Annotated in this window: 94 protein-coding genes, 1 pseudogene and 1 riboswitch (1 of these 96 running past the window's edge); of the genes and pseudogenes, 33 read left to right on the forward strand and 62 right to left on the reverse strand. The window is 73.6% G+C overall.

Translation table 11 applies throughout. The features are described 5' to 3' along the window. The 3 genes from WN71_RS42300 to ptsP form a co-directional block, all read left to right on the forward strand. On the forward strand, positions 1 to 257 hold a 257-nt coding region (locus WN71_RS42300; RefSeq protein WP_206300123.1), incomplete at its 5' end, for a hypothetical protein. A 130-nt stretch (positions 258 to 387) separates the two neighbouring features. Next, positions 388 to 837 carry a PTS sugar transporter subunit IIA gene (locus WN71_RS22655; protein ID WP_046583346.1) on the forward strand — a complete coding sequence of 150 codons (450 nt, stop codon included), beginning with the start codon at positions 388 to 390 and terminating at the stop codon, positions 835 to 837. 109 nt (positions 838 to 946) lie between these two features. After that, positions 947 to 2617 (forward strand): phosphoenolpyruvate--protein phosphotransferase, encoded by a 1671-nt coding sequence (gene ptsP / locus WN71_RS22660; protein ID WP_046583344.1) that lies wholly within the window; start codon positions 947 to 949, stop codon positions 2615 to 2617. Positions 2618 to 2707: 90 nt separating this feature from the next. On the opposite strand, the gene WN71_RS22665 is transcribed toward ptsP, so the two are convergent. Together WN71_RS22665 and WN71_RS22670 are read right to left on the reverse strand one after the other, a co-directional pair. Then, complete coding sequence (locus tag WN71_RS22665) at positions 2708 to 3601, reverse strand: hypothetical protein (protein ID WP_046583343.1); 894 nt, start codon at positions 3599 to 3601, stop codon at positions 2708 to 2710. 24 nt (positions 3602 to 3625) lie between these two features. Continuing rightward, a complete protein-coding gene (locus tag WN71_RS22670; RefSeq protein WP_046583341.1) occupies positions 3626 to 4834 on the reverse strand; it encodes an MFS transporter in 1209 nt (402 codons plus the stop codon). Between the two features lie 180 nt (positions 4835 to 5014). Here WN71_RS22670 and WN71_RS22675 point away from each other — a divergent pair, with 180 nt between their 5' ends. Continuing rightward, complete coding sequence (locus tag WN71_RS22675) at positions 5015 to 6331, forward strand: aminotransferase class I/II-fold pyridoxal phosphate-dependent enzyme (RefSeq protein ID WP_046583338.1); 1317 nt, start codon at positions 5015 to 5017, stop codon at positions 6329 to 6331. Positions 6332 to 6373: 42 nt separating this feature from the next. Here the strand turns inward: WN71_RS22675 and WN71_RS22680 are convergent, their stop codons facing one another. Then, entirely contained in the window at positions 6374 to 8341 is a 1968-nt protein-coding gene (locus WN71_RS22680; protein WP_046583336.1) for an acetoacetate--CoA ligase, read from the reverse strand. Between the two features lie 212 nt (positions 8342 to 8553). Between WN71_RS22680 and WN71_RS22685 the strand changes: the two genes are divergently transcribed. Next, the gene (locus WN71_RS22685; protein ID WP_046583335.1) at positions 8554 to 10932 is read left to right on the forward strand and encodes a TIM-barrel domain-containing protein; all 2379 of its coding nucleotides are present in this window, start codon (positions 8554 to 8556) and stop codon (positions 10930 to 10932) included. 100 nt (positions 10933 to 11032) lie between these two features. On the opposite strand, the gene WN71_RS22690 is transcribed toward WN71_RS22685, so the two are convergent. Further along, complete coding sequence (locus WN71_RS22690; protein ID WP_046583333.1) at positions 11033 to 11569, reverse strand: NUDIX domain-containing protein; 537 nt, start codon at positions 11567 to 11569, stop codon at positions 11033 to 11035. Between the two features lie 311 nt (positions 11570 to 11880). Here WN71_RS22690 and WN71_RS22695 point away from each other — a divergent pair, with 311 nt between their 5' ends. From WN71_RS22695 to glpK, 4 genes are all read left to right on the forward strand, one after another. Then, positions 11881 to 12327 (forward strand): Zn-ribbon domain-containing OB-fold protein, encoded by a 447-nt coding sequence (locus tag WN71_RS22695; protein WP_206300124.1) that lies wholly within the window; start codon positions 11881 to 11883, stop codon positions 12325 to 12327. Further along, positions 12324 to 13514, forward strand: a complete 1191-nt coding sequence (locus WN71_RS22700; protein ID WP_046583328.1) for a lipid-transfer protein — start codon at positions 12324 to 12326, stop codon at positions 13512 to 13514. The genes WN71_RS22695 and WN71_RS22700 overlap by 4 nt, the downstream gene beginning before the upstream one ends. A gap of 176 nt (positions 13515 to 13690) precedes the next feature. Continuing rightward, the gene (locus tag WN71_RS22705; protein ID WP_046583363.1) at positions 13691 to 15340 is read left to right on the forward strand and encodes a GGDEF domain-containing protein; all 1650 of its coding nucleotides are present in this window, start codon (positions 13691 to 13693) and stop codon (positions 15338 to 15340) included. Between the two features lie 580 nt (positions 15341 to 15920). After that, positions 15921 to 17441: a glycerol kinase GlpK gene (gene glpK, locus WN71_RS22710; RefSeq protein WP_046583326.1), complete on the forward strand. Its 1521-nt coding sequence runs from the start codon at positions 15921 to 15923 to the stop codon at positions 17439 to 17441. Positions 17442 to 17607: 166 nt separating this feature from the next. Here glpK and WN71_RS22715 read toward each other — a convergent pair whose 3' ends face one another. Genes WN71_RS22715 through WN71_RS22735 form a run of 5 tightly spaced genes read right to left on the reverse strand, consistent with a single transcriptional unit; the run spans position 17608 to position 25746 of the window. Beyond that, positions 17608 to 18213: a GTP-binding protein gene (locus WN71_RS22715; protein ID WP_046583323.1), complete on the reverse strand. Its 606-nt coding sequence runs from the start codon at positions 18211 to 18213 to the stop codon at positions 17608 to 17610. Beyond that, a complete protein-coding gene (locus WN71_RS22720) occupies positions 18194 to 21823 on the reverse strand; it encodes a hydantoinase B/oxoprolinase family protein (protein WP_046583321.1) in 3630 nt (1209 codons plus the stop codon). The genes WN71_RS22715 and WN71_RS22720 overlap by 20 nt, the downstream gene beginning before the upstream one ends. Positions 21824 to 21847: 24 nt before the next feature. Continuing rightward, entirely contained in the window at positions 21848 to 22243 is a 396-nt protein-coding gene (locus tag WN71_RS22725; RefSeq protein ID WP_046583318.1) for a DUF742 domain-containing protein, read from the reverse strand. 9 nt (positions 22244 to 22252) lie between these two features. Next, on the reverse strand, positions 22253 to 22687 hold the full coding sequence (locus tag WN71_RS22730) for a roadblock/LC7 domain-containing protein (protein ID WP_046583317.1): 435 nt from the start codon (positions 22685 to 22687) through the stop codon (positions 22253 to 22255). Next, entirely contained in the window at positions 22684 to 25746 is a 3063-nt protein-coding gene (locus WN71_RS22735; RefSeq protein WP_046583361.1) for a nitrate- and nitrite sensing domain-containing protein, read from the reverse strand. Before WN71_RS22735 ends, WN71_RS22730 begins: the two co-directional genes overlap by 4 nt. Before the next feature lie 419 nt (positions 25747 to 26165). Between WN71_RS22735 and WN71_RS22740 the strand changes: the two genes are divergently transcribed. Continuing rightward, a complete protein-coding gene (locus WN71_RS22740; protein WP_046583315.1) occupies positions 26166 to 26699 on the forward strand; it encodes a hypothetical protein in 534 nt (177 codons plus the stop codon). Between the two features lie 117 nt (positions 26700 to 26816). Here the strand turns inward: WN71_RS22740 and WN71_RS22745 are convergent, their stop codons facing one another. The 4 genes from WN71_RS22745 to WN71_RS22760 form a co-directional block, all read right to left on the reverse strand. Continuing rightward, entirely contained in the window at positions 26817 to 31505 is a 4689-nt protein-coding gene (locus WN71_RS22745; protein WP_046583313.1) for a hypothetical protein, read from the reverse strand. Positions 31506 to 31640: 135 nt separating this feature from the next. Then, on the reverse strand, positions 31641 to 32519 hold the full coding sequence (locus WN71_RS22750) for a hypothetical protein (RefSeq protein WP_046583312.1): 879 nt from the start codon (positions 32517 to 32519) through the stop codon (positions 31641 to 31643). A 292-nt stretch (positions 32520 to 32811) separates the two neighbouring features. Next, on the reverse strand, positions 32812 to 34338 hold the full coding sequence (locus tag WN71_RS22755; RefSeq protein WP_046583310.1) for a hypothetical protein: 1527 nt from the start codon (positions 34336 to 34338) through the stop codon (positions 32812 to 32814). Positions 34339 to 34592: 254 nt separating this feature from the next. Further along, entirely contained in the window at positions 34593 to 35288 is a 696-nt protein-coding gene (locus WN71_RS22760) for a GntR family transcriptional regulator (RefSeq protein ID WP_046583309.1), read from the reverse strand. Between the two features lie 237 nt (positions 35289 to 35525). Here WN71_RS22760 and WN71_RS22765 point away from each other — a divergent pair, with 237 nt between their 5' ends. The 5 genes from WN71_RS22765 to WN71_RS22785 all read left to right on the forward strand — a co-directional run bounded on the left by WN71_RS22765 (position 35526) and on the right by WN71_RS22785 (position 40161). Continuing rightward, complete coding sequence (locus WN71_RS22765) at positions 35526 to 36845, forward strand: MFS transporter (RefSeq protein ID WP_046583307.1); 1320 nt, start codon at positions 35526 to 35528, stop codon at positions 36843 to 36845. Next, positions 36842 to 37828, forward strand: a complete 987-nt coding sequence (locus tag WN71_RS22770; RefSeq protein ID WP_240529719.1) for a putative hydro-lyase — start codon at positions 36842 to 36844, stop codon at positions 37826 to 37828. Before WN71_RS22765 ends, WN71_RS22770 begins: the two co-directional genes overlap by 4 nt. Positions 37829 to 37898: 70 nt before the next feature. Continuing rightward, positions 37899 to 38657, forward strand: a complete 759-nt coding sequence (locus tag WN71_RS22775; RefSeq protein WP_046583305.1) for a LamB/YcsF family protein — start codon at positions 37899 to 37901, stop codon at positions 38655 to 38657. After that, positions 38654 to 39295 carry a 5-oxoprolinase subunit B family protein gene (locus WN71_RS22780; RefSeq protein WP_167382947.1) on the forward strand — a complete coding sequence of 214 codons (642 nt, stop codon included), beginning with the start codon at positions 38654 to 38656 and terminating at the stop codon, positions 39293 to 39295. The genes WN71_RS22775 and WN71_RS22780 overlap by 4 nt, the downstream gene beginning before the upstream one ends. Beyond that, positions 39292 to 40161, forward strand: coding sequence for a 5-oxoprolinase subunit C family protein (locus WN71_RS22785; protein WP_046583300.1), 870 nt, complete (start codon positions 39292 to 39294; stop codon positions 40159 to 40161). The genes WN71_RS22780 and WN71_RS22785 overlap by 4 nt, the downstream gene beginning before the upstream one ends. Positions 40162 to 40266: 105 nt before the next feature. On the opposite strand, the gene WN71_RS22790 is transcribed toward WN71_RS22785, so the two are convergent. From WN71_RS22790 to WN71_RS22810, 5 genes are all read right to left on the reverse strand, one after another. Next, a complete protein-coding gene (locus WN71_RS22790) occupies positions 40267 to 41124 on the reverse strand; it encodes an SGNH/GDSL hydrolase family protein (RefSeq protein WP_046583298.1) in 858 nt (285 codons plus the stop codon). Continuing rightward, the gene (locus tag WN71_RS22795) at positions 41121 to 42374 is read right to left on the reverse strand and encodes a glycosyltransferase (protein WP_079178030.1); all 1254 of its coding nucleotides are present in this window, start codon (positions 42372 to 42374) and stop codon (positions 41121 to 41123) included. The genes WN71_RS22790 and WN71_RS22795 overlap by 4 nt, the downstream gene beginning before the upstream one ends. Continuing rightward, positions 42371 to 43498 carry a glycosyltransferase family 4 protein gene (locus tag WN71_RS22800; protein ID WP_046583296.1) on the reverse strand — a complete coding sequence of 376 codons (1128 nt, stop codon included), beginning with the start codon at positions 43496 to 43498 and terminating at the stop codon, positions 42371 to 42373. The genes WN71_RS22795 and WN71_RS22800 overlap by 4 nt, the downstream gene beginning before the upstream one ends. A 402-nt stretch (positions 43499 to 43900) precedes the next feature. Next, the gene (locus WN71_RS22805; RefSeq protein WP_046583286.1) at positions 43901 to 45328 is read right to left on the reverse strand and encodes a HEAT repeat domain-containing protein; all 1428 of its coding nucleotides are present in this window, start codon (positions 45326 to 45328) and stop codon (positions 43901 to 43903) included. 301 nt (positions 45329 to 45629) lie between these two features. After that, positions 45630 to 46022 carry an ankyrin repeat domain-containing protein gene (locus WN71_RS22810; protein WP_046583284.1) on the reverse strand — a complete coding sequence of 131 codons (393 nt, stop codon included), beginning with the start codon at positions 46020 to 46022 and terminating at the stop codon, positions 45630 to 45632. Positions 46023 to 46373: 351 nt separating this feature from the next. On the opposite strand from WN71_RS22810, the gene WN71_RS22815 reads away from it, so the two are divergent. Together WN71_RS22815 and WN71_RS22820 are read left to right on the forward strand one after the other, a co-directional pair. Continuing rightward, on the forward strand, positions 46374 to 46568 hold the full coding sequence (locus tag WN71_RS22815; RefSeq protein ID WP_046583282.1) for a hypothetical protein: 195 nt from the start codon (positions 46374 to 46376) through the stop codon (positions 46566 to 46568). Positions 46569 to 46608: 40 nt separating this feature from the next. Then, positions 46609 to 48133, forward strand: a pseudogene (locus WN71_RS22820) (ATP-binding protein); the annotation flags it as partial. Positions 48134 to 48878: 745 nt separating this feature from the next. On the opposite strand, the gene WN71_RS22825 reads toward WN71_RS22820, so the two are convergent. Further along, a complete protein-coding gene (locus WN71_RS22825) occupies positions 48879 to 50378 on the reverse strand; it encodes an SCO1417 family PLP biosynthesis transcription factor (protein ID WP_046583281.1) in 1500 nt (499 codons plus the stop codon). A 99-nt stretch (positions 50379 to 50477) separates the two neighbouring features. Here WN71_RS22825 and yczE point away from each other — a divergent pair, with 99 nt between their 5' ends. From yczE to WN71_RS22845, 4 genes are all read left to right on the forward strand, one after another. Continuing rightward, positions 50478 to 51155, forward strand: a complete 678-nt coding sequence (gene yczE, locus WN71_RS22830) for a membrane protein YczE (RefSeq protein ID WP_046583278.1) — start codon at positions 50478 to 50480, stop codon at positions 51153 to 51155. Continuing rightward, complete coding sequence (locus WN71_RS22835; protein ID WP_046583276.1) at positions 51152 to 51928, forward strand: glycerophosphodiester phosphodiesterase family protein; 777 nt, start codon at positions 51152 to 51154, stop codon at positions 51926 to 51928. Before yczE ends, WN71_RS22835 begins: the two co-directional genes overlap by 4 nt. A gap of 64 nt (positions 51929 to 51992) precedes the next feature. After that, on the forward strand, positions 51993 to 53342 hold the full coding sequence (locus WN71_RS22840) for an MFS transporter (protein ID WP_046583274.1): 1350 nt from the start codon (positions 51993 to 51995) through the stop codon (positions 53340 to 53342). Between the two features lie 255 nt (positions 53343 to 53597). Next, on the forward strand, positions 53598 to 53972 hold the full coding sequence (locus WN71_RS22845) for an RNA polymerase-binding protein RbpA (protein WP_009187548.1): 375 nt from the start codon (positions 53598 to 53600) through the stop codon (positions 53970 to 53972). A 194-nt stretch (positions 53973 to 54166) separates the two neighbouring features. Here WN71_RS22845 and fxsA read toward each other — a convergent pair whose 3' ends face one another. From fxsA to WN71_RS22865, 4 genes are all read right to left on the reverse strand, one after another. Further along, on the reverse strand, positions 54167 to 54727 hold the full coding sequence (gene fxsA / locus WN71_RS22850) for an FxsA family membrane protein (RefSeq protein WP_046583270.1): 561 nt from the start codon (positions 54725 to 54727) through the stop codon (positions 54167 to 54169). A gap of 162 nt (positions 54728 to 54889) precedes the next feature. Beyond that, positions 54890 to 55684 (reverse strand): polyprenol monophosphomannose synthase, encoded by a 795-nt coding sequence (locus WN71_RS22855; protein ID WP_046583268.1) that lies wholly within the window; start codon positions 55682 to 55684, stop codon positions 54890 to 54892. Positions 55685 to 56265: 581 nt separating this feature from the next. Next, positions 56266 to 57897 carry an amidohydrolase gene (locus WN71_RS22860; protein WP_046583266.1) on the reverse strand — a complete coding sequence of 544 codons (1632 nt, stop codon included), beginning with the start codon at positions 57895 to 57897 and terminating at the stop codon, positions 56266 to 56268. An 81-nt stretch (positions 57898 to 57978) separates the two neighbouring features. Continuing rightward, positions 57979 to 58419, reverse strand: a complete 441-nt coding sequence (locus WN71_RS22865; protein ID WP_046583263.1) for an Lrp/AsnC family transcriptional regulator — start codon at positions 58417 to 58419, stop codon at positions 57979 to 57981. 257 nt (positions 58420 to 58676) lie between these two features. Here WN71_RS22865 and WN71_RS22870 point away from each other — a divergent pair, with 257 nt between their 5' ends. Next, positions 58677 to 59114 carry a hypothetical protein gene (locus tag WN71_RS22870; RefSeq protein ID WP_046583262.1) on the forward strand — a complete coding sequence of 146 codons (438 nt, stop codon included), beginning with the start codon at positions 58677 to 58679 and terminating at the stop codon, positions 59112 to 59114. A 26-nt stretch (positions 59115 to 59140) separates the two neighbouring features. Here WN71_RS22870 and WN71_RS22875 read toward each other — a convergent pair whose 3' ends face one another. Further along, positions 59141 to 60235 (reverse strand): phosphotransferase family protein, encoded by a 1095-nt coding sequence (locus tag WN71_RS22875; protein ID WP_046583260.1) that lies wholly within the window; start codon positions 60233 to 60235, stop codon positions 59141 to 59143. Between the two features lie 11 nt (positions 60236 to 60246). Next, positions 60247 to 61347, reverse strand: a complete 1101-nt coding sequence (locus WN71_RS22880) for an Rv3169 family protein (protein WP_046583259.1) — start codon at positions 61345 to 61347, stop codon at positions 60247 to 60249. Between the two features lie 139 nt (positions 61348 to 61486). Between WN71_RS22880 and WN71_RS43485 the strand changes: the two genes are divergently transcribed. Further along, positions 61487 to 61759 carry a hypothetical protein gene (locus tag WN71_RS43485; RefSeq protein ID WP_240529721.1) on the forward strand — a complete coding sequence of 91 codons (273 nt, stop codon included), beginning with the start codon at positions 61487 to 61489 and terminating at the stop codon, positions 61757 to 61759. Positions 61760 to 61842: 83 nt separating this feature from the next. Then, a complete protein-coding gene (locus WN71_RS22885; protein ID WP_046583258.1) occupies positions 61843 to 63126 on the forward strand; it encodes a glycoside hydrolase family 18 protein in 1284 nt (427 codons plus the stop codon). Between the two features lie 80 nt (positions 63127 to 63206). Here WN71_RS22885 and WN71_RS22890 read toward each other — a convergent pair whose 3' ends face one another. The 5 genes from WN71_RS22890 to WN71_RS22905 all read right to left on the reverse strand — a co-directional run bounded on the left by WN71_RS22890 (position 63207) and on the right by WN71_RS22905 (position 68570). Further along, complete coding sequence (locus WN71_RS22890; RefSeq protein ID WP_046583257.1) at positions 63207 to 63863, reverse strand: TetR/AcrR family transcriptional regulator; 657 nt, start codon at positions 63861 to 63863, stop codon at positions 63207 to 63209. A gap of 82 nt (positions 63864 to 63945) precedes the next feature. Next, positions 63946 to 64086 (reverse strand): SCO1431 family membrane protein, encoded by a 141-nt coding sequence (locus WN71_RS41000; RefSeq protein ID WP_107469723.1) that lies wholly within the window; start codon positions 64084 to 64086, stop codon positions 63946 to 63948. Between the two features lie 164 nt (positions 64087 to 64250). Further along, a complete protein-coding gene (locus WN71_RS22895; protein ID WP_046583255.1) occupies positions 64251 to 65636 on the reverse strand; it encodes a peptidase C39 family protein in 1386 nt (461 codons plus the stop codon). A gap of 341 nt (positions 65637 to 65977) precedes the next feature. Beyond that, complete coding sequence (locus WN71_RS22900) at positions 65978 to 67519, reverse strand: amino acid permease (RefSeq protein WP_079178032.1); 1542 nt, start codon at positions 67517 to 67519, stop codon at positions 65978 to 65980. 94 nt (positions 67520 to 67613) lie between these two features. Continuing rightward, positions 67614 to 68570 carry a hypothetical protein gene (locus WN71_RS22905; protein ID WP_046583252.1) on the reverse strand — a complete coding sequence of 319 codons (957 nt, stop codon included), beginning with the start codon at positions 68568 to 68570 and terminating at the stop codon, positions 67614 to 67616. 201 nt (positions 68571 to 68771) lie between these two features. Between WN71_RS22905 and WN71_RS22910 the strand changes: the two genes are divergently transcribed. Further along, complete coding sequence (locus WN71_RS22910; RefSeq protein ID WP_046583250.1) at positions 68772 to 69425, forward strand: uridine kinase family protein; 654 nt, start codon at positions 68772 to 68774, stop codon at positions 69423 to 69425. Between the two features lie 429 nt (positions 69426 to 69854). Next, positions 69855 to 71720 (forward strand): AAA family ATPase, encoded by a 1866-nt coding sequence (locus tag WN71_RS22915; RefSeq protein ID WP_046583355.1) that lies wholly within the window; start codon positions 69855 to 69857, stop codon positions 71718 to 71720. A gap of 103 nt (positions 71721 to 71823) precedes the next feature. Here the strand turns inward: WN71_RS22915 and WN71_RS22920 are convergent, their stop codons facing one another. From WN71_RS22920 to WN71_RS22960, 9 genes are all read right to left on the reverse strand, one after another. Next, the gene (locus tag WN71_RS22920) at positions 71824 to 72921 is read right to left on the reverse strand and encodes a hemolysin family protein (RefSeq protein WP_046583248.1); all 1098 of its coding nucleotides are present in this window, start codon (positions 72919 to 72921) and stop codon (positions 71824 to 71826) included. Continuing rightward, positions 72918 to 74243 (reverse strand): hemolysin family protein, encoded by a 1326-nt coding sequence (locus WN71_RS22925; RefSeq protein ID WP_046583246.1) that lies wholly within the window; start codon positions 74241 to 74243, stop codon positions 72918 to 72920. The genes WN71_RS22920 and WN71_RS22925 overlap by 4 nt, the downstream gene beginning before the upstream one ends. 171 nt (positions 74244 to 74414) lie before the next feature. Beyond that, the gene (locus tag WN71_RS22930; RefSeq protein WP_046583244.1) at positions 74415 to 74858 is read right to left on the reverse strand and encodes a PH domain-containing protein; all 444 of its coding nucleotides are present in this window, start codon (positions 74856 to 74858) and stop codon (positions 74415 to 74417) included. 13 nt (positions 74859 to 74871) lie between these two features. Further along, positions 74872 to 75720, reverse strand: a complete 849-nt coding sequence (gene hisG / locus WN71_RS22935) for an ATP phosphoribosyltransferase (protein WP_046583241.1) — start codon at positions 75718 to 75720, stop codon at positions 74872 to 74874. Positions 75721 to 75806: 86 nt separating this feature from the next. Then, positions 75807 to 76079 carry a phosphoribosyl-ATP diphosphatase gene (locus WN71_RS22940; protein ID WP_004990764.1) on the reverse strand — a complete coding sequence of 91 codons (273 nt, stop codon included), beginning with the start codon at positions 76077 to 76079 and terminating at the stop codon, positions 75807 to 75809. A gap of 34 nt (positions 76080 to 76113) precedes the next feature. Then, on the reverse strand, positions 76114 to 76599 hold the full coding sequence (ribH, locus tag WN71_RS22945; RefSeq protein WP_046583236.1) for a 6,7-dimethyl-8-ribityllumazine synthase: 486 nt from the start codon (positions 76597 to 76599) through the stop codon (positions 76114 to 76116). 64 nt (positions 76600 to 76663) lie between these two features. Further along, entirely contained in the window at positions 76664 to 78127 is a 1464-nt protein-coding gene (gene ribA / locus WN71_RS22950) for a GTP cyclohydrolase II (protein WP_079178033.1), read from the reverse strand. Then, on the reverse strand, positions 78124 to 78768 hold the full coding sequence (locus WN71_RS22955) for a nicotinamide mononucleotide transporter family protein (protein WP_046583235.1): 645 nt from the start codon (positions 78766 to 78768) through the stop codon (positions 78124 to 78126). Before WN71_RS22955 ends, ribA begins: the two co-directional genes overlap by 4 nt. Further along, positions 78765 to 79403 (reverse strand): riboflavin synthase, encoded by a 639-nt coding sequence (locus WN71_RS22960; protein WP_046583234.1) that lies wholly within the window; start codon positions 79401 to 79403, stop codon positions 78765 to 78767. Before WN71_RS22960 ends, WN71_RS22955 begins: the two co-directional genes overlap by 4 nt. Positions 79404 to 79549: 146 nt before the next feature. Beyond that, a riboswitch (FMN riboswitch) is annotated at positions 79550 to 79680 on the reverse strand. 469 nt (positions 79681 to 80149) lie between these two features. Here WN71_RS22960 and WN71_RS22965 point away from each other — a divergent pair. Further along, entirely contained in the window at positions 80150 to 80905 is a 756-nt protein-coding gene (locus tag WN71_RS22965; protein WP_046583233.1) for an SDR family oxidoreductase, read from the forward strand. A gap of 268 nt (positions 80906 to 81173) precedes the next feature. Here WN71_RS22965 and WN71_RS22970 read toward each other — a convergent pair whose 3' ends face one another. After that, entirely contained in the window at positions 81174 to 82364 is a 1191-nt protein-coding gene (locus WN71_RS22970) for an ROK family transcriptional regulator (protein WP_046583232.1), read from the reverse strand. Between the two features lie 223 nt (positions 82365 to 82587). On the opposite strand from WN71_RS22970, the gene WN71_RS22975 reads away from it, so the two are divergent. Further along, positions 82588 to 83799, forward strand: coding sequence for an MFS transporter (locus WN71_RS22975; protein ID WP_046583231.1), 1212 nt, complete (start codon positions 82588 to 82590; stop codon positions 83797 to 83799). Here the strand turns inward: WN71_RS22975 and WN71_RS22980 are convergent. Next, entirely contained in the window at positions 83759 to 84217 is a 459-nt protein-coding gene (locus tag WN71_RS22980) for an acyl-CoA thioesterase (protein ID WP_046583352.1), read from the reverse strand. The two genes, WN71_RS22975 and WN71_RS22980, sit on opposite strands and share 41 nt — an antisense overlap. A gap of 184 nt (positions 84218 to 84401) precedes the next feature. Between WN71_RS22980 and WN71_RS22985 the strand changes: the two genes are divergently transcribed. Further along, positions 84402 to 85793 (forward strand): uracil-xanthine permease family protein, encoded by a 1392-nt coding sequence (locus tag WN71_RS22985; RefSeq protein ID WP_046583351.1) that lies wholly within the window; start codon positions 84402 to 84404, stop codon positions 85791 to 85793. Here the strand turns inward: WN71_RS22985 and WN71_RS22990 are convergent. Continuing rightward, the gene (locus WN71_RS22990; protein WP_046583349.1) at positions 85760 to 86902 is read right to left on the reverse strand and encodes a glycoside hydrolase family 6 protein; all 1143 of its coding nucleotides are present in this window, start codon (positions 86900 to 86902) and stop codon (positions 85760 to 85762) included. The two genes, WN71_RS22985 and WN71_RS22990, sit on opposite strands and share 34 nt — an antisense overlap. Positions 86903 to 87073: 171 nt before the next feature. Between WN71_RS22990 and WN71_RS22995 the strand changes: the two genes are divergently transcribed. Continuing rightward, positions 87074 to 87769 carry a DUF5995 family protein gene (locus WN71_RS22995; protein ID WP_046583229.1) on the forward strand — a complete coding sequence of 232 codons (696 nt, stop codon included), beginning with the start codon at positions 87074 to 87076 and terminating at the stop codon, positions 87767 to 87769. A gap of 15 nt (positions 87770 to 87784) precedes the next feature. On the opposite strand, the gene WN71_RS23000 is transcribed toward WN71_RS22995, so the two are convergent. From WN71_RS23000 to WN71_RS23050, 11 genes are all read right to left on the reverse strand, one after another. Further along, positions 87785 to 89482, reverse strand: coding sequence for a flavin monoamine oxidase family protein (locus WN71_RS23000; protein WP_046583227.1), 1698 nt, complete (start codon positions 89480 to 89482; stop codon positions 87785 to 87787). 76 nt (positions 89483 to 89558) lie between these two features. Continuing rightward, positions 89559 to 90347: a carbon-nitrogen hydrolase family protein gene (locus WN71_RS23005; RefSeq protein WP_046583225.1), complete on the reverse strand. Its 789-nt coding sequence runs from the start codon at positions 90345 to 90347 to the stop codon at positions 89559 to 89561. A gap of 379 nt (positions 90348 to 90726) precedes the next feature. Continuing rightward, positions 90727 to 91383 (reverse strand): DUF4232 domain-containing protein, encoded by a 657-nt coding sequence (locus tag WN71_RS23010; RefSeq protein WP_046583223.1) that lies wholly within the window; start codon positions 91381 to 91383, stop codon positions 90727 to 90729. Between the two features lie 111 nt (positions 91384 to 91494). Next, positions 91495 to 91893 (reverse strand): DUF742 domain-containing protein, encoded by a 399-nt coding sequence (locus WN71_RS23015; RefSeq protein ID WP_046583221.1) that lies wholly within the window; start codon positions 91891 to 91893, stop codon positions 91495 to 91497. A gap of 7 nt (positions 91894 to 91900) precedes the next feature. After that, the gene (locus WN71_RS23020) at positions 91901 to 92407 is read right to left on the reverse strand and encodes a roadblock/LC7 domain-containing protein (RefSeq protein ID WP_046583218.1); all 507 of its coding nucleotides are present in this window, start codon (positions 92405 to 92407) and stop codon (positions 91901 to 91903) included. Beyond that, positions 92397 to 94736, reverse strand: coding sequence for a sensor histidine kinase (locus WN71_RS23025; RefSeq protein WP_046583216.1), 2340 nt, complete (start codon positions 94734 to 94736; stop codon positions 92397 to 92399). Before WN71_RS23025 ends, WN71_RS23020 begins: the two co-directional genes overlap by 11 nt. Positions 94737 to 94830: 94 nt before the next feature. Then, positions 94831 to 96291, reverse strand: coding sequence for an HAD-IA family hydrolase (locus WN71_RS23030; protein ID WP_046583214.1), 1461 nt, complete (start codon positions 96289 to 96291; stop codon positions 94831 to 94833). A gap of 363 nt (positions 96292 to 96654) precedes the next feature. Further along, entirely contained in the window at positions 96655 to 97734 is a 1080-nt protein-coding gene (locus WN71_RS23035) for an ABC transporter ATP-binding protein (protein WP_046583212.1), read from the reverse strand. 2 nt (positions 97735 to 97736) lie between these two features. After that, positions 97737 to 98552: an ABC transporter permease gene (locus WN71_RS23040; RefSeq protein ID WP_046583210.1), complete on the reverse strand. Its 816-nt coding sequence runs from the start codon at positions 98550 to 98552 to the stop codon at positions 97737 to 97739. Next, positions 98540 to 99439, reverse strand: a complete 900-nt coding sequence (locus tag WN71_RS23045; RefSeq protein ID WP_046583208.1) for an ABC transporter permease — start codon at positions 99437 to 99439, stop codon at positions 98540 to 98542. The genes WN71_RS23040 and WN71_RS23045 overlap by 13 nt, the downstream gene beginning before the upstream one ends. Then, on the reverse strand, positions 99436 to 100593 hold the full coding sequence (locus WN71_RS23050; protein WP_046583206.1) for an ABC transporter substrate-binding protein: 1158 nt from the start codon (positions 100591 to 100593) through the stop codon (positions 99436 to 99438). Before WN71_RS23050 ends, WN71_RS23045 begins: the two co-directional genes overlap by 4 nt. 223 nt (positions 100594 to 100816) lie before the next feature. Here WN71_RS23050 and WN71_RS23055 point away from each other — a divergent pair, with 223 nt between their 5' ends. After that, complete coding sequence (locus WN71_RS23055; RefSeq protein ID WP_046583204.1) at positions 100817 to 101557, forward strand: GntR family transcriptional regulator; 741 nt, start codon at positions 100817 to 100819, stop codon at positions 101555 to 101557. 248 nt (positions 101558 to 101805) lie between these two features. Here WN71_RS23055 and WN71_RS23060 read toward each other — a convergent pair whose 3' ends face one another. From WN71_RS23060 to rpe, 6 genes are all read right to left on the reverse strand, one after another. Beyond that, on the reverse strand, positions 101806 to 102258 hold the full coding sequence (locus tag WN71_RS23060) for an Lrp/AsnC family transcriptional regulator (protein WP_046583202.1): 453 nt from the start codon (positions 102256 to 102258) through the stop codon (positions 101806 to 101808). A 10-nt stretch (positions 102259 to 102268) separates the two neighbouring features. Continuing rightward, a complete protein-coding gene (locus tag WN71_RS23065; RefSeq protein ID WP_046583199.1) occupies positions 102269 to 103738 on the reverse strand; it encodes an amino acid permease in 1470 nt (489 codons plus the stop codon). Between the two features lie 350 nt (positions 103739 to 104088). Next, complete coding sequence (locus WN71_RS23070) at positions 104089 to 105531, reverse strand: GuaB1 family IMP dehydrogenase-related protein (protein ID WP_046583348.1); 1443 nt, start codon at positions 105529 to 105531, stop codon at positions 104089 to 104091. Between the two features lie 175 nt (positions 105532 to 105706). Then, positions 105707 to 106021: a barstar family protein gene (locus tag WN71_RS23075; protein WP_046583197.1), complete on the reverse strand. Its 315-nt coding sequence runs from the start codon at positions 106019 to 106021 to the stop codon at positions 105707 to 105709. Positions 106022 to 106033: 12 nt separating this feature from the next. Continuing rightward, a complete protein-coding gene (locus tag WN71_RS23080; RefSeq protein WP_046583195.1) occupies positions 106034 to 107077 on the reverse strand; it encodes a sugar-binding transcriptional regulator in 1044 nt (347 codons plus the stop codon). Between the two features lie 78 nt (positions 107078 to 107155). Further along, entirely contained in the window at positions 107156 to 107842 is a 687-nt protein-coding gene (rpe, locus tag WN71_RS23085; protein WP_046583194.1) for a ribulose-phosphate 3-epimerase, read from the reverse strand. A gap of 134 nt (positions 107843 to 107976) precedes the next feature. On the opposite strand from rpe, the gene WN71_RS23090 reads away from it, so the two are divergent. Beyond that, the gene (locus WN71_RS23090) at positions 107977 to 110139 is read left to right on the forward strand and encodes an MMPL family transporter (protein ID WP_046583193.1); all 2163 of its coding nucleotides are present in this window, start codon (positions 107977 to 107979) and stop codon (positions 110137 to 110139) included. Between the two features lie 31 nt (positions 110140 to 110170). On the opposite strand, the gene WN71_RS23095 is transcribed toward WN71_RS23090, so the two are convergent. Next, on the reverse strand, positions 110171 to 111589 hold the full coding sequence (locus WN71_RS23095) for an RsmB/NOP family class I SAM-dependent RNA methyltransferase (RefSeq protein ID WP_046583192.1): 1419 nt from the start codon (positions 111587 to 111589) through the stop codon (positions 110171 to 110173). Positions 111590 to 111746: 157 nt separating this feature from the next. Beyond that, a complete protein-coding gene (gene fmt, locus WN71_RS23100) occupies positions 111747 to 112679 on the reverse strand; it encodes a methionyl-tRNA formyltransferase (RefSeq protein WP_046583191.1) in 933 nt (310 codons plus the stop codon). A 230-nt stretch (positions 112680 to 112909) separates the two neighbouring features. On the opposite strand from fmt, the gene WN71_RS23105 reads away from it, so the two are divergent. After that, the gene (locus WN71_RS23105; RefSeq protein WP_046583188.1) at positions 112910 to 113449 is read left to right on the forward strand and encodes a hypothetical protein; all 540 of its coding nucleotides are present in this window, start codon (positions 112910 to 112912) and stop codon (positions 113447 to 113449) included. 594 nt (positions 113450 to 114043) lie between these two features. Here the strand turns inward: WN71_RS23105 and WN71_RS23110 are convergent. Continuing rightward, on the reverse strand, positions 114044 to 115343 hold part of the coding region annotated (locus WN71_RS23110) for a primosomal protein N' (RefSeq protein WP_071369871.1) (this coding region is incomplete at its 5' end). Its footprint extends 406 nt past the window's final position; 1300 of 1706 annotated nt are visible.

Consider the following 115343-nt stretch of genomic DNA (forward strand, 5'->3'; position numbering starts at 1 on the left):
TCGACCCGATTTCCTCGGTGCTTTCCAGGTTTCCGCTCTCGCGTTTCCCTTTCCGGCGGTTCCGACTTTATCAGGGTTTCTCCGTCTCCTTGACCACCGTCTCGAACACATGCACAGGCACGCAGAAGACGACCCAAGGATTTGGATCTGACAAGTTGGATGCTGCTCAGGAAGCGCGCTTGATCGCGCTGCTCATCCTCAAGCAGGAGTACGACTGTACACGGGGCGACAGAGGGCATGCAAATCCATTAGGCTAGTGGTCTAGACCACGGATCGGGATCACTCGTGCGGAAACGGGACTTCCCATGACATACCCTGCTGCACAGTGCGCCGTCCGGGACTGGTTAGTGACGGCCCATGTACAACTCCACCCCTGGGAGGCTTCCCATGACCACCGTGACGTCGCCGCTGGCAGGTCGCGCCATCGGACTGGCCGCAGTGCCCGATCCTGTCTTCGCCGGGGCCATGGTCGGCCCGGGTACGGCGATCGACCCGGTGCGTGAGCCCTCCGAGGCCGTCGCGCCCGTGGACGGAGTCGTCGTCTCCCTCCACCCGCACGCCTTCGTCGTGGTCGACTCCGAGGGGCACGGTGTCCTCACCCACCTCGGCATCGACACCGTTCAGCTCAACGGCGAAGGCTTTGAGTTGCTCGTGAACAAGGGGGACACCGTCACGCGCGGCCAGAGCGTCGTGCGCTGGGACCCTGTCGCCGTCGAGGCCGCCGGCAAGTCCCCGGTCTGTCCGGTCGTGGCGCTGGAGGCCACGGCCGACTCCCTCGGCGGACTCCGTGAGGACGGCGACGTGAAGTCCGGCGACGAGCTGTTCACCTGGCAGTGATCTCTGCCTGCCTTACCTGCTTGAACTGGCGCTGAGGCCATCGCCGTCCTAGGACGGTCAGTAGGAGAAAACCGCGGCGGGGCCCGCCGCACTATCGGAGACGGGTGAGATGGAGACAACGCTGCGAGGCGTCGGCGTGAGCCACGGTGTGGCGATCGGCGAGGTTCGGCATATGGGAACGGCCGTGCTCGAGCCGCCGGCCAAGCAGATCCCGGCGGAGGACGCGGAGCGCGAACAGGGCCGCGCCCGCCAGGCAGTGGACGCCGTCGCCGCCGATCTGATGGCGCGGGGCAATCTGGCCGGGGGCGAGGCACAGGCAGTGCTCGAGGCGCAGGCCATGATGGCCCAGGACCCCGAGCTGATCGCGGACGTGGACCGGCGCATCGCCGTCGGCAGCACGGCCGAGCGCGCCGTGTACGACGCGTTCGCCGCCTACCGGGACCTGCTCGCCGGCGCCGGTGAGTACCTGGCCGGCCGGGTGGCCGACCTCGACGACGTGCGCAACCGCATCGTCGCGCGCCTGCTGGGCGTGCCCATGCCGGGTGTGCCGGACAGCGACGAGCCGTACGTCCTGGTGGCCCGGGATCTGGCGCCGGCCGACACGGCGCTGCTGGACCCGACCCTGGTGCTCGGTTTTGTCACCGAGGAGGGCGGGCCGACGAGCCACAGCGCGATCCTGGCGCGGGCGCTCGGCGTGCCGGCCGTGGTCGCCATGCCGGGTGCCGGCGAGCTCGCCGAAGGCACCGTGATCGCCGTGGACGGCAGTTCCGGCGAGATCTTCGTGACCCCGAGCGAGGAGAAGAAGGCCGAGCTTCAGGCGGCCGCCGCGGAGCGCAAGGCCGCGCTGGCCGCCTCGACCGGTCCGGGCGCCACCTCCGACGGGCACAAGGTGCCGCTGCTGGCCAACGTAGGCGGACCGGCGGACGTGCCGGCCGCGGTCGAGGCGGGCGCCGAGGGCGTGGGCCTGTTCCGTACCGAGTTCCTGTTCCTCGACGACAGCAAGACCGCGCCGTCGGAGGAGAAGCAGGTCGAGGCGTACCGCCAGGTTCTCGAGGCGTTCCCCGAGGGCCGTGTCGTGGTGCGGGTGCTGGACGCCGGTGCGGACAAGCCGCTGGACTTCCTGACCCCCGCCGACGAGCCGAACCCGGCGCTCGGCGTGCGCGGTCTGCGGACGCTCCTGGACCACCCCGAGGTGCTGCGCACGCAGCTCACCGCGCTCGCGAAGGCCGCGGAGGGCCTGCCGGTGCACCTCGAGATCATGGCCCCGATGGTGGCGGACCGTACCGACGCGAAGGCGTTCGCGGACGCGTGCCGCGAGGCCGGGCTGCAGGCGAAGTTCGGCGCGATGGTGGAGATCCCGTCGGCGGCCCTGCGGGCGCGTTCGATCCTTCAGGAGGTCGAGTTCCTGTCCCTGGGGACGAACGACCTGGCGCAGTACACCTTCGCCGCGGACCGTCAGGTCGGCGCGGTGTCCCGGCTCCAGGACCCGTGGCAGCCCGCGCTGCTCGACCTGGTGGCGCTGTCCGCGGAGGCCGCCAAGGCCGAGGGCAAGAGCTGCGGTGTGTGCGGTGAGGCCGCGTCCGATCCGCTGCTCGCGTGTGTGCTGACGGGTCTGGGTGTCACCTCCCTGTCGATGGGTGCGGCGTCGCTGCCCTACGTCCGGGCGTCGCTCGCCAAGTACACGCTCGCGCAGTGCGAGCGTGCGGCGGCCGCCGCTCGTGCGGCGGACAGCGCCCAGGAGGCGCGCGCCGCGGCTCAGGCGGTGCTGTCCGGCGAGTAGCCGGCCGGGGCCCGGCATCCGGGCTGTGTTGTCAGGGGCGTCCCACCCTCGGGTGGGGCGCCCCTTTCCTTTCTGTCCTTGTGGCGTCCCTCAGTGGCGGTGTCCTGGTGCGGGGTCGGGTCGGCCGAGGTCGGGCGGGACGCAGTAGTCGACGCCCGACTCGGGTGCGATGAGGTCTCCCGATTCGATGTCGGTGCAGTAGGCGTCGAAGACCTCGCCCGCGGTGAGCGGCGCGAGGCCGCCGGTACGCAGCCGCCAGCCGTAGACCAGGTCCGTGGTGCCCGGGGTGGTGGTGCGCATGACGAGGCCGCCGGGGCTGTGGGTGGCGAGGCCCAGGGCGAGGACGGTGGTGAGTTCGAGGGCTTCGGTGTCGTCGAGTTCGTGGGTGCCGTCGTCGCGTCCGTCGGACTGGAGGACGGCGACGAGGGTCTCGGGGGCGCCCGTGACGGAACAGACCAGGTGCCGGTGGCCGGTCCTGGCGGTGTCGAGGATGCGGGCGAGGAGGTCGGCGGCGCGGGTGAAGGCGGCACGGCCGATGTCCTCGCCGCAGGTGGCGCAGGGGCCGAGGCGGGCGAGCAGGGTGGTCGCGTACTCCCAGGTGGCCTGGCGGACGGCTTCGTCGATCAGGTCGGGCAGGAGGGCGGCCAGTGGCCTCCCGTCGTAGGGGACGCTGGGGCCGGTGGTCGCGATCTCGGCGGTGTAGCGGGTGCGGGTGGTCGGGGTGTCTGGGTCGAGGCCGGTGTCCGCGCAGTAGGAGGCGTACTCCTCGGGGTCGAAGAGGGCGACGGTGGTGTGGCTGCCCTGGGATGCGCGGGTCTTGAGGAGTGCCTCGACCTGCCGGAGGTAGGTGAGGTGGTCGTCGAAGGTGAAGCTGCGGTAGCGGCGCATGGCCCGGAAGTCGTGTTCGTCGGTGAGCAGGCCGATGGTGCCGGCGATCTCGCGGTGCAGTACGCGCCGCATGGTGCGGTGGTCGGTGTGCGCCATGTCTTTCCCCCTGTGCGCGGTCGATCAGTGCTCACTCACCGTAACCGGGGGCACTGACAACGCTGTCGTCCGGAGCCGGGAGCGGACCAGTCGGTGCTGGATCAGGCAGGTCACGGCGATGCCCGCGCCGAACGCGGTCCAGCCGACGGGGCCGGTGCCGAGGGCGGCGGTGACCGCGAGGGGGCCGACGCTGCGCTGGGTGGACTGGGCGAGTCCGTGGACGCCGAGGTAGGCGCCCTGGGCGTGGTCCGGGGCGAGGGCGAGGGAGAGTTCCCACGAGACGGTGGCGTGCAGCATCTCCGCGAGGGTGAAGGAGACGGCCGCGGCGACGAGGAACGGCGTGACGGTGGTGGCGGGGCCGTTCGCGGCGAGCGCCATCGCAGCGCCGCCCAGGGCGAACATCGCGGAGAGCGGGAGGAGCAGCGCGCGGGCGGCCGCGGTGGTGGTGCCGTAGCGGGCCACGGGCACCTGGAGGAGCACCACCATCACGTTGTTGAGGACCATCAGCAGAGGTGCGAGGCCGTGCGGTGCCGTGGGGCTGTGGGCGATCGCCAGGGGCAGTCCGACCTTGAAGACCGCGTCGTCGAGGAAGAGGACGGTGTCGGTGGCGACGTAGGCCAGGTAGGCGCGGTCGCGCCAGGGGGTGGTGGCGGGGGTCGTGGGGGCGGGGTCGTCGGAGGTGGCCACGGTGCGGGTGGGTGAGGAGGGTTCGCCGCAGCGCAGGGTGAGCAGTGCCACGGCGACGAACGAGACGGCGTCCCCGGTCAGCAGCCAGCTGTACACCGTGGTCGTGCCGACGGTGAGGGCTGCCGCGGCGGCGAGGCCGCCCAGGGCCCAGCCGGCGTTGGCGGCGGTGCGGGTGACCGCTTGGTAGCGGACGCGGTCGGGTCCGGCGACACGGGCGGCGTAGAGCTTGGTGAGGATGTTGGCTGCGCGGTCGCCCAGGCTGCCCAGGGCCGAGAGGGCGATGAGCGGGACGTAGGCATGGGTGGTGAGCAGGCCGAACGAGGCGATGGCGCGCACGAGTTGCAGGGCGATCAGCACGCGGGTGAGCGGGAACCGGTCGGCGAGGCGCCCGCCGAGGGGGGCGCCGGCGATGCCGATGGCTCCGGAGACGGCGGCGAGGGTGCCGACCTGGGCGACGGAGAAGTGGCTGACGTAGGTGAAGTAGAGGACCGAGACGGCGGCCCACAGGCCGCTTCCGCTGCGGTCGACGAGGGCGATGACGAGCATTCTGCGTCCGTCGCGGCCTCCTGGGACGCGTTCGGCCCATGCGGTGGCTCGGTGCGTCGTCCTCACGGCTCCCCTTGTCGTTCGGTTGTCGTGCTCGGTTGTGGTGCTCGCCTTGTTCGTGCGGTGTCGTGCTCGCCCGACCACTTGCCGGTGATTATGTATTGATACATAATCAGTAACGTGGCAGCACAATATGCGATCAGTGGTACGACGGCCAAGGGGATTTCCGCGTCCGTCGAACGAGGCGTGTCCGAGGGCGTGTTGGCGCCGGGGGCCACGCTGCCTCCGGTGCGGCGGCTGGCGGACGAACTGGGGGTGAGTCCCGGGACGGTCGCGACGGCGTACAAGGAGCTGCGCGCGCGGGGCATCGTGGTGACGCGCGGGCGGGGCGGCACGGTGGTGGCGCCGGCCTCGGCCGTGGCGTCCCGCCGCCCGCCCAAGGTGCCGCCCGGGCTGCGCGACCTGGCCGGCGGCCACCCGGATCCGGCGCTGCTGCCGTTGATGGTGCCGCCGTCGCGCCTCTCCCCCGCCCGCTCCCACCGCTCCACGCCCCGCCTGGCCCGGCTCGAGGAAGCGGTGCGGGAGTGGCTGCGGCCCGACGGGATCCCGGTGGAGCACGTCACCTTCGCGCACGGTGCTCTGGATCTCATCGGCCGGCTGCTGTCCGTGGAGCTGCGCCCGGGAGACGCCGTCGCCGTCGAGGACCCCGGCTACCACCACCTGCTCGACCTGGTCACCGCGCTGGGGCTGCGCATGGTGCCGGTCGCGGTGGACGAGGAGGGGATGCACCCGGACGCGCTGCGTCAGGCCCTGCGGGCGGGGGCGCGGGCCGTCGTCCTGAGCCCCCGCGCTCAGAATCCGTACGGAGGCTGCTTCTCGGAGGAGCGGCGCGACGCGCTCGCCGTCGTCCTCGCGGAGGAGCCGGACGTGCTCCTCGTGGAGAACGACCACGCGTCGGCCGTGGCGGACGCTCCTCTGTGGACGCTGACCGGTGCCGGCCGGACGCGCTGGGTGCACGTGCGCACGGTGAGCAAGTTCCTCGGCACCGACCTGCGCTGGGCCGCGGCGGCCTGCGACCCGGTCACGCTGGCCCGCCACGACGGGCGGATGCTGCTGACCTCGGGCTGGGTCAGCCATCTCTTGCAGGAGACGGTCCTCGGGCTGCTCTGCGACGCGGACACGCGCGCGTTGGTGGCACGCGCGCGGGAGACGTACGCGCTGCGCCGGGCGGCGCTCCTGCTCCGGCTGCGGGAGCACGGCATCGAGGCGCACGGAGCGAGCGGGATGAACCTCTGGGTGCCCGTGCGGGACGAGTCCGCCGTGGTGAACGGGTTGCGTTCGCACGGCTGGTGGGTGGCGGCGGGAGCCCGGTTCCGGCTGGCCGCCGGGCCCGGGGTGCGGATCTCGGCCGCCGAACTGGATCCGGCGGACGCGATCCGGCTGGCCGCGGTCTTCGCGGCGGTGCTCGACGAGTCCCAGGCGACGTACGGGGGGTGACGGGCCCCAAGGGGGAGCCCGTCACCGCAGGGGAGCCGCCCGTCAGGCGCGCTTGCGGGCCAGGTCCTCGTAGAAGCGCAGCAGCTCCAGGTTGTCGATGGAGCCGGGGTTGACCGCCTTCTCCAGCGGGGTGCCCTGGAGCAGCCGCTTGACGGGGACCTCGATGCGCTTGCCCGTGAGAGTGTGCGGGACCCCGGGCACCTCGATGACCTCGTCGGGGACATGGCGCGGGGAGAGCTGCTCGCGGATGGTCCGCTTGATGCGGTCCAGGAGGGCTTCGTCGAGGACGGCGCCGGGCGCCAGGTGCACGAACAAGGGCATCCAATAGCCGCCGTCGGGCTGCTCGATGCCGATGACCAGGGATTCCTTGATCTCGGGGAGTCGCTCGACGGCCTCGTAGATGTCGGCCGAACCCATCCGCACGCCCTGGCGGTTGAGCGTGGAATCGGAACGGCCGTGGATGATCACGGAGCCGCGTGAGGTGATCGTGATCCAGTCGCCGTGGCGCCACACGCCGGGAAACATGTCGAAGTAGCTGTCGTGGTAGCGGCTGCCGTCGGGGTCGTTCCAGAAGTGGATCGGCATGGACGGCATCGGGTTGGTCACCACGAGCTCGCCGACCTCGTCGATCACCGGCTGCCCGCTCGCGTCCCAGGACTGGAGGTCGGTGCCCAGGCAGGCGGCCTGGAGTTCACCGATGTGGACCGGGAGCGTGGGGACGGCTCCGGCGAAGCACGAGCAGACGTCGGTGCCGCCGCTGACGGAGGCGATCCAGAGGTCCTCGCGCACCTCGTCGTGGAGCCAGCGGAACCCGTCGGGCGGCAGCGGCGAACCGGTGGTGGCGACGCAGCGCACGGCGGAGAGGTCGAAGTCGCGCCCGGGGTGCACCCCCGCCTTGCGGCACGCCATGACGTACGCCGCCGACGTGCCGTACAGGGTGGCGCCGGTGCGCTCGGCGACGCGCCACTGGGCGCCGGTGTCCGGGTAGCCGGGGCTGCCGTCGTACAGGACGATCGTGGTGCCCGTGAGCAGGCCGGAGACGAGGAAGTTCCACATCATCCAGCCGGTCGACGTGTACCAGAAGAAACGGTCCTCGGGGCCCAGGTCGCAGTGCAGGCCGAGCTGTTTGAGGTGTTCCACGAGGATGCCGCCCTGGGACTGCACGATCGCCTTGGGCAGACCGGTCGTGCCCGAGGAGTAGAGCACCCACAGGGGGTGGTCGAAGGGCACGGCCTCGAAGACGGGCTCGACGTCGCCGGCCGTCAGGGCGGACCACTCCAGGGCGCCCTCAGGGGCATCGCTGCCCAGCAGCGGGATGTGCACGACGGCGCGCAGGGTGGGCAGCTCCCGGCGCAGTTCGGCGACGACGTCGCGGCGGTCGTGCTCCTTGCCGCCGTAGCGGTAGCCGTCGACGGTGAACAGGACGACCGGCTCGACCTGCTGGAACCGGTCCAGGACGCTGCGGGCGCCGAAGTCGGGCGCGCAGGAGGTCCACACGCCGCCGACGGCGGCCGTGGCCAGCAGGGCGACGACGGCCTGGGGAACGTTCGGCAGGTAGCCGCTGACGCGGTCGCCGGGGCGGACGCCGAGGGTGCGCAGTTCGGCGGCGAGGGAGGCCACCTGGCGGCGCAGCTCGGACCAGCTGACCGGGCGCGGCTCGTGGGTCTCGTCGACGTGCAGGAGGGCCGGTTCGTCGGCGCGGGTCTCGGCGGCGCGCAGGGCGTGCTCGGCGTAGTTGAGGGTGGCGCCGGGGAACCATTCCGCGCCGGGCATCGAGCGCTTGCCGAGCACGCGCGCGTAGGGGCTCGTGAACCGTACGCCGAACCATTCCGTGACGGCTTTCCAGAACGCCTCGGGCTCGTCGACGGACCAGCGGTGCAGCGCCGGGTAGCCGCCGTCGGCTGGGGCTCCGTGGTGCTCGGCGGTCCATGCCTGGAACCGGGTGATCTGTGCCTGGGCGATTCGCTCCGGATCCGGCTGCCACAGGGGCGTCGCGTTCTCGGTGGACATGGGGCGGCTCCAGCGGTGTGCGCTTGGTGGGCGTCGTCCGCGCACGGGCTGGGATGTGCGCGTGACACGGTGACACGGACGATGCCATGTGATCGACTTCTGCACCAGGGCGCGCTCCACATAGTCCCTGACGTGAATATGTGCCCCTGCCATGGGTGAACGGCAGTTGAACGAAGCCCCCATGCGTGACGGGCAGTGGCAGGGTGAGCAGCATGGACGGTCGTGACCTGGTGCGTTCGGTGAAGTGGGTCGGCTCCGCGGGGGCGGCGCAAGGCCTGCGCTCGGTGCGGGCCGCCTGGCGCCGGAGGCGCGCCGACGCGGCCGGGCTGCCCGCCCGGGGCGCCGAGCGCGCGCGGGTGCCCGGACCCGTCCGGGAGGCGGAGCCGGGGCCCGGGGGCGGCGTGATCCGCTTCAACCGGTCCGAGCTGCGCATCACCGTCGCGGTGAACGGGGCCGTCTTCTGGGGCTGGGACGGAGCCGCTCCGGAGCCGTCGTACGCGCTCGCGGGGCGGTGCCCGGAGCCGGACCCGCGGGCCGCGCTGGAGCCCGACAAGGACGGCGGCTGGCGGGTGGTGGCCGAACGGGTGACGGTCGTGGTCTCCCGGCACGGCGCGGTCGAGGTCACCACGCCCGGGGGCGTGGTGCTGCGCCGCGATCTGCCGCCGCGCTGGTTCGAGCCCGTCGACGGCGGTACGGCGCGCTGGCAGCAGCGTTCGGAGGTGGCGGCCGACGCACGCTTCTTCGGGCTCGGCGGGCGCGCCTCGGGGCCCAGGCTGCGCGACGGCAGCCACCGCCTGTGGAACACCGACCCCGGCCGGCCGCTCGGCCCCGGGGACGATCCGCTGCACATCACGATGCCGGTGCAGCTGGTCGTCGCCGACGCGGCGACCCACCTGGTGTTCCACGACACCTCCTGGGACGGCTCGGTGACGCTGCGGGAGGGCGTGGAGGGCGAAGGTTCCGGACACGACAGACCGGGCTCGTGCGTCGTGCGGATGGAGGGCGGGCCGCTGCGCTGCTGGGTGATCGTGGGCACCCCCGCGCGCGTGCTGCTCGTGTGGGCGTCCCTGACGGGTGCACCGGCGCTGCCGCCCGCCTGGGCCCTGGGCCATCACCACGCGCACTCGGGGCTCGGCGGCGAGCAGGACGTCCGGCGGACCGTGGCGGGGCATCAGGAGCACTCCCTGCCGCTCGACGCGGTGCATCTGGACATCGGTCACCAGGAGGACCACCAGGCGTTCACCGTCGACCAGGAGCGCTTCCCGAAGCTGGCGACGCTGGCGGAGGAGCTGCGCCGGGACGGGATCCGGCTGGTGTCGGCCGTCGACCCGGCCGTGAAGGCGGTGCCGGGCCATGCGGTGTACGACGCCGGGACGGCCCAGGACGCGTTCGTCCGGGACGCCTCGGGGCGGCTCACGGAAGGCGTCGTACGGGCCGGGGATTCGGTGTTCCCGGACTTCACGCACGCGCGGGTGCGCGCGTGGTGGGGCGGGCTGTACGAGGAGCGGCTCGCGCACGGGTTCGCCGGCTTCCGGCACGACATGAACGAGCCGACGTCCTTCACCGCCTTCGGTGAGTCCACACTCCCGCGGTCGGCCCGGCACTCCCTGGAGGGGCGCGGCGGCGACCACCGGGAGGCGCACAACGTGTACGCCCTGTGCATGGCCAGGGCGGCGCACGAGGCGCTGTGCGCGCTGGTGCCGCAGGAGCGGCCGCTCGTCCTGTCCCGCTCCGGCTGGGCGGGGATGCAGCGCTACGGCGGCGCGCTCTCGGGCGCCGTAGAACCGGGCTGGCCGGGGCTGCGCGCCGCGCTGTCACTGGTGCTGGGGCTCGGGTTGTGCGGAGTGCCGTACTCCGGTCCGGACATCGGCGCTCTCGACGGCGCCGCGTCGCCGGAGCTGTATGTGCGCCGGCTCCAACTCGGCGCGCATCTGCCGCTGCTGCGCACCCACGCGCGGGTGCGCGCGGGACGCGGGGAGCCGTGGGAGTTCGGCCCCGAGGCGCTCGGGCACGCGCGCGTGGCGCTCACGCAACGGCGGCGCCTGCTGCCGTACTTGATGACGCTCGCCCATCTCGCGCGGCGCACCGGGGCGCCCTATGCGCGGCCTCTGTGGTGGCACACGCCGGAGGACCGGGCGCTGCGCGCGTGCGAGGACGCGTTCCTGCTGGGCGACTGCCTGCTGGTGGCGCCGGTGCTGTCGCCCGGCGTGGACCGGCGCGCGGTGCAACTGCCGCGCGGCCAGTGGTACGACACGACGACGGAGCGGATGTACGAGGGTCCGGCGCAGGTGGTGCTCGACGCTCCTCTGTCGCGGATCCCCGTGCTCGCGCGCGCGGGTTCCGTCGTCCCGGTCCGCGGGGAGGACGGCGGCCTGGAGCTGGAGGTGTGGGCGCCCGCGCGCGGGCGCACCGGAGGCGGCCTGCTCGTTCCGGACGGGGGCGACGGCTGGGAGGAGCCGGAGATCGAGCGCTACGTCACCCGCTGGGAGGGCGCGCGGGTCGTGGTCGCATGCGAGCGGGAGGACGGCCCGAGCGAGCCTTCGTACCCGGTGCGCGTTCGGGGGCTGAGCGGCCGGCCGACGCGCGCGTAGGAGCCCGCGGGCGTCTCCCGTACGGCTCACGCCGGGCGGCCGCCGTACCCGGCTCGAGTACGGCGGGCACCCGGTGGCCGGGGCGCGGGATCCGCGCGGTTCACACGTAGCGGCCCTCGAACCAGGCCCGTACCGCCAGGGTGTGCAGGGGGAAGGCGAGTTCCTCGGGCCTGCGCAGCAGATGCCACCCCTGCGTCTCGTCGGTCGCGGCGGAGCGCGGCAGACCCTCGGCCGGCCGCTCCGGCAGCATCCCGAAGAGGAGCAGGTGCCCGTCGGGCGAGCTCATCGCGTCGACGAGACGCACCTCCCTTGCGGCCGCGTCGATGCCCGTCTCCTCCTTGAGCTCACGTACGACGGCGTGGCGCCAGTCCTCGCGGTGGTCGACGAAGCCACCGGGCAGCGCCACGCCTCCGCGCGCGGGAGGGATGGTCCGGGTGATGACGACCAGGGCGGTCCCCTTGGTGTCGTACACGGGCAGGAGTGCGACCGCGACCGGCAGCGGGTTGCGGTAGGCCACGGTGGTGCAGACCGGGCAGGTGCGGGGCCAACCGGAGACGCCCTCTCCGTAGGGCGCGCCGCAGCTCGAACAGTGGGAGTCCGGCGCGGAGTTGACGGTTGACTGATGAATTTCGGACACGTCGCGGACTGTATCCGATCAGCGGCGTGTCGTCTGCGGATCCGGCATCACCCCGCGTTTCACCGGGGAAGAAAGGCGCAATCGCCACATCGTGCGCCGCCCCCGAGCCCTCGACTCCGTTTCGATCATGGCTGATTCACACCGGAGAGGCGGCCGGAACCACCCCCGTCGGCCCCGGCCACCCCTCCCGCTGCATCGACGCCGGGAAGGGTCCGTTCGGTTCACCACGCGCCCTGCCCTGGCGCGGTCTTCCGTGGCACACTTCTGACGATCCGTCAGCTCTCGACTCCGTGCGACGCCTTGGAGGGACCGTGCCGCGCATCCGACTGCCCGCTGTGGCGAACTGGTTCACCGGGACCGGCGAGGACTTCCGGCTCCTGGGCACCCGCTGTTCGGACTGCGCCTCGGTGTTCTTCCCCCGCGAGGACGTCCACTGCCGCAATCCTGGCTGCGCGGGCGGCGCCCTCGTCGAGGTCCCGCTCTCGCCGCACGGTCGCGTGTGGTCCTACACGGACGGCCGGTACCGGCCGCCGTCACCCTATGTGAGCGATCCGGAACTTCCGTGGCGGCCGTACACGTTGATCGCGGTGGAACTGCCCGCCGAACGGATCGTGGTGCTGGGGCAGGCGGTTCCCGGGGTCACCGTCACCGATCTGACGGTGGGCATGGACGTGCGCGCCGTCCCCGGCGTGCTGTACGAGGACGCGGAGACGACCTGGACGACCTGGCACTGGCGGCCGGTGGAGGTGAGGACATGACGGCGGACGTGGCGGTGCTCGGCGTGGGCATGCACCCGTGGGGCAAGTGGGGCCACGGCTTCGTGCGGTACGGCGTCACGGCGGCCCGCGCCGCGCTCGCGGACGCGGGCGTGGAGTGGCGCGACGTCGGCTCGATCGTCGGCGCGGACACGGTGCGTGGCGGCTATCCCGGCCATGTCGCGGGGGCCACGTTCGCGAAGGCCCTCGGCTGGCAGGGAGCGCGGGTCACGAGCGTGTACGCGGCCTGCGCGTCCGGCGCGCAGGCCATCGGCGCCGCGCGGGCGCAGATCCTCGCGGGGCTGGCCGACGTGGTGCTGGTGGTGGGCGCGGACGCGGCGCCCAAGGGGTTCTTCCGGCCGGCGGGCGGCGAGCGGCCCGACGATCCGGACTGGCTGCGCTTCCGGCTGCTGGGCGCGACCAACCCGACGTACTTCGGGCTGTACGCGCGCCGCAGGATGGCGGTCCACGGCGACACGTTGGAGGACTTCGCGCAGGTCAAGGTGAAGAACGCCGCCATGGGGGCGCTCAATCCCTACGCCCGCTACCGCAAGCGGGTCACCGCCGAGGAGGTGGCCGCCTCCGCCCCGGTCGCCGACCCGCTGCGGCTGCTCGACATCTGCGCGACATCGGACGGCGGCGCGGCGGTGGTGCTGTCCAGCCTGGAGTTCGCCCGGCGCCACGGGGCGGCACGGCCGGTGCGCGTCCGCGCGGTGTCGACAGTGACCCCGCGCTTCCCCAACACCGTGCTGGACCTGCCGGACATCGCCACGGACTCCGCTGCGGCGGTGGCGCCCGCGGAGGTCACGTTCCGCGCCTCCATCGCCCGCGCCGCCTACGAGGAGGCGGGCATCGGCCCCGGAGACCTCTCCCTGGCCGAGGTCTACGACCTGACCACCGCCCTGGAGTTGCAGTGGTACGAGGACCTGGGGCTGTGCGGCGAGGGCGAGGCCGCCAAGCTGCTGCGGGAGGGCGCCACGGCGCCGGGAGGCCGCATACCGGTGAACACCAGCGGCGGGCTCGCCTCCTTCGGCGAGGCCGTCCCGGCCCAGGCGCTCGCCCAGGTCTGCGAGCTCACCTGGCAGTTGCGCGGCCGGGCGGGCGGGCGCCAGGTCCCCGGCGCGCGGGTGGGCATCACGGCCAACCAAGGGCTGTTCGGACACGGGTCGTCGGTCGTCGCGGTGGTGTGAGGGCGAGTCGGGATGGCCTGGCGGCCGGGTTCGGCGGGGTGGCCCGGCGACTGGGCTCGGCGGGGTGGCCCGGCGGCGGGGCGGGCGATCCGCACTCTCCGTGATCGCTCGGAAAAGCTGCGTGAACGTCTCATGAACTGGCCTTGGGCGTGCGCCCGTCGCGCCATCATGCTGCCGTGCCCTCCTGGACGGATACTCTCCGCTTCGCTTTCCAACCGGTGGTCAATCTGACGACCGGTGGGATCGCCGCACTGGAGACACTCGCCCGCCCGGAGACCGGCGACATCCTCGCCGAGGCCCGCCGCGATCCCGAACTCGACGGCAGGCTCGCCGTACTGGCCTTCCGGGCGGCGGCCCGCAAGGAGACCCTGCTGCCGCTGCACGTCAACGTCTTCGCCGCCACCCTCGCCGACCTCGGCGGACTGCCCCGGCTGCACGACGCCGTAGGCGCGAGTGAGCGGCTGCCCTGGGAGGTGACCGTCGACATCGGGCCGCCCTACACGCATGTGCCGCAGCGCGCCCTGCTGGAGGCGGTCAGTGCCCTGCGCGCGCAGGGCTTCCGGATCAGCGCGGACGGCATCGGCGACGGCGACGTACCGCTGCGGCTGCTCACGGACATGGCGCCGGACCTGGTGAAGCTCGACGCGTCGCTGCTGTCGCGGCCCGCCGCGGTGCGGTCGATGCGGACCCTGTGCGACGCGCTCGGCTCGTTGCTGACCGCCGAGGGCGTGGAGACCGAGACGCAGTGCGCGGCGGCGCTGGCCGCCGGGGCACAGCTCGCCCAGGGGATGCTGTTCGCGCCACCGGCCCGGATCCCGGCGGCGGACGTATACATTCCGCCCCGCACCCCGGTGATTCCGGCCGCACCGGCCGCGGGCCCGCCGGTACGGCAGTTCGTGCGACCGGCCGCCGTGCTGCCCGTCACCGCCTCGGCCGGTCAGGTGCGGGCGATGCTCACCGGTCGGCCCGAGGTGTCCGGCGTGCTCCTGATCGACCGCTCCGGGGTGCCGGTCCGGTCCGTGCACCGCTCGCGCTTCCTGCTGTCGATGTCCGGGCGCTACGGCCACGCGCTGTACGCCGACCGCCCGGCGGCCAAGCTGGGCGACGCGCCCCGCACGGTGGGCGTCGACGCCACCGCCTGGGAAGTGCTGGACGTGGTGGCGGTCGGCGGCCGGGACCGCACCTCGGACGACGTGGCGGTGGTCGACCGCGCCGGGCGGTGCGTGGGCGTGGTGCGCCTCGCCGACCTGGTGCGGGCCCTCGCCGAGAGCCGGGTCGAGGAGGCCGCGGGGCTCAATCCGCTGACCCGGCTGCCCGGGTCGGACGCGATCACGGGTGAGGTGGACCGGCGGATCGCCGACGGGCGGACGTTCGCGCTGAGCTGGCTGGACATCGACCACTTCAAGCAGGTCAACGACGGTGCCGGGTTCGCGGCCGGCGACGAGCTGATCCGCGCGGTGGGCCAGGCGCTGGAGCGCGCGGCGTACGGGAGCACGTGCGTGGGGCACATCGGCGGCGACGACTTCCTGGTGCTCACGGAGACGGAGGTCCTCGACCCGCTGGCCACGTCCGTGCTCGACCTGCCGTGGTCCGCGGGCGGCCGCCCGGTCACGCTGTCCCTCGCCACCGTCGTCTGCGGGCCGGGCACGGTGGCCGACCACCGCCAGGCGGCCGCGTGCCTGGCCCCGTTGAAGAAGGCGGCGAAGGCGCTGCACGGCGCCAGCTGGGTGCTGGGGCGCGCGGGTCTGTCCGGGCACCAGATCCGCCGCGGCTCGGGCGCGCGCCACGCCCAGGCGGGCTACGCGGCCGTGGAGCCGACGGGCTGAGCGGCCGGGCCCGGCGACGGGAAACCGCCCCGCTCGGCGCCCGGCGGAGAAGCGGGTGAACCGTCAGCCGTCCACCCGGCCGAGAAGCGGGTGAACCGTCAGCCGTCCCCCGGCGAAGCCGCCCCGCCGGCACAGGGTGGGGGCGCCGCGCGCAAGTGGGCCGCTTTTCATTGCCGCACGCGACCTTGACGCCCTCAAGGCACCGGTGAACACTTCCCGGTGTCAGTCGACATCGCCGTACATTCTCGGCGTATTCAGGCACCGTGCCCGGCCGGGCCCCCTGCCTGCGCCACGGCTCTCGCACCCACGGGCGATGCGGCTGCCACGGCACGCTCGTCACGGACGCCGGGCGGGGCGCGGGACCCTCCCTGCCTTCGGCTGAAGTCGCCAAGGGAACCGCCCCGCACGCAGGGCCGGGGCCGACCGCCCCGGTCAGGGCCAAGGAGCCGCCATGAGTGACGCAGACATCCGCTCGGGTCGCCGTCCCGCCTCGGCCTGTCTCCGGACGCCGCTCGCGGGGGCGGCCGTCGAGCCGTGATCCACACCGCAGCCTTCTGACGAAACCGACGAAGGGGACGTCATGCCGGACACCACGCAGAAATTCGTCGCAGCGATCGACCAGGGCACCACCTCCAGCCGCTGCATCATCTTCGACCAGGGCGGCGGGATCGTCGCCGTGGACCAGCGCGAACACCGCCAGATCTTCCCGAAGCCGGGCTGGGTCGAGCACGACGCCACGGAGATCTGGTCCAAGGTCCAGGCGGTGGTCGCCGGGGCGATCGCCAAGGCCGGGCTGCGCTCCGACCAGATCAGCGCACTCGGCATCACCAACCAGCGCGAGACGACCGTCCTGTGGGACCGCGCCACGGGCAAGCCCGTGCACAACGCGATCGTCTGGCAGGACACCCGGACCGCCGCCCTGTGCAACGAGCTCGGCGGCTCCGACGGCCAGGACCGCTTCCGCGAGCAGACCGGCCTCCCGCTGGCCAGCTACTTCTCCGGGCCCAAGGCGGCCTGGCTGCTGGACAACGTACCCGGACTGCGCACCCGCGCGGAGAACGGCGAGATCGCCTTCGGGACGATCGACTCGTGGCTGATCTGGAACCTCACCGGCGGGACCGACGGCGGCCGGCACGTGACCGACGTGACGAACGCCGGGCGGACCATGCTGATGAACCTGGAGACCCTCCAGTGGGACCAGTCCATCCTGTCGGCCATGAACGTGCCGGAGGCCGTGCTCCCCGAGATCAGGTCCTCCGCGGAGGTCTACGGCACGGCCGTCGGGCAGCTCGCCGGCGTCCCCGTCGCCTCGGCCCTCGGCGACCAGCAGGCCGCGATCTTCGGGCAGGCCTGCTACGACGTCGGCACCGCGAAGAACACCTACGGCACGGGCAGCTTCCTGCTGCTCAACACCGGGAACCAGCCGGTCCCGTCCAAGAGCGGACTGCTCACCACGATGGGTTACAAGATCGGCAGCGAGGCCCCCGTCTACTGCCTGGAGGGGTCGATCGCGATCACGGGCGCGCTGGTGCAGTGGTTCCGCGACCAGCTCGGCATCATCCGCACGGCCGACGAGATCGAGCCTCTGGCGGCCTCCGTCCAGGACAACGGCGGCGCGTACATCGTGCCCGCGTTCTCCGGCCTGTTCGCGCCGTACTGGCGCTCCGACGCGCGCGGTGTCGTCACCGGCCTGACCCGCTACGTCACCAAGGCGCATCTCGCGCGCGCGGTGCTGGAGGCGACCAGTTGGCAGACGCGTGAGGTCGTGGACGCCATGTTCCAGGACTCCGGGGTGGCGATCTCCACCCTGAAGGTGGACGGCGGCATGACGAAGAACAACCTCCTGATGCAGCACCAGGCGGATGTCCTCGGCGTGCCGGTGATCCGCCCCAAGGTGTCCGAGACGACCTGTCTGGGCGCCGCCTACGCGGCCGGGCTCGCCACGGGCGTCTGGAACGACCTGGACGAACTGAAGTCGCACTGGCAGAAGGACGTCGAGTGGACGCCGACCATGGAGTCGTCGGTCCGCGACCGCGAGTACCACAACTGGCGCAAGGCGGTCGAGAAGAGCTTCGGCTGGCTGGAGGACGGCGACAACTAGCGCACCCGCACCGCACCAGGCACGCGCGCGTACGCGTGCGCGTGCCGGTGGGGCGCGGCCCGTACCCCTGTCGGCGGGGGTACGGGCCGTGCGGGCGGGTCGCCCGACGGAGCGGCGCGGGTCGCGCAGGAGTCGACGCGGTTCGCGCGGGAGCCCGCACTCGAGGTCAGCTCGGGACGGCTTGACGGCGTCCGGCGGCGCACTCCATGGCGTGCTGGACGACCTCGATGAGGACCTCCTTGACCGACTCCCGCTCGCGCGCGTCGCACAGGACGAGGGGGACGTCCGGGTCGAGGTCGAGGGCCTGGCGCACGGTGTCCTCGGGATAGCGGGCCGAGCCCTCGAAGCAGTTGACCCCGACGACGAACGGTATGGAGCGCCGTTCGAAGTAGTCGACGGCGGCGAAGCAGTCCTCCAGACGCCGCGTGTCCGCGAGGACGACGGCGCCGAGCGCGCCCTCGGACAGCTCGTCCCACATGAACCAGAACCGCTCCTGGCCGGGCGTGCCGAACAGGTAGAGCACCAGGTCCTCGCGGAGCGTGATCCGGCCGAAGTCCATGGCCACGGTGGTGGTGCTCTTGCTCTCCACGCCGCTGACGTCGTCGACCGGCCGGCCCGCCTCGGTGAGCAGTTCCTCGGTGCGCAGCGGCCTGATCTCGCTCACCGCGCCGACCAGGGTCGTCTTGCCCACGCCGAAGCCGCCGGCCACCAGGATCTTGAGCGTGACGGGCTCGACCGGAGGCTTCCCGCGCTCAGAACGCCCGAAGATCATCGATCTCTTCTCCTGCTCGATAAGGGTCGGGTGACGGAGGGCCGTAGCCTCCGCCACCGGGGGTCTCGATGACGAGCACGTCGCCGGGGCCGACGTCCGCCGCGTCGCTTCCGCCGAGCGTCACGACGCTGCCGTCGGCACGCTCGACCCGGCCCGCGCCGAGGGCGCCCGGCTCGCCGCCCGCCATGCCGTAGGGCGCGACCCTGCGGTGCTGGGCGAGCGTGGAGACGGTCATCGGCTCGCGGAAGCGGATCCGGCGGACCGCTCCGTCGCCGCCGCGCCAGCGCCCGGCGCCGCCGCTTCCGGCTCGGACGGCGAACTCCTCGAGGAGCACCGGAAGGCGCCACTCCAGGACTTCGGGGTCGGTCAGCCGGGAGTTGGTCATGTGGGTCTGTACGACGCTCGCGCCGGGGAAGCCGTCGCCCGCGCCGGAACCGGAGGCGACGGTCTCGTAGTACTGGTGGCGCTCGTTGCCGAAGGTGACGTTGTTCATGGTGCCGGAGCCCTCGGCCTGCACGCCGAGGGCCGCGTAGAGGGCGCCGGTGATGGCCTGCGAGGTCTCCACGTTGCCCGCGACCACGGCTGCCGGGGGCTCGGGCGCGAGCATCGAACCGGCGGGCACGATGATCTCCAGAGGGCGCAGGCAGCCGTCGTTGAGCGGGATGTCGTCGTCGACGAGCGTCCGGAAGACGTACAGGACCGCGGCGTTGACCACGGCGAACGGCGCGTTGAAGTTGCCGGCGAGCTGTGCGGAGGTGCCGGTGAAGTCCACGGTCGCGCTCCGCCGTTCGCGGTCGACGCGCACCTGGACGCGGATGACCGCGCCGGAGTCCGTCTCGTAGGCGTACGCGCCGTCGTCGAGCGCGTCGATCACCCGCCGCACCGCTTCCTCGGCGTTGTCCTGCACATGCTTCATGTACGCCTGTACGACGTCCAGTCCGAAGTCGTCGATCACGCGGCCGACCTCGTCGACGCCCTTGCGGTTGGCGGCGATCTGGGCGCGCAGGTCGGCGAGGTTGGTCCTCGGGTTCCGGGAGGGGTACGGCGCCTCGGTGAGCAGCCGCAGCGTCTCGGCCTCGCGGAAGCGGCCGCCCTCGGCGAGCAGCCAGTTGTCGAAGAGGACGCCTTCCTCCTCGATGGTGCGGCTGTCGGCGGGCATTGAGCCGGGGGCGATGCCGCCGATCTCCGCGTGGTGGCCGCGGGAGGCGACGTAGAACAGGATGCGGTCACCCTGCGTGTCGAAGACCGGGGTGATGACGGTGACGTCGGGCAGGTGGGTGCCGCCGTGGTACGGGTCGTTGACGGCGTAGGTGTCGCCGGGCCGCATTCCGGGGCCGCGGCGGCGGATGACCTCTTTGACGCTGGTGCCCATCGAGCCGAGGTGGACGGGGATGTGCGGGGCGTTGGCCACCAGGTTCCCGTCCGGGTCGAACAGGGCGCAGGAGAAGTCCAGGCGCTCCTTGATGTTGACGGACTGCGCGGTGGACTCCAGCCGCGCGCCCATCTGTTCGGCGATCGACATGAACAGGTTGTTGAAGACCTCGAGCCGGACGGGGTCGGATGCCGTGTTGGATCTCGTGTCGGCTTCGGAACTCTCCGTGACCGTCGCCCGTTCCATGAGCAGATGCCCGTCGGAGGTCGTCGCGGCCCGCCAGCCGTCGTCGACGACGGTCGTGGCGCCGGCCTCGGTGACGATCGCCGGGCCGGTGACGGTCTCGCCGGGAGGCAGGTTCTCCCGGCGGTGGAGGGGTACGTCGCGCCAGGCGCCGCCGGTGTGCAGGCGGGCGGCGCCGGGTGCGGCGGGGCGGCCCGCGTAGGCGGAGAGAGCGGACAGATCGGGGGGTTCGGTGAGGCCGGTGGCTTCGACGGAGAGGGCTTCGACGACGATCGGGCGGTCGAGCGTGAAGGAGTACGTGGCGCGATGACGTTCTTCGAAGGCGCGGCGCATGGCGTCGGGGGCGGTCAGTTCGACGGTGAGGGCGGTGTCGGTGCCGTCGTAGCGCAGCTGGGCGCGGCGGGTGATCTCGATACGGTCCTCGGGGACGTCCTCGGCGAGGAGTTCGGCGCGGGCGGCGCCCTCCAGGTCGTCGGCGGTCTTGAGGACGCCGGGCATGGCGGCGGGCTCCAGCGGCGTCTCCACGGACTGCTCGCGCATGGCGGTGGTGTCGGCGAGGCCGATGCCGAGAGCGGAGAGCACCCCGGCCATGGGCGGCACGAGGACGGTGCGGATGCCGAGGGCGTCGGCGACCTGGCAGGCGTGCTGACCACCGGCTCCGCCGAACGTGGTGAGGGCGTACCGGGTGACGTCGTGGCCCTTCTGCACGGAGATGCGCTTGACGGCGTTGGCGATGTTGGCGACGGCGATGCGGAGGTAGCCCTCGGCGACCTGTTCCGGGGTGCGGTCGTCGCCGGTCCGGTCGCGGATCTCGCGGGCGAGCGCGGCGAAGCGGTCGCGGACGAGCGCGGCGTCCAGCGGCTGGTCGCCGTCGGGGCCGAACACCGCCGGGAAGTGGGCGGGTTGGATGCGACCGAGCATGACGTTGGCGTCGGTGACGGCGAGCGGGCCGCCGCCCCGGTAGCAGGCGGGTCCGGGGGCGGCGCCCGCCGAGTCGGGGCCCACCCGGTAGCGGGAACCGTCGAAGTGGAGGACGGATCCGCCGCCCGCGGCGACGGTGTGGATGTCGAGCATGGGCGCGCGCAGCCGCACCCCGGCGATCTGTGTGGTGAAGACGCGTTCGTAGTCGCCGGCGAAGTGGGAGACGTCGGTGGAGGTGCCGCCCATGTCGAAGCCGATGACCCGGTCGTGGCCGGCGAGCTGCGACATGCGCGCCATGCCGACGATCCCGCCGGCGGGCCCGGAGAGCACGGCGTCCTTGCCGCGGAACTGCCCGGCCTCGGCGAGGCCGCCGTTGGACTGCATGAACATCAGCCGCACGCCTTCGAGTTCATCGGCGACGTGGCGGACGTAGCGGCGCAGGCCGGGCGAGAGGTAGGCGTCGACGACGGCGGTGTCCCCGCGCGGCACGACCTTCATCAACGGGCTGACCTCGCTGGACAGCGAGATCTGCGGGAATCCGATGCGGGCGGCGAGGCGGCCCACGGCCTGTTCGTGCGCGGGATGCAGATGGCTGTGCAGGCAGACGACGGCGACGGACCGGATCCCGTCCTCGTACGCCCGCGTGAGCGGCCCGGTGAGGGCGTCCAGGTCGGGGGCGCGCAGCACGGTGCCGTCGGCGGCGATGCGCTCGTCGACCTCGACGACCCGCTCGTGGAGCAGCGCGGGGAGTTCGATGCGGCGGGCGAAGATGCGGGGGCGGTTCTGGTAGGCGATCCGCAGCGCGTCGCGGAAGCCGCGGGTGATGACGAGGAGGGTGCGCTCGCCCGCCCGCTCCAGCAAGGCGTTGGTGGCGACGGTGGTGCCCATGCGGACCGCTTCGACGGGGTCCGCCGAGTCGCCGAGCAGTTCACGGACGCCCGCGACGGCCGCGTCGGCGTAGCGCGCGGGGTTGTCCGAGAGCAGCTTGTGGGTCAGGATCCGGCCGTCGGGGCGTCGCGCGACGATGTCGGTGAAGGTGCCGCCTCGGTCGACCCAGAACTGCCAGCCTGTCACGTCTGCACTCCGATTCCGCGCCGGTCACAGCGCCCGGAGGCCACTGATCACGTCGCGCAGAATACTCTCGTCCGGCAGTTCCGCCGGGGGTACCGGGCGTTTCACATGGACGAGTTCACCGTCCACGAGGTCCCCGATGAGCACCCGGACCACGCCGACGGGCAGATCGAGCTCGGCGGCGAGCTCCGCGACGGACTGCGGGGTGTCACGGCACAGGTCGACGATGTCCACGTGTTCCGGGGACAGCGAGTGGTCCGCCCCGGCGTCGTCGGCGTCCTCCTCCGTGACCACCACCGCGATCAGGTCGAGGCGGTGCTGGCCCGCGTGGCTGGTGCGGCCCCGGGTCATGGCGTACGGGCGGACGACCGGTCCGGCGTCGTCGTCGAACCAGTGGCTGTTTCCCTGACCGTCTCCGCTCATGTCATGTCACTACCCGCCCGCGGACAGGTCGGTGCGCGGGGCCGAGCCCAGATGCGCACCGACCCGCTTGACCAGCAGCGTCATCTCGTAGGCCACCTGGCCGACATCGGACTCGGCGTCGGAGAGGACGGCCAGGCAGCTGCCGTCGCCGGCCGCGGTGACGAACAGGAACGCCTCGTCGAGTTCCACGACCGTCTGCCGGACATTGCCCGCCTCGAAGTGGCGGCCCACGCCCTTGGCGAGGCTGTGGAAGCCGGAGGCGACGGCGGCGAGGTGCTCGCTGTCCTCCCGGGTCAGGTCCTTGGACACGCCGGTGGCCAGGCCGTCCCCGGACAGCACGACGGCCTTGCGGATGCTCGCGACGCGGTCCACCAACTCGTCGAGGAGCCAGTTCAGCTCCCGCTTGTCGGGTGCGGTGTGGCCGGTCGGCTTCGGTGCGGTCATCGACCGTCCCCCTCTGTCGTTCCTTGCGCTGTGTCGCCCCGGGCTCCGTCGCCCGCGGCGTTCTCCTCCCGGCCGCGCTGCCAGCCGCGCTGCAACGAGGCCATACGGCTGCGCACCTGGTCGGCGTCGCGGTCGGCGATCTCCGCCACCACGCTGCGCTCGGTGCGCCGGTCGGGATCCTGCTTGAGCTGGGGGGCGAGGCTGGCCTGGCGTACCCGCTTGGGCAGCGCCGCGGTGCCCGCGGGCTCGCCGGGTGCGGGGCCGTCGGACGAGGCGGTGCGGCCCGTCCCGCCGGTGCCGAGCGCCGGGCGGCGGACGCGGCCGGGCAGCGCGGGGGCCTCCGGGGCTTCGGCAGGACCGTGGGCCGATCCGGGGCGCTCGGCGCGGCGATCCGTCAGGGGACCCGGACGCTCGGCGGCGCGGTCCTTCCCGGGGCCGCCGGTGCCGCGGTCGGTCAGTGGGCCCGTGGCGCCGCGGTCCGTCGATGGGCCCGTGGTGCCGCGGTCCGTCGGCGGCCGGCCGGTGCGCTCGGCGCGAACGTCCGGCGAGGCACCGGGACGCTCGGCGCGCACGTCCGGCAGGGATCCGGGGCGCTCGGTCGGCCGGTCGGGCCGGGCGGTCGCCCGGCCCAGCGGCGACTCGCCGCGTCTGCGGGACGGCAGCGGCGCCACGGCCTCCGTCTCCGCCCGGGAGCGGGGGCCACCGGGAAGGCGGTCGTCGGTCTCGGGTCGCCGGGAGCGCGGGTCGCCCACGGGCCTGCCGTGCGAACTGACCAGCTTCGGGGTCCGCCGCCGCGGCAGGGACGCGCCCACCGGGTCCTCGGCGCCGGATTCCCCGACGCCGTCGGGGAGCCCGCCGTCCTCGTGCCGGTCGACCGCCCGGATGGTGTTCTCGTCGTCGGTCTGCGCGACGGAGCGGCGCGGGCGGAACAGGCCGCCGCGTTCGCTGTCGCTGTCGTCCAGCGCGCCGGGGAAGTCGTCCATGGCCTCGAGGGCGTCGAGGTCGACCGGCGCCTCGAGCTCGACGGGGCCGTCGAACAGCGCGGGCGACAGGCCCGGCAGCTCCGCGGTGGTGCGGGAGAGCGGCGCCCTGCGGTTCTCCGCCGCCTCGGCCTCCTTCGGGGACCGTTCGCGGTCGAGACGGAAGCCGATGCCGTTGGTGTCGGGCACGTCGTCGGTCAGCAGCACGTCGGGGAGGAAGACGACGGCGGTGGTCCCGCCGTAGGGGGAGGGCTGCAACGAGACGCGGACGTTCTGCCGCTGCGCGAGGCGGCTGACCACGAACAGGCCGAGCCGGTCGGTGTCGGAGAGTTCGAACTCCGGCGTCTCCGCGAGGCGCAGGTTGTTGTCCAGCAGCGCCTCGGCGGTCATGCCCAGCCCGCGGTCGTGGATCTCCAGGGTGAAGCCGTTGGCGACGCGCTCGCCGAGGACCTGGACGGCCGTGTGCGGCGGGGAGAACACCGTGGCGTTCTCCAGCAGTTCGGCGACGAGATGGGTGACGTCGGCGACGGCCGGGCCGGTCACGGCGACGCGCGGCAGCCTGCGGACCTCGATGCGCTCGTAGTCCTCGACCTCGGCGACGGCGGCGCGGACGACGTCCATCAGCTGGATCGGCCTGCGCCACTGCCGGGAGGGTGCGGCACCCGAGAGGATCACCAGGCCCTCGGCGTGCCGTCGCATACGCGTGGTGAGGTGGTCGAGGCGGAACAGGTCGGCGAGTTCCGCGGTGTCCTCGGTCCTGCGCTCCATGGTGTCGAGGAGGGTGAGCTGTTTGTGCAGCAGGACCTGGCTGCGGCGGGCGAGGTTGACGAAGACCTCGGAGACGCCGGAGCGCAGTTCGGACTGCTTGACCGCGGCCTCGACGGCGGCGCGCTGGAGGGTGTTGAGCGCCTGGCCGACCTCGCCGATCTCGTTCCTGTCGTACTCCAGGCGCGGGACCTCGGTCTCCACGTCGACCTGTTCGCCCGTGGACAGGCGGCGCATGACGCTCGGCAGCCGCACGCCGGACGCCTCGTGGGCCTCCAGGCGCAGCTGCCGCAGGTCGCGGATGAGGCTGCGGCCGACACGCACGGACAGCACGAGCGAGAGCAGCACCGCGACGAGGCCGAGGACCCCGACGACGGCGGCCTCGACGATGACGCCGATCGCGACGGGGCGGATGCGGTCCTGGTAGCGGTCGCCCACCTGGTCGTCGAGGGCGGTCAGCTTCCTGAGGACACTGCCCGCGGTGGCGTCCCACTCCTGGGCGGTGACGCCGTGCGGCATCCCCGACTCGGTGGCTACGGCGGCCCGTTCGGCCGTGCGCAGCGGCGCGGTCGTGGCGTTGCTCCAGAACCGGTCGAAACGGTCGCGTTCCTCGGCGGGCAGCAGCGGCTCGCTGATGTCGTACATCAGGGTGCGCTGGGCGATCAGGTCGGAGACCTGCCGGCTCTCGGACCGGGTGACGGTGCCGACGACGAGTGAGGAGCCGAGCAGGGCGTCCTCGCGGGAGAGCAGTTCACGGGCGCGGGTGATGTTGACGAGGGCGCGTGCCTGCTGGTCCATCGACACGTCGTCGATGCCGCCGAGGGTGGCGAGCAGGTTGTAGCAGGGGTCGACGAGCCGGTTGTAGAGGTCGAACGCCTGGGCCCGGTCGACGGTGCCCTGCTCGACGCCGCGGCGCAGCGAGGATATGCCGTCGAGGGCGTCCAGCACGGCCGTGAGATGTTCGCCGTCGTCGGTGTCGAGACTGTCGCGGACGCCGGGCTCGTTGACGTTGTGGCGGGTCCTGCCGATCGCGTCGTCGGTGGCGGTGCGGGTGCGGCGCAGGGCGATGAGCGCGTCGGAGGCCCGGGGATCGGCGAGGTAGACGAGGGTCTGGCGGCGTTCCTGCTGGAGCGCGCGGACGGTGTCCTCGGTGGGGTACCCGATCTTCTCGACGACGGAGGACATGTGGAACAGCCTGGCCACCCCACGACCCGTCAGTACCGTGGCGAATCCCCAGATCGCGGTGAGGGACACCAGCGGCACGAGAAGCAGCGCCACGATCTTCCGGCGGATCGACTTCCCGCGAAAGCGCATGGCCTCCCCCAGCTCGACCCCCACCGGCCCGGGGTACACATGTCCGTCAACAAACGGCGCGAGCCTACTACCGACGCACAGTTAACTCGAAGACCCGACCGTTCAACCAAACTCCTTGTGGACGGCGGGACATGGGGGCGTTGTCGGGCAATGCGGGAGATTGCCGTCCGCATTCCGGCAGGAGCCCGTTCCGGGGGCCGATCCGACAAGATCCGAGTCTTGGCCGGAATTTTTCGTTCTGTGGGAATCTTCGGGGCTTCCCACTCGTATGTCTGTGTGGGAGATGGGGGCGGAATCGGCCACGAGAGCCGCATCCCGCACCCGGGCGGCGTAAAACAGCGCAAGCCGGGCAGCCACAGGAGAGCCGGGTCCTCGGGACCGGGACGAGTGGTCAGTCGGCGGTGGGGAGTGACACGGTGATGGGCACGGCGGAGCGACGCGAGGCGCTCGAGCACGGCGAGACGGCGGGGTCGACGGCGCTGCGGGGCGTCGAAGCGCCGGATCGCGACATTCCGGTGGGCGAGCGGCCCGCGGAGCCCGTCGCGGCACAGGAACAGCCGGGCTACCGCCCGTTGTGGGTGGAGGAGCCTGCGCGCCGCCGCCGGATGCCCGACCCTGTGCGTACGGCGGCGGTGCGGGCGGTCCTCATCATCTCGGTGACGCTGATACAGGCGATGGTGGCCTTCCTGTGCACCATGGCGGGCACCTGGCCGGCGTTCCCGATGGTCATCAGCAGCATCGTCAGCACGGTCGTGGCGACCTGGGCCGCACTGGACGTCTGGGTGACCCGCCAGGTGTGGAACCAGCGCAACGGTGTGCTGTCGGAGCCGAGCAGCACCGCGCGGGCGCTGCGCCGCGAGCGCCGTCAGGCCCGGCGGCAGGCGCGGGCGGCCGCGCGCGCCCAGGAGCGGATACGCAGGCAGAGCGGCACCGGCCGCCTGTCGCACCCCTGAGCACGCGAGGACCGAGCACACGCGGTCCGGGCCGGCGCGGACCGGAACCCCCGGGGATCGGGTCACGCGGACGGGAGCCCGCCGGGGCGGGAATCGCCCGGCGGGCCCGAACCGCCGTCAACTCGTCGTGGAAGCGGGCCTCTTGAACATCCGGGTCGCCGTGATCTCACTGTGCACGGCGTCCCCTTCCCCGGCCGGTGCCTGCTGCGGCAGACCCGGACGCAGATGCTCCTCCACGCTGATGTACTTCAGGCCCGCCCTGAGGTCCGCATCGTTGCGCAACCGGATGACCAGCGGGAACTCCGCCAGCGCGGTGGTGTCGAACAGGCCCGTGGTGTAGAGCAGTTGCACACCGAGGGCGTCGGAGACGGCCCGCTGGAGCTCCAGCAGATAGGTCGCGTTGGCGCGGCCGATGGGGTTGTCCAGGAACAGGGTGCCCGCGTGCCGGTGCCGGTCGCGGCCCCGGTCGTTGGAGCGCAGGGCGGCCATCGTGCAGTAGAGCGCGATGGCGGCGGTGAGCAGCTGGCCGCCGGAGAACACGTCGCCCATCTGCCCGACGGGGACCCGCTCGGCGCGCAGCACGGCGTCCGGCTTGAGGATCTCGACGGCGATGCCCTTGGGGTGCAGCGCGGCGGCGACTCCGCGCAGCAGCAGTGACATGCCGTCGCGGCGCAGGTCGGAGTTCTTGCGCACGGCGGCCCGGGTGGCCTCGTCGATGACCTCGCCGAGCCGTTCGGCGAGCGTGACCTGGTCGGGTTCCTCGAAGCGGATGCGCAGGAACTCCTGGCCCGACCACTCGCCGAGTCCCTCGGGCAGCCGGGACAGCCGCTGCGCGGACCGCAGGGTGGCGAGGGCCGACTCGACGAGCCCGCGCAACCGGTCCACGATCGAGTCCCGGTTGCGTTCCAGCTGGGCGAGTTCGTCGGTGAGGACGCGCAGCCGGGGTGCGAAGGCGTCCGCCCAGCGCTGCGCGTGCTCGGGCAGCGCGGAGGCGGGCAGCTCGCGGATCTGCTGTCGGGCGGGGGTGCGGACCTGCTCGTAACGGGTGGAGTTGGCGTGCCGGACGAGGATGTCGCTCGCCTCGCGGACGCCGGAGTCGGCGGCGGACAGGTCGGCGGCGCAGCCGCGCAGGGAGCGGCGGGCCTCGGCGGCGGAGTGCCGTGCCTCCTCCAGGGTGCCGGGGTAGGGCTCGGGCTCGTCCTGCTCCTCGTCGGGGGCGTGCTCGCGCAGCAGGTCGCGCAGGAGGGCGGCGACCTCGTCGAAGCCGCTCGCCCCCTCATCGGCGGCGCGGTGCGTGGCGAGCAGCTCGGCGTGGGCGTCGCGGGCCTGGGCCAGGGCCTCGGTGCGGGTGGCGAGCTCGGCGGTCGCGGTGCGCAGCAGGGCCTGGGCGTGCTCGGCGTCGCGGGGCAGCAGCTCCTCGGGCAGCCCGGTGTGGGCCTCGCCGTCCTCGGGCGCGTGCCGCTCGGCCTCGCCGCGCAGCCGCCCGAGGTGCTCGCTGGCGGTGGACATGCGGGTCTCCAGCAGCTGCACCAGTTCCTCGGCGCGGGCCGCGGCGGCCTGCCGGGAGGGGCCGTCGGCGCCGTCGGGCGATTCGAGCAGCTGCTCGGCGCGAGTGCGGACCTTGTTGCTCAGCCGGTCCAGCTCGGTGCGGGCCGCGCTCTCGTCGCTCTCCGCGCGGGCCTGCTCGGCGCGCAGGTCGGCGCCGACGCCGACCTTCTCGTACACCTGGGAGGCGGCGCGGTAGGCCTCGCGCAGGGCGGGCAGCGAGGTGCGGGGCGCGTCGGGGTCGGCGTCGGGCACGTCGTCGGGGGCGCCGGCGATCTCGGCGCGTTCGGCGCGCAGGGCGCGGGCGGTGCGCCGGGCGTCGTCGGCGGCGCGCTGCGCGGCGCGGCGGTCCTCGTCCGCGGCGCGGGCGCGCTCCAGGCAGGTCTGGGCGCGGGCCTCCGACTCGGTCGCCTCGTCGGCAAGTTCGCGCAGGCCGGCCTGCCAGCCGGCGCGTTCGCGCAGCCGGAAGGCGAGTCCGGCGAGGGCGTCGGCGGCGCGGCGGGCCTTCTGGGCGGCCTCCTGCCGCTCGTCGCGGGCGTGCGTGGCCTCGGCGGCGGTCTCCTCGGCCTCCGCGCGCACGGTGCGGGCCTCGGCGAGTTCGGCCTCGGCCTCCTCGGCGAAGGCGCGGGCCTCCTCGGCGGTGCGGGCGAGTTCGGCGAGCCGTCCGGCGGGGCAGCCGGTGCGCCAGGACGCGAGCCGCGCGGCGAGCTCGCGGTCCTTGCCGAGCCGGGCGGCGAGCGCGCGGATCTCCTCGTCGCGCTCGCCGGCTCGGGCGCGCAGGGCCTGTCGCTCCTCGTCGGCGGCGTGCTCGTCGTGCATGGCCGGGTTCGGCGGCACGAGGAACACGTCGCCGGAGCCGGGGTCGAGGTCCGTGGCCGGAGTGGGGGCGAGCAGGGCCGCGGCGGTGCCGACGGCGACGGCGGAGCGGGGCAGCAGGGCGGCCTCGGCGAGCACCTCGCGGGCGCGGGCGTGGGTGCCGGGGTCGGTGATGATCACACCGTCGACCAGTTCGGGGCGGGCGGCCAGGACCCGGGCGTGGTCGGCGGGGTCGACGGCCTGGGCGAGGTAGCGCCAGCCGGGCAGGGCCGGGATGCCGTGCTCGCCGAGGTGTTCGACGGTGGCGAGCACGTCGGGGCCGGGCGGCAGCAGGCCGCCGTCGCCGAGTGCGCCGAGGATGCGGGAGTCGTCGGCGGCGGCGGTGCGCAGCTCGAACAGATGGCGCTCGGCGGAGGAGACGGCGTCGTCGAGGAGGGTGCGCAGGTCGTCGGCGCAGCGGTCGAGGTCCTCGGGGGTGAGGGCGCCGTCGCCCGCCGGGTCCTGCGGCGCGGTGCCGGATCCCGGCCGGCCGCCGGGGTCGCCGTCGCGGCGGGGCCGCGGCAGGGCGGCCGCCGTACCGCCACCGGTGCCGGTGCCGGTGCCGGTGAGGCCGAGGAGTTCCGCAAGGCGCTCCTCGGCGGCCAGCGACTCGGCGAGGCGCAGCTCCGCCTCGTGCGAGCGGTGCGCGGCGGTGGCCGCGTCCGCGGCGCGGGCGGCGGTGAGTTCGGCGCGGGTCTCGGCGGAGGCGGCCTCGCGGGCGTGCTCCGTGGCCCGGCGCGCGGCCTCGCGGGCGGTGTCCCAGGCTGCAACCGCAGCCTTCTCGGCGTCGCTGGCGGCCAGGGCGGCGCGGGCCGGGTCGGCGTCGGGCGCGCTGTCGTCCAGCCAGCCGGCGCGGACGGCCTCGGCGGTCTCCTGCTCGACCTCGGCGAGCCGCTGGCGCAGGTGCCCGGCCTCGCTGCGGGCACGCTGGGCGGAGGTGGCCGCGGCGGTGGCGTCGCGGTGCGCGGACTCGCCCGCCTCCTGGAGGGCGGCGGAGCGCTCCTCCTCCTCGTTGGCGAGGGTCTCGGCGCCGTCGGCGGCGGTGTGCAGGGCGCGGACGAGGTCGACGGCGGCCCGGGAGCGGGCGGCGAGCGCGGGGGCCGCGTCGCGCTCGGCCTCCTGGATGGCGGCGGCCACCCGGGCCACGCGGTCGGCGGCGGCGCGGTGCCGGAGCACGGCCTCGGCGGCCTGCCAGGCGGCGTGCAGGGTGCGCGCGTCGGCGAGTTCGCGCTTCTGCGCGGCGGCGGACTTCTCGGCGGCGGCGAGCGCCAGGGAGGCGTGCCGGTAGGCGAGTTCGGCGGCGATCAGGGCGCTCCGCTCGCGGCCGCCCTCGCTGTGGGTGACGGCGTACGCGGCCGCGGTGACCCGCTGGGCGAGGTCGGCGGCGCGGACCCGCTCCCGGACGCCGCGCGCGGAGAGCCTGTGGGCGAGGGTGCGGGTGCGGCGCTCGGCGCCGGTGTGGATGTCGCGGGCGCGCGAGCGGGCCTCGGCTGCCTCGACGATCCGGCCGAGGAGGTCGACCGAGCCGGCGGTGAAGTCGCGTTCGGCGATGAGTTCGGAGCGCCGGCCGAGCTTGTTGCCGAAGCCGCTGACCAGGTCGGCGAGGCCGTCGGTGTCGCGGGTGTCGGTGACGGCGCGCAGCAGCAGGTCGGTGAAGTCGGAGTCCTTCTTCACCGCGAACAGGCCGGCCGCCTCGCCCTCGTCGGCGTTCATCTCGCGCTGGTAGCGGAAGAGTTCGGGGTCGAGGCCGAGGTCGCCGAGGTGCTCGATCCAGCGGTCGTGGATCTCCTCCCAGTGCACCTCCAGGTGCGGGTAGGCCTTGCCGGCCTCGGTGAGGGCGTCGCGGAAGCCCTTCATGGTACGGCGGCGGCCCTGCGCGCCGGACTGGCCCTCGACGGGCGGCCGTACGGCGGTGGACTCGGCGACGGGCAGGTTGTCGAGGCTGAGACCGGGGCCGGGCCGGAAGGAGTACCAGGCCTCGGCGAACTTGCGGGGGTCGTTGGAGACCTGGCGGCCGCGCCACTCGCTGACCTTGCCGACGACCACGCACTCGCCGGTGAGGGTGTGCTGCCACTCCAGCGCCACGTGCCCGCAGTCGTCGGCGAGCAGGAACTTGCGCAGCACGCCGGAGCTGGCGCCGCCGAGGGTGTTGCGGTGGCCGGGCAGCATCACGGAGAAGATCAGCTTCAGCAGTACGGACTTGCCGCCGCCGTTCTCCAGGAAGAGCACGCCGGCGGGCGCGGGGCGGCGCGGCGGGCCGACCGGCTCTTCTTGGAAGAACTCCGCCTGGGTGGGCGCGGGGTCGGGCACGACCTCGCCGACACCGCGCAGGTCCAGCACGGTGTCGGCGTAGCGCGCACCGGCCGGCCCGATGGAGTAGAGGCGGACCCGGGACAGCTCGTACATGGCGGACTCTCGTCGTGAGGCTCGGTCGTTACGTCTTCGAAGGGGCGGTGCCCGGGGCGGCGGCCCGGACCCGGCGCGAGCGGGGAGGCGGCCGGTCGCTCAGGCGCGTGCCGGGCGGCCGGTACGGCGCGGGCGTCAGGAGTGGAACGGCAGCCCCGCGTCGGCGACCAGATCCAGGTCGTCGCCGCCGTCGGCGGGCAGCAGCGTCGCCGTGCCGTCGGTGACCGGGACGACGCCCAGTTCCAGCAGCTCGGCGAGGGCGGCGCTGCCCGCCATGTCGCGCACCTGGAGCTGGTAGCGGGCCGTCGTGCGGTAGGTGCCGCCGTTGTCGTCGCCGGTGCGCTGGAGGAAGCCGGAGTCGGTGAGGAAGGCGACGGCCTTGCCGACGATGCCGGTCGTCGAGCCGGCGAGTCTGCGGGCGTCCTTGGTGGCCCCGGCCGCGCTGCGTCTGGCCCAGATCCGCCAGGCGGACTCCAGGCCGGGGGCGTCGGTGGCCGGGTCGGTGTTCTCGCCCTGCTCCTCGGCGCGCTCCTCCAGGCGGCGGCACGCCTGGCGCACGAAGGCGTCCACGCCGTTGACGCTGACCCGGCCGATGTAGCCGTCGTCGGCGAGGTCCTCGGGGCGGGGGAACGCCAGGGCGGCGACGGCCAGGTGGGCGAGGCCGTGCAGGAACCGGTCGCCGGAGTCGGCGGCCGTACGGCGCGCGTAGTCGCCCATGCGCACGGCGAACACCGAGTCCTCGGCGGCGGTGACGGCCATGCCCGCGCGCGGGGAGACCTCCAGCACGACGAGGCCGAGGCCGGCCGCGACCGCGTCGGTGAGCCGCGCGAACGGCGGGTCCTCGCGGTGGCGGCGCAGCAGGTCGGCGTACTCCTGGTCGCGGGCGGGCTGGAGCTTGGGCTGGAGCCCGAAGGCGACGAGCCGCGCCGCGTCGGCGGCGTCGGCGGGTGTGACGGCCGCCGTCGCGGGGGCGACGGCGCCGTCCGGCTCGCTCCGGTCGACGTGCTCGGTCACGGTGTCGGCTCCTTGCTGCTTGCTCTCTGGCTCATGCTGCTCGTGTACGGCCCGCGGGCGCGGGCGCAGGCTCGGGTCCGGTCGGCGCTCACGCCGTTCGCGTCCGGCGCGCGGCCGTCCGCTTCCTTCCAGGAGGCACCCGTGCCGCCTCGGCCCGGTCCACGGCGGTCCGCTTCCCTCCAGGAGGCGCCCGTGCCGCCTCGGCCCGGTCCCTGGCCGTCCGCTTCCTTCCGGGCGGCGCTCATGCCGCCTCGGCCCGGTCCACGGCGGTCCGCTTCCCTCCGGGGCGCGCTCATGCCGCCTCCGTCCGGTCCGCGGCCATCCCCGCCGCGTCGAGCAGGGCGGTGCCCACGATGAGGTCGGCTCCGCCGAACTCGGGGTCGTCCAGTTCCGTCCCGTCGTCCACGGCGAACAGCAGCTTCTCCTCGCCCTGGCGGTAGGCGGTGCCGACGGCCGGGCTCGCCGCGTGGACGGAGAGCAGGGCCACCAGGTACGGAAGGTCGGGATCCTGGCGGCGGGCGTCGGCGAGCAGGCCCGACAGCCGGCGCGGGGCGTCGGCGGGCAGGTCGAGCAGGTTCATGGCGGCGGCCAGCTGCTCCTCGCTGAACCTGCTGTCGTCGGGGGTGGCGACGAGGTCCGGCTCCGGCATCTCGGCGCCCAGGTGCTCCCGCTCCACCGGCGGCGTCAGCAGCAGGTCCACCAGGTCGCCCACGCGCACGGACGCGGGCGTGCGCAGGCCGGTGCCCTGGGCGAAGAAGGCGTCCGTGACCCGGAGGGCCCGCTCCAGCGGCAGCGGCAGCACGGGCGCGACGAGGTGCCCGTACAGGTCGATGCCCGAGGTGGCGAGCGGCGCGGCGAAGGCCTGGCGGTCCTGTTCGGCGCGGAAGAGGGGGCCCGCCTCGAGGAGGCGGGACTGCAGCTGGGTGTGGCGCCGGATGCAGTCCTTGACGATGTCGACCAGCTCGGCGGCGCGCCGCTTGTGCTCGGGCTCCTCGCTCTCGTCGCGGGCCTTGCGGATGTTGGTCAGGATCGCGTTCTCGTGGCGGTAGCGGTCGGCCACGTGGTCGAGGGCCTCGGCGATCATGTCGGGGACGCTGTTCAGCCAGTCCACCGCGCGGACGTTGCGCCGGGTCGCGTCCAGGGCGCGGCGCAGGGTCTCGGAGTACTGCACCGTGCGGTAGCGGGCCTGTTCGGCGGCGAGCTGGGCGTCGGCGAGTCGGCCACGGCTGATCAGCACCTCCAACTTGACCTCGGCGGCGATCTGAGCGCTGGTGACGTCGGTGTCGAGGGCGCCGACGAGGACGTTGACCGCCTCGTCCGTGGTGCGCAGGTAGACGACGCCGCCGGGACCCGGGACCTCCTCGATCAGCTTGAAGTCGTAGTCGCGGCGGACGTAGGTGCCGTCCGGGGCGAAGGTGCCGTAGACGGCGCGGAAGCCGCGGTCGACGCTGCCGACGTTGATCAGGCTCTCCAGGACCCAGCGGGCGACGCGCTCGTGCTCGGGGACCGGGCGGCGCGGGGCCTGGGCGGCGATGCGCGGGATGAGCCGAGCCACTATCTGGTCGTGGTCGGCGCCCGTGTCGAAGTCCATGTTCAGGGTGACCAGGTCGATGGCGGCGAGGGCCACCTCCGCCATGCCGTACACCGAGTACTCGCCGGCCAGGTTCGCCTTGCGCGCGTCCAGGTCGTGCAGCGGCGCGGTGCAGGCGAGCGCGCGCAGCCGCCGCGCCAGCCCCTCGTCGGCGGCCGGGCCCGGTGCCGGGCGCGGCCCCGCGCTGAGCTGGGGCGGAACGCGGTCCGTCGATGCTGGCGAAGTCACGGTGCACAGCGTAGGTCCTAGGTCTGACATCGGCCCAAACGGCGCAGACGGACCGGTGGGCCCCACGGACCCCGTCGGCCCCCTCGGATCGCGGGCACCGCAAGCCGCCTCGCCGCGGCCGAAGGGGCGGGCAGGCCCCGGCCGGTGTGCGGAATCTCGCTCCTGGGGCCACGGAGGCGTGCCGCGGCCGTTCCCGGCGGCCCCGGTCACCCGCCACGGCATCCGCTCCCCCGGCCGGCCCCGGGCCGGGCGCGTCAGTCCTCGTCCCCCACCCGCCCCCGGTACACCTCCACCACCCGCTCGAGCGAGTCCGCGAGGTAGACCGACAGTTGCTTTTCGGCCTCTTTCCGGTCGCCCGCCTGGAGGGCATGAAGAATCTGGCGGTTGCGCGCGAGATACGGCTCGTGCAGCCGCCGCGGGTCGTCGACGACGTGAAAGGCGAGGCGCAGCTCGGCGAAGACGCTGCGCATCAGCTCGTCGGTGCGGGCGCTGCCGGCCAGGCCGACGAGTTCGCGGTGGAAGTGGATGTTGGCCGTGCCGAGCCCGCTCCAGTCGTTGCCGACGGCCGCCAGCTGCCCTTCGGTCACGGCGGCGGCGAGCCCGTCCAGCGCGTACGGCGGCTCGCCGAGGCCGCGTACGACGGCGCACTCGACCAGCGTGCGGGTGCGGTAGATGTCCTCGACGTCCTCGACGGTCAGGACCCGGACGAAGACGCCCCGGTTGAGCTCGTGCACCAGCAGGCGCTCATGGGTGAGCAGGCGGAACGCCTCCCGCAAGGTGTTGCGCGAGACGCCGAGCGCACCGCCGATGCTGTCTTCCGACAGCCGAGTTCCCGGTGGGAAGTAGCCCTCGGCGATCCGGCTTCTGAGGATGTCCGCGACGCGTTCGGCGGTGCTCGTACGGCCCAGAAGCGCGCGGTCGTCGGCCAGTCCGGCCAGCTGCTCTGCCATGCCCGGAATTCAACCGCAGACACAAGGACGAAACAACAAGGGTATTGAAGGATCGTTCAACGATCCTCTACCTTGCTGTCCACGGCTTCCGCACACCTTCCGTACGGCACCGCTCACGCTCCGCGCCCTTCCGCACCCCGGCGCTCGCCCGCGCCTTCCGCACTCCTCGGCACCCTCCGCACGCCCTTCCGCACTGCTCACTCACCGCACCCTCCGTCCTCTGTCTGCGAGGTGCACATGAGCACGACCCCTCCCACGCGGTCCCACCCCTCCGGCGCCCGGCCCCGAACCGGTGAACGCGCCCTCGACGGCGGCGCCCTCGGCTGGCTGCGCGCCCTCGGTCCGGACGGCCGGCGCGCCTTCGCCGGCGCGTTCGGCGGCTACGCCCTCGACTCGTACGACTACTTCACGCTGCCGCTGAGCATGGTCGCGCTGGCGGCCTACTTCGGCCTGGACAGCGGCCAGACCGGGCTGTTCACCACCGTCACCCTCGTGGTCTCCGCGGTCGGCGGCGCCGTCGCGGGCATGGTGGCCGACCGGTTCGGCCGGGTCCGGGCCCTGATGATCACCGTGATCACCTACGCCGTGTTCACCGTGGCCTGCGGCTTCGCGCCGGACTTCGGGACGCTGCTGGTCTTCCGCGCCCTCCAGGGCCTCGGCTTCGGCGGCGAATGGGCGGTCGGGGCGATCCTGGTCGCCGAGTACGCGAGCCCCCGCCACCGGGGCCGCACGCTCGGCGCGGTCCAGAGCTCGTGGGCGGTCGGCTGGGGCCTCGCCGCGATCGTCTACACCGTGGTCTTCTCGCTCGCGGGCGACGATCTGGCCTGGCGCGTGATGTTCTGGACCGGGGCGCTGCCCGCACTGCTGGTGCTGTGGCTGCGGCGCCGGGTGCACGACGCGCCGGAGGCGGTCGCGGTGCGGGAGCGCAATCCGCGCCGGGGCTCGTTCGCGGCGATCTTCGCGGCGGGCCGGGACGGCCGGCCGGGCCTGCTGCGCACGACGGTCTTCGCGTGCCTGCTGTCGACGGGCGTCCAGGGCGGCTACTACACGCTGGCGACCTGGGTGCCGACGTATCTGAAGACCGAGCGCGGGCTGTCGGTCGTCGGCACGGGCGGGTATCTGACGTTCCTGATCTCGGGCGCGTTCGCGGGCTATCTGACCGGCGGTCACCTCACCGACCTGCTGGGGCGTCGGCGCAACATCTGGCTCTTCGCGCTGCTGTCCGCGGGCTGCGTCGTCGCCTACGCCCACATCCCCGACGGCGCGGACACCCTGCTGCTGGTGCTGGGCTTCCCGCTCGGGTTCTGCATGTCGGCGATCTTCAGCGGCTTCGGGTCGTATCTGAGCGAGCTCTACCCGACCGCCGTGCGCGGCACCGGGCAGGGCTTCACCTACAACACCGGCCGGGCGATCGGCGCGGTCTTCCCCACCACGGTCGGCTTCCTCGCCGACAGCTGGGGCGTGGGCGGTGCGCTGGTCTTCGGCGCCCTCGGGTACGCGCTCGCGGCGCTGGCGCTGCTCGGACTGCCGGAGACCCGCGGAAGGGAGCTGGCGTGAACCGGACACAGGACCTCCTGCCGCCCGACGCCGACCGGGAGGACCCGACGCGGGCCCTCCCGCCGCCCCGCACCGACCAGGAGGACCCGATGCACGACCACCCCGGCCCGGTCGGCGTGGACGGCCCGGCGCAGGACCTCCCGCCGCTCTACGTCGACCGGGAGTACCGGGCGCAGGACCTCCCCCTGCTCCTCGTCGACGGCGAGGCCCGTGGCTGGCATCCGAGAGCGGCCCGCAAACGGTTCCGTGCGGGCCTGACCGGCCCCACGGCCGGGGTCGCCGCGGGCCACACGCAGGTCAACCTCATCGCGGTGCCCGCCGACTGGGCGTACGACATGCTGCTGTTCTGCCAGCGCAACCCGAAGCCCTGTCCGGTCCTCGACGTCACCGACGCCGGGTCCTGGACCACCGTCCTCGCGGACGGCGCCGACCTGCGCACCGATCTGCCGCGCTACCGCGTGTGGCGGGACGGCGAGCTGGCCGACGAGCCGACGGACGTACGCGCGTACTGGCGGGACGACCTGGTGTCGTTCCTCATCGGGTGCAGCTTCACCTTCGAGTGGGCGCTGACCCGGGCCGGTGTGCCCGTCCGCCACCTGGAGCAGGGCCGCAACGTGCCGATGTACGTGACCGACCGTCAGTGCAGGCCCGCCGGACGGCTGCACGGGCCGATGGTGGTGTCCATGCGGCCGGTCCCGCCGGAGCATCTGGCGGCGGCGATCCACGAGAGCAGTCTGCTGCCCGCGGTGCACGGCAGTCCGGTGCACTGCGGGGACCCCTCGGCCCTCGGCATCGCGGACCTCGCCCGGCCCGACTTCGGCGACCCGGTGACCGCCGCGCCCGACGACATCCCGGTGTTCTGGGCCTGCGGGGTCACCCCCCAGGCCGCGGTCATGGCCTCGCGCCCGCCGTTCGCCATCACCCACGCGCCGGGCCAGATGTTCCTCACGGACGCACGGGACGAGAAGTACCGGGTGATCTGACGACGACCGGCCTCAGGTCCGGTCGGCCCGGGTGCCATCAGTTCGAGCGACACGAAAGACACGGAGTTCCATGATCTCGATCGATCTCAACGCCGACCTCGGCGAGGGCTTCGGCCGCTGGCGGCTGACCGACGACGAACAGCTGCTGTCCGTCGTCACCAGCGCCAACGTGGCCTGCGGCTTCCACGCCGGGGACGCGGCCACCATGCGGCGGGTGTGCGCGCTCGCGGCGGAACGCGGCGTGGCGATCGGCGCGCAGGTCTCCTACCGGGACCTGGCGGGGTTCGGGCGGCGCGCGATGGACGTGCCGCCCGCCGAACTGGCCGCCGAGGTGGCGTACCAGACAGGCGCCCTGGAGGTGTTCGCGCGGGCGGCGGGCGCGCGCGTCGCGTACGTCAAGCCGCACGGCGCGCTCTACAACCGCGTGGTGCACGACGAGGGGCAGGCCGCCGCGGTCGTCGAAGGGGTGCTCCTCGCGGGCGCCGCGCTGCCCGTGCTGGGGCTGCCCGGCTCGCGGCTGCTTGAGCTGGCCGCGAAGGCGGGGCTGCCGGCCGTGCCGGAGGCGTTCGCCGACCGTGCCTACACCGCGCGGGGCACGCTGGTGCCGCGCGGCGAGGACGGCGCCGTCGTCACCGACCCGGCCGACGTCGTCGAACGGGCGATGGGGATCGCCACCGCCGGCACCGTCGTCTCGCACACCGGCGAGCCGGTCGAGGTGCGCGCCCGCTCCCTGTGTCTGCACGGCGACACGCCCGGCGCGGTGGAGCTGGCGCGCCGGGTGCGGCGGCGGCTGGAGGCGGCGGGCGCGCGCCTGGAGTCCTTCGCATGAGGATGCTGCCGAAGATCGTGCCGAGGGTGCTGCCCGTCGGGGACGACGCCCTGCTCGTGGAGGTCTCCTCGGGCGACGCGGCCCAGGCGCTCCACGCCGAACTGCTGCGCCGCCGCGCCGAGGGCCTGCTGGCGGTGCGCGAGATCGTGCCGGCGGCCCGTACCGTCCTGCTCGACGGCGTCGCCGAACCGGCGCGCACGGCACGGCAGTTGGCTGCGCTGGAGGTGCCGTCCACCCTGCCCGCGACCGGTGCCGCGGTCGAGATCCCGGTCCGCTACGACGGTCCCGACCTGGCCGATGTCGCCGCGCACTGGGGTGTCGCCGAGCGGGAGGTGGCACGGCTGCACGCGGCCACCGAGTTCCGCGTCGCGTTCTGCGGCTTCGCCCCCGGGTTCGGCTATCTCACCGGACTGCCGGCGCGGTACGACGTCCCCCGCCGGACCACCCCGCGCACGGCCGTGCCCGCGGGCGCCGTGGCCCTGGCGGGACCGTACACGGGTGTGTACCCGCGGTCCTCGCCGGGCGGCTGGCAGCTGATCGGCACGACGGACGCGGTGCTGTGGGACCACGCGCGCACACCGGCGGCGCTGCTGTCGCCGGGGACGCGGGTGCGGTTCGTGGCGGTGGGCGCCGTATGACGGACCGTGCGCTCGCCGTCGTACGGAGCGGGGCGCTGACCACCGTGCAGGATCGCGGGCGGGCCGGGTTCGCGCATCTCGGCGTGGGGCGTTCCGGCGCGCTGGACGCGCCCGCCGCCGCGCTCGTCAACCGGCTCGTCGGCAACGGGCCGGAGGCCGCCGTCCTGGAGACCACCCTCGACGGCTGCGCGCTGCGCCCGCGCCGCGCGGTCACCGTGGCGGTCGGGGGCGCCCCCTGCCCGGTCACGGTGGACGGCCGGCCCGCCGCCTGGGGCGCGCCGGTCGCCGTCCCGGCGGGCGGGCTGCTCGACGTCGGACGGGCGGTGGCCGGCCTGCGCAGCTACGTCGCCGTGGCGGGCGGGGTGGCCGTCGAGCCGGTGCTCGGCAGCCGCTCCACCGACCTGCTGTCCGGGCTCGGACCGCCGCCGCTCACCGCCGGGACCGTGCTGCCGGTGGGGCCGCCGGACGGCGGGCGGCACGCGCGCGTGGACGTGGCGCCGCAGCCGGGGCCGCCGGCCGAGCTGGTCCTGCGGGTGACGCCCGGGCCGCGCGACGACTGGTTCACGCCGCAGGCCGTACGCACCTTCACCTCCGGCGCCTACGAGGTGTCCGCGGCGAGCAACCGCATCGGGCTGCGCACGCTGGGGCCGGTCCTGGAGCGCGCCGTGACCGGTGAACTCCCCAGCGAGGGAATGGTCCTGGGCGCGGTCCAGGTGCCGCCCGACGGCCGGCCCCTGGTCTTCCTCGCGGACCATCCGACCACCGGGGGCTATCCGGTGATCGGCGTGGTGCGCGGCGCGGACCTCGCGGCGGCGGCGCAGGCACGGCCGGGCACTCCGGTCCGGTTCGTGGCGGTACGGCGCTGAACCGGCCGGAACCGGGGCCGTAGCAGGGCCGGTCCGCCGGACGGGGCTCGTCGAACCGGGGCCGTACCAGAGCCTGTCCGACGGACGGGGGTCGTCGGACAGGCCCTACGCCGCGTCCGGCCGCTCCGCGGTGGTCAGGGCCGCGAGCGCCGCGGCGACCGCGGCGGAGGCGTGCAGGTCGAGCCGGGCGCTGGTGCCGCGGGCCCGGTGGCGCATCTCGTCGGCGGCCAGCCGCAACAGCTGCGGCAGCAGGTCCGTGCAGCGCCGGGCCACCCAGGCGGTGCCCGCGGTGGCCAGCCACAGCAGGCTCGCCGAGCGGGTGGGCGCCGGGAACTCCGGCTCGGGCGACGGCGCGGGCCCGCCGGCCCGGCCCGCCGCGGCGAGCAACGCATGGAAGCGGAGGGCGAGTTGCCGGTGGCCGCGCTCGCCCGGGTGGAGCCGGTCCGCGCTCCACATCGCGCGGTCGGCGAGCCACGCGCCTTCGCCCGCGTGCAGGTGGACGGCGCCGTACCGGTCGGAGAGGGCGTGCACGACGGTGTTGACCGCGCGCTGCCGCCGGGCCAGCGGGCGGGCCAGCGCGCCGGGCAGGCCGAGCATCGCGCCGGGATCGGGCAGGCAGGCCGTGAGGACGACGGAGCCGCGGGCGGAGAAGGCGGCGTAGACCTGGTCGAGGCGCTCCGCCACGGCGTGGATGTCGAAGGTGCAGCGCAGGGTGTCGTTGACGCCGATGACGACCGAGACGACGTCGGGGCTCAGGTCGAGCGCCGCCGGTGTCTGCCGTTCCAGCACGTCACGGGTCTGCGCGCCGCTGACCGCGAGGTTGGTGAACCGGACGTTCTCCCCGGGCAGCGGGGCGAGGCCGTCGGCGAGCAGCGCGGCCCAGCCGCGCCGGCCGCCGGCGACGGGGTCCCCGACCCCCTCGGTGAGCGAGTCCCCGAGGGCGACGAAGCGCACGGGTCTCATAGGACGCCCTCCGCGACCGTGGGGCGCGCGGGCCCCGGCAGTTCCGCGGCTGCGGCCGGGGCCGACGCGCCGCCCGCGCGGGTGGACACGACCGGCGGGTCCGCGGGGACCGGCCCCGTGTGCACGGCCGCGTCGTGCGCCCGGAGGAACGCGTCCACCGCGGTCCCCCAGCCGAAGCACTCCGCACGCGCGCGTGCCGCGTCCCGGCGGCCGGGCCCGGGGCGGTCCAGGACGTCTTCGACGGCGTCGGCGAAGGCGGATCCGCGGTCGGCGGCGACCGCGCCCGCCGAGCCGATCACCTCCGGCAGCGCGGACGACGCGCTCGCGACGACCGGCGTACCGCAGGCCATGGCCTCCAGGGCGGCGAGGCCGAACGTCTCGGCCGGGCCCGGCGCCAGGGCCACGTCGGCGGACGCCTGGAGCGCGCCGAGCAGCCCCCGGTCGGAGACGTGGCCGAGGAAGGTCACCGGCAGGCCGCGCTCGCGGGCCCGCGCCTCCAGGCGGGGCCGCAGCGGGCCGTCCCCGGCGACCACCAGGACCGCGGCGCGCCCGCGCCGCAGCAGCGCCTCCAGCGCGTCGAGCGCGGTGCCGGGCCGCTTCTCCACGGACAGCCGGGAGCACATCACCAGGAGGGTCTGGTCCTCGCGCGCGTAACGGGCGCGCAGCCCGGGGGCGCGCAGGGCGGGGTGGCGGCCGGTGAGGTCGACGCCGAGCGGGGCGCGTACGACGTTGCGGGCGCCGATGCGCACGAACTCCCGGGCGGCGAACTCGGTGGTGCACACCACGCGCGCGTAGGTGTGCGCGGTGCGGGTGTTGAGCGCGTCGGCGGCGCGCCGGGAGAGGTTCTCCGGCAGCCCCCAGGTGCGCAGGACGCCGTCGGCGGTCTCGTGGGAGACCATCACGGCGGGGACGCGGGCGCGGCGCGCCCAGCGGCCGGTCCAGCGCAGGGTGGTGCGGTCGGAGACCTCCAGGCGGTCCGGGGCGAGTTCCTCCAGGAGGTCCGCCACGCGCCGCTTGTCGGTGAGGACGCGGTAGCCGCCGGTGCCGGGGAGCAGGGGGCCGGGCAGGGTGATCACCCGGCCCTGCTCGGTGTCGCGGTCGGTGTGCCGCTCGCCGGGCACGACGAGCACGGCTTCGTGGCCGGCCGCCTGGAACCCCTTGCCCAGTTCGCGCAGGGCGGTGCGCAGGCCGCCGGAGGCGGGGGCGACGAAGTTGGCGAGGCGGACGATCCGCAGGCCGGTGTCCTTCATGCCGCCACCGCCGGCTTCCGCGCGCCGAGCACGTCGTGATAGTGCCCGATCAGCTGGTCGCCGACGGCGGCCCAGGTGCGGCCCTCGACCATGGCGCGCCCGGCGGCGCCGTACGCGGTCCGCAGGGCGGGGTCGGCGGCCAGGGACCGTACGGCGTCCCGTACGGCGTCGGCGTCGCGCGGCGGCACGAGGAGCCCGGTGCGGCCGTGGGCGACCAGGTCGAGGGGGCCGCCGACGGCGGGCGCCACGACGGGGACGCCGCTGGCCATGGCCTCCTGGACGGTCTGGCAGAACGTCTCGAAGGGGCCGGTGTGCGCGAAGACGTCGAGGGAGGCGAAGATCCGGGCGAGTTCGTCGCCGGTACGGCGGCCGAGGAAGACCGCGCCGGGCAGCGCCTCGGCCAGTCCGGGCCGGCTGGGGCCGTCGCCGACCACCACGACCTTCACGCCCTCCAGGCCGCAGACGCCGGCGAGCAGTTCGACCTGCTTCTCGGGGGCGAGGCGGCCGACATAGCCGACGATCAGCTCGCCGTTCGGGGCGAGTTCGCGGCGCAGGGCGGCGTCGCGGTGTTCGGGCCGGAAGCGGACGGTGTCCACGCCACGCGGCCACAGCCTGACCCGCGGGATGCCGTGGGCCTCCAGGTCGCGCCGGGCGGCGGTGGAGGGGGCGAGGGTGCGGGCGGCGGCCGCGTGCACGGAGCGGATGCGGCGCCAGGCGACGGCCTCTCCGGCGCCCATGTAGGTGCGGGCGTAACCGGCGAGGTCGGTCTGGTAGACGGCCACGGCGGGCACGCCGAGCCGGGCGGCGGCGGCCATGCCGCGGACGCCGAGGACGAAGGGGCTCGCCAGGTGGACGACGTCGGCGCGGTGCTCGGCGATCGCCGCGGCCACGCGTCGGCTGGGGAGGGCGACGCGCACCTGGGGGTAGCCCGGGAGCGGGAGGGAGGGGACGTGGACGACGGGGCACGGCGCCGAGGCGTCGGTGCCGGTGCCGGCCGCGGGGGCCGGGGCGACGACGAGCGGGGCGTGACCGCGATCGACGAGGTGCCGGGCGGTCTGGAGCGCGCAGTGGGCCACGCCGTTCACATCGGGGGGAAAGGATTCGGTCACGATGACGACACGCATACCCGTGTTGTCGCCGGGCTGGACGTGCCCGCGTCAACGTGGATCTTTCCGGCCGAGGAACGGTCCATGAGCGTTGCGGTGCGCCCCCGGGCAGGTCGGACGGCGTCCACACGGGTCCGCCCCGCGAGTCACCCGGCGTTCACGCTGCCGCTCGGGGAGGGCGGGGTGGGGGCGCGCCACCCGTCCATCCTCCGCCCCACGGGCGGGCACTCGGCGCCGTACCCCCGCGCGGGCACGTCGTGGCCACTCGCGCAGTTCCCCGCGCCCCTGGGTGGGCTGAGGCAAGGCCCCCTCAGGGGCGCGGGGAACTGCGCGATCGGCCCCCACCGGCCCGCGGACAACACTCGACCTGGACGGCCGCCGCAGCGCAGTCCCCCGCGCCCGGGGGGGGCGTACCCCTGCCTAAGCCGAGCGCAGCGGCCCCGCGTCGGGGCCGATCCGGCTGCGGACCGCCGTCTGGACCTCGTCCTCCTCCGCGGGATCCGCGGCCAGGCGGCGCAGGCGTTCGACGACGCGGGCGTCCCCGGTCTCGGCGTGGCGGGCGGCCAGTTCGCGGGTGGTCTCCTCGCAGTCCCAGAGGCATTCGACGGCGAATCCGGTGGCGAAGGAGGGGTCGGTCGCGGCGAGGGCGCGGGCGGCGCGGCCGCGCAGATGGGAGGAGGCGGTCTCGCGGTAGACATGGCGCAGGACCGGTGCCGCGCAGACGATGCCGAGCCGTCCGGTGCCGTCGACGAGGGTCCACAGGGTCGGCGCGTCGGGCCCCTCGCCCCGTACGGCCTCACGGAGCGCGGCGAGGACGAGGTCGCTGTCGCGGGTGCCGCCGCGGCAGGCGAGCACGCGTCCGGCGGCGGCGCCGAGGGCGTCGGGCCGGCGGGCCCAGCCGCGGGCCCGGTCGACGGCGGCGACGCTCCGCATGCGTTCGAAGGCGTCGACGGCGGCGTCCACGACGGGGGCGGTCCCGCCGGCGACCGCGGCCTCGACGAGGTCGAGGGCGTCGGGATCGTTCGCGTCGGCGAGATAGCGCAGGGCGGTGCAGCGGGCTCCCTCGCTGCCGTCCTGTGCCGCGCGGACGATCTCCGGCCGGTCCTCGGGCCCGGCCACGGCGGCCAGGCAGCGGGCGGCGGGCACATGGAGCGCGGCGCCGCGTTCGACGCCCTGCTGGGCCCATTCGAGGACGGCGCCCACGCTCCAGCCGGGCCGCGGTCCCGAGGGCCGCATCTGGCGTTGCCAGCGGTCGAAGCAGCCGGTCTCCTGGGCGGCCCGCACCCGCGTGCCGATGGCCTCCCGCGGATCCTCGGCCCACAGTCGCCAGGGCCGCGGCTCGAACGCGTCGCGTACGGCGGCGGCGAGTTCGGCCTCGCCCTCGGGGTCGGCCGGGAAGCGGGCCAGGACGGGGACGGCGAGGGCGCGCAGGCCCGCGTCGTCGTCGCGCAGGGCGAGTTCGTCGAGGGCCCAGGCCCAGTTCGAGCCGGTCTCGGCGTACCTGCGCAGCAGGGCGAGGGCGTCCCGCCGGCCGTAGGAGGCCAGGTGCCCGAGGACCGCCAGCGCGAGGCCGGTGCGTGACTCGTCGGTGTCGAGCACGTCCTCGGGGTTGAACAGGTGCGTCTCGATGGCGTCGAGGCCGCCGCCGAGGTCGAGGTAGAGGCGGGCGTAGTACAGGGAGCGGTTCTCCACCTGCCAGTCGTGGCGGGGATCGCGCAGCACACAGTGGTTCAGGGCCGCGAGCGCCTCGGCGCGCGGGGCGGTGAGCGCGTGCAGCGTGCCGTCGCCACGGCCTCGCTGAAGCAGGCCGAGCAGCGTGCCGCTGGGCGCTATGACCGGATCGAACATGGGAAACAGCCTCACATCAAGCGTCGACGCAACCGGGGACCACGCACTACCTGGCCGCGTGACACAACGTCGGGGCGCCCGCCGTCTCTTGCTTGCTGTAGACCATCTTCCTCTGCCTCTCGTCGGTGGCCCATGCGGACCGCATCACGGCCCGCGCGGTGCGGCATCACCTGCCCAGCCATCGCGTCCGTGAATCACGACGTCATGATGACTCGCGGGTTTCTCCTGCCGCGACCGTATTTCCGGCGGCCCTTTACCGCCTCCCCCGTTTTCTGTGTCTGTGCTGGTCGGACGGTGTGCGTCAGTGCACTCCGAACAGTTCCAGCAATTCCTTCCTGCCGAACATACGAGCGGTGTCGACGGCCGACGGGGTACCCGCGGCCGGGTCGGCTCCGCCTTCGAGCAGCGCCTCGATCACGGCCTGCTCGCCCTTGAAGACCGCCCCCGCGAGCGGCGTCTGGCCGCGGTCGTTGGCGGTGTCGGCGGCGGCGCCGCGGGCGAGGAGCGCGCGGACCGCCTCGGCGTGGCCGTGGTAGGCGGCGAGCATCACCAGGGTGTCGCCGCGGTCGTTGGTGAGGTCGGCCGGGACACCCGCGTCGACGTACGCCACGAGAGCCTCCGTCTGCCCCTTCCGAGCCAGATCGAAGATCTTGGTCGCGAGCTCCACGACCTCGGGGTCGGGCGCTTCACTCATCGGTCGGGCCGCCTCTCACTGGGGACTGCGGGGAACTCCGGAGAGCTTCGGGGGGCCGGGTGGGCCCTCCGGTGGAGGGTACGGCAGCGAGCGGTTGCCGTCCGTACGGGTGAAACGTCAGCGTACTGGCCCGCGCGGCACATGACCCGATCCGCCCGAGGTAAAGATCACGTCAGCCTCGAACGGGGCAACAACCCTGCCCAACCGGGCGCCGGTCGGCCCGGCAAGGCTCGGCCGACCGGGCGAAATCGCCCACATTCCACTCAGTTGCACCTTTTATCGTATGGATACATCCTGTGATCCTGGAAGTACTCATGGTGACTGTCCCCCTCGACACCAGGAGAAACCGAAATGATCCTGTCCATGTCAGGCGTCGTCCTGCTCGCCATCATCGTTTTCCTGTTCTTCAAGAAGGACGGGCTGAAGGCGTCGCACGCCGTGACCACCTCTCTGTTCGGCTTCTATCTCGCCAGCACGGCCATCGCCCCGAGCATCAAGGCCGGCGGCGAGAGCCTGGCGAGCCTGCTCGGCGGCATCAAGTTCTGACGCCGCCTCTCCCGTCCCTCCGCACCTACAGGAGACAGCAGTGGCCCGGCGCCCCCTTCCCCGCATCCTGAGCACAGGCAGCGCGCAGATCGCCCGCAGCAGGGAGCTGGCACGGACGGCGGCCGACAGCGCCACCGACGTCCTGCACCCGCTGATCACGATCACGCGTGGGCTGCGCCGGCTGGCCTCGGCCGGACGGCGCAAGTGGGCGGACACGCCCAAGGACAAGCGCGGGCCGCTGCTCTTCCTGGTGGCCTCGCTCGTCCTGGTCGTGGCGCTCGCACCGTACGGCCCGCTGCTCGCCGTCATCGTCGTGATGACGGCGGCGGCCTGGCAGGGCCGGGACCGCACACCGGCGGCTCCCGAAGACCCCGACCCGGCCCGGGCCGAACGCCTCCAGTCGCTGTACGAGGCCCTGGTCCCGTACTTCGCGGCGGCCGAGGACCCGGCACCGATGTACGCCCACGGCGGCGACTGGGAGGCGGTCTTCCCGGCCCACGAGTTCGACGACGCGGGCCGGGTGTCCCACCTCCTGGTCCGCTATCCGGCCTACTTCCCGGACGGCGAGGCCGAGTCCCGCCTGCGGGTGGAACAACTGCTCACGGCCAAGTCCGGCCGGGGCCGTGAGTACCACTTCACCTGGGACGAGGAGGGCAACCAGCTCACGGTCGCCGTCCTCGCCCCCCTGCCCACCGACATCGCCGCGCAGCGCTTCGTCACCACCCCCGGCGAGACCGTGCTCGGGTTCACCGACCCGACGCAGGTCCAGCGCACGCTCCCCCTCACCCACGGGGAGGAGCAGCGCGACGTGCCACCGGTCGTGTGGCGCACCGGAGTCCGCTCCACCGAGCCGCATCTGCTGGTCATGGGCCAGCCCGGCAGCGGCACCTCGACGCTGCTGCGCTCCCTCGCGCTCCAGGCGCTCCAGCACGGCGACGTGTTCGTCGCCGACGGCGGCGGCACCGCCGAGCACGCCTGCCTGACCGGCCGCGACGGTGTCCTCGCCGTCGAGTCCGGGCTGGCCGGGGTGGTGGCCGGCCTGGAGTGGGCGGCCGGCGAGACCGAGCGGCGGCTGATCGCCGCGAACCGGGCCCGCCAGGAGGGCCAGCCCCCGCCGGAGGACACCCGGCGTCCGCTGTGGCTGCTGCTGGACCGGCCGACCGTGTTCACCCATCTGGCCGCCGCGGACGGCCGGGGGGACCCGCAGGCACTGCTCCAGGTGCCGCTGCGACACGGCAGGGCGGCGAACGTCACGGTGGTCGTCGCCGAGCAGTTCGACGGCGCCGAGTCCCTGAGCGACGCCGTACGGCAGCACACGCGCGCGCGTGTCGTGCTCGGGCCGGCCTCCGCCCGCCAGGTGGAGGCGGTGCTGGGCGCGCCCCCGCACACGACCCCGCTCGCCCAGGTCCCGCCCGGCCGCGGCTTCGCCCGGCTCGGGACGGGGGCCGTGCACCGGCTCCAGGTCCCGGCCACGCCCGACCCGTACGACGACGCCACGAGCGACGCCGACCGGCAGGCCGTGCTCGCGCTGCTGCCCCCGCGCACCACCCCCGCGGACGCGAGGACGGCCACGGTCCGGGACACGGAGGCGGTCTCCGTCGACGCCCCGGTGGAGGCGGGGGCGCTGCTCAAGACGGACGCGCTGCTGAAGGCGGACGCACTGGTGCGCAAGGAAGCGCCGACCACGGCGGACCCCTTCGCCAAGGCCGAGGCGCCGACCACGGCGGACGCCTTCGTCAGGGCCGAGGCGCCGGTCACGGCGGACTCCTTCGCCAAGGCCGAGGCGCCGACCACGGCGGACGCCTTCGCCAAGGCCGAGGCGCCGGTCACGGCGGACGCCTTCGTCAAGACGGCGCTGGTCACGGCGAACGCCTTCGCCAAGCCGGACGCACCGGTCGCAGCGGACGCCTTCGTCAAGACGGAGGCGCCGGTCGCGGCTGAGTCCTTGGCCGCGGCGGACGTCTCAGTGACGTCGGAGGCCGGGGCGGAGTCCTCGGTCACGGCGACCCTGGTGAAGGCGGAGGCCACGGCGGACTCCCCGGTGCAGGCGGTGGCGGCGGAGACGCCCTGACCGACTCCCCACCCGCTCCCGTCCCGCTCCCCTCCCGTCGCTCCCCCTGATCCGCGCCCGGCACGAACGACCACGGCCCCCGCATCCCGGTGCTCACCGGGTGGCGGGGGCCGTCGTGCGTCCCCGGCCGGGGCGGCCGGGGCCGAGCGGGCCGGGCCTCCCGGCCGACCGCGCGGCGGACGAACCGCAGGCGAACCGCGACCGGCCGCCCCGCGTCGGCCCCAGGCGCACCGCGGCCCTCAGGCCACGAACGTGCGCGGTGCCTCCGCGCCCAGGTTCGCGCCGGACTGGACCAGGCGGGCCGCGGCGGCCAGCCGGGCCGCCGCCTCGTCCGCCAGCGGGCCGCCGACCGTGAAGGGCAGGCGGACATAGCCCTCGAAGGCGCCGTCGACGCCGAAGCGGGGACCCGACGGCACCCGTACCCCGGTCCGCTCCCCCGCCTCCGCGAGGCGGGAGCCGGACAGGCCACCGGCCCGCGCCCACACGGTCAGGCCCCCCTTGGGCACCTCGAACTCCCAGTCGGGCAGCTCCCGGCGGACCGCCGCCACCAGGTCGTCGCGGTTCTCCCGGGCCTGACCGCGGCGCAGCTCCACCGCCTGTTCCCAGCCGCCGGTGGCGAACAGCCAGTTGACGGCCAGCTGCTCCAGGACGGGCGTGCCCAGGTCGGCGTACGCGCGCGCGGCGACCAGGCTGCGGATCACGTCGGGGGCCGCGCGCACCCAGCCGATGCGCATGCCCGCCCAGAACGCCTTGCTCGCCGATCCGACGGTGATCACCGTCGAGCCGGCCGGGTCGAAACCGCAGACGGGGCGTGGCATGGTCACGTCCTCGTCGAGCCACAGCTCGGACATCGTCTCGTCGGCGACCAGCACCGTGCCCGCGGACCGGGCGGCGTCCACCAGCCGGCGGCGCTGGTCCTCGTCGGCGAGGGCGCCGGTCGGGTTGTGGAAGTCGGCGACCACATAGGCGATCCGGGGCGCGGCCTCGCGCAGCACCTGCCGCCAGCGGTCCATGTCCCAGCCGGCCAGCCCGTCGGCCATGGCCACGGGCACCAGCCGGGCGCCCGCCTCACGCATCAGCTGGAGGATGTTGGCGTACGACGGCGACTCGACGGCGATGCGCTCACCGCGTCCCCCGAAGAGGTGGCAGATGGCGTCGATCGCCCCCATCGCGCCGGTCGTCACCATGATCTGCTCCGGCATGGTCGGGATGCCGCGCGCCGTGTACCGCTCGGCGATCATCGAGCGCAGGGCGGGCAGCCCGGCCGGATAGTCGCCGTGCGTGTGCGCGTACGGCGGCAGTTCCTCCAGGGCGCCCTGCACGGCCCGGGTGAGCCAGGGCTCGGGCGCGGGCAGCGCCGCGCAGCCGAGGTCGATCATCGAGCCGAGCGCCTCCGGCGGCAGCGGTTCCAGGCCCCGGGCCGGGAAGGGATTGCCCGCGGGCACGGCGGTCCAGCTGCCCGCGCCACGCCGGGACTCCAGGAAGCCCTCGGCGCGCAGCGCCTCGTAGGCGGCGGCGACGGTCGTGCGGCTGACGGACAGCGCCACGGCCAGTTCCCGCTCGGCGGGCAGCCGCGCGGCGACCGGGACGCGGCCTTCGAGGACCAGCAGCCGGATGCCGTCGGCGAGGGCCCGGTAGGCGGGCGGGCGGCGGGTGCCGGGACCCGCGGGACGGTCCTGCTGGGAGGTCAGCAGCCGGGCGAGCTGCGCGGCCCCCACCGCCGAGGTCCACTGCGCCATGCGAATCAGTCCACCTTCCCCGAATTGGCCATGGATGGCCCGTACTCCCTCGCCACAGAGTGGCACGAGCCAGGCCACTTCCACCAATGGGGTACCCCTTTGTCCACGCCACCCACGCCCCCCACGCCCCCGACACCTACCACCGCCCGTCGGCTCGTCCAGCTCTACGCCGGTCTCGTGCTCTACGGCGCCAGCTCCGCCCTGCTCGTCCGGGCCGGGCTGGGCCTGGAGCCCTGGGGGGTGCTGCACCAGGGCCTGGCCAGGCTCAGCGGGCTGACCATCGGCGTGGTCTCGATCATCGTGGGCGCGGCGGTGCTGCTGCTGTGGATCCCGCTGCGCCAGCGCCCCGGCCTCGGCACGGTGTCGAACGTCTTCCTCGTCGGACTCGCGATGGACGGCACGCTGGCCCTGGTGCCCGACGCGCACGGACTCGCCGTACGGATCGTGACGATGGCCGCGGGCATCGCGCTCAACGGCGTGGCCACCGGCCTGTACATCTCCGCGGACTTCGGACCGGGCCCACGCGACGGGCTGATGACCGGCCTGCACCGGCGCACCGGCCGCTCCATCCGGCTGATGCGGACCGTCATCGAGGTCACCGTCGTCGTCACCGGCTTCGCGCTCGGCGGCACGATCGGCGTCGGCACCGTCCTGTACGCGGTCTCGATCGGGCCGCTCGCGCAGCTGTTCCTCAAGGTGTTCGCCGTCCCGCGGGCATCGGAGCGCAGTCCGGTCGTTGCCGCCGGGTCACCCGAACGGGCCATACTCGGTCCGTGAGCAACCGGACCGGCCTGATTCGCCACCCCTATCTCGACCACCCCGGCCCCATACCGTTCGCGCACCGCGGCGGCGCGGCCGACGGCCTGGAGAACACCGCGGCGCAGTTCCGCCGCGCGGTGGAGCTGGGCTACCGGTACCTGGAGACGGACGTCCACGCCACGGCGGACGGCCGGCTCGTCGCCTTCCACGACGACACCCTGGACCGGGTGACCGACGGAGCGGGCCGGATCGCCGACCTGCCCTGGGACGACGTGCGCCACGCACGCGTGGCGGGCAGTGAGCCGGTGCCCCTGTTCGAGGAGCTGCTGGAGACCTTCCCCGAGGTCCGCTGGAACGTCGACATGAAGGCGGAACCCACGCTGCGCCCGCTGCTGGAACTGCTGGAGCGGACCGACGCCTGGGACCGGGTCTGCGTCGGCTCGTTCTCCGAGGGGCGCGTCGTGCGCGCCCAGCGGCTCGCGGGCCCGCGCCTGGCGACCTCGTACGGTACGCGCGGAGTGCTCGCCCTGCGGCTGCGCTCCTGGGGGCTGCCGGTCCCGGTGCGCCGGTCGGCTCTCGCCGCGCAGGTGCCGGAGGCCCAGTCGGGCGTCCCGGTGGTGGACCGCCGTTTCGTGCGCACGGCCCACGCGCGCGGGCTCCAGGTGCACGTGTGGACCGTCAACGAACCCGAGCGGATGCACCGGCTCCTGGATCTCGGGGTGGATGGCATCATGACCGATCACATCGACACGTTGCGCAAGGTCATGGAAGACCGGGGCGTCTGGGCCTGAGCCCCGGGCGTCCGCCACCCGGACGCCTTCGCACAGCACCACCGGCGGGGAAGCGAGGGCACGGGTGGACATCGGCACCGTGCGGACCGACGCGGTCGACGAGACCGCGCAGCGGCGCCGCGAACAGCGCGGCTGGTACTTCTACGACTGGGCCTGCTCCGTCTATTCGACGAGCGTGCTCACCGTGTTCCTGGGCCCCTATCTGACGGCGGTGGCCAAGCACGCGGCGGACGCGGACGGGTATGTGCACCCGCTGGGCGTCCCGCTGCGGGCGGGCTCCTTCTTCGCGTACTGCGTCTCCGCCTCCGTGATCCTGTCGATCGTGGCGATGCCGCTGGTGGGCGCCGCGGCCGACCGCAGCGGCCGGAAGAAGCCGCTGCTCGCGGCGGCGGCCTATCTCGGTGCCGCCGCGACGGCGGGACTGTTCTTCCTGAACGGCGACCGCTATCTGCTGGGCGGACTGCTGCTGATCGTCGCCAACGCCTCGCTGGCCGTGTCGATGGTCCTGTACAACTCCTACCTGCCGCAGATCGCCCCACCCGAGGAGCGCGACGCGGTGTCGTCGCGGGGCTGGGCCTTCGGCTACGCGGCCGGGTCGCTGGTACTGATCGGGAACCTGGTCCTGTTCACGGCGCACGACTCGTTCGGCCTGTCGGAGGGGATGGCGGTGCGCATCTGCCTCGCCTCGGCGGGCCTGTGGTGGGGCGCCTTCACCCTGATCCCGCTGAAGCGGCTGCGCGACCGCCGTGCCGTCGCGGCCGCCGGACCCGCGGTGCACGGCTGGCGGCAGCTCGCGGCCACGGTCCGGGACATGCGCGGCAAGCCGCTCACCCTGTCCTTTCTGCTCGCCTACCTGATCTACAACGACGGCATCCAGACGGTGATCTCCCAGGCCTCCGTCTACGGCTCCGAGGAGCTGGGTCTGAGCCAGTCGACCCTGATCACGGCCGTGCTGATGGTGCAGGTGCTGGCGGTGGCCGGCGCCCTGGGCATGGGCCGGCTGGCCCGGACGCACGGCGCCAAGCGCACGATCCTCGGCTCCCTGGTCGCGTGGACGCTCACGCTGGCCGCCGGGTACTTCCTGCCGGCCGGGGCGCCGCTGTGGTTCTTCGTGCTGGCCGCGGGCATCGGGCTGGTCCTGGGCGGCAGCCAGGCGCTGTCCCGCTCCCTCTTCTCCCACCTCGTGCCGCCCGGCAAGGAGGCCGAGTACTTCTCCGCGTACGAGATGAGCGACCGGGGTATGAGCTGGCTCGGGCCGCTGCTGTTCGGCGTCACCTACCAGCTGACCGGAAGCTACCGGTCGGCGATCATCTCGCTGGTGGTGTTCTTCGTGATCGGCTTCGCCCTGCTGGCCCGGGTCCCGGTGGCGCGTGCCATCGCCGACGCGGGGAACCCGGTTCCCGAGAAGATTTAGCGTCACGGGCGAAAGGGCGGTAGTGTACGCGTTTGGCCTGCCTGGCGTACCGTTACTGCGCGTCAAAGATGCCGAAACGCTGGGTGACATCTGCTAGCAGATGTGACAAACCGGGCGCCGGTGGGTAGAACAAGGGGCGGCTACGACGGCGACGCATGACCCTCAACGGGAATCTTTACCGCCGACCGGACGTTGACCGGATGACGACGACAGCGACACCTGTCCTGTGGGCGACAAGCCCGGGAGGCACGATTCATGAGTGAGCGAGCTCTTCGCGGCACGCGCCTCGTGGTGACCAGCTACGAGACGGACCGCGGCATCGACCTGGCCCCGCGCCAGGCCGTGGAGTACGCATGCGAGAAGGGGCACCGCTTCGAGATGCCCTTCTCGGTCGAGGCGGAGATTCCGCCGGAGTGGGAGTGCAAGGTCTGCGGGGCCCCAGCACTCCTGGTGGACGGCGACGGCCCTGAGGAGAAGAAGGCCAAGCCCGCGCGTACGCACTGGGACATGCTGATGGAGCGGCGCACCCGAGAGGAACTCGAAGAGGTCCTCGAGGAGCGTCTCGCCGTACTGCGCTCCGGTGCGATGAACATCGCGGTTCACCCGCGGGACAGCCGCAAGTCGGCCTGACCCTCGGGGACCGCGTGGCCGGACCAAGGCCGTGCGGCAAACAACGCGTCTGCGGGCGCCGAAGGTGGTCTCACCTTCGGCGCCCGCAGCGTTTTTCGCGTTCAGGTGGTCTCGCCTTCGGCGCCCGCAGCGTTTTTCGCGTTCGGTGACCCGCGGCGCCTCGCGCGCGAGCGGGTCAGCGGGTCAGCGGGGGGTCAGCGGTTCAGCGGGGGGCGGGGCCCCTCGTCGCGGGGGTCGGCGGGCTCGTTGCGGATGACCTCGCCCTGGACGACCTTGCCGTCGGGCTGGTGCATGCGGGCCTGCTGGAAGGCGTCGCCGAGGCTGCCGGGGGGCGCCGTGCGCAGCGTGCGGTCCAGCGTGCGCTCACCGAGCCGGCCCACCACCTTCTGCACCGGCGGGATCAGCAGGAGCAGGCCCACCGCGTCCGAGATCAGGCCGGGGATCATCAGCAGCAGACCGCCGAGCATCATCAGGCCGTTGCCGCCGCTGCTCGACGGGGTGCCGCCGCGCTGGAGCGCCTCGTTGAGGTTGCGGAAGGCGCGCCGCCCGGCCCGCTTGATCACCACGGAGCCGAGCACGAAACCGGCGACCAGCAGCAGGAACACCACGAACCCGCTGGTGGCCCCCGCCACGAGGATCAGCAGCCAGATCTCCAGCACCAGCCACACGGCGACGCCCAGCGGCAGGAACGTGCGCAGCCGGGAGCGCCGGGGCCGGGCGGTGGGATTCGAGGAGGTCGGAACGCCAGTCGTCATGCTTCCAGTGTGCCTGGGCCCGGCTCAGTGCGGGATAAGCGGACGATCAGCCCCGCCTGTGGGTGCCGCCGGCCGGGCGGCACTCCCAGGGACGGCGGCGCGGTGCGCGTGCCGGGGACCGGGCAGCGCCCGGCAGGAACCGGGCAGCGCCCGCCGGAGCCTCTACTTCCGCGGCGGACGGCTGGTGAGCTTGCCGACCCGCTCGCCCACGCCCCAGGTCGTCACCCGCCAGAGCGCCTCGACCAGGATGTCGCGGCTCATCTTGGAGTCGCCGAACTCGCGCTCGACGAAGGTGATGGGCACCTCGACGACGTGGTAGCCGGCCTTGACCGCGCGGCGCGCGAGGTCGACCTGGAAGCAGTAGCCCTGCGAGGCGACCTCGTCGAGGCCGAGGCCCTCCAGGGTCTCGCGGCGGAAGGCGCGGTAGCCGCCCGTGATGTCGCGCAGCGGCAGGTCCAGGGCGAGACGGGAGTAGAGGCTGCCGCCGCGGGAGATGAACTCGCGGGACTTGGGCCAGTTCACCACCCGGCCGCCGGTCACCCAGCGCGAGCCGAGCACGAGGTCGGCGTTCTTGAGGGCGGTCAGCAGCCGGGGCAGTTCCTCGGGCTGGTGGGAGCCGTCGGCGTCCATCTCGACCAGCACGCCGTAGCCGTTGTCCAGGCCCCAGCGGAAGCCCGCGAGATAGGCGGCGCCGAGGCCCTCCTTGCCCTTGCGGTGCAGCACCTGGACGTGGTCGTCCTCGGCGGCCAGCTCGTCGGCGAGCTTGCCGGTGCCGTCGGGGCTGTTGTCGTCGGCCACGAGAACGTGCACCTCGGGGACCGCCCTCCGCACGCGGCCGACGATGGCCTTGATGTTCTCCGCCTCGTTGTAGGTCGGAATGATCACCAAGGCGGTGCCGAGCGGGCCGAACCGCCTCGCCCGGACCTGTGCCGCGGGAGTCCCGTCGCCGTCAGTCACTGCTGCCCCTTCATGTCCGTACGCAGACATCCACCATAGTGGCCACGGCCTGCGGTGACGTGACAGGACGTTCGTACCGTGGTGTCGATTGGGCAAGAACGGGGTAAGTGCGCAGGTTCGGTCCTTGCGGTTGCCGTGGGTTCGGTCCTTGCGGTTGCCGCGGGTTCGGTCTCGACGCACCTGCGGATGGGGGCCCGGCGCCCTTCGGGCCGACCTGGGACCCGCTGGCTGCGGATCGACCGAAAGCCGTTGTCTACTGAGCGGCCGGGCCCCACCCGGGTCGCACCTTGCCGACGCGGGAACGTTCCCTCGCCGCGTGGCGCGGGCGCTGAGCCTGGCTCCCAGCGGCGGTGCCCCGAATGGCACACCGCCCCTGACCCAGCGGCGCCGCGACGAGTGCGCGGACGTTCTCCGGTCGGGCGTCCGGTGGTGGACTCGCCGAACCTACCCGCCCGCTGCCGTCGGCTGTCAACAGCTGCTTGACCTGCGCGGTTTCCGGCAAACCCCTGGTCAGGACCAAGGACACGCAGGTCGCACCGCGACCGGAAGGGGGCCGATCGCCCCCACCCGGACCCGCTAGATCACTCGCCCGGCCGTACGAAGACCGTCTCTCCCGCCACGACGGTGCGCAGGCAGACCGGCAGGTCGCGGCCCGGGGTGAGGTCGGGCAGGCCGGGGGTCCCGGAGCGGGGGTCGGTGGACCAGCGGGCGACCCGGTCGTCGGGGGCCTGCACGACGAGCTCGTCGGTGCGCCAGACGGCGTAGTCCGCGGGCGCGCCCGGCACCAGGACGCCCGCGTCGTCCCGTCCGACGGCCCGCCAGCCGCCCCGGGTGTGGGCGGTGAAGGCGGCGCGCACGGAGACCCGGTGCTCGGGCGTGCGGTGGAACGCGGCGGCCCGGACGGTGCCCCAGGGGTCGAGCGGGGTGACCGGGCTGTCGGAGCCGAAGGCCAGCGGGACACCGGCCCGCAGCAGGCTCGCGAAGGGGTTCAGGGTGCGGGCCCGGTCCGCGCCCAGGCGGCTCGCGTACATGCCGTCCTCACCGCCCCACAGCGCGTCGAAGGCGGGCTGCACGGAAGCGGTGAGGCCGAGCTCGGCGAAGGCCGCGACGGTCTCGGGGGTCATCATCTCGGCGTGTTCGACGCGGTGCCGGGCGGCGCGGACCCGGGCAAGGCCGACCTTCTCGGCGGCGGCCCGCACGCCGTCCACGACGGCGGTCACGGCCGCGTCGCCGATGGCGTGGAAGCCCGCCTGGAGGCCGGCCTCGGTGCAGGCGGTGACATGCGCGGCCACCGCGTCCGCGTCGAGGTAGGCGGTGCCGGTGTGGGCGGCGTCGGTGTACGGCTGGTGCAGGCAGGCGGTGTGCGAGCCGAGCGCCCCGTCGACGAACAGGTCGCCCGCGGCGCCGACCGCGCCGAGTTCGCGCGCCTTGTCGACGTCGCGCTCGGCCCAGTAGCCGACGACCCGGGGACCGCGCTCCTCGGCGGCGAGCCGGAGCAGCCCGGTGAAGTCGTCCTCGGAGGAGATCTCCGGCCCGCCGCACTCGTGGACGGTGCCGATGCCGAGGGCGGCGGCGCGGTCGAGGGCGGCGCGCTGGGCCGCGGCGCGCTGGGCGGGCGTCACGGCCGCGAACGCGGCGCCGCGCACGGCGTGGTGGGCGTCGGCGGTGAGCGGACCGCCGTCCGGGGTGCCGGCAAGGCCGGGGGCGAGGGCCAGCAGCGCGGTGGTGACGACGGCGGAGTGCACGTCGATCCGGGAGAGGTACAGGGGGCGCCCGCCGGCCGCCTCGTCCAGCTCGGCGCGGGTCGGCGGGCGGCCGCCGGGCCAGCGGGCGGCGTCCCAGCCGTGGCCGAGCAGGACGCGGTCGTCCGGGCGGGCGGCGGCGAACTCCCGCACCCGGGCCAGGGCCGCGTCCAGGGAGGGCGCGTCGGACAGGTCGAGTCCGGTGAGCGCGAGCCCGGTGGACGTCGTGTGCACGTGCGCGTCCGTGAACGCCGGGGTGACGAGGGCTCCGTCGAGGTCGATCACCTCGTCGACGCCGTCGGCGAAGGCGTCCGCGGCGCCCTCGGAGCCCACCCAGGCGACCTGGCCGCGCTCGACGACCATGGCGGTGGCGAAGGGGTCGGCGGGGCTGTGCACCTCGCCCCGGCGCAGCAGGACGGTCTTCGGCTCGGCTCGGCGCGCGGCGGCGGGCTCGGGGTTGCGCTCACTCATGCCCACCAGTCTCCCGCCTCGCCCGCCCGGCCCGGCACACGGGTCACGACCGCGGCGGCCGGCGCCCCGGGGGGCCGGGCCTCAGACGCGCGGCGGGCGGGCCTCGTACGGCGTCGAGAGCACGACCGTGGTCCGGGTCGAGACGCCCGCGAGCGTACGCAGCCGGGCGAGCAGCTCCTCGAGTTCGTGCGGGGTGGCCACGCGCACCTTGAGGATGTAGTTCTCGTCGCCCGCGACGCTGTGGCACGCCTCGATCTCGGGGACCCCGGCGAGGCGGTCCGCGATGTCGTCGGGGGCGCTGGGATCGAACGGTTTCACCGAGATGAAGGCGGTCATGGGCAGCCCGACGGCCTCGGCGTCGACCACCGCCGCGTATCCGCGGATCACGCCGCGCTGTTCCAGCCGGCGCACCCGCTGGTGCACGGCCGACGTGGACAGCCCCGTGGCCTTGCCCAGGTCTGTGTAGCTCATCCGCCCGTCCTTGACGAGCAGCTGCACGATCTGTCGGTCCAGCTCCTCCATGGCGCAAGAACCTACAGTGCGCCTGATCTCCACGGATACAGAAGCGGCCCAGGTCATACCCGGTTCGTGATGTTCCCGTGTCCGACGGGGGCGGCCGGGCGCCCGCACGGGGCATCTGCGAGGGGCATGTGACGAAGGACACAGTGGCCGAACGGGCCGCGCGATGTTCTCGTGATTACCGCCGAGACCGGGCGGGAAGTGCTTGCTGTGGTCGAGGCCGCAGCGCCTTCACGGCCCAGCCCGAGGGGGAGAATCCCATGCAGAGTCTTAAGCGCCCTGGTCGTTCCACGGCCAAGCGGCACCAGTCGGTCGTCGAGCCCGAGCCGGAGGGCGTCGAACCCGACGCCTTCGACGCCGAAGAGGCCGACGCCTACGACACGTTCGAGATGTACCGGGTCATCTGCCCGGACTGCGCGCAGCCCATCGCGCTCCTGGCGGACGAGGACGTCCTGCCGGAGCACGCGCTGTGCGCCTCGCCGTGGAACCCGTTCGGGCTGACGGTCTGTGCCGGTACCGGCCGCGCGGCCACCGAGGCCCGCCCCGCGGACGAGTCCGTCGAGCCCCAGGAGCAGGACACCGCCCTGCTGTTGACGCTCCCTCAGGGGCTCGACTGGCGGACCCAGCCCTTCTCGCACGTCGGCGGCCCGGGCTCGCGCCCGATGCGCGTGCCGGTGATGCGGCGCGAGGCCGCCTGAGCCCCGACGTACGGCTCCGGTAGCCCTCAACTCCAGTAGCTGCCCTGCACCATGGCGCGCAGCGTGCCGTGGTGCAGGATCAGCGTGTCCGGATCCGCCGGGACGGCGATCTCCCCGAAGTGCACCTGACGGTAGGCGATCCGCAGCATCACGATCGCGTGCCGCAGGGCGGCGTAGAGGGTGTGGAACTCCATGTCGCGGGGGCGGTGCCCGGTGAGCCGGGCGTAGCGCTCCTCGACCCGGTCCCGGCGCAGCAGCTCCGGCAGTCCTGCCTGCCCGAACGCGGCCGTGAGGTCCTGGAAGAAGCGGTGCAGGTAGATCGTCCAGCCCAGGTCCACCTCGCGCGGGGCCGGTGCGGCCATCTCCCAGTCCAGCACGGCGACCGGGTCGAACCCGTCGTAGACGATGTTGCCGATGCGCGCGTCGCCCCAACTGAGCACCGTCCGGCCGGATTCGGCGGGCCACAGGTGCTCCAGCCGCGCGAACGCGTCCTCGATCAGGGGTGATCGGGCGACACCGTCGACGACCCAGGCGTAGTAGGCGCGCTGGGACTCGACATGCCGGCGCAGCGCGTCCCCTTCGCCCGGCAGGGCGAGGAACTCCAGCTCGTCGAGCGGCACCTGGTCGTGCAGCCGGGCGAGGACGCCGACCGACGCGGCCTCCAGATGCGCGCGCTGCGCGTCGCTCGCCGCGTGCAGCCAGTTGCCCTCGTAGGTGTACGGCATGACGTCCGGCGGCACCCGGCCCTCGACGCGTTCCATGACGAAGAAGGGCGCTCCGAGCGGTTCCGGGTCCTCCTCCAGCCAGAGCACGCGCGGCACCGGCACGTCGGTGCGGTCCGCGACCAGCCGCATGGTGCGGAACTGGCGGGCCATGTCGTACTCGGGGAAGACGGTGTACGCCGCCGGGTCCGCGGCGAGCCGCAACGCGCAGGCCCGCAGCGGTGGTTCGGGGTGCTCGATGTCGAAGAGCAGGGTCTCGCTGGAGAGTCCGTTGGCGGCGGGGACGCGGACGTGCGCGGCGCGGGCGCCGGGCAGCCGGGTGCCGAGCCAGGCGGTCAGCCGGCGGCCGAGGTCCTCGGGGTCACGGGTGGTCGTGCGGGGGCGGGGTGCCGTGGTCATGGCCGGTCTCCTCAGGGCGCGACGGAGTCGAAACCGGTGAAGCCGCTGGGGTCGTGGCGGCCGAACGAGCCGTGCTCGAAGATGCCGTGGCCGATCCGGCCGTCGAGCCGGAACCGGGCGGCGTGGTCGGTGACGCCGTGGGCGGCGAGCCGGTGCGGTGCCGTCATGTCGTAGGTGCGCCGGTCGGTCCAGCCGTGGCCCTGCCAGGTGCCGTGCTGCCAGTCGTCGGCGGGCGGGTAGCCGGCGCCGAGGGCGAGCGGGGAGGAGAGCAGGATCTCCACGTCGAGCTCCTGGGGCTTTCGTACGTCGCCCAGGTGGACGGTGGCGCGTTCCGGGAGACGGGTGCCGGGGCGGTAGGCGATCTCGGCCTGGGGCCAGCCGAGTTGGCGGTCGCGGTGGCCGGGGCGGACGAGGGTGGCGTCGTTCAGCGAGCGGTGCCCGTCGGCGTCCTCCTGGAGGACGACCATCAGGAAGCGGTCGTCGAAGCGGACCGGGCACCAGATCCAGTGGAACCCCTCGGCCGGGTGCTCCGCGGCGAGCCGGCCGCCGTCCTCGCCGGGGAGCGGCCGTACGCCCCAGCTGCGGTCGCGGGTGCCGGTCCACTCCCCCGCCGTCACGCGTATCTCCTCGCCGGCCGCGCGGATCCACCCGGTGCAGCGCCCGGCCTGGACGAAGCGCCGCCCCTCCAGGGTGAGCCGGCCGCCGCGGCGCTGGACGTGGTGCGGCTCCCACAGGGCGGGGAAGTCGGCGGTCCAGGTGAGGTCGTACGCCAGCGTGTCGTCGTCGCAGGTCAGCCGGAGCCGTCGGAGCGGCTCGCGGGGCTCGATCCGCAGCGGTCCGACGGCCAGCCGCATCCGGTCGTCGCCGAGGGCGTCGGAGGCACGCACCGCGTGCAGGATGTCCCCGGTGCGCAGGGTGGCGTAGGCGTCGATGACACCGGTGTTGGGATAGACGCCGAGCCCGGTGATGAGCAGGGCGCGCCCGGTGTGGTCGAAGACGTGGAAGATGCAGCGGTCGTAGGCGTTGCGGTCCCCGGTGGCCACGTGCTTCATCGAGAGCGGCACCTGGTGGACGGGGTACTCGTCGAGCGCCACGGGACGGTCGTCGGGCACGGCTGGCCTCCCTGTCGGAGCGTCAGCTGACGGTACGTCAGGTCGGCCGGGTAGGCCAGACGGCGGAACGGACGCCACTGAACGCACGCGCGAATCCTCGCGCCGGTGACCTGTCCGCCCGCCGTCGCGTTGCCCCGGCATGACCCCCTCGCCCACCGTCCTGGGACGGCGCCGGACCTTTGTCCCGGGTCCCGCCGAATCGGTTCCGCTCGCCCCGCCGCCGCAGCTGCCGGACCCGCCCATCTACCGCGACCTCATGCGGACTTGGGCGGATCACGGGCGCGCCCTGCCGGGACGGCACGACCCGGAGTGGGTGCGGCTCGCGGCTCCGCCGGTACTGCGCATCGGCGACATCGACGAGCAGCGGCCGATCGCGGGAAATTGGTCCGAACCATTGACCAAAATGGTCTAGTCCTCCTAGCGTGTCGCTGCGCCGCCTCTCCGCGTCCATGCCAATCGGCGTGCGATCCCCTCAGCCCTGCGAGGAGACACCCGATGCACTTCACGCTCCGCCCCCGCGCCCGGTTCCGGGCGCTCGTGTCCGCCGCGGCCTGTGCCGTCCTCGGCGCCGGTCTGCTGGCCGGCGCGGGCACCGCCACCGCGCAGGACTCCGCGGCCGCCCAGCGGTCCACCGCGCAACAGCCCGCGAACGCGTCCGGTCACCAGGACGCGGCCCCCGGCCACAAGGTGGTCGGCTACTTCACCGACTGGGGCATCTACGCCCGCCAGTACTTCGTCAAGAACATCGAGACCTCCGGCTCCGCGAACCGCCTCACCCACATCGACTACGCCTTCGGCAACGTCACCGGCGGCAAGTGCGCGATCGGCGACTCCTGGGCGGACACCGACCGCCCGTTCACCGCCGAGGAGTCCGTGGACGGCGTCGCGGATGTCGCGGGCCAGCCGGTGAGCGGCAACATCAACCAGCTGCGCAAGCTGAAGAAGCTGCACCCGAACCTCAAGATCCTCTGGTCCTTCGGCGGGTTCAGCTGGTCCGGCGGCTTCGGCGAGGCGGCCAAGGACCCGGCGGCGTTCGCGCAGTCCTGCTACGACCTGGTCGAGGACCCGCGCTGGAAGGACGTCTTCGACGGTATCGACATCGACTGGGAGTACCCGGGCGCCTGCGGCAACACCTGCGACACCAGCGACCGTGAGGCCTACCGGAACCTGATGGCCGCGCTGCGCGCCAAGTTCGGCGGGCACGAGCTGATCAGCGCGGCGATCACCGCCGACGGCTCGCCCGGCGGAAAGCTCGACGCGGCGGACTACGCGGGCGCTTCGCGCTACGTCGACTGGTACCAGCCGATGACGTACGACTACTTCGGCGCGTGGGACGCCACCGGGCCGACCGCCCCGCACTCGCCGCTGACGTCCTACAAGGGCATTCCGCACGCCGGTTGGGACACCGCAGACACCATCGCCAAGCTGGAGCGGATGGGCGTCCCGTCCCGGAAGCTGCTGCTCGGCATCGGCTTCTACGGGCGCGGCTGGACCGGTGTCACGCAGTCGAAGCCGGGCGGCACGGCGACCGGGCCGGCCAAGGGCACGTACGAGGACGGCACCGAGGACTACAAGGTGCTGCGCACCAGTTGCCCGGCGACCGGCGTCGTCGGCGGCACCGCGTACGCCAAGTGCGGCAGCGACTGGTGGAGTTACGACACCCCACAGACCGTCGCGGGCAAGATGCGCTACAAGGACGCGCAGCGGCTGGGCGGCACGTTCTTCTGGGAGCTGAGCGGGGACACCTCGAACGGCGAGCTGATCAAGGCCATCCACTAGGGGGCCGACGGCAGTTGCCGACGCGAGGTGGGGGCGAAGGTCCGGCGGGGCCTTCGCCCCCACCTCTGTGTCACGGCGTGTCAGGTGTCGCGGCGGGCCGGGGGCGGGGCCGGGTAGGCCGGGTCCAGTTCCGCGACCGCCCGCAGGGCGCCGCCGAGCGTCTTCACCAGCAGCTCGCACAGGGTCTCGCGGGACAGTTCGGGGCGGTCGATCCAGTCGAGCGCGGCACCCTCGGCGCTGCACACCCAGGCGAGCAGGCCCATGCGAGCGACCGGGGCGATGTCGGTACGGCCGTACGCGCCCTCGGCGATGGTCGCGACGATCGCCTCGCGCACCCCGTCACGCACCGCGTGCACCTCGGCGTCGAACCCGACCCCGCCGCTGACGATGGTCCGGTAGGCGGCCTGGTTGTGCTCGACATAGCGCAGATAGCTGTCGATGGTGCGGTGCACCCGGTCCACGGCGGGGAGTTCGACGCCGCTCGCCGCGAAGGTCACGAGGTCGCTCACCGAGTCGTGGATGATCGCGAGGTAGTAGCCGCGCTTGGACTGGAAGTAGTAGTAGATCAGCCCCTTGGCGACGCCGGCCTGGCGGGCGATGTCGTCCATCGAGAGCGCGTCGTAGGACGTGTCGGCGAACAACTTCCGCCCGATGGCGATGAGTTCGGCGCGGCGAGCCGCCGAGCGCTCGGTGCCGCCCGCCCGCGGCCGGGGGGCGGCGTCGTGCTGTTGGCGCATGTTCAAGGCGGACCCTGGTCTCCTGCGGTGTTCTGCGGGCAGCGGGACATGCGCAGTATGGCAGCTCTCCGTATGCGTCAGGTCACAGCAGTCCGAGCCCGGTGACAAGCATCGCGATCACCACGACGAGGGTCCAGCCGAGGACGTGTTCGAGGATCTCGGGGCCGTTCTCCCGGGGTCCGCCGGTGCGGGCGCGGGGGGCGGTGGCGGGGTGTGCCGTCATGGTCTCTCACTGGGGTCGCGGGTGCGGTGCTTCGTACTCCCCCGTGTCTCCCCCGCCGTCCTGTCCACCTTGCCACCGTTCGGGGCGTCCGCGGCGGAGAGCTTGGTCACACGGCCCGCGGCCCCCGGACGCGCCGGGGGCCGCGGGCCGCGGTGCCGCGCGGATCAGCGGACGCCGACCGCCGCGAGAGCTTTGCGCTGGTGGGGGGTGGGGTGTGAAGGGAAGTAGAGGTAGCAGACGCCGCCGGTGCCCGAGGAGACGCCGCCGGAGGCGTTGTACCGCTTGGTCCTGAGCCAGATGTTCTCGAACTCCCGGCGCAGATAGACGCGTCGGACGGCGTCGTCGCTGGGTGAGGCCGGGTCGTTGGCGATCACGTCGCCCTCGGCGGTGAAGCCGATGACCGTCATCAGATGGCCGGAGGTGCCGTAACCGGCCCCGGTCAGCTCGGTCTTGAGGAAGGACTGCGACGTTATGGCCGGGATGCCCGCGGCGATCAGGGTCTCCAGGTCGGAGAGGGAGCCGAGCCGGGTGATCACGCCCTGGAGGCCGTGGAACGTGGCGGCGTAGGCGGCGTTGAACGGCCAGTTGCCGCAGCCCTCATACTGGTTGTCGTACGTGGCACGGGCCGCGTGGTCGACCTGCGGGTCGGCGTACGTCGGGTCGACCCAGGCGAGTTGCTCCGGGGTGAGGCGGCCGCCCCAGTACTCGATGATCATCTGCGAGGAGGTCGGGCTGCACCAGGCCTCGCCGCCGTTGTCGTACTGCGGGTACTGGCCCTTGTGGATCTCCTGCGAGTAGCGCGGGACGGTCAGTTCCTGGGCCAGGCCGGGAGTGGAGGCCGGGACGGTGAACCGGTCGGGGATGTCGGAGCCCATCGCGCCGAGCCGCCAGACCGTGGGGGTGAGCCGGGTGCCCGGCCTCCGGTAGAGGGTCAGCCGCAGCCGGTAGTCCACCAGGCGCAGGCCGGTGGTGGCGTCGTCGATGGCGAAGGTGTCCGTCCAGATCGTGCTCTTGCCGTCGGTCTGGTCGTCCACGGAGGTCCGCTTGATGTCCTGGTCGCCGGCCGCCCAGCGGCCCATGACGTACCAGGGGGTGGCGGTGCCGTCGGAGTAGGTGCCGTTCAGCTCCACCTGGAGCCAGGTGCCGGCGGGGGTGTCCGCGTTCCAGGAGGCGACGACCTCGGTGGCCGGGACGGCGAGCCGGTGCACCGGCGAGGTCCAGGTGGCGTACTCCCAGGCGGCGGTGGTGCCGGTGTGCGGGTCGGTGTAGTCGGTGGTGCCCTCCGGCCGGGCGACCACGACGCCGGGCCGGTGCCCGGCGACGGCCCGCACGCCGTGGGCCGCGCCGCCGCGCCATTCCGTGTACGACGTCCAGGACCGGTAGTCGACGAGGCGGGCCGGCGCCTTCACCTTCGCTTTCGTCGGGGCGGGGCCCGCGTCCTCGGTGTCGGCGGCGGTGGCGGCGGCTGCGGGACCGGCGCCGCCGGCCACCGCGGCGGCGACCGCGGCGGCCAGAACGGTTCTGCGGGACGGCTGTTCGGCTCTGCTCATGGGTGGAGGACCCCCAGGTGTCCGAGTCGGGGCGGTACCGATGCACGGCTGTGCGCCCACTATGGCCGTACACGCCATGGCCCTGCCAGCACTTCGGCTCGTGCCACGCCGACCAATATTGGTAGAGACCACTGGCGTGACCTGGGTCCCTGCGGGGTCCCTGCGGGGGCTCTTACGGGGCACGGACCCACCCGGCCGCGCCCTTCAGGGGCGCGGGAAACTGTGCGAAGGGGCCCCACCGGGCCGCGGACGGGCGCGAAAGCACCATGGCCGTCCGCGGGTTCGTCGTGGTCGCTCGCGCCGTTCCCCGCGCCCCTTGCGGGGCACGGGAAGGGGGCGGATCAGATCAGGTCCATCGCCGCCACCTCGTCCGGGCGGCCGTAGCTGACCGGGCCGTGGAAGCGGCGGCGGGCCGTGGCGAACCACCAGACCGTGGCGATCAGCAGGACCGCCGCCAGGGCGATGGGGGCGTAGTTGAAGGAGTCGACCGTGATCGGGGAGGCCTGCGGGAGCATGAACAGGACGCTGCTCAGCAGGACCCAGAGCACGGCGACGACGCCCACCGGGCGGCCCCAGCGACCCAGATGCCAGGGGCCGGGCTGGAACGCGTCGCCGAGGCGCAGCCGGAGGAAGATCGGGACGGCGTAGGCGAGGAACAGGCCGACGACGTTGACGCTGACGATCGCGGTGAAGGCGGTGTGCGACCACCAGCCGGGCAGGACCAGGGCCAGCGAGCAGCCGACCGCGAGCCACACGGCCTTGACGGGCGTGCGGGTGCGCGGCGAGACCGAGTGCCACCAGCGCGAGCCCGGCATGGCGCCGTCCCGCGAGAACGCGAAGATCTGCCGGGTGTTGCTGGTCAGGTTGGCCAGCCCGCAGAACAGCATCGAGCCGATGACGATCAGCAGGATCGCCTTGGCCCACCCCATGCCGAGCCCGTCGATGAGGATCTGGACCGGCGGCGCGGCGGCCCCGGCGACCTCGGAGTAGCTCCGAATGCTGTAGACCAGCGCGAGCATCAGCACCAGGCCGGTGATCGCGGAATAGCCGATGGACCGGGTGATGCCGCGGGGCGCGTTCACCGTCGCCCGGACCGTTTCCTCGGACATGTGGAAGCTGCCGTCGAACCCGGTGAACGTCCAACTGGTGACCAACAGCCCGAGCATCCCGCCGTAAAGCCCGTTCGTGAAGCCGGTGTTGTTCTCGAAATGCGTGACGAAGGACGCGGACTGGTGGTGATCGGGCATCACTACGAGTGTGCCCACGATCACCACGAGTCCGATCAGCAGCCACCACACGGAGATCCGGTTCAGCACGGCCACGAGGTGCACGGTGTAGGTGTTGGCCAACCCCTGGACGATCACGATCGCGGCGGTGATCAGCACGGTCTGGTGCGTGGTGGGCTCGTACGACGGCCACTGCAGGGCGATGAACGCCTGGATGAAGGTGGCCGCCGCGTAACCGGTGGCGGCCGTACCGCCGATCTGGCCGACGAAGTTGAGCCAGCCCGTGTACCAGGACCACGCACCCTTGTGCCGTTTGGCGAGCTTTCCGGCGGAGAAATAGAGCGCGCCGCTCGTCGGAAATGCCGAGGCGACCTCGGCCATGGCGGCGCCGATGAAGAGAACCATCACGGAGACGCCGATCCAGCCGAATACGAGAATGCGTGGCCCGCCCGCGTTCAGGCCGTATCCGAAGGACGAGAAAATACCCGAGATGATGTTGATGATCGTGAACGATATCGCGAAATTGTCGAACGCCTGGAAACGCCGGGTGAGTTTCCGCGGATAACCCATCGCGTGCAGGGTGGCGTCGTCGTCGAGCGTGATCGGGTCCGCCGACCCGCGACTTCTGCCGGGCGGGGTGGATATCCGTTCTGACACGGCCGTGCCTTTCTCTCGGTGGGGACGGACAGCTGAACCCTGGAACGGATGGTGCGGAGGGAACGGGTGGGACGGAGGGAACGGGCGGAGAGGGTCAAGGGGCGCCCGGCACCGGGAGTCCGCAGGCGCGACGGGCGCGCGTGAGCTGCTCCTCGGGCTCGCCGAAGGCGCTCCACGGCATCCGCGAGGCGTAGGGACCCATCGCCGCGAACACCGCGCGCGCCTCGAACTCGCACTTGGCCATGGTCAGGGCGTGGGCGAGATAGGCCAGGTCGAGCACCGGCGTGTGCCGGTAACCGGGCACCGTGGGCAGCCAGTTGTGATAGGCCGCGAGCGCCGCGGACCGCCACTGGGGCTGCTCCCAGACCCGGTCGGCGAGCAGTTGGGTGGGGTTGTAGCCCTCCACCAGGGCGACCAGCGGAAGCAGCCGCAAAGGGGAATCGGCGGGCGCCCGCTGGCTGAGGAAGGCGGCGACGTCCCAGGCGGCGTTGACCGAGCCGCCGTGCCGGGTGAAGAAGAAGGCGAGGAAGCGGTGGTGCGCCTCGCGGTGGAACGGATCGAGGGCGAGGACGTGGGAGAACAGCCGCCAGGGGCCGGCCGGGGCGGTGAGCAGCCCGCGGGGCGCGGGATCGCGCAGCCGGTGCAGCCGGGCCATGGCCAGCCGGGCCGCCCACGGCGTGGGGTCGGCCGCGACCAGGGCGGAGGCGCGGTCGCAGGCGGAGAGCGCGATACGTTCCAGCGCCCCGGCCCGGTCGTCGCGCGCGTCGGCCGCGCGCAGCGCGCGCAGGACCGCGACCCGGGCCCACAGCAGGGCGGCCTCCGGCCCGGGTTCCTCGGCGAGCCAGCGCTCGGTCAGATCGGAGTCGGCCGCCTCGGAGGCGAGGACCAGGGAGCGGTGGGCGCGCAGGGCGAAGTCGGTGCGGGTCTCCGCGAGCGCTTCCCGGGCGCTGAGATATCTGCCGGCCCGGACATCGACGCACACGCTCGCGAGCGTCCGGTCGTCGGCCGCCGGATGCCAGACATACTGCCCCTCGAATAATCCAGCGGCCATCTTCCCCGTCCGTCCCCCGTTTCGCGCTTCGCAGTGCGCACCAGGCACCCTACTCACCACGAAGCACAAGCGGAACGGCAATTTCGGCGCACCGGGTGCTCGATTCCGTACGGCAATACGACTGGCCGCGGACCAGTCAACGACTAGTTCAATCCGGCACTAAAATGTACCCACGCAAGAACCCCGGAAGACCCCAGATATATGCCGGTACCGCATCGCACCTCGGGAAACACCATTCACGACCTCACCCTCCGCCTCACCGCCCTCGCCCCCTCCTGCGGGCCGGTCCGGCTGATCGGCGTCGACGGTCACGCCGGCTCCGGGAAGTCCACGTTCGCCGCCCGGCTGGCCGCTTCGCTGGGCGGCGCCCCGGTGCTCCATCTCGACGACGTCGCCAGTCACGACGAGCTGTTCGCCTGGACCGGCCGCCTGCTGGCCCAGGTGATCGAACCGCTGCGCCGGGGCGCGCCGGCGTCCTACACCCCCTACGACTGGCGCGCCCGCCGCTTCGGCACGGCGCGGGAGCTGCCCGCCGCGCCGGTGCTGATCGTCGAGGGGGTCGGCGCCGGACGCCGGGCGCTGCGCCCGCATCTGGCGATGTTGCTGTGGATGGAGCTGCCGCACGAGGAGTCCTGGGCGCGCGGCAGGCAGCGGGACGGGGAGGAGCAGCGGGACTTCTGGGCCGGGTGGGTCGGGGCGGAGCGCCGGCATTTCGCCGAGGACCCCTCGCGGCCGTTCGCCGACGTATTGGTACGGCAGTCACCCGAGGGGTACGAGGTGCTCCCGGGGCCCGGGAAGACCGTTGGACCGGACCACACGGTGACCGACAGTGAAGGGCCGTCGGCGGTGTGCTGAACTCGTGAAGGCACCGTCCCGAGAAGTTGCCTCAGTGTCCCAACTCGGCTTGACCGGCGGGCCGTACAGGACTTACGTTCTCAATGTGCGGACGTTCGGAGCCGCCCCTCATACGCGAAGCCCCCGATTGTTCCCCCGTGATCGGGGGCTTCGTCTTGCCTCCGCAGCGCCTTCGGGGCGCTACGGGCTGTCGATCGCTCACTCTCGGTCACGGTCCGCTGCCGGGCGCGTCCGCTCCCACCTCGTCGAACGGTCCGTGCGGCACCCTTAAGAGACCGACCGGCCCGCAGGTACGATGCCTTCGGTGCGACCTGCGGACGGCTGCCCCGCACACCGTGCAAGTCCGGCCCGCCGCACCGCGGTTCGACCTAGGCCGACGGGCACGAGCCCGGCGGTTGCCCGACGGGGGCGCGGTTTGTGGGGGACGTGATGGACTTCGGCACGCAGGGCCCCGAGGCCCCGGCCGACCTCGCCTGGCTGCGAGGTGTGGACGCCTACACCATGGGCGCCTATCCACAGGCGGAGGAGGAGTTCCGCACGGCCGTGCGGATGGATCCGGGGATGGCCGACGGCTGGCTCGGACTGCACGCGCTGCGCGTCGACACGACGACCGCGCTGCTGCGGATGCACCGGCACCGTGAGCGCTTCGGCGAGCAGCGCTCCCGGCATCGCCGTACCCTCAACTCCTGGTACTGGCTGGGCTGGTGGGTGCAGCCGGTGCTGGAGAGCCCGCGCGATCTGCTGCTCGCGCACGCCTCGCACTGGCTGGACGGCCGCCATGTGCCCGAACTCGACCGGGCGCTGGCCGGGTTGCCGCCGGTGGACACCGACCACCAGGTCCGCTTCCTGCACGCCTGCCGGGCCTACCTGGTCAAGGACTGGGAGCAACTCGTCCGGCACACCGACCCGTTGGTCAACGACACCCTGCTCGGCATCGAGGCCGGCCTGTTCGGCGGCATGGCCCGGGTGCGGCTGGAGATGTACGGCCAGGCCGAGCCGCTGCTGTCCGCGTCCCTGATGCGCTGCCGCAGCGAACAGCCACAGCGCAAGGAGTTGCGCTACTGGCTGGCCAGAGCGCACGAGGGCACCGGGCGCTCGGCCGCCGCCCTGCCGCTGTACCGGGCCGTGCACCGGGTCGACCCGGCCTTCATGGACACCTCGGCCCGGCTCGCGGCGATCGCCGAGGGCGACGGGTACGACGACGCGGCCGACCTCGCGGCGATCACCCTCACCGGCGCCGGGCAGGACGCGGTCGACGGACCCGACATCCTCGACCCGCTCTTCGGCACGGAGGCGCGGGATCTGCGGTTCCCGGAACCCGATCTGCCGCCCGCGGGGACCCTGCCGTCGGTGATCGACCCGACGGTGCGGGAGAAGACGACCGTCGGCTCGGCACCGCTGCCGACCGGCCCGACCGACCCGGCGTTACTGGAGGAGGCGCTCGCCGAACTCGAGCGCATGGTGGGCCTGGAACCCGTGAAACGCCAGGTCAAGGCGTTGTCCGCGCAGCTGAACATGGCGCGGCTGCGGGCCGGGCAGGGGCTGCCGGTGCAGCCGCCCAAGCGCCACTTCGTCTTCTCCGGGCCCTCCGGCACCGGCAAGACCACCGTCGCCCGCATCCTGGGCCGGGTCTTCTACGCCCTCGGGCTGCTCGGCGGCGACCACCTCGTGGAGGCCCAGCGCGCCGACCTGGTCGGCGAGTACCTCGGCCAGACCGCGGTGAAGGCCAACGAGCTGATCGACTCCGCGATCGGCGGGGTGCTCTTCGTGGACGAGGCGTACTCGCTGTCCAACTCCGGCTACGGCAAGGGCGACGCGTACGGCGACGAGGCGCTCCAGGTGCTGCTGAAGCGGGCCGAGGACAACCGCGACCATCTGGTGGTCATCCTGGCCGGCTACCCCGAGGGCATGGACCGGCTGCTCGCCGCCAACCCCGGCCTGTCGTCCCGCTTCACGAGCCGGGTGGACTTCCCGTCGTACCGCCCGCTGGAACTGACCTCGATCGGCGAGGTGCTGGCGGCCGAGAACGGCGACGTGTGGGACGAGGAGGCGCTGGACGAACTGCGGTCCATCGCCGGGCACGTGGTCGACCAGGGCTGGATCGACGAACTCGGCAACGGCCGCTTCCTGCGCACCCTGTACGAGAAGAGCTGCGCCTACCGGGACCTGCGGCTGTCGGTCTACCCCGGCACGCTGTCCCGAGACGACCTGTCCACCCTGCGGCTGCCGGACCTGATGCAGGCGTACGGCGAGGTCCTCTCGGGCCGCGGCCCGCACGACCCCTCGGCCATGTGACACCGGCCGGCCGGAACGGCCCCGACGGGAACGCAGGCCCATCGACACGGCCCCCGGCGCGAACGCCGGGGGCCGTGTCGATGGGCCAGGCGCGCCAGGTGGGCTAGGTCGCCAGCGCCTGTTCCGGTTCACCGCTCGGCCGGGGCTCGGCGAGCGTCTTCGTGACCGCCGGCTCCTGGGGCCTGCGGTGGGCCGGGTCACGGACCTCGCCGACCAGGAGCTCCAGGACGTCCTCCAGCGCCACGAGGCCGAGGAGGCGGCCCTTGGCGTCCGCGACCTGGGCCAGGTGGGTCGCCGCCCGGCGCATCACCGTCAGGGCGTCGTCCAGCGGGAGTTCCGGGCGCAGGGTCACCATGCGGCGCCAGATCTGCTGCGGCACCGCGCGGTCGGAGTCCTCCAGGTCGAGGACGTCCTTCACATGCAGATAGCCCATGAATCCGCCCCGCTCCGCCGCTATCGGGAAGCGGGAGTAGCCGGTGCGGGCGGTGAGTTCGACGATCTGCCCCGGGGTGACCGACGGCGGGACCGTCACCAGCGTCTCGCTGCGCAGCAGCACGTCGGTGACGGGGCGGGAGCCCAGTTCCAGCGCGTCCTCCAGCCGCTCCTGCTCCTCCGGGTCGAGCAGTCCGGCCTGCCCGGAGTCCTCCAGCAGCCGGTTGAGCTGCTCGCTGGTGACGACGGCCTCGACCTCGTCCTTGGGCTCGACGCGGAACAGCCGCAGGATGCCCTGGGCGCAGGCGCCGAGCGCCACGGTGATCGGCCGGCAGACCCGGGCGAACGCGACCAGCCCCGGACTCAGCCACAGCGCGGCCTTCTCCGGCGCCGCCATGGCCAGGTTCTTCGGGACCATCTCGCCGATCACGAGGTGGAAGAAGACCACCGCGGCCAGCGCGATGACATAGCCCAGGGGATGGATCACGCCCTCGGGCAGCCGCATCCACGCGAAGACGGGCTCCAGCAGGTGCGCGACGGTGGGCTCGGCGACCGCGCCGAGGGTCAGCGAGCAGACGGTGATGCCGAACTGGGCGGCGGCCATCATCTGCGGCAGCCGCTCCAGGCCGTAGAGCACCTGGCGGGCGCGGGCCGTGCCGAGCGGTTCGATCTGGCTGCGGCGCACCGAGACCAGGGCGAACTCGGCGCCGACGAAGAAGCCGTTGGCGAGCACGAGCAGCGCGGCGAAGACGAGTTGGAGCACGCTCATCGGGCCACCTCCACGACCGCGCCGGTGCGCACCAGGCGCACCCGCTCGGCGCGGTAGTGCCCGACCTGGCGCACCGACAGCCGCCAGCCCGGGAGTTCCGCGCGGTCGCCGGGGACGGGGATACGGCCGAGCAGGTCGGCGACGAGTCCGGCGACGGTCTCGTACGGCCCCTCGGGCACGTCGAGGCCGATCCGGCGGAGCAGGTCGACCCGGCAGCTCCCGTCGGCGTCCCAGGCGGGCCTGCCGTCCTCCGGCGGGGCGGCGGCGAGTTCGGGCACGTCCTGTCCGTCGTGCTCGTCGCGGACCTCGCCGACGATCTCCTCGACGATGTCCTCCAGGGTGACCACCCCGGCCGTGCCGCCGTACTCGTCGACGACGACGGCGATGGGCTGCTCGCTGCGCAGCCGGGCGAGCAGGGGCTGCACCGGCAGCGTCTCCGGCACCAGCAGGGCCGACCGGGCGATGCGGCCGACGGGGGTGCGCAGCCGGTCGGCGACCGGCACCGCGAGGGCGTCCTTGAGGTGCACCATGCCGACGACCTCGTCGATCCGCTCCCGGTAGACCGGGAAGCGGGACAGGCCCGTGGCGCGGGTGAGGTTGACCACGTCCTCGGCGGTCGCGGACGACTGGAGCGCGCTGACCTTCACGCGCGGGGTCATCACGTGCTGCGCGGTCAGGTCGCCCAGGGACAGGGTGCGCACGAACAGGTCGGCGGTGTCCTGCTCCAGGGCGCCGGCCTGCGCCGAGTGCCGGGCCAGCGAGACCAGCTCGCCCGGGGTGCGGGCGGAGGCCAGCTCCTCGGTGGGCTCGACGCCGAGCGCGCGCACCAGCCGGTTCGCGACCGTGTTCAGGGCGGCGATCACCGGGCGGAACAGGCGGGAGAACAGGTGCTGGGGCCCGGCGACGAACCGTGCGACCTGGAGCGGCTTGGACACCGCCCAGTTCTTCGGGACCAGTTCGCCGATCACCATCTGGAGCGCGGAGGCCAGCAGCATGCCGACGACGACCGCGATCCCGGAGACGGCGCCCTCGGGCAGGCCGAGCGCGGCGAACGGGGCGTGCAGCAGCGAGGCCAGCGCCGGTTCGGCGAGCATGCCGACGACGAGCGAGGTGATGGTGATGCCCAGCTGGGTGCCGGAGAGCTGGAAGGAGAGTTCCTTCAGCGAGTCGACGACCGTGCGGGCGCGGCGGTCTCCGTCGGCGGCGGCCTTCTCGGCCTCGGGGCGCTCCACGGTGATCAGGCCGAACTCGGCGGCCACGAAGAAGCCGTTGGCCAGGATCAGCAGGAACGCGGCCGCCAGGAGCAGCAGGGGGAGGGTCATGCCGCCACCTCGGTATGTCGGGAGGGGGCGGCGCAGGTACTACAGGACGAACCGTCCATCGCTGGAGGGAGTCACTCCTCGAATATGCAGGGGCCTCTGAGGCCGGGACGCGACAGAGGCGGAGGCGTCACGACAACGCCTCCGCCACCAGATTAATCAAGACATGGCCCGCTACGGCAGATCCTCCGGGGAGCGGGCTTCGGCAAGTGCCCGCAAGGTGCGGGCGTCGGCGATGGCACGCTCCCTGGCGATGCCCGGCTGGATGCCGAGCGCGGGCAGGCTGGTGCCGTCGGTGAGGTCGAGGAACACCCACGGATCGCCGGGCCGCAGGTTCACCTGGACGATCTCCGCCCAGGCCAGGTGCCGCTTGCTGATGATGTTCACCACGGTGACGCCGGTGTCGTCGGCGACCACCTTGACCCGGCCGAGCTGGAGCAGCACGCCGGAGAGCAGCGCCGCGGTGACGATGAAGCTGAGCCGCTCGCCGGGGCCGAGCTGGCCGAGCAGCATCGCCACCACCGTGATGACCACGAAGATCGCCACGGCGGCGGTGAGCAGCACGGCGCGGGTGCGGCCGGGGCGGAAGGTGACGGGCAGGGAGGGAAGGCCGGACATGGAAGCGGCGACCTCAGAGCCGGCAGGCGTGGATCGCCGTGGTCAGGATGGCGCGGGCACCGATCTCGTAGAGGTCGTCCATGATCCGCTGGGCCTCCTTGGCCGGGACCATGGCGCGCACGGCGACCCAGCCCTCGTTGTGCAGCGGGGAGACGGTCGGCGACTCCAGGCCCGGGGTCAGCGCGACGGCCTTCTCCAGCTGCTCGACCCGGCAGTCGTAGTCCATCATCACGTACGTCCGGGCGACCAGGACGCCCTGGAGGCGGCGCAGGAACTGCTGCACCTTGGGCTCCTCGGCGTCCGCGCCGGTACGGCGGATGACGATGGCCTCGGACTTCATGATCGGCTCGCCGAACACCTCCAGGCCCGCGTTGCGCAGGCTGGTGCCGGTCTCGACGACGTCGGCGATGACCTCGGCCACACCGAGCTCGACGGCGGTCTCGACGGCGCCGTCCAGGTGGACGACGGAGGCGTCGATGCCGCTGTCGGCGAGGTGGCGGGCGACGATGCCCTCGTAGGAGGTGGCGATCGTACGGCCCTTGAGGTCCGCGAGGTCGTGCGCCGTGCCGGGCTTCGCGGCGTAGCGGAAGGTGGAGCGGGCGAAGCCGAGCGGGAGGATCTCCTCCGCGTCGGCCGCGGAGTCGACCAGCAGGTCGCGGCCGGTGACGCCGATGTCGAGGCGGCCGGAGGAGACGTAGATCGCGATGTCGCGCGGGCGGAGGTAGAAGAACTCCACCTCGTTGACCGGGTCGACGATGCGCAGTTCCTTGGACTCGCGGCGCTGCCGGTAGCCGGCCTCATGCAGCATCTCCGCCGCAGGGCCGGAGAGTGAACCCTTGTTGGGGACGGCGATGCGCAGCATGAGGTCGGCTTCCTTACTTTCGTGCGTACGGGGTGGGGTGGTGCGATGCGGGTACGGCCCCGGGCCGGACCCGCGGGGGTGTCGGCTCAGAGATGGGCGTAGACGTCGTCCAGGGAGATGCCGCGGGCGACCATCATCACCTGCACGTGGTAGAGCAGCTGCGAGATCTCCTCGGCGGCCGCCTCCTTGCCCTCGTACTCCGCGGCCATCCAGACCTCGGCGGCCTCTTCGACGACCTTCTTGCCGATGGCATGGACGCCCTTGTCCACCAGTTCCGCGGTGCGGGAGGTGGCGGGATCGCCATGGGCGGCCTTGTGCTGGAGCTCGGTGAAGAGCTCCTCGAACGTCTTCTTGGACATGGTGGTCCTCACCCTACGCGGTTCGGACGGTTGCCTAGTGCCAGGGTTCGGATACTGAGCGGAGGGTGGCCGCGGTCGCCAGCGCCGCGGTCACCGCCTCGTGCCCCTTGTCCTCGTTGGAGCCGGGCAGACCGGCGCGGTCCAGGGCCTGCTCCTCGGTGTCACAGGTCAGCAGGCCGAAGCCGACGGGGACGCCGGTCTCGACGGAGACCTGGGTCAGACCCTGGGTGACGCCCTGGCACACGTACTCGAAGTGGGGGGTGCCGCCGCGGATGACGACGCCGAGGGCGACGACCGCGTCGTAGCCGCGTCCGGCGAGGACCTTCGCGGCGACCGGGAGCTCCCAGCTGCCGGGGACCCGCAGCACGGTCGGCTCGTCGATCCCCAGGTCGTGCAGGGCGCGCAGGGCGCCGTCCACCAGACCGTCCATCACCTTCTCGTGCCACTGCGCCGCCACGACGGCGACCCGCAGGTCGCCCACGCCTCGCACGGACAGTTCCGGTGCACCCTTGCCGCTCACGTGTCTCCTCGGTGTTTCGGTTCTCCTGGTCGCCGCAGCCGGACGGCCGGCCGCGGCGGCCCCTCTACTGGTTGCCGCAGCCGGCCACGACGGGCGTGTCCAGCCAGGGCAGGTCGTGCCCCATCCGGTCCCGCTTGGTGCGCAGGTAGCGGAGGTTGTGCTCGCCCGCCTGCACGGGCATCGGCTCACGGCCGAGGACCTTCAGGCCGTGGCGCAGCAACGCGTCGGTCTTGTCGGGGTTGTTGGTCATCACCCGCACGCTGCGCACGCCGAGGTCGGCGAGGATGCGCGCGCCCGCGCCGTAGTCCCGGGCGTCGGCCGGCAGGCCGAGTTCGAGGTTGGCGTCGAGGGTGTCGCGGCCGCGCTCCTGGAGCTCGTACGCCCGCAGCTTGCCGAGCAGGCCGATGCCGCGCCCCTCGTGGCCGCGCAGATAGACCAGGACTCCCCGGCCCTCGCGCTGGATGCGCTCCAGGGAGGCGTCGAGCTGGGGGCCGCAGTCGCAGCGCAGGGAGGTGAAGACGTCGCCGGTCAGGCACTCGGAGTGGACCCGGACCAGGACGTCCTCGCCGTCGCCGAGGTCGCCGTGGACCAGCGCGACGTGCTCGACGCCGTCGGCGGCGCGGTAGCCGTACGCCGTGAAGGTGCCGTGGGCGGTGGGCAGCCGCGTCTCCGCCTCGCGGTGGACGACGGGGGCGGGGTCGGCGGAGGGGGCGGCGGTGCCGGTCCCGTCCGCCTCGGTGGTCCCGGTGGCCGACGCGGCCTGCGTGGCCGTGGCGGCCTCCTCGGCCTCCGCGGGCCGGGCCGTGGCCGGGAGTTCGAGCCGGCGGCGGTAGGCGATCAGGTCCTCGATGGAGATGATCGTCAGGCCGTGGCGGCGGGCGAACGGGACCAGTTCGGGCAGGCGGAGCATACGGCCGTCGGCGCCGGCGATCTCGACGATCGCGCCGGCCGGGCGCAGTCCGGCGAGCCGGGCCAGGTCGACGGCGGCCTCGGTGTGGCCGTTGCGCACCAGCACGCCGCCGGGGCGGGCGCGCAGCGGGAAGATGTGCCCGGGTCGGACGAGGTCGGTGGGCTCGGCGTCGCCGCTCGCCAGCAGCCGGAGCGTCGCGGCGCGGTCGGCGGCGGAGATGCCGGTGGTGACGCCGTGCGCCGCGGAGGCGTCCACGGAGACCGTGAACGCGGTCTTCATCGACTCGGTGTTGTCGGCGACCATCTGCGGCAGTTCGAGCCGGTCCAGTTCCTCGCCCTCCATGGGGGCGCAGATCAGGCCGCGGCACTCGCTCATCATGAAGGCGACGATCTCGGGGGTGACCATCTCGGCGGCGATGACGAGGTCGCCCTCGTTCTCCCGGTCCTCGTCGTCGACGACGACGATCGGGCGGCCGGCCGCGATGTCGGCGACGGCCTGCGCGACGGGGTCGAGCGTGAGGTCCTCGACGCTCCCGGCGCCCCCGGCGCCCGGGACGCGCTCGGCGGCCGGGACGTTCTCGGTGCTCTCGGTTCGGTACAGAGCGGGTGCCGCGGTCATGCCGGCGCTCCTTCCATGACGGGCTGCGGGGCCGTGCGGGAACGCAGCCACCAGTCGCGCATGCCCCACAGGACGAGTGCGCCGTAGATGACGTAGACGAAGCCGGAGAAGGCGAAGCCGTTGGCGAAGTTGAGCGGGACGCCGACGGCGTCGACCAGGAGCCAGGCGAACCAGAACTCGACCATGCCGCGCGCCTGGGCGTACATGGCGACGACGGTGCCGACGAAGATGTACGCGTCGGGCCAGGGGTCCCAGGACAGCGACGGGTAGGCCTTGAAGAGCAGGGCGACCGCGACGGTGCCGACGGCCGCGACCGCGACCAGGGCGGCGCGTTCGCGCCAGGTGGCGAACCGGACGGCGATGTGGCCGTCGGCCGACCTGCCGCCGCCGCGGTTCCACTGCCACCAGCCGAACACGGCGACGACCATGACGACGATCTGCTTGCCCGCGCTGCCGGAGAGGTGGGCGCTCGCGAAGGCGGCGAACAGGATCAGGCCGGAGAGGAACTGGGTGGGCCAGCTCCACAGGGAGCGGCGCCAGCCGAAGGTCAGGGCGATCAGACCGATCACGTTGCCGATCATGTCCGACCACTTGATGTGCTGGTCGAGGACGGTGAACGCCTCCGAGTTGAGCCAGTTCACCGCCCGGCCTCCTGACGGCCGTCGTGACGCTCGTCCGCGCGCTCGCCCTGGTGGCCGAGGAGCCGCTCGACGTACTTGGCGACGATGTCGACCTCGAGGTTGACCGGGTCGCCGGGGCCCTTGTGGCCGAGCGTGGTCAGGGCGAGGGTGGTCGGGATCAGGCTCACGGTGAAGTGGTCGGAGCCCGCGTCGACGACGGTGAGGCTGATGCCGTCGACCGTGATCGAGCCCTTCTCGACGACATAACGCGCGAGCGGGGCGGGGAGCGAGATCTTCACGATCTCCCAGTTCTCCGACGGGGTGCGCGCCAGCACCTGCCCGGTGCCGTCGACATGGCCCTGGACGATGTGTCCGCCCAGGCGCTCGCCCACGGCCATGGGGCGTTCGAGGTTGACCCGGGAGCCGACGGAGAGCGCCCCGAGGCTGGAGCGGTTCAGGGTCTCGGCCATCACGTCGGCGGTGAACTCGTCGCCCTCGTGCTCGACGACGGTGAGACACACCCCGTTGACCGCGATGGAGTCGCCGTGCTTGGCGCCTTCGGTCACCACGGGGCCGCGCAGCCGGAAGCGGGAGGCGTCGCCGAGGTTCTCGACGGCCGTGATCTCGCCCAGCTCTTCGACGATTCCGGTGAACACTTCCCGGGTCCTCCCTGCCTCGATGGGCACGGACTCCGGGGCTGCCGAGAGCGGCAGAGTGAACGAGCAGGGACACCGGGGGCGACGCCGGACGGACTCGTCCATCGACGAGCACTGGTACGGCGGCGCGCACGAATGCCCGCCCGCCGCGCACTGCCTCCCATCCGGACTTTAACCGTCGGTCCAGGAATTTCACCTGGTCAACCGGTCGCTGGAAGCGACCGGGTCGCGGACTGTAACCGCCGGTTCGGACTTTCACCGACCCCGGAGTGCGCTGCTTTCAATACAGAGCCAGTGTGCCACGGCCGGTCGGCGTCCCGACAGGCGATCCGTGTGGAGTGGCTCACAGCCCGTGTCCGCCCTGCGGCCACCCGGGCCGCCCGACCGTCAACCACGGCCGCGACACGCCGACTTCACATTGGTCCAGACCTGTTGACGACACGGGTCCACTCCTCCTACTGTCTGCGCAACTCCCCCGATAAATCGGCTTTTCACGCGGAGCGGCCGCAGGGGCGGAGTCCGTGAGCCGGCCCGGCGGCGGTGACGACGGCCCTTGCCCGTCGCCGGGCCTTCATCCGCCCCGCGCCGCCCGATGCGCGGCGCCCGGTGGCGAACGTGCGGGCCGTGATGAACCCGGACAAGCTGGAGTTCGTACGGCGTCGGCCGGCGCGTCCGTGAGGGCGTCCGGGTCCGGAAGGACGGAGCGAGTCCGCGCCGGCGTCCGGGTCCGAAGGGACGGAGAGAGCATGACCACGATCCTGGTGACCGGCGGCACCGGCACCCTCGGCAGGCTCGTCACCGAACGGCTGCGTGCGGGCGGGCACGAGGTGCGGGTACTGAGCCGGCACACCTCGCCGTACGCCGTCGATCTGCGGCACGGCGGCGCGGCTCTGGACGCCGCCGTGAGCGGGGTGGAGACGGTCGTGCACTGCGCGAGCACGCCGCGCGGGGGCGACGAGGAGGCGGCCGGGCAACTGGTCGACGCGGCGCGGCGGGCCGGGGTGGGCCACCTGGTGTACATCTCGATCGTCGGCGTCGACCGGGTGCCGATGGGCTACTACAAGGCGAAGCTGGCGGTGGAGCGGCGGGTCGAGGACTCCGGCCTCGGCTTCACGATCCTGCGCGCCACGCAGTTCCACGACCTGCTGGTCCAGGTGTTCGGCTCGCTGTCCAAGGCGCCGGTGCTGCCGCTGCCGGCCGGCGCGTCGGACCAGCCGGTCGAGGTGGACGAAGTCGCGGCGCGGCTGGCGGAGTTGGCGCTCGGGGCACCGGCCGGGCGGGTGCCCGACCTGGGCGGCCCGCAGGTTCGGACCCTGGAGTCGCTGGCCCGCGCGTATCTGAAGGCGACCGGCCGCCGCCGCCCGGTCGTGAACATCCCCCTGTGGGGCGCCACCTACCGCGCCTTCCGCGACGGCGGCCATCTGGCTCCGCGGCGGGCGGTCGGGAAGGTCACGTTCGAGGAGTTCCTGGCGCGGCAGGCCGGGGACGACGGGCGAGACTGACCGGCGCCCGGCCCCGGCCGGGGGTGGGGGGTGCCGGCGGTCCGGGGACCGCGGCCCCGTCGTGGTCCCTCGCGCAGTTCCCCGCGCCCCTTCCAGGGGGCTCCAGGCAGGGCGCCCCGAAAGGGGCGCGGGGAACTGCGCAACCACCCACCACGGAGCCGCACCCCTCCCACACCGGGGGAGCCAGGCACCCCCAAAGGGGCGCGGGGAACTGCGCAACCACCCACGCCGGAGCCGCACCTCTCCCACACCGAACCCAGCGGATGCGCTACCGCTCCGGCGGGGCGAACAGTTCGTCCTGGGCCCGGTCGCGGGCCGTGAGCAGCGCTCCGCGCAGCACCGCGGCCCCGCCGAGTTCGCCGGGCCGTACCTGCGTCGACAGCGGTGACAGGCCCTGGAGGCGGCGCCCGACGCGGGCGGCGAGTTCCGCGCCGCCCGCCTGCCCGACCTCGCCGCCGAGCAGCACGCAGCCGGGGTCCAGCAGCGCGGCGACCGAGGCCACCCCGACGGCGACCCGCCCGGCGAGCGCGTCCAGGAACGCCGCGGACCGCGCGTCACCCGGCCCCGCCACCGCCCCCCGCACCAGCGCCGCGGCCGCCGGCTCCGGGCCCTCGGGGTCGGCCGTCAGGCCGTGGGCGGCCGCGAGGTCCGCGATCGCGGCGGACCCGACGAGGGCGTGGAAGCCGCCCCCGCAGTCCGTCGACGACGGCAGGCCGCCGGTCCCGGGAACCGGCAGGAAGCCGATCTCGCCGGTGCCGCCGGAGGCCCCCCGGAGCAGCCGCCCGTCGAGCACCACGGCGGCCCCCGTGCCGTGCCCGAGCCAGAGCAGCACGAACGTGTCGCGGTCCCGGGCGGCGCCCTCGCGCTGCTCGGCGAGGGCCGCGAGGTTGGTCTCGTTCTCGACCGTGACGCGCGCCTCGGGCAGCCGCTCCTGGAGCGCGGCCACCAGGCGGCGGTGCCACGCGGGCAGCCCGGTGGAGTCGCGCAGTTCGCCGCTCGCGGGGTCGATCAGGCCGGGCGCGCCGATGCCCACGGTGTGCAGCCGCTCCGCGCCCGCCTCCTTCACCGCCCGCTCGACCAGCGCCACCGCCTGCTCCACCGCGGGCCCGGTGCCGGTGTCCTGGTGGATCGGCGCGGACGCCTCGGTGAGGACCCGGCCGACCAGGTCGGTCACGGCCACGGCGACGCCCTCCGTGCGGACGTCGAGCGCCGCCAGGTGGGCGCGGTCGGCCACGATGCCGTAGAGCCGGGCGTTGGGGCCGCGGCGCTGTGCGCCGGACTCGCCGACCACCGTGATCAGGCCGGCGGCCGCGAGCCGTTCGACGAGGTCGGCGACGCTCGGCCGGGACAGGCCGGTGAGCAGCTTCAACTGCCCCGCGGTGAGGGGGCCTTCCTGCTGGAGCAGGTGCAGGGCGAGCCGGTCGTTGATGGCCCGTGCGGTGCTCGGGGATGCGGGCATGCGGGGATCCTCCCAGATCGGCCCGGTCCCACGGGAAGGCGATCGTGGATCGCCCGCCGTGCGGCCGTCGCTGCTCCGGCCGGTGGCCGGCGTCCAGTTCCACTGCGGCCGGATGGCCGGTCCTCTCCCCCGCACCAGCCGATGGCCGGCCGTCCACTATCTATCAGGCAGGGTTCCTGATAGTTTACGCGACGCCAGTGGGGACGGACCGGGAGGGGACACGATGGACGGGCTGGAGTTCGGGTCGCGCGACGTGCGGCGGGGCCGCTACGCCGTGGCGGCGGTGTTCGCCGTGCACGGAGCCGTGACCGGCTCGTTCGCGACCCGGGTGCCGTGGATCCAGGACCACGCCTCGGTCAGCCCCGGCCTGCTCGGCTTCGCGCTGGCGTTCACCGCGTTCGGCGCGTCCTGCTCGATGCCGCTCTCCGGCTGGATCTCCCACCGCCTCGGCAGCCGTACGGCGCTGCGCGGCCTGATCGCCCTGTGGACGCTCGCCCTGATCCTGCCGTCGCTCGCCCCGAATCTGTACACCCTGTGCCTGGCGATGTTCGTCTACGGCGCCAGCGCGGGCATGGCCGACGTGGTCATGAACGCCATCGGCGTCGAGGTGGAACGACGGCTCGACAAGTCGATCATGTCCGGCCTGCACGGCATGTGGAGCACCGGCGCCCTGCTCGGCTCGGCGGGCGGCACGCTCGCCGCGCACCTCGGGGCGGACGCGCGCGTGCACTTCGTGCTGGCGTCCGCGGTGCTCACGCTGCTCGGCGTGACCGCCTGCCGGTGGGTGCTCGACGTGCAGCCGGCCGAGGGCGAGGAGCCGCCGCCGCGGTTCACGCTGCCCCCGAAGTCGGCGCTGCTGATCGGCGCGGTGGGCTTCTGCGCGGTCTTCGCGGAGGGCGCGAGCCTGGACTGGTCGGCGGTCTTCCTGCGGGACCAGCTCGCGACGTCGGCCGGCCTCGCGGCCGCGTGCACCACGTCCTTCATGCTCACCATGGCGGTGGCCCGACTGGCGGGCGACGCCGTGGTCAACCGCTACGGCGCGGTCCGCACCGTCCGCGCCGGGGGCGGCCTCGCGGTCGCGGGCGGCCTGCTCATCGTGCTGGCCGGCACCCCGGTGGTGGCGATGACCGGCTTCGCGCTGATGGGGCTCGGCATCGCCGTGGTCGTACCGCTGTGCTTCGCGGCGGCCGGACACAGCGGCCCCAACCCCAGCCAGGCGATCGCGGGCGTCGCCACCATCACCTACACCTCGGGCCTGATCGCGCCCAGCCTGATCGGCGGCGTGGCCCAGGCGACGAGCCTGGTGGTGTCGTTCGTGCTGGTGACGGTCCTGGCGGGCGGGCTGGTGTCCTTCGCCGGGGTGCTGCGCACCGGTGAGCGCAGGAGCGCCGGGGTCAGTCGGCCGAGCGCAGCAGTTCCCGACCCGCGGCCCTGAACGTCTCGCTCCAGGGCGCCGGGCGCAGGGTGTCGGCGTCCAGCCGGACCAGCACCCGGGTGCCCTGCGCGTAGGTGGTCGCGCCGTCGGCCGAGCAGAGCCGGAAGCCGTAGGTCAGCCCGGTGTTCCCGAGCCGCTCCAGCCACAGGTGGACGGCGTAGGCGCCGGGGCGGGTGACCGGGGCCTCGTAGCTGATCCGCAGTTCGCGTACGGCGTTGCAGGCGTCGCCCGCCGCGACCCAGTCGCCCTCGAAGCGGATGCCGTACCCGTGCCACAGCTCGCTCCAGGCGCGCTCGACCATCAGCGGGTAGCGGGCGTTGTGCAGCAGCCCGAGCGCGTCCAGGTCGTCGAAGTGGACGGTGACGGGGACGAGCCGGCCGTAGGAGACGGCGGGCGCGAGCGGGGCTTCGGCGGTCACGGGGTGGAGCTCCTGGGCGATCGGGGAGGTGCGGCGGATCACCTCATCCTAAGCGACCGCTCAGCACCCTCCGCGACCGGTGGGCCGGGCACGCTGCGCGGGCGCGGCGGCCTCACCGGGAATCGCCCGGCCGACCGGAACAATGACCGGGACCGCCTTCACGCACAGAGAAAGCGAACCCACCATGGACCTCGGCGTGCGCTGGAAGCTGCACGGGGACGGCCGGACACCGGCGCCCGGAGCGGTCGTCCGCCCCGACGAACGGCTCTCCTGGCCCCGCACGATCGGGCTCGGCGCACAGCATGTGGTCGCCATGTTCGGGGCGAGTTTCGTCGCCCCGGTGCTCATGGGTCTGAACCCGAATCTCGCGATCATGATGTCGGGCGTCGCGACCGTGCTGTTCCTGCTGGCCACACGGGGTCGGGTGCCCAGCTATCTCGGCTGCTCGCTCTCCTTCGTCGGGGTCGCGGCCGTCATCCGCGCGCAGGGCGGCACGAGCGCCACGGTGACCGGCGCGTGTTTCGTCACCGGCACCGTGCTCTTCCTCGTGGGGCTCGCCGTGCAGCGGTTCGGGGCACAGGTCATCCACGCCGCGATGCCGCCGATCGTGACCGGCGCGGTGGTCATGCTGATCGGCTTCAACCTGGCCCCGGTCACCGCCTCCACCTACTGGCCGCAGGACCAGTGGACGGCGCTGCTGACCATGCTGTTCACCGGAATGGCCGTCGTCTGTCTGCGTGGCTTCTGGTCCCGCATCGCGATCTTTCTGGGTCTGGTCTTCGGCTACGCCCTCTCCTGGGCACTGGACCGGATCTTCGGGCGGATCCACTCGGTCGACGGGAGCGGCAAGGTCACCGACCACTGGCGCCTCGACCTGTCCGGGGTGAGCCACGCCGACTGGATCGGTCTGCCCTCCTTCCACGGGCCGACCTTCGAGTGGTCGGCGATCCTCGTGGCGCTGCCGGTGGTCATCGCGCTGGTCGCGGAGAACGCCGGGCACGTCAAGGCGGTCGGCGAGATGACCGGCGACCCGCTCGACGACAAGCTGGGCACGGCGATCTCCGCCGACGGCGTCGCGTCGATGCTGTCCACCGCCGTCGGCGGCCCGCCCAACACCACGTACTCCGAGAACATCGGCGTCATGGCCGCCACCCGCGTCTACTCCACGGCCGCCTACTGGGCCGCCGCCGCCTTCGCCCTGCTCTTCGGCCTCTGCCCGAAGTTCGGCGCGGTCGTCGCCGCCATCCCCGGCGGCGTCCTCGGCGGCATCACGGTCATCCTCTACGGCATGATCGGCCTGCTCGGCGCGCAGATCTGGACCAACGCCCGGGTCGACCTGCGCAATCCGCTCAACCTGGTCCCGGCCGCGGCGGGCATCATCATCGGAGTCGGCGGCGTGACACTGAAGTTCACCGACAACTTCTCCCTCAGCGGCATCGCGCTCGGCACGATCGTGGTGATCACCGGCTATCACGCGCTGCGCGCCTTCGCCCCCGCCCATCTCAAGCAGGGCACCCCGCTGCTCGACGCGGGCACCAGTTCCTACGACGACGGGGATCCGAGCGCCAGTTCATAGGCGTACGACGGCGAGAAGGTCCCGGCGGCACCCCGGCAACCGTCCGACTCGCCGGGCAGCTTGACCCACAGATAGGCGTCCACCCCCGCCACCCCGGTGTCGAGGGTGGGCGCCGCGCCGAGCCGGCGGCCGGGCGGATCGCACCACGCGCCGTCCGCGGGCGGGCCGTTGCCGTTGCGGCTGGTGTCGACGACCGCGCCGAGACCCGCGGACCCGCCGAGGTCCGCGAGCACGTCACGGTCGTAGGCGATCTCGTCGCTCGTGGTCCGGAAGTTGGCGACGTTGCTGAAGACGCCGTCGCCGGCCGTGGCACCGGCCTGCCGCAGCCAGGCCGCCTGCCGGGCGGGCGGGTTCCAGCCCGAGTGCCCGGCGTCGTAGTACACCCGGGCCCGCGGATCGGCCGACTTCAGGACCCGGCCCGCGCGGGCCAGCGCGGCGAAGCGCTCGGCGCGCGCGCCGCTCGGGAGGCAGCCGGACTGGGCGATCGAGTCGGGCTCCAGGATCACGATCACCTCGCCCGTGCCGAGCCCCGCGGCGAAGGCGTCGATCCACCGGTCGTAGGCGGCGATGTCGGGCGCACCGCCCTGCGAGGCGCCGCCGCAGTCCCGCCCGGGTATCGCGTACGGCACCACCACGGGCACCCGGCCCCGGGCGCGGGCAGCCGAGGTGACCGCGGCGACCCGGGCCGTGACGGCCGACACCGTCGGGTCCGTGAACCAGACGGCCGCCGGCCGGTCGGCGACGCGGGCGGCGATGACGGCGGTGCGGGGGTCCTCGGGGTGGGCGGCGACCCAGTCGGCCACCCGTGAACCGGCCGGGCGGTACAGGCGGTCCGGGGCCGCCGCACGCGTGCCCGCGGCCGGGGCGGACGTCGGCGGGCCGCCGGTGCGGGTGCTCGGCGCCGAAGTCGCCGGGGACTTCGGGACCTTCGGGGCCCGTGTCGACCGCGCGGTGGGCGCGGGCGGACCGGGCGCCGCCTCGGTGGAGCGGGAGACGCCCGGCGAACGGGACGCGCTCGCGGCGGAGTTCGCACCGTGCCCCGCGCCCAGAGCGCTCATCGTGCCGGAGACGGTGCCGAGCGCGGCGACGGCCGCGGCCACCGCCACCATCACCGCCCGTCGGGCGGTGCGCCTGCGCTCGCTGCGGCGCTCGGCCAGGCGCCGGGCTCGTGAGCCGGTCACGGCGGCGCTCCCCCTCCCGGCACGGCGGGCGTTCCCCCGTTCCGGGGAAGCGTCGGCCCGGCGCCACGCCGTTCAGCCTAGGACTGGGACCCTGCACGCATGGTGCAATGGGAACAGTCCACCCGTCCCGTGGACACTCTGGACACGGTGCTCACGCGGATGCGCGCCCTCGACGCGGCACTTCCCGAGCGGGACGGCGTCGCGGTCTTCAACCGTGTCTACCTCACCGTCACCCAGGCCGTGGAACGACAGGTCGGCGCGGGCCGGTTCCCCGACGCGCGGGCGGCGATCGCGCTGGACGTGCGGTTCGCGGAGCGCTACCTGGCCGCCGTGGACGCAGCCCACGACGACCGGCGGCCGCCCGCCTGCTGGCGCCCGCTGTTCCAGCTGCGCCGCCATCCCGGCGTACGCCCGCTTCAGTTCGCGCTCGCGGGCATCAACGCGCACATCGGGCACGACCTGGCGCTCGCCGTGGTGGACACCTGCCGTACGCTCGGCTGCGAACCGGGCGACCTGGAGGACGAGTTCGACCGCGTGGGCGAGCTCCTCGTGACGCTGGAGGAGCGGGTGCGCGAGGAGCTGATGCCGGGTCCCGACATCCTCCAGATCGCCGACCCGCTGACCCATCTGCTGGGCGCGTTCAGCCTCGAACGGGCCCGGGACGCCACCTGGGCGGCCGCCCGCGCTCTCTGGGCGCTGCGTGAACTCCCCGATCTGACCGAGGAGTTCACCGAGCGGCTGGACGCGGCCGTCGGGTTCGCGGGGCGCCTGATGCTCACCCCGCTGCCCGACTGAGGCGCACCGGAGACCTCAGTCCTCCGGCAGTTCGACCGGGGCGATCTCGTCGTACACGTCACCCGGGCCCGGGTTGGTCCCGTCGGTGGCGCCGCCGAAGTGGTGCATGACGCCCCAGACCGCGTTCAGGGCGGTCTGCACGGCGCCCTCGGCCCAGCCCGCCGTCCAGGAGATGTCGTCGCCGGCCAGGAAGATGCCCCGCTTGTCCTCGGGCAGCCGGTCCTGCACGAAGTGCGTGAACAGACGGCGCTGGTAGCGGTAGTGGCCGGGCAGGTTGGCCTTGAACGCGCCCATGAAGTAGGGCTCGTTCTCCCAGGAGACGGTCACCGGGTTGCCGATGATGTGCTTCCTGATGTCGACGTTCGGGTAGATCTCGCCGAGCGACTTCAGCATGACCTCCATCCGCTCGTTCGCGGACAGCGGCAGCCACTTCAGGCTGTCGTCGCACCAGGTGTAGGAGAGGCAGATGACGGCGGGCTTGTCCGGGCCGTCGTCGAGGAGGTAGGTGCCGCGGGTCATGCGGTCGGTGAGCGTCATCGACATGACGTCGCGGCCGGTCCGCTCGTCCTTGTCCAGCCAGAACGGCCGGTCCACGGGCACGAACAGCTTCGAGCTCTCCATGTAGTGGGTGCGCTCGATCGCCGTCCAGTGGTCGATCGGGAAGAGCGAGTCGTCGCAGGCGATCTTCGACAGCAGCGACCAGGACTGGGCGGTGAAGACGGCCGCGCGGTAGGTCCGGATGTCGCCGTCGGCGTCCGTCACGGTGATCCGGTTGCCCGCGGTGCGGGTCAGCCGGGTCACGGCCGGACGCGGCTCGCCGTCCACGTGCAGGGACTTCAGCGAGGTGCCGTAGGGCCAGTGGACGATCTTCTCCGGCTCGCGCTCCCACAGGCGCAGCGGCAGCTGCTGCGAGCCGCCGACGATGCCGCGGTGGTGGTCGTCCGCCTCGGTGTAGACGACGCGCAGGATCTCCAAGATGGAGTTGGGGAAGTCGGTGTCCCAGCCGCCGGTGCCGAAGCCGACCTGGCCGAAGATCTCCCGGTGCCGGAAGGACTTGAACGCCTCGGAGTCGCAGAGGAAGCCGTAGAAGGTCTGGTTGTCGAGCTTCTCGACGAGCTTCGCCCAGATCTCGCGGATGCGCGGCACGTCGCGCTCGCGCATCGCGCGGTTCATGTCGGAGAAGTCCGCGCCCTCCTCCAGGCACGTGTTCCACGCCGCGGCGACGTCGCGGTAGACCTGCGGCAGGTCCTCGACCGTCTCGGCGTAGTGCGACTCGCCCTTGAGGTCGACGACCGTCGAAGGCGTCGCCTCGGCAAGGGGGTTGGGGAACGGGATCGTCTCCAGGCCGACCAGGTCGATGTAGTGCTGGAGGGCGGTGGAGGACGGCGGGAACCGCATCGCGCCCATCTCGGCGGTCAGGGAGGGGTCGCAGCCCTCGAAGCCGACGGTGCGCAGCCGGCCGCCGAGCTGGTCGGCCTCGTAGACGACGGGCTTCAGGCCCATCTTCATCAGCTCGTAGGCCGCCACGATGCCGGAGAGGCCGCCGCCGATGACCGCGACCTCGCTGCCGTGCTCGGTCGCCGGGACCTGGCCGAGGCCGGCCGGGTGGGCCAGGAAGTCGTCGTAGGCGTAGGGAAAGTCCGGACCGAACATGGTGATCGGCGGCTGCTGCTCGTCGGCGTGCTGGACGGCGGTGGGCACCGTGGACGTCATGGGGTACGGACTCCTTGCGCGGGGACTTCGAAGCGGGGTCGGGGGGCGGGCCGGACGACGGACCTGGGGAGGCGGCTCAGACCAGCGGACCGTAGAGACCGGGCCGGCGGTCCCGCAGGTAGGGGTTGGCCTCGCGGGAGGCGGCCAGGAAGGCGGCGTCCACGTCGGCGAGGAGCAGGTCCTCGGCGCGGCCGGCGCGGGCGCGGGCGACACCGTCGGGGCCGGCCAGCGCGGAGAGCCCGAAGAACTCGAACTCGCCTTCCACGCCGACCCGGTTGACGTACGCGATGTACATCTGGTTCTCCCAGGCGCGCACCGGCACGAGGGACTCGGCGACGAACTGGAAGGGGTGCATGTTGGCCGTCGGCACGAGCAGCAGGTCGGTGCCGGCCAGGGCGTGGGCGCGGACGTTCTCCGGGAACTCGACGTCGTAGCAGATCATGATGCCGACGGTCAGGCCGTCCAGTTCGGCCTGGACGACGGGCCGCTCGCCCGGCGCGAAGTGCTCGCGCTCGGCGCAGCCGAAGAGGTGCGTCTTGCGGTAGTTGGCGAGACGGCGGCCGTCGGCGGAGATGAGCTGGGCGGAGTTGAAGACCGTCTCGCCGTCGCGCTCGGGGTAGCCGTAGGCGACGGCCAGGCCGTGCCGGCCGGCGAGGTCGGCGATCGCGTCCGCGGCCTCGCCGTCAGCGGTCTCGGCGAGGCGGGCGATGCCGTCGCCGATCGCGTACCCGGTGAGGAACATCTCCGGCGCAACGATCAGCCCGGCGCCCGCGGCGGCGGCACGGCCCGCGGCCTCGTCGAGGACCTTGAGGTTCTCGGCGACGGAGCCGGGGGTGCCGGAGCTCTGGAGCAGGGCGGTGCGCATGGGTGTTCCTCACCGGTCACGGGGGGCAGGGAGGCCGCCCGGAAGGTGGGTCGGGGGGCCACCTAGACGGTACGTTCGGCGCCCTCGGCCGGACAAGGAGGAGCCGTTGCGCGCCGGTGCGCTGATCGTTGCGTGCGATGCGGCCCCGGCGGCGATTCGTTGCGCGGCCCGGGGCCGGGCGCCTCGCGTACGCTCACACGCCGCGCCGAAAGGCTCTAGTGCTGTGACCGGAAAGGTTTGCCGGAAAGCTCGCGGCGTCCGGTGCGGTGCATCGCAAGGCGGAGCATCGCCCGCGTACTGGATGTACTCGGGTGATGCGACAACGCGGCGAGGTGCCGTGCCGGGCGTCGCGAGCCGGTGAACCTTTCCGGTCGCAGCACTAGCCGCCCGCGCCGACCGGGTCCACCGTGATCGCGGAGCCGCTGCCGTCCGTGACCGGGACGTTGATCCGCACCGACAGCTTCCGGGAGTGGGTCTCGTTCGGCGGGGTGACGACCAGGCCGGTGAAGGTCTCGCCGCTGCCGCCGGACGTGTTCGGCGGGTAGTGGAGGGTGAAGCGGGTCGCGGCGCCCGGCACGACGCGGACCGCCGCCGGGGCGGCCCCGCTGCGCTCGGCGCTGACGGTGCCGTCCTTGCTCTGGAGGTCGACGCCCGGGAAGCCCTTGAGCGTGCAGGCGGCGGTCCCGGTGTTCTTCAGCGTGACGACGAGGGTCCCCTGGGCCGGACCGGCGGCCGAGCTGAACGCCAGCCGGGAGGTCGTGCACGCGCCGGCCGCGGCGGACGCGCCGCCGCCCGACTGCCCGCCCGTGCCGCTCCCGCCGCCGGTCGCCCCGCTGGAGGCGGTGGCCGGGGAGCCCGAGTCCTGGGAGCCGGACGCCGAGCCGGACCCCTGGGAGCCGGAGGGCGAGCCGGCGGCGGAGCTCGGGGTGGCCGAGCCGCCGGAGCCGGCGGAGTCGCCGTCACTGCCCTGGCAGGCGGTGAGCGACAGACCGGCGGCGGCCACGACGGCGAGCACCGAGAGCTGCTGGATACGCATGATGTCCCTTTCCGGGGTACGGGCGACTGCCGCAGGGAGAGAGCGCGGCGGCCGCCCGTACGTTCCGGACCGGGGATGTCCCGTACACGACTGTGACAAAACGCCCGGCGGTCACAGATCCCGCAGGCGCTCCACGATCTCCTGGAGGAGCCCGGGGTCCGCGCCGGGGCCGGCCGGCAGGGCGCGCCGGGGTTCGTCGATGCGCACCAGGCCCGCCTCGGCGAGGTCGCCGAGCAGCACGCGGACGACCGTGAGGGGGAGGTCGGCGTCGGCCGCCACCTCGACGACCGGGCGCGACCCGCGCCGCACGAGGTCGAGCAGGGCGGCCCGGGCGTGGTCCAGGGCGGGCGGCTCCCGCCCCGGGTCGAGCGCCGTGACCGGCGACATCAGGTCGATGGTGTACCGGTCGGAGGGCCGGGTCCGGCCGCGCGTGACGGTGTAGGGACGGACCATCGGGCCGGTCTCGTCCTCGTACCAGTGGTCCTCGTCGATGTGGTCGTCGTCGGACACGGCGGGATCAGGGACCCGCGGGCGGGGTGGGGCCCTCACCCGGGGCCGAGCGGCCGGTGGGGCCCGCGCCGTCGGTGCCGTCGGATGTCCGCGCCGAGGCGGCCATGTGGCGGCCCACCCGGGTGACGAGCAGCGCCATCTCGTGGGCGAGCTGGCCCACGTCCGTCTGCACCTCGCTGAGCACGGCGAGCCGGCTGCCGTCGCCCGCCGGGGTGATGAACAGATACGCCTCGTCGAGCATCACCATGGTCTGGCGCACCTCGCCGCCGCCGAACCGTTCGCCGGCCGAGCGGGCGAGACCGTGGAAGCCGGAGCAGACCGCGGCCAGGTGCTCGATGTCCTTGCGGCGCATCCCCTCCGAGCAGCTCAGCGCCAGTCCGTCGGCGGTGAGCAGCACGGCCTGGCGGACGTGGTCCGTCCGGTCCACGAGATCGTCGAGCAGCCAGCCGAGGTCCGTGCCCGGCCGCCCGCCGGTCCCCGGCTCCGCGCCCCCGCCCAGGTCGTCACCGCGCATCGTTCCCGCCCTTTCCTTCCTCCGTGTCGGTGCCGTCCCCGTGTCCCGCGGGAACGTCCCCGTCCTCCGTACGGCTCTCCCCCGGCCCGGCGCCCGCGCCCGTGCGGCGCTCGCCGTGCCCGGTGGGGATGCCCTTGCGGCCGCGGTCGAGTCCGCGCTGGAGGGCGCCGAACACGGCCCGCACCTCCTCGGCGTCCAGCTCCGGCGCGGGGGCGGTGGCGCGAGGCGCCTCGTCGCGCAGCTCCTCCACCAGCGACGCCTGGCGGACCCGGGTCGGCAGCGCGGGGGCGGCCGGGGCGGGGGCGACCGGGGCCGTACGGCCGTGGTCGTGCGGCTCGGCGGGCACGGGCGCGGCGCCGGGCTCGCGGGCCGGGCCGGCGTCCGCCTCCGGGCGGTCGGTCACCGGCCGGTCCACGGCCGGCCGGACCTGCGCCAGTACGCCGTCGGGCAGCAGCACCACCGCGGTCGTGCCGCCGTACGGCGACCGGGTGAGCGTGACCTCGATGCCGTGCCGGGCCGCGAGCCGCCCCACGACGTACAGCCCGAGCCGCTCGTGCCGGGTGGGGTCGAAGTCGTCGGGGTCGTGCAGGGTGCGGCGGGCGCGCTCGATCTCGTCGGGGTCGAGGCCGAGCCCCCGGTCGTCTATCTCCAGCACGAATCCGCCGCCCGCCCGTCCGGTGCGCAGCGTGACCCGGGTGTGCGGGGGCGAGAACACCGTGGCGTTCTCCAGGAGTTCGGCGAGCAGGTGCACGACGTCGGCGACGGCGTCGGCCGCGATGCCCACCTCCGGCATCGGCGGGATCTCCACCCGCGCGTAGTCCTCGATCTCGCCGACCGCGGACGACACGACGTCGGCGACGGGCACCGGCCGGCGCCAACGGCGGCCCGGGACCGCGCCGGAGAGGATGATCAGGTTCTCCGCGTGGCGCCGCATCCGGGTGGTGAGGTGGTCGATGCGGAACAGCTCCGCGAGCACGTCGGGGTCGTCGGTACGCCGTTCCAGCGTGTCGACGAGCTTCAACTGCCGGTGCACCAGGGCCTGGTTGCGGCGGGCGATGTTCAGCAGCACGGCGAACAGTCCGCGGCGCAGCCCGGCCTGGCGGACCGCGGCCTCCACCGCGGCGAGCCGGGCGGCGTTGAAGGAGCGACCGACGTCCCCGATCTCGTCGGCGACCGCCTCCGGGTCGGTGAGCGGCGGGGCCTCGGCGGCCGCGTCCACGTCCTCGCCCGCGCTCAGCCGCCGCATGACGTCGGGCAGTTGGCGCGCGGTGAGCAGGTCGGCCGCGTCCCGCAGGATCTCCAGGCGGCGCGAGATGCGGCGAGCGCCGCGCACCGCGAACCACAGCGAGAGCACCACGACGGCGAGGCCGCCCACGCCGACGACGGCGGCCTCGGCGAGCTGGCCGTAGGCGAACGACCGGCCGCGGGCGGCGGAGTTGCGCGCGGACTGCGTGCTCATCTCCCGGTAGCGCACCACCACGCGGTCGGTGGTGGTGCGCCAGGAGTCGGCGGCGACGGCCTTGCCCGCCCCGGCGGCGCCCGCCCGCAGCAGCGCGTCCTCGCTGTCGGCCAGCGACCGGTAGAGGGCGCCTCGCTGGAAGTCCTCGTACAGCGCGCGCGAGTCGGACGGCAGGTCGGGCACGTAGGTCCGCTCGAAGACGCGGCGGTCCTCGATGGTCGAGGTCAGGGTGTCGTACTGCGGATCGGTCAGCCTGCCCGCGGCCCTGGCCCCGGCGACGAGCGCGTCCTCGCGGGAGACGAAGTCGCGTACCCGCACGAGTTCGATGACGACCTGGGCCTCGCGGGCGAGCTGCCCCGCCTGGAGCGCGGTGAGCGAGGACTCGACGGCGAAGCCCGGCTCGACCAGGGCGCTGTACTCGGTCACCGCGCGGTCCCAGGTGACATGGCGGCCCAGTACCCGGTCGCGCAGCTTCTCCAGCTTGTCGGTCGAGGCCACCATGGCGGCGAGGGTCCGCCGCTGGGAGGCGTCGAGCCGGCCGTCGGGGTGTCCGATCGCGTCCCGCATCGCGGCGACGGCCCGGTCGGTGCGGCGCTGCTGGGTGAGCAGCGCCGTCGCCGAGCCGGTACGGCTGTCGGAGCCCAGATAGGCCGCGGCCAGGCGGCGTTCGATCTGGATCTGCCCGACGGCCGTGTCGACGGGGGTGCCGTAGTCCTCGTACACCCCCTGGAGCCGTACCAGCGCGCGGAGTTCACCGGTGACGGAGACCATCGCGAACGTCCACAGCACGGTCAGGGCGAGCACGGGAGCGACCGCGAGCGCCACGATGCGCGCGCGGACCGTGGTGGGTCGGCCGAAGGGCCAGCGCATGGATTACCTGCCGGTGTTACCAGTGGGTAGAAGGTCGGCACAACCTACGGGACGATCACCCGGCCCGCAATGGTGACCGCGGGTAACACCTAGGTCACTTTCGCGGCACGACAAATGTGGTGATCACCGCCGCATGGTCCGAGGGCCACTCGTTGCCCGCCACCTGCGGCCAGGGCCGCGGAGTGCCGCGCACGAGGGTCCGGGAGTCCACGACGCCCAGCCCCCGGTGGAGCACGTAGTCGATGCGGTCCTGCGGCTCGGTGCGCCCGCTGCCGTCCTCGTGCACGGGGTGCACCGGCGACCAGGTCACGCCGGGCTCGGCGGCCGGGTCGGGGTGCGCCTCGCGGAAGGAGTCGCGCAGCCCCGCCTCCTCGGCCGCCCGGCTCACCGGCCACCCGGCGTCGGTCCGGTCCAGGTGGGAGGGCGCGTTGAAGTCGCCGACCAGGACCACCGGCACGCCGTCGTCCGCGGTCGCCGCGATCCGCTCCAGCGCGTCCCGCAGCTGCGCGAGCCGCACGCCCTCGTGGGCGTCGAGCTCGGCGGCCGGAAGCCCGTCGAACGCGGCCTCGTAGGGGCCGTAGGGCGTGTAGTGCAGATGCGCGGTCCATACGTCGACCTCGCGCGCGCCGACCGCGATCCGGGCGCCCGCCGCGCCGTAGAAGCCGACCTCGGGGTCGCCGAGCGTCGCGCGGATCGGGTGGCGGCTGATGATGCCGAGGTTCTCCCCGGCCCGGTGGTGGTGCCAGCCGAGCGCCTCGGCGAGCTCCCGGGCCGCCGTGCCCGCGGTCTCCTGGAGGCCCACGACATCGGCCTCCGCCTCCAGGACGGCCTTGACCTGCTTGGCCCGGTGGTCGTCGACCATCGCCCCGCCCAGCCAGAGGTTCCAGGACATCACCCGCAGCTCGGGACCGACCAGGCCCGCGAGTTCCTCCGGGGTGACTCCGGCGAGGCTGTCGCGGACCGTCCGCCCCGGCGCGGCGGCGATCGGCGCGAGCGAGGGGACGGCGAGCACCGCGCATCCGGCGGCCTCGGCGGAGGCGACGCCGGTCTCGGTGTCCTCGACGGCCACGCAGGCCGCCGGCGGCACGCCGAGGGCGCGGCAGGCCGCGAGGTAGGGGTCGGGGGCCGGCTTGGTGCGCCCGGTGTCGTCGGCGGTGACCGAGACCGCGAACCGGTCCCGGCCGAGGACGTCGAGGACGGTGTCGGCGACGGCCCGGGACGAGGCGGTGACCAGCGCGGTCGGTACTCCGGCGCGGGCCAGCGCGTCGAGCAGGTCGAGGGCTCCGGGGCGGGGCACGGTGCCGGCCCGCACCCGGCGGGCGAACTCGCCGTCCAGTTCGGCGGCGAGCGCGGCGGCGTCGGCGCCGGTGGCCGCGGCGAGCCAGGCGGCGGTGTGCTCGACGGCCCGGCCGAGCACCTCCGGCCGGTCCGCCTCGGTCAGCGGCCGCCGGGCGGTCTGCTCCACCGCCTCCCACCAGAGCCGCTCGGTGTCGACGAGCGTGCCGTCCATGTCGAACAGCACGGCGCGCAGGGGGAGATGGGGGTGGGGGGACACGGTGGCTCTCTTTCGATCGTTTTCGGGTACGGGGAGCCGTCGGCAGATCGCGCAGTTCCCCGCGGTTTCCTGTCCGGGTGCGGGCCGGTGGGCTCGTTCGCGCAGTTCCCCGCGCCCCTGGGAGGAGCCTTGACGGTTTCGCGTCCGGGTGCGGGCCGTCACGGGCTGGTCGCGCAGTTCCCCGCGCCCCTTGGCGGGTTGCGACGAACCACCCTCAGGGGCGCGGGGAACTGCGCGAAGAGGCCCCACCCGCCCGCGGACAAGGACGGACAGAAGCCCCCTCAGGGGCGCGGGGAACTGCGCGAAGGGGCCCCACCGGGCCGCGGGCGAGGTCGGACCGGGGCGCGGGGACGGCGCGGGCGGTCACTCGCCGCGCCGCTCGGCCACCAGCACCGCCCGCTCCGGCAACGACACCCTCACCCCCGCCCCCAAGCCCAGCGCAGCGCCCTCGTGGGCGGGCACGTCCGCCTTGACCTCCGTCCCGTCGCCGAGCCGGACCATGACCCGCACGGCCGCGCCGAGGAAGGACGTGGCGGCCACCCGCGCCGTACCGTCCTCGTCGGCCCGCACCAGCACCGCCTCCGGCCGCACCAGGACGTCGACGTCGCGGGCCGCGGGCACATCGCCGTCGACGGGCAGCCGCTGCCCGAGCACCTCCACCGTCCCGCCGTCGAGCCGACCCGGTATCCGGCTCATCGTGCCGACGAACTCGGCGACGAACGCGGTGGCCGGACGCCCGTACAACTCGGCCGGAGCGGCGCACTGTTCGAGCCGGCCGGCCCGCATGACGGCGACCCGGTCGGCGATCGACAGCGCCTCCTCCTGGTCGTGCGTGACGAACAGCGTGGTGATGCCCAGCTCCCGTTGGAGCCGGCGGATCTCCTCGCGCAGGGTGAGCCGCACCTTGGCGTCGAGCGCGGACAGCGGCTCGTCGAGCAGCAGGACGCGCGGGCGCAGCGCGAGGGCGCGGGCGAGCGCGACGCGCTGCTGCTGGCCGCCGGAGAGCTCGTGCGGATAGCGCTCGCCCTTGTCGGCGAGCCCGACCAGCTCCAGCAACTCGGCCGCGCGGGAACGCCGTTCGGCGGTGCGCACCTTGCGCATCCGCAGCCCGAACGCGACGTTGTCGAGCGCGCTCAGATGCGGGAAGAGGCTGTACGACTGGAAGACCATCCCGGCGTCGCGGCGGTGGGCCGGGACCCGGGTCACGTCCTCGCCGTCGACCAGCACCTCGCCGGAGGTAGGGTGTTCGAACCCGGCGAGCATCCGCAGCGCGGTGGTCTTGCCGCAGCCGGACGGGCCGAGCAGCGCGAGGAACTCGCCGGGCCGCACGGCGAGGTCGAGCCCGTCGAGGGCGACGGTCGCGCCGAACTCGCGCCGCAGGGAACGGAATTCGACGGTCGCGGCGGTGGCCCGGTCGGCCGTCTGAGTCGTGGTGGCGGTCATGTTCATCCCCGGGAGGCGGTGGTTCGGGAGCGTCCGCCGGCTGAGGCGAGCGCGAGCAGCAGAAGCCAGGTCAGCAGCAGGCTGAGCACGGACACGGCGACGGACAGCTGGGCCTGCTCGCCGCCGACGTTCACGATCCACACCGCGAACGGGGTGAAGCCCAGCAGATGGGAGACGGTGAACTCGCCGAGCACCAGCGCCAGGGTGAGGAAGGCGGAGTTCAGCAGCGCCCCGCGCAGATTGGGCAGCACGGCGCGCACGAGGGCCTGCGGCCAGCTCGCGCCGCAGCTGCGGGCGGCCTCGACGAGGGTGCGTACGTCGACGGCGCGCAGCCCGGCGTCCAACGCCCGGTACACGAACGGCAGCGCCATCACGACGTAGGCGAGGACGAGCACGAAGGGGAAGTCGGGGTTCTGGATCGCCACGAAGGTCTGGAACAGCGGGGTGTGGGAGAGATGGTCCGGTCCCCACTTCAGGACGGTGGAGATGCCGGCCACGAACGCGATCGGCGGCACCACCAGGGGCAGGCTGCACACCACTTCGACGACGGGCCGCAGCCGGGGCGCGCCGAGCCGCAGCGCGACCGTGGCGGGCACCAGCAGGAGCAGCACCACGGCGATGGTGGCGGCGGCCAGTTCGAGCGAGAGCAGCAGGCTGCTGCCGAAGCCGTCGGTGGAGAGGATCTCGGTGTACGCGTCGGCGGTGAGGCCCTGGCCCGGCACGTCGACGGTGAAGACCACGGACGCGGCCAGCGGCACCAGGAAGTACAGCGCGGCGAGACCGAACACGGCCCAGCGCCACGGTTTCAGGCGAGCCATCGCGCGCTCCGTCGTTGCAGGGGCAGGTACACGGCCATCACCAGGCCCGCGACCAGGACCATGTCGAGGCTGAGGGCGAGGGCGACGTTCTCCTGGCCGACCAGGACGTTGCCGGAGAGGGCGTCGGCGATCTGGAGGGTGACCAGCGGGACGGCGCTGCCCACCATGGCGGCCGCCGTGGCGTAGGCGGCGAAGGCGCTGCCGAAGAGCAGCACCAGGCCGCCGAGCAGGGAGGGCGCGAGCACGGGCAGGGCCACGTGCCGCCAGTACTGCACGCCCGTGGCGCCGTTGTTCTGCGCGGCCTCGCGCCACTGGGTGCGCAGGCCCTCCAGGGCCGGCGCGATGGTGAGCACCATCAGCGGGATCAGGAAGTACAGGTAGACGATCACCAGGCCCCAGAAGCTGTAGAGGTCCCAGCCGTGGTCGGTGAGGTGCAGGTGCACGGTGAGCACACCCGCGTTGCCGAGGGTGGCGACGAACGCGAACGCCAGGGGCACACCGCCGAAGTTGGCGAGCACCCCGGACGCGGTGAGCACGGCCTCGCGCACCGCGCGGGAGCGGGAGGTGACCACGGCCTGCGCGAGCGGCAGCCCGAGCAGCGTGCCGAGCGCGGCGGAGACCGCGGACAGCTTGACGCTCCCGGTGAGGGCGGTGAGATAGGCGCCCTGAAGGGAGGCGGTCAGGTTGCCGGTGGTGTACGAACTCGCGCCGGTGGCCTGGTCCTTGACGGTGAAGGCGCCGTTCAGCATGGCCAGCGCGGGGACACCGAAGGCGATCGCGGTGAAGACGAGCAGCGGGACGACGGCCAGCCAGCCGGGAACGGGGCGCCGCCGCTTCGCCGGAGCGGCGGGCGGCGCCACGTCCACGCCCGTGAGGGTGGCCGTCATCCGGAGACGGCCTTCGCCCAGCCCTGCGCGATGACCGTCTTGGCCTTGCTCTGCTGGCCCTCCGACGGGAAGGAGGGGGTGCCGGTGACGGCGGGCAGCTTGGCGGCGGCGCTCTTGTCGAGGGTGCCGGCCTGGTCCATGGCCGTCATCAGGGCCGGGCGGGCGTAGCCCTTGAGCCAGAGGTTCTGGCCCTCGGCGCTGTAGAGGTACTCCTGCCACAGCCGGGCGGCCGCCGGGTGCGGGGCGTCCTTGTTGACGGCCTGGGAGTAGTACTGGGAGAACTGGCCGTCGCTCGGGACGGACACCTTCCAGTCGAGGCCCTTGGCCTTGAACTCGTCGGCGTACCCGGCGTTGAGGTAGTCCCAGTCGATGCTGATGGGCGTCTCGCCCTTCTCGACGGTGGCCGGGGTGGACTCGACGGGCGTGTAGTTGCCGTTCTTCTTCAGCTTGGCGAAGAAGTCGAGGCCGGGCTGGATGTCGTCGAAGGAGCCGCCACTGGCGAGCGCGGCCGCGTAGACGCCGCCGAAGGCCGAACCCGACTTGGTGGGGTTGCCGTTGAGGGCGACCTGGCCCTTGTACTGCGGCTTGAGGAGGTCGGCGAAGGTGGTCGGACAGACCTTGACGCGCTTGGCGTCGCAGCCGATGGATATGTAGCCGCCGTAGTCGTTGTACCAGCGGGCCTGCGCGTCCTTCTGGCCCGCGGGCAGGTCGGCGAAGGAGGCCACCTTGTACGGCGCGAGCAGGCCCTGCTGGGCGGCGCTGAGCGCGAAGGAGGAGCCGAGGTCGAGCACGTCGGGGGCGCGGTCCTGGCCCTTGCGCGAGGTGACGGCGTTGATCTCGTCCTGGCTGGAGCCGTCGGGGTTCTCGTCCTCGATCTTGATGCCGTACTTCTTCTTGAACCCGTCGATGAGGGCGCCGTAGTTCGCCCAGTCGCGCGGCACCGCGATGATGTGCAGCGTGCCTTCCTTCTTGGCCGCCTTGACCAGCGCGGCGAGGCCGCCGAAGTCGGCGGCGGAGGTGGCGGTTGCGGCGTTCTTGCCGTCGGTGGTGGTGGACGCGTTGTCGGGGGCTGCGCCGCAGGCGCTCAGGGCGAGCGCGGCGACGACGGCGAGGCCGGCGCTGCGGACGGCGGTTCCCGGCAGGGACACGGTCACGGCTTCTCCAGGGGACGCACGAGGGTACGGAGACTTGTCTGAAGAACTTGCAGAACTTGTCTGAACAAGTTGACCCCAGTAGGACTGCCTCGGGTGTCCGGTCCGTAAACACCGTCGAAACTACGAACCCCTATTCCCTGCACAATCACAGCCGTTCCGGATCACTCAGGGATGTCGATTAGGCTGGTCACGCTGTGCACAGCGGCCTAGCCAGAGGGGAAGCATGACGGCTCGACACGAGGAGATCGCCGACGCACTGCGGCGGGCCATCGACCGCGAGGAGTACACGGTCGGCAGCCGGCTGCCCGCGGAGACGGAACTCGCCGCGCACTACGGCGTCTCCCGCGGGACCGTCCGCCAGGCCGTCGCCGCGCTCACCGCGGAGGGTCTGATCGGCTCCCGCCAGGGCGCCCGCCGGGTGGTCCTCGCCAGCCGTCGCAGCCAGAGCTTCGGGGAACTGCGCAGCTTCGCCCAGTGGGCGCGGGCGATGGGCCGCGAGGCGACCGGGCGGGTGGTCGCGCAGGAGTTCCGCCCGGCGGCACAGGAGGACTCGGTGCGGCTTCAACTCCCGGTCGGCACGAGGGTGTTGCACGTGCTGCGAGTACGGGGGCTTGACGGTGAGCCGGTGTTGGTGGAGCGCACGGTGTACGCGGACTGGATCTCCGCGGCGGTCGCGGCGATAGAGCCCGACTGCCCGTCGGTCACCCAACGCCTCTACGACGACACGGGGTTGGTCTTCGCGTACGGCGAGCATGTCATCGACGCGGTGGCCTGCGGGGCGCAGGACGCGGAACTGCTGGGGGTCCGGCGGACCAGTCCGCTGCTGCGGGTGCGGCGGGTGACGACCACGCGGGAGGGACGGCCGGTGGAGTGGTCGGACGACCGGTACCGCTCGGACGCGGTGAGCTTCAGCGTCCACAACTCGATCGACAACAACGCGCTCGCGCGCAAGACGGCGGAATAGGAAACGGGGTTTCGCGCAGTTCCCCGCGCCCCGAAATCACCTGCGGGTGCGTCGTGGCTGGTCGCGCAGTTCCCCGCGCCCCTTGGTGGGCTGCGCCGCAGCATCCTCAGGGGCGCGGGGAACTGCGCGACCAGCCCCCACCGGCCCGCGGTCGACGACGAACGATCACAACCCATCACCCCAGGGGCGCGGGGAACTGCGCGAACGCCCCCACCGGCCCGCGGTCGAGAACGAAGCCGGGCGTAGACCTAACCCGGCGCGCCCGAGGAGAAGCGCCGCAGCAGAGGGGACAGCACGAGTACCGACTTCGTGCGCTCCACGAACGGCTCCCCCGCGATCCGCTCCAGCACCCGCTCGAAGTGCCGCATGTCGGACGCGAAGACCTGCACGATCGCATCCGCGTCCCCCGTCACGGTCGACGCGGCCACGACCTCCTGATACCGCTCCAGCCCCCGCAGAATCGTCTCCGGAGACGTGTTGCGCCGACAGTAGATCTCGACGAACCCCTCGGTCTCCCAGCCCAGCGCCGCCGGGTCGACCCGTACGGTGAAGCCGGTGATGGCCCCGGTCGCGCGCAGCCGGTCCACCCGCCGCTTCACGGCGGGCGCGGACAGGCCGACCAGCGCCCCGATGTCCGCGTAGGAGCGGCGGGCGTCCTCGGCGAGGGCGTGGACGATGCGTTCGTCGAGATCGTTCAGCACTGCGGGTGGATCACTTCTCGGAGGGTGCGAGTCGGGAACGGCGGAAGCCGTACACGAAGTAGAACACGAGCCCGGCCGCCATCCAGACTCCGAAGACCGCCCAGGTGACCGCGGACAGGCTGCCCATCATCCAGACGCAGAAGAGGAACCCGACGGCCGGCAGGACCGGCGACAGCGGCACCCGGAAGGTGCGCGGCATCTCCGGACGGGTCCGGCGCAGCACCACCACGGCCACGTTGACCAGCGCGAACGCGAACAGCGTACCGATGCTCGTGGCGTCGGCGAGCTGCCCGAGCGGCACCGCGGCGGCCAGCACCCCGCAGAACAGGGCGACGATCACCGTGTTGGCCCGGGGTGCGCCGGACTTCGGGTCGACCCGCCCGAACACCTTGGGCACCAGGCCGTCCCGGGACATCGCGAAGAGGATGCGCGTCTGGCCGTAGAGCACGGTGAGCACCACGCTCGCGATGGCGATCACCGCGCAGGCGGCCAGCAGGGTGCCCCAGAAGCCCTGCCCGGTGACGTCGCGCATGATCTGGGCCAGCGTGGCCTCGGAGTCGGCGAACTGCCGCCAGGGCTTCGCGCCGACGGCGACGGCCGCGACGAGGACGTACAGCACCGTCACGACGGCCAGCGACAGCATGATCGCGCGCGGCAGGTCCCGCTGCGCGTCGCGCGCCTCCTCGCCCGCGGTGGAGGCGGCGTCGAAACCGATGTAGGAGAAGAACAGGGTGGCCCCGGCGGCGCTCACACCGCTCATGCCGAGGGGCATGAAGGGCGCGTAGTTCCCGGACCGGAACCCCTGGATGCCGATCGCGCAGAACAGCACCAGCGCGGCGATCTTCACGCACACCATCACCGTGTTGGCTCGCGCCGACTCGCGGGCCCCGCCGAGCAGGAACGCCATCGCCAGCAGGACGACGATCAGGGCGGGCAGGTTGAAGACGCCGCCGTCCTCGCCGGGCGGCGCGGACAGCGCGTGCGGGAGGGTGACGCCTATGGTCCCGGCGAGCAGTTCGTTCAGGTACTGGCCCCAGCCGACGGCCACGGCGGCCACCGAGACGCCGTACTCCAGGAGCAGGCACCAGCCGCAGATCCACGCGACCAACTCGCCCATCGTTGCGTACGCGTACGAGTACGACGAGCCGGAGACCGGGATGGTGCCCGCGAGTTCGGCGTAGGACAGGGCCGAGAACAGGGCGGTGAGGCCGGCGATCACGAAGGACAGGGTGACCGCGGGACCGGCCTTGGGGACGGCCTCGCCGAGGACCACGAAGATGCCGGTGCCGAGGGTGGCGCCGACGCTGATCATGGTCAGCTGCCACAGGCCGAGGGAGCGGCGCAGCGCGCCCCCCTCGCCCTGGCCGCCCTCCGCGACCAGGCGTTCCACGGGCTTGCGCCGCATGAGGCGGGCACCGAGGCCCGTCGTCGGGGGGACGGCCGCGGTCTGCCGCCGCGGGGGTGCACCTTGGTCGAGCACGCGCTGACTCCTTCGTCGCTGCCGGTGACGGCGGCGGGGGCCGGCGACGTGCCCCACGAGCGGACGGCCACCGAGCGGGACCCCCGTCACGCCTCGTACAGCGCGCAACCCTATGAGCCAGGGCATCACGGTCGTAATGCAGCAACCTTGCGCGTCACCGCAAGATCATTGCGTTCCCGGCGGCAGGGTGCCCATTCGTTGCGCGGGACCCGGAATCCGTTGCGCCGGACCCGGAATCCGTTGCGCGGGCGCGCTCGCGGGGCCCGCGCGGAGTCCGGCGGAGACGGCGCGGCCCCCGCTCCCCGAGGGGTGCGGGGGCCGCGTGGACCGTGTGCGCGAAGGCGTTCCGGTCAGCTCCAGCTGGCGTGCAGCGGCTTGCCCTCGGCGTAGCCCGCGGCGCTCTGGACGCCGACGACGGCCTTCTCCGCGAACTCCTCCAGGGAGCCCGCGCCGGCGTAGGTGCAGGAGGAGCGGACGCCCGCGATGATCGAGTCGATGAGGTCCTCGACGCCCGGACGGGCCGGGTCGAGGAACATCCGGGAGGTGGAGATGCCCTCCTCGAACAGCGCCTTGCGGGCCCGGTCGTACGACGACTCGTCCGAGGTGCGGTTGCGCACCGCGCGCGCCGACGCCATGCCGAACGACTCCTTGTAGAGGCGGCCGGAGGCGTCCTGCTGGAGGTCGCCGGGCGACTCGTAGGTGCCCGCGAACCAGGAGCCGATCATCACGTTGGACGCGCCCGCGGCCAGCGCCATCGCGACGTCGCGCGGGTGGCGGACACCGCCGTCGGCCCACACGTGCTTGCCGAGCTTGCGCGCCTCGGCGGCGCACTCCAGGACGGCGGAGAACTGGGGGCGGCCCACGCCGGTCATCATCCGGGTGGTGCACATGGCGCCCGGTCCGACACCGACCTTGATGATGTCGGCGCCCGCCTCGACGAGGTCGCGCACGCCCTCGGCGGCGACGATGTTGCCGGCCGCGATCGGCACGTGCGGGTCGAGCGCGCGGACCAGCTTGATGGCGCTGATCATCGACTCCTGGTGGCCGTGCGCGGTGTCGATGACGAGGGTGTCCACGCCCGCGTCGAGCAGCTGCTTGGCCTTGCCCGCCACGTCGCCGTTGATGCCCACGGCGGCGGCGATGCGCAGCCGGCCGGCGGCGTCGGTGGCCGGGGTGTAGAGGGTGGCGCGCAGGGCGCCCTTGCGGGTGAGGATGCCGGCGAGCCGGCCCTCGGCGTCCACCGCGGGGGCGTAGCGCCGGTTGGCGGCGTCGAGCCGGTTGAACGCCTCGCGCGGGTCGATGTCCGCGTCGAGCAGCAGCAGGTCCTTGGACATGACGAGTTCGAGCTGCGTGAAGCGGTCGACGCCCGTGAGGTCGCTGTCGGTCACGACACCGATCGGGCGGCGGCTCTCGTCGACGACCACACCGGCGTTGTGCGCGCGCTTGGGCAGCAGGGCCAGCGCGTCGGCGACCGTCTGGTGCGGGGCCAGCTCGATGGGCGTGTCCAGGACGTGGTGCCGGCTCTTGACCCAGGACACGACGTCCGTGACGACGTCGATCGGGATGTCCTGCGGAATGACCACCAGACCGCCGCGCCGGGCCACCGTCTCGGCCATACGGCGTCCCGCGATGGCGGTCATGTTGGCCACGACCAGCGGGATGGTGGTACCGGTGCCGTCCGGGGAGGAGAGGTCGACACCCTGGCGGGAGCCGACCGCGGAGCGGCTCGGCACCATGAAGACGTCGTCGTACGTGAGGTCGTACGCGGGCCGGTTGTCGTTGAGGAAACGCACGTGCTGCACATCCCGATCGTTCAGAGGTGGCGGCCCCCGGGCCGGTCCGCCAGGGGGAAGAGCACGTACTTCATTGTCCCATGCCGACCGGAATGCCGTCCCCGGGCGGAACGTCCAGGCCGACCGGAGCACCCCTTGGAGGATTCTCCGAAAAGGGGCGGATCCTCCAGGAACGCTAGGCGGGGTCCCCGAGGGCGAGCGCCACGGACAGCCCGGCCGTGCGGCCGGCCGCCTCGGCGAACACCTCCCGGGCGGTCTCCCACTCCCCCGGCCGCGCCGCCGCGTACGGCTCCCAGTTCCGTACGACGACCAGCAGGCCCCGGTCCGCGGCGCCGGCCGGCCACAGGGCCCGGTCGCGGAGGCTGTCGGCGAGCGCGTCCCAGTTCCGGCCGAACCAGCCGGGCAGGGCGAGCGCGCGGGCGCAGCGGTCCATCAGGCCCGCCTTGTCCCGCACGCCGTCGAGATCCAGCGTGACCACGACGTCCGCCATGCCCGGCCCCCGTCAGATCCCGTCCGGGTCGGTCCTGCTGAGCGCGGGCTTGGGCGTCGCGCCCGCCGTCATCAGGTAGTCCGCGGCCGAGGTGTCCGTCACCAGGCTGGTGACCAGGCCGGAGCGGAGCACCGCGTCGATCGCCGCGGCCTTGCGCTGCCCGCCCGCGATCGCGACGACCTCGGGGATACGGCGGAGCTGGTCGGCCTTGACCGTGATGCACCGCTCCCCCAGGTCCCGCCCGACCCGGCGGCCCTCGGCGTCGAAGAGCAGCGCGGACATCTCGGCGGCGACACCGAGCGAGGCGTAGTGCGCGCGCTCGTCGTCGCTGAGCATGTCGTGCACCGTCGAGACGCCCGGCTCCCAGGAACCGATGGAGACGCAGGCGACCGTGACCTTGTCGAAGTACTCGAAGGCGCGGGCGATGCCGGTCTGGTTGCGCAGCGCGGCCGCGGTGGCCGCGTCGGGCAGCAGCATCGGCGCGTAGATCGGGTGCGCGTCGCCGCCGGACACCTGCGCGGCACGGCGCACCGCCTCGACCGAGCCGCGCTCGGCCGTCCCGGCGTCGTACACGCCGGTCAGCTGCACCACCGTGCACGGCGGCAGCCGGTCCAGGGCCGCCGCCATGTTGATCGTGGAGCGGCCCCAGGCGAGACCGAGGACGTCGCCCTCGTTCACCAGTTCGCCGAGCAGGTCGGCCGCGACCTCGCCGAGGTTCTCCGGGTCCGGAGTCTCCTCGGCGTCCGCGGGCGACTCCACCACCACGGCGTGCCTGAGGCCGTAGCGGGCGCGCAGCGCGTCGGAGCGCTCGGCGTCCAGCTCGGCCGGGACGCGGATCTCGATGCGTACGAGATCCCGCTCGAGGGCCGTCTCCAGAACCCGGGCCACCTTGAAGCGGCTGACGCCGAACTCCTCGGCGATCTGGATCTTCGACTTTCCCTCGAGGTAGAAGCGGCGGGCCATGGCCGCCGCCTGCACCAGCTCAGCGGGTCCCATCCGCATGGCTGACCGGCCCGCCGACATACCCGACACGGCCATCTCCTCACTGCTGTTCACACTCTGGATACGCCGTTCATCCTTGCAGATCCGGCGCACTTGATCAGCCCTGATGGGAGCCGTTCACGTACCTGTGGCTCAGTGGTCGCACGCCCATGACGCATTCGCCGTGGCCGAGCGTGCCTGTTCACGCAGTGCGCGGACCGCCTCGGCGGGGTCCTGCGCGCCGTACACGGCCGACCCCGCCACGAACACGTCGGCACCGGCCTCCGCGCACCGTTCGATGGTCGACTCGGACACTCCTCCGTCGACCTGCAACCAGAGTTCCAGGCCGTGCTTCGCGATCAACTCGCGGGTTCGCCGGATCTTCGGAAGCATGATGTCGAGAAAGCTCTGGCCGCCGAAGCCCGGCTCGACCGTCATGATCAGCAGCATGTCGAGCTCGGGGAGCAGGTCCTCGTACGGCTCGATGGGGGTCGCGGGCTTGAGCGCCATGGACGCCCGGGCGCCCTTGGCCCGGATCTCCCGCGCGAGCCGCACCGGTGCGGCGGCCGCCTCGACGTGGAAGGTGACCGATGAGGCACCCGCTTCGACGTACTGCGGCGCCCAGCGATCGGGAGCCTCGATCATCAGATGCAGGTCCAGCGGGGTGTCCGTCGCACGGGCCAGAGACTCTACGACCGGCACTCCGAGCGTGAGGTTCGGGACGAAATGGTTGTCCATCACGTCGACGTGGAGCCAGTCGGCCCCTTCGACCGCCTTCGCCTCGTCGGCGAGACGGGCGAAGTCGGCGGACAGGATGCTGGGGTTGATCTGCACGGCCATGACCCAAGCGTGCCATGCCCGGCGCCGGTTGTTCGCGCCGGTCCGGCCCGCGGACGCGCGGGAAGGGTCCGGTCCGGGGAGTCCACGGCCCTCGGGACGGGCCGGCGGAAGCGGTCACGACGGCGGGAGTCGCGATGAGGCAGCTCGACACCGGCAAGCGGTACGCGATCCGGTTCGTGTGCGGACGGCGCACCAAGTGGGTGGTCGTGGCGGTGTGGCTGGTGGTCCTGGTGCTCGCGGCGCCCCTCGGCTCGAAGCTCAGCGACGCGCAGGACAACGACGCGCAGTCCTGGCTGCCCGGCTCGGCGGAGTCGACGCAGGTGCTCAGCCTGTCGGAGAAGTTCCGCCCCGAGCAGGCCCCCGCGGTCGTGGTGTACGCCCGTCCCGGCGGGCTCACCCCGGCGGACCGGCAGCGCATCGTGGGGGACGCGGCCGAGCTGCGCACCCTGCACGACCACGGCATCCGCGGCGCCGCGGTCCAGGGCCCCGTCTACGACCGGGCCGCCGCGCCCCGGGCGGCCGAGATCTATGTCCCGATCACCATGGGACCCACCGGCTGGAAACGCGTCGCGCCTGCCGTCGACTCCGTCCGCGACGTCGTCGGGACCGGCAGCCAGGGCCTGGCCGTGCACATCACCGGGCCCGGCGGGATCGCGGCCGACTCCTCGAAGGCGTTCGCGGGCATCGACTCCACGCTGCTGTTCGCCGCGATGGCGGTCGTGATCGTGATGCTGCTGCTGACCTACCGCAGCCCCACCCTGCTGTTCGTGCCGCTGATCGGGGTGGTGGTCGCGCTGTTCACGGCCCAGGCGCTGATCTATCTGCTGGCCCGGCACGCGGGCCTGACCGTGAACGGCCAGAGCGCGGGCATCCTCACCGTGCTGGTCTTCGGCGCGGGCACCGACTACGCGCTGCTGCTCGTCGCCCGCTACCGGGAGGAGCTGCGGCGGCACGAGGACCGGCACGAGGCGATGGAGCTCGCCATGAACCGGGCCGGGCCCGCGGTGCTGGCCTCCGGCGCCACGGTGGTGCTCAGCATGTTGGTGCTGCTCGTCGCGGAGATGAACTCCACCCGTGGCCTCGGGCCGGTCGCCGCGATCGGCGTGAGCGTCGCGCTGGCCGCCATGCTCACCCTGTTCCCGGCGCTGCTGCTGCTGTTCGGGCGCTGGATCTTCTGGCCCGCCGTGCCGCACTTCGGCTCCGCGGACCCGTCGGGGCACGGCCTGTGGGCTCGCATGGGCCGGAACTTCGCGCGCCGCCCGCGCCTGGTGTGGGCCGTCACCGCGGGCGTCCTCGCTGTGCTCTCGCTCGGCCTGTTCCAGCTGCGCGCGGACGGCATCTCCAACGCCGACAGCTTCACGGACCGGCCGGACTCGATCGTCGGCCAGCAGGTGTCGGCGCGCTACTTCCCGGCGGGCAGCGGCGACCCCATGGTGATCGTGTCCGACCGGGACCGGGCGAAGGAGGTGGGGCGGACCGTCGCCACGGACCCGGGTGTGGTCGCGGCCAGTGTCGGCGTGCCGGCCGGCACGGCGCCGGAGTACGACGGAAAGGTCCTGCTGGAGGCGACGACCCGCGCCCCGGCGGACAGCGCCGCCGCCAAGGCCACCGTGGAGCGGGTCAGGGAGGCGGTGCACGCGGTGCCCGGCGCGCAGGCGCGCGTGGGCGGCGGCACGGCGGCCCTGCTGGACATGGAGAACGCCCAGGCGCACGACAACTACGTGGTCATCCCGGTCGTGCTGGCCGTCGTACTGCTGGTCCTCTCGGTGCTGCTACGGGCCCTGGTCGCGCCGTTGCTGCTGGTCGCGACCGTGATGCTGTCGCTGGCGAGCGCGCTCGGGCTGAGCGCGCTGGCGTTCCGGCACGTCTTCGACTACGCGGGCGAGGACGTCGCCTTCCCGCTGTTCGTCTTCGTCTTCCTGGTCGCGCTCGGCATCGACTACAACATCTTCCTGACCACCCGCATCCGCGAGGAGGCGGCCCGCGAGGGCACCCGCCCGGCCGTGGTCACCGGCCTGGCGACCACCGGAGCGGTGATCACCTCCGCGGGCCTGGTGCTCGCGGGGACGTTCGCCGCGCTGGGCACGCTGCCCGTGGTGGGCTTCGCGGAGATCGGCTTCGCGGTCGCCGTGGGCGTCCTGCTGGACACCTTCGTCGTCCGCTCCGTCCTGGTCACCTCGCTCTTCCTGGACGTGGGCCGGAAGGTGTGGTGGCCGAACCGGCTGTCCCACCAGGACGGAACGGCTCCACCGGACGAACGAAGTCCCGACCCGGCCACGGACCGATCGAGCGGGTGAGGGCCCCGGGCGGCCCGGCGGCCCGGCGGGGTCAGCCCGTGCGGCGGATGAGGGCCAGGTACATCGCGTCGGTGCCGTGCAGATGGGGCCAGAGCTGGAGGTCGGGACCGTCGCCGAGCGCCGGGACGCCGGGCAGCAGCGGACGCGCGTCGATCAGCTCCGCCCCGGGGTACTGCTTGAGGACGTCGTCGACCACGGCACGGGTCTCGGCCAGATGCGGCGAGCAGGTGGCGTAGCCGACCACGCCGCCGATCCGCACCGACTCCAGCGCCGTGCGCAGCAGGGACCGCTGGAGCGGCGCGAAGCCTTCCAGGTCCTCGGGGCGCCGCCGCCACCGCGCCTCGGGGCGGCGCCGCAGAGCGCCCAGGCCCGTGCACGGCACGTCCATCAGCACCCGGTCGAAGGTGCCGGGCCGCCACGGGGGGCGGGTGCCGTCACCGGCGATCACCTGATACGGCCCCGGGTTGCCGGCCAGCGCCTTGGCGACCAGCCCGGCCCGGTGCGGCTGCTTCTCGGAGGCCAGCAGCACGGCACCGCGCTGGGCGGCGAGGGCGGCCAGCAGCGCCGCCTTGCCGCCCGGCCCGGCGCAGCCGTCCAGCCAGCGGGCGTCCGGGCCGTCGAGCGGGGCGTTCGCCAGCGCGAGCGCGACCAGCTGGCTGCCCTCGTCCTGCACGCCCGCGCGGCCCTCGTGCACGGCCTCGACACCGCCGGGCTCACCGCCCTCGGTGAGCCGTACGGCATACGGCGACCAGCGGCCGGGGACGGCGGCGTCCTGCCGCAGCAGCTCCTCCTGGGTGGACCGGCCGGGGCGGGCGACGAGGGTCACCTCGGGCCGCTCGTTGTCGGCCTCCAGCAGGTCCTCGATGCCGGCGCGGCCGCCGCCGAGCGAGTCCCACAGGGCGGAGACGATCCACCGGGGGTGCGAGTGCACGACGGCGAGGTGGTCCTCGGGGTCCTCGTCGTAGGGCGGGGCGACCTTCTCCAGCCAGCCGTCCAGATCGTGCTGGGCGACCTTGCGCAGCACGGCGTTGACGAACTTGGCGCGCCCGTCGCCCAGCACGACCCGGGCCAGCTCGACGGAGGCGGACACCGCGGCGTGCGTCGGGATGCGGGTGCCGAGCAGCTGGTGGGCGCCGAGGCTGAGCACGTCGAGGACCGGCGGGTCGACCTCGCGCAGCGGCCGGTCGACGCACTCGGCGATGATCGCGTCGTAGGTGCCCTGGCGCCGCAGCGTGCCGTAGACCAGCTCGGTGGCGAGTGCGGCGTCGCGGCTGTCGAAGTCCCCGCCCTCGCGCGCCTTGCGCAGCAAGGGCGGCAGGACGAGGTTGGCGTAGGCGTCGCGCTCGTCCACCGCCCGCAGGGCGTCGAAGGCGAGGATCCGGACGGGATCCTTCTGGGGCCGGCGGTACGGCTTGCCCGGCTTGCGGGGCCGACGGGGCTGTTCGCTCACGAAAAAGGTGCTCCGGATGTCTGTGCGGGGTATGCGCCCACCCTACGTCTTGCGGGCGCCGCGGCCACCTGCCGAAAGATTTTGATCCGCCCGGCCATCCGCCGCCGGCCCGGTCGCATCCGGGAAGTCCCGCACGGGAAGGCCCGTGGGGCGCGCGTCAGGCGCCGAGGAGTTCGCCGTCCTCGATGCGCACCCCGCGGGCCCAGTCCGCCGCGCGCATCGGCTTCTTGCCCTGGGCCTGCACCCACAGCAGCTCCACCGCGTACGAGCCCGTGCCCACGAACACGTCGTTCTTGCCGGCGACGAGCCGCCCCGGTGCGAGGTCGGTCCGCTCGGGCCTCGGCACCACGTGGATCAGCTTCAGCCGCTCGCCCCGGAAGGTGGTCCAGGCGCCGGGCGCGGGCGTGCAGCCGCGCACCACCCGGTCGACCCGAAGGGCCGGGGCCGCCCAGTCCACGCGGGCGTCCTCGACGGTGATCTTGGGGGCGAGGGTGATGCCGTCGGCGGGCTGCGGCACGGCCTTCAGCGCGCCGTCCTCGATGCCGTCCATCGTCGCGGCGAGCAGCCCCGCGCCCGCGAAGGCGAGCCGGGTCAGCAGGTCGCCGCTGGTGTCGGTGGCGCGGACCTCCTCGGTCACCGTGCCGTAGACCGGACCGGAGTCGAGCCCCTCCTCGATGAGGAAGGTCGAGGCGCCGGTGATCTCGTCGCCCGCCATCACCGCGTGCTGGACCGGTGCCGCGCCGCGCCAGGCGGGCAGCAGCGAGAAGTGCAGGTTGACCCAGCCGTTCGCGGGGATGTCGAGGGCGACGCGCGGCAGCAGGGCGCCGTAGGCCACGACGGGGCAGCAGTCCGGCGCGATCTGCCGCAGCCGCTCCAGGAATTCGGGGTCGCGGGGCTTCACCGGCTTGAGCGCCTCGATGCCCGCCTCCTCCGCCCGCTGGGCCACGGGCGAGGCGATCAGCCGACGGCCCCGGCCGGCCGGGGCGTCGGGCCGCGTGACGACGGCGGCCACCTCGTGCCGCCCGGAGGCGATCAGTGCGTCCAGGGCGGGAACGGCGACCTCGGGGGTACCGGCGAAGACGAGCTTCATGAGCGGGTTGGGGCCTCTCGGGCGGTCGGACAAGGGTCAACGCCCCAGTCTAGGACGAGGATGCGGGCGCCGGGGGCGAGCGCGGTCCGAGCCGGGGGCGCACGCGCTTGCGGTCACGCCCCCAGTGCGTGACCCGCGGCGCACTGCCGCGTTGGTCAAGAAAGAGTTGACCACAACGGGCCGCATTCCGCGGCCCACCTCCTTTCAACCCCGGTTCGAGAGGCTTGTACATGGCCGACCACGCAACCCACGACGCCCAGGCACGGGCCAGCCTGCACCTGCTCGTGCGGGACATCGAGCGGGTCCGCCGGCAGGTGGACGCGCTGCGCACGCTCACCGCCCAGTTGGGCAATGTCTACCGCCCGCGCCGCTCCGGTCCCTCCACGGGTTTCGTCGTCTACGGACGCGCCCCCGCCCCCACGGTCCGCCTCGCGCAGGAACTGCGGGACAGCGTCGAGACCCTGGTGACGGCGGCCGTCGACTTCGACCGTTCGCTCGGCTTCTCGTGGGACGCGGTGGGCTCCGCACTGGGCGTCACCAAGCAGGCCGTGCACCGCCGTTACGGCGCCCGCCGGCCCACCACGCAGGCGGAGGCCGAGGTGGAGCACACCACGGAGACGTCGGGCACCCGCACGCTGAACGTCACCTCCGGCCTGCCCCCGGTGCCCACGGTGCCCGCGGCCCGTTCGATGCCGACGCAGCCGACGGGCAGCCCCGCACTCCGCGACGAGGTCCGGCCCACAGCGTTCCCCGGCCCGCGCAACGGCTGACCACGGCGGCCGCCACGGCTGACCACAGCGGCCGCCACGGCTGACCACAGCGGTCACCACGGCTGACCGGGCGGTCGCAACAGCCGACCCCGGCGGTCACACCGGCTGACCCCGGCGACCGCCACGACTGACCGGGCGGTCACAACAGCCGACCCCGGCAGCCGCCACGGCTGACCGGGCGGTCACACCGGCTGACCCCGGCGGCCGCCACGACTGACCGGGCGGTCACAACAGCCGACCCCGGCGGTCACACCGGCTGACCCCGGCGGTCAAACCGGCTGACCCGGCGGTCGCAGCGGCTGCCCCCGGCGGTCGCAAGAGCCGACCCCGGCGGCCGACCCCGGCCGCTCCGTGAGCCGGCCCGGGACGGCACTCCCTGCCCTCCCGGCCCGCGCCCCGTCCGGGAGGGCACAAGCGTTCCGTCCTACGACATCCAGGGCGCCCCGGACGCGGTCGGCGCGCCGACCGGGGCTCGCCGCCGCGGGCAGGCGGTACGAACGGGCGGTGCGGACAACCGCCGCAAACGGCCGGCCCTCGGGCGGCGCCTCCCGCCCCAGGGCCCCCTCCGCACCCCGCCGCCGCACGGGCGTGCCGCTACCCGATGTCCGGTGGATCGATCCGCACCCGCACCCGGCCGGCCCGGTCCGCTTCCCCGTTGCCCCGGGCCATCCGGGCGGCCTGGGCCGACTTCAGGGCGGCGGCCAGGGCGGAGCCGCTGCCCGGCGGAACGCGGATCAGGGCGCGCTCCCAGTGCTCCCCGGGCGGCGGGCCGCCGGTCCTGCGCGGCCCGTCGGCCCGGGTGACCGGGACCGGGACCGGCCCCAGCACCTGCGCGTCGGCGGGCAGCCCGACCGCGCCGAGGAACTCCGCGACCGCCTCCCCCAGTCCCGCCACGGACGCCATCCGCGACACGGGCGGAAAGCCCAGCTCCGCGCGCTCCGCCAGCTCCCGCACGGCGTGCCCGACGGGGTCCCAGCGCACGAGCGCCTGCACGGGCCGCAGCGTCGGCTCGGCCACCACCACGACCGTCCCGCCCGCCTGTTGCGGCCGTACCAGCGCGGCGGCACCCGTCCAGCGGCGCAGCGCGTCCTCGGCGGCCCGCAGATCGGGACGGGAGAGCATGGCCCAGCCGTCCAGCAGCAGCGCCGCCGCGTAGCCGCCCTCCGCGACCGGTTCGGCGCCGGGGGTGCTCACCACCAGCGCCGGGGTGCCCGGGACGGTGTCCAGCACCTGTTCGCGGCCCGAGGTGCGCACCGGTACGGCCGGGAACGCGCGCCCCAGCTCCTCCGCGGTGCGGCGCGCTCCCACGACCTGGGCCCGCAGCCGGAACGCCCCGCACTCCGGGCAGTGCCAAGAGCCCTCGTCACGGCCGCACCAGCCGCACCGCAGCACGCCCGCGTCCTGTCCCTGCAAGGGCCCGGCGCAGTGCCGGCAGCGGGCGGCGGCCCGGCAGTTCGCGCACGCCATCCGCGGCACGTACCCCCGGCGGGGCACCTGTACCAGGACCGGCCCGTGCTTCAGCCCCTCGCGGGCGATCTGCCAGGCGAGGCTGGGCAGCCGGGCGGCGCGGGCGGCCTCGTCGCGCGCGAGGTCCTCGTCGCCCACCGTGCGGACCAGCGGCGCGGCGGCGCGCACCTGCTCCCGCCCGGCGGCCAGCGGCCGGGCCCAGCCGCTCTCGACGAGCTGGGCCGCCTCCACCGTGCAGCTGCGGCTGCCGAGCAGGAAGGCGCACCGGTCCAGCGAGGCGCGCAGCAGCAGCACCTCGCGGGCGTGCGGCTGCGGCGCGTGCTGCTCGCTGTGGTTGTCGTCGCCGTCGTCCCAGATGGCCACCAGGCCGAGGTCGCGCACCGGGGCGAACATGGCGGCGCGGGTGCCCACGACGGCCCGCACCGAG

The sequence above is a fragment of the Streptomyces mangrovisoli genome (assembly GCF_000974985.2).
Lineage (GTDB): Bacteria > Actinomycetota > Actinomycetes > Streptomycetales > Streptomycetaceae > Streptomyces > Streptomyces mangrovisoli.

What these genes read in the sequence shown, in the direction of transcription:
- WN71_RS22730 (WP_046583317.1), bottom strand. Translation starts at nt 22,687, where the DNA reads ATGACCGCACCGAAGCCGACCGGCCACACCGCACCCGACAAGCGGGAG.
- rpe (WP_046583194.1), bottom strand. Translation starts at nt 107,842, where the DNA reads ATGGCCGTGCAGATCAACCCCAGCATCCTGTCCGCCGACTTCGCCCGT.
- WN71_RS23010 (WP_046583223.1), bottom strand. Translation starts at nt 91,383, where the DNA reads ATGCGTATCCAGCAGCTCTCGGTGCTCGCCGTCGTGGCCGCCGCCGGT.
- WN71_RS22785 (WP_046583300.1), top strand. Translation starts at nt 39,292, where the DNA reads ATGACGGACCGTGCGCTCGCCGTCGTACGGAGCGGGGCGCTGACCACC.
- WN71_RS22680 (WP_046583336.1), bottom strand. Translation starts at nt 8,341, where the DNA reads ATGTCCACCGAGAACGCGACGCCCCTGTGGCAGCCGGATCCGGAGCGA.
- WN71_RS22920 (WP_046583248.1), bottom strand. Translation starts at nt 72,921, where the DNA reads ATGAGCGTGCTCCAACTCGTCTTCGCCGCGCTGCTCGTGCTCGCCAAC.
- WN71_RS22885 (WP_046583258.1), top strand. Translation starts at nt 61,843, where the DNA reads ATGCACTTCACGCTCCGCCCCCGCGCCCGGTTCCGGGCGCTCGTGTCC.
- WN71_RS23035 (WP_046583212.1), bottom strand. Translation starts at nt 97,734, where the DNA reads ATGACCGCCACCACGACTCAGACGGCCGACCGGGCCACCGCCGCGACC.
- WN71_RS23090 (WP_046583193.1), top strand. Translation starts at nt 107,977, where the DNA reads ATGAGGCAGCTCGACACCGGCAAGCGGTACGCGATCCGGTTCGTGTGC.
- WN71_RS22715 (WP_046583323.1), bottom strand. Translation starts at nt 18,213, where the DNA reads ATGATCTTCGGGCGTTCTGAGCGCGGGAAGCCTCCGGTCGAGCCCGTC.
- WN71_RS41000 (WP_107469723.1), bottom strand. Translation starts at nt 64,086, where the DNA reads ATGACGGCACACCCCGCCACCGCCCCCCGCGCCCGCACCGGCGGACCC.
- WN71_RS22905 (WP_046583252.1), bottom strand. Translation starts at nt 68,570, where the DNA reads ATGGCCGCTGGATTATTCGAGGGGCAGTATGTCTGGCATCCGGCGGCC.
- WN71_RS23025 (WP_046583216.1), bottom strand. Translation starts at nt 94,736, where the DNA reads ATGCGCTGGCCCTTCGGCCGACCCACCACGGTCCGCGCGCGCATCGTG.
- WN71_RS22800 (WP_046583296.1), bottom strand. Translation starts at nt 43,498, where the DNA reads ATGCGTGTCGTCATCGTGACCGAATCCTTTCCCCCCGATGTGAACGGC.
- WN71_RS22895 (WP_046583255.1), bottom strand. Translation starts at nt 65,636, where the DNA reads ATGAGCAGAGCCGAACAGCCGTCCCGCAGAACCGTTCTGGCCGCCGCG.
- WN71_RS22930 (WP_046583244.1), bottom strand. Translation starts at nt 74,858, where the DNA reads ATGTCCGGCCTTCCCTCCCTGCCCGTCACCTTCCGCCCCGGCCGCACC.
- WN71_RS22865 (WP_046583263.1), bottom strand. Translation starts at nt 58,419, where the DNA reads ATGGAGGAGCTGGACCGACAGATCGTGCAGCTGCTCGTCAAGGACGGG.
- WN71_RS22825 (WP_046583281.1), bottom strand. Translation starts at nt 50,378, where the DNA reads ATGGCGCAGTGGACCTCGGCGGTGGGGGCCGCGCAGCTCGCCCGGCTG.
- WN71_RS22685 (WP_046583335.1), top strand. Translation starts at nt 8,554, where the DNA reads ATGGACGGTCGTGACCTGGTGCGTTCGGTGAAGTGGGTCGGCTCCGCG.
- WN71_RS22795 (WP_079178030.1), bottom strand. Translation starts at nt 42,374, where the DNA reads ATGAAGGACACCGGCCTGCGGATCGTCCGCCTCGCCAACTTCGTCGCC.
- ptsP (WP_046583344.1), top strand. Translation starts at nt 947, where the DNA reads ATGGAGACAACGCTGCGAGGCGTCGGCGTGAGCCACGGTGTGGCGATC.
- WN71_RS22870 (WP_046583262.1), top strand. Translation starts at nt 58,677, where the DNA reads ATGCAGAGTCTTAAGCGCCCTGGTCGTTCCACGGCCAAGCGGCACCAG.
- WN71_RS22790 (WP_046583298.1), bottom strand. Translation starts at nt 41,124, where the DNA reads ATGAGACCCGTGCGCTTCGTCGCCCTCGGGGACTCGCTCACCGAGGGG.
- WN71_RS22985 (WP_046583351.1), top strand. Translation starts at nt 84,402, where the DNA reads ATGGACCTCGGCGTGCGCTGGAAGCTGCACGGGGACGGCCGGACACCG.
- WN71_RS22995 (WP_046583229.1), top strand. Translation starts at nt 87,074, where the DNA reads ATGGTGCAATGGGAACAGTCCACCCGTCCCGTGGACACTCTGGACACG.
- WN71_RS23055 (WP_046583204.1), top strand. Translation starts at nt 100,817, where the DNA reads ATGACGGCTCGACACGAGGAGATCGCCGACGCACTGCGGCGGGCCATC.
- WN71_RS22970 (WP_046583232.1), bottom strand. Translation starts at nt 82,364, where the DNA reads ATGCCCGCATCCCCGAGCACCGCACGGGCCATCAACGACCGGCTCGCC.
- ribA (WP_079178033.1), bottom strand. Translation starts at nt 78,127, where the DNA reads ATGACCGCGGCACCCGCTCTGTACCGAACCGAGAGCACCGAGAACGTC.
- WN71_RS22670 (WP_046583341.1), bottom strand. Translation starts at nt 4,834, where the DNA reads ATGCTCGTCATCGCCCTCGTCGACCGCAGCGGAAGCGGCCTGTGGGCC.
- WN71_RS23005 (WP_046583225.1), bottom strand. Translation starts at nt 90,347, where the DNA reads ATGCGCACCGCCCTGCTCCAGAGCTCCGGCACCCCCGGCTCCGTCGCC.
- glpK (WP_046583326.1), top strand. Translation starts at nt 15,921, where the DNA reads ATGCCGGACACCACGCAGAAATTCGTCGCAGCGATCGACCAGGGCACC.
- WN71_RS23045 (WP_046583208.1), bottom strand. Translation starts at nt 99,439, where the DNA reads ATGACGGCCACCCTCACGGGCGTGGACGTGGCGCCGCCCGCCGCTCCG.
- WN71_RS22975 (WP_046583231.1), top strand. Translation starts at nt 82,588, where the DNA reads ATGGACGGGCTGGAGTTCGGGTCGCGCGACGTGCGGCGGGGCCGCTAC.
- WN71_RS22810 (WP_046583284.1), bottom strand. Translation starts at nt 46,022, where the DNA reads ATGAGTGAAGCGCCCGACCCCGAGGTCGTGGAGCTCGCGACCAAGATC.
- WN71_RS23000 (WP_046583227.1), bottom strand. Translation starts at nt 89,482, where the DNA reads ATGACGTCCACGGTGCCCACCGCCGTCCAGCACGCCGACGAGCAGCAG.
- WN71_RS22760 (WP_046583309.1), bottom strand. Translation starts at nt 35,288, where the DNA reads ATGGCAGAGCAGCTGGCCGGACTGGCCGACGACCGCGCGCTTCTGGGC.
- WN71_RS22775 (WP_046583305.1), top strand. Translation starts at nt 37,899, where the DNA reads ATGATCTCGATCGATCTCAACGCCGACCTCGGCGAGGGCTTCGGCCGC.
- WN71_RS22740 (WP_046583315.1), top strand. Translation starts at nt 26,166, where the DNA reads ATGGGCACGGCGGAGCGACGCGAGGCGCTCGAGCACGGCGAGACGGCG.
- WN71_RS23040 (WP_046583210.1), bottom strand. Translation starts at nt 98,552, where the DNA reads ATGGCTCGCCTGAAACCGTGGCGCTGGGCCGTGTTCGGTCTCGCCGCG.
- WN71_RS22860 (WP_046583266.1), bottom strand. Translation starts at nt 57,897, where the DNA reads ATGAGTGAGCGCAACCCCGAGCCCGCCGCCGCGCGCCGAGCCGAGCCG.
- WN71_RS22665 (WP_046583343.1), bottom strand. Translation starts at nt 3,601, where the DNA reads ATGGCGCACACCGACCACCGCACCATGCGGCGCGTACTGCACCGCGAG.
- WN71_RS22700 (WP_046583328.1), top strand. Translation starts at nt 12,324, where the DNA reads ATGACGGCGGACGTGGCGGTGCTCGGCGTGGGCATGCACCCGTGGGGC.
- WN71_RS43485 (WP_240529721.1), top strand. Translation starts at nt 61,487, where the DNA reads ATGACCCCCTCGCCCACCGTCCTGGGACGGCGCCGGACCTTTGTCCCG.
- fxsA (WP_046583270.1), bottom strand. Translation starts at nt 54,727, where the DNA reads ATGACGACTGGCGTTCCGACCTCCTCGAATCCCACCGCCCGGCCCCGG.
- WN71_RS22890 (WP_046583257.1), bottom strand. Translation starts at nt 63,863, where the DNA reads ATGCGCCAACAGCACGACGCCGCCCCCCGGCCGCGGGCGGGCGGCACC.
- hisG (WP_046583241.1), bottom strand. Translation starts at nt 75,720, where the DNA reads ATGCTGCGCATCGCCGTCCCCAACAAGGGTTCACTCTCCGGCCCTGCG.
- WN71_RS22725 (WP_046583318.1), bottom strand. Translation starts at nt 22,243, where the DNA reads ATGAGCGGAGACGGTCAGGGAAACAGCCACTGGTTCGACGACGACGCC.
- WN71_RS22735 (WP_046583361.1), bottom strand. Translation starts at nt 25,746, where the DNA reads ATGCGCTTTCGCGGGAAGTCGATCCGCCGGAAGATCGTGGCGCTGCTT.
- WN71_RS22940 (WP_004990764.1), bottom strand. Translation starts at nt 76,079, where the DNA reads ATGTCCAAGAAGACGTTCGAGGAGCTCTTCACCGAGCTCCAGCACAAG.
- WN71_RS22745 (WP_046583313.1), bottom strand. Translation starts at nt 31,505, where the DNA reads ATGTACGAGCTGTCCCGGGTCCGCCTCTACTCCATCGGGCCGGCCGGT.
- WN71_RS22990 (WP_046583349.1), bottom strand. Translation starts at nt 86,902, where the DNA reads ATGGTGGCGGTGGCCGCGGCCGTCGCCGCGCTCGGCACCGTCTCCGGC.
- WN71_RS23020 (WP_046583218.1), bottom strand. Translation starts at nt 92,407, where the DNA reads ATGCGCGGTGACGACCTGGGCGGGGGCGCGGAGCCGGGGACCGGCGGG.
- WN71_RS22765 (WP_046583307.1), top strand. Translation starts at nt 35,526, where the DNA reads ATGAGCACGACCCCTCCCACGCGGTCCCACCCCTCCGGCGCCCGGCCC.
- WN71_RS22815 (WP_046583282.1), top strand. Translation starts at nt 46,374, where the DNA reads ATGATCCTGTCCATGTCAGGCGTCGTCCTGCTCGCCATCATCGTTTTC.
- WN71_RS22875 (WP_046583260.1), bottom strand. Translation starts at nt 60,235, where the DNA reads ATGACCACGGCACCCCGCCCCCGCACGACCACCCGTGACCCCGAGGAC.
- WN71_RS22845 (WP_009187548.1), top strand. Translation starts at nt 53,598, where the DNA reads ATGAGTGAGCGAGCTCTTCGCGGCACGCGCCTCGTGGTGACCAGCTAC.
- WN71_RS22965 (WP_046583233.1), top strand. Translation starts at nt 80,150, where the DNA reads ATGACCACGATCCTGGTGACCGGCGGCACCGGCACCCTCGGCAGGCTC.
- WN71_RS22805 (WP_046583286.1), bottom strand. Translation starts at nt 45,328, where the DNA reads ATGTTCGATCCGGTCATAGCGCCCAGCGGCACGCTGCTCGGCCTGCTT.
- WN71_RS22910 (WP_046583250.1), top strand. Translation starts at nt 68,772, where the DNA reads ATGCCGGTACCGCATCGCACCTCGGGAAACACCATTCACGACCTCACC.
- WN71_RS22915 (WP_046583355.1), top strand. Translation starts at nt 69,855, where the DNA reads ATGGACTTCGGCACGCAGGGCCCCGAGGCCCCGGCCGACCTCGCCTGG.
- WN71_RS22925 (WP_046583246.1), bottom strand. Translation starts at nt 74,243, where the DNA reads ATGACCCTCCCCCTGCTGCTCCTGGCGGCCGCGTTCCTGCTGATCCTG.
- WN71_RS22780 (WP_167382947.1), top strand. Translation starts at nt 38,654, where the DNA reads ATGAGGATGCTGCCGAAGATCGTGCCGAGGGTGCTGCCCGTCGGGGAC.
- WN71_RS22655 (WP_046583346.1), top strand. Translation starts at nt 388, where the DNA reads ATGACCACCGTGACGTCGCCGCTGGCAGGTCGCGCCATCGGACTGGCC.
- WN71_RS23075 (WP_046583197.1), bottom strand. Translation starts at nt 106,021, where the DNA reads ATGGCGGACGTCGTGGTCACGCTGGATCTCGACGGCGTGCGGGACAAG.
- fmt (WP_046583191.1), bottom strand. Translation starts at nt 112,679, where the DNA reads ATGAAGCTCGTCTTCGCCGGTACCCCCGAGGTCGCCGTTCCCGCCCTG.
- WN71_RS23105 (WP_046583188.1), top strand. Translation starts at nt 112,910, where the DNA reads ATGGCCGACCACGCAACCCACGACGCCCAGGCACGGGCCAGCCTGCAC.